Source organism: Rhizobium sp. YS-1r, assembly GCF_000757525.1.
Lineage (GTDB): Bacteria > Pseudomonadota > Alphaproteobacteria > Rhizobiales > Rhizobiaceae > Neorhizobium > Neorhizobium petrolearium.
The window spans coordinates 166,839-282,181 of the sequence record NZ_JPYQ01000024.1; the positions used below are offsets into that span (position 1 = coordinate 166,839).

At 60.5% G+C, this 115,343-nt stretch carries 95 protein-coding genes (1 of these 95 only partly in view); 42 read left to right on the forward strand and 53 right to left on the reverse strand.

The window, feature by feature from the left end; translation table 11 throughout:
- Both JL39_RS16820 and JL39_RS16825 read right to left on the reverse strand, forming a co-directional pair.
- Window positions 1-1,770 (reverse strand): PAS domain-containing sensor histidine kinase (locus JL39_RS16820; protein WP_244446913.1); only part of this gene is annotated, 1,770 nt, incomplete at its 3' end.
- A 22-nt stretch (window positions 1,771-1,792) separates the two neighbouring features.
- Window positions 1,793-2,665 carry a helix-turn-helix domain-containing protein gene (locus JL39_RS16825; RefSeq protein WP_227703995.1) on the reverse strand — a complete coding sequence of 291 codons (873 nt, stop codon included), beginning with the start codon at window positions 2,663-2,665 and terminating at the stop codon, window positions 1,793-1,795.
- Between JL39_RS16825 and JL39_RS16830 the strand changes: the two genes are divergently transcribed.
- Window positions 2,650-3,378: a response regulator gene (locus JL39_RS16830; protein ID WP_037152864.1), complete on the forward strand. Its 729-nt coding sequence runs from the start codon at window positions 2,650-2,652 to the stop codon at window positions 3,376-3,378. The genes JL39_RS16825 and JL39_RS16830 overlap by 16 nt on opposite strands.
- Here the strand turns inward: JL39_RS16830 and JL39_RS16835 are convergent.
- The gene (locus JL39_RS16835; protein WP_161784769.1) at window positions 3,351-3,875 is read right to left on the reverse strand and encodes a hypothetical protein; all 525 of its coding nucleotides are present in this window, start codon (window positions 3,873-3,875) and stop codon (window positions 3,351-3,353) included. The genes JL39_RS16830 and JL39_RS16835 overlap by 28 nt on opposite strands.
- Window positions 3,876-4,191: 316 nt before the next feature.
- Here JL39_RS16835 and JL39_RS16840 point away from each other — a divergent pair, with 316 nt between their 5' ends.
- Both JL39_RS16840 and JL39_RS16845 read left to right on the forward strand, forming a co-directional pair.
- Entirely contained in the window at window positions 4,192-4,419 is a 228-nt protein-coding gene (locus JL39_RS16840) for a hypothetical protein (RefSeq protein ID WP_227703997.1), read from the forward strand.
- Window positions 4,420-4,684: 265 nt separating this feature from the next.
- Complete coding sequence (locus tag JL39_RS16845) at window positions 4,685-5,209, forward strand: Hsp20/alpha crystallin family protein (protein ID WP_037152871.1); 525 nt, start codon at window positions 4,685-4,687, stop codon at window positions 5,207-5,209.
- A 252-nt stretch (window positions 5,210-5,461) separates the two neighbouring features.
- Here JL39_RS16845 and JL39_RS16850 read toward each other — a convergent pair whose 3' ends face one another.
- Window positions 5,462-5,905, reverse strand: coding sequence for a host attachment family protein (locus JL39_RS16850; protein ID WP_037153703.1), 444 nt, complete (start codon window positions 5,903-5,905; stop codon window positions 5,462-5,464).
- 233 nt (window positions 5,906-6,138) lie between these two features.
- Here JL39_RS16850 and groL point away from each other — a divergent pair, with 233 nt between their 5' ends.
- The gene (gene groL / locus JL39_RS16855; protein WP_037152873.1) at window positions 6,139-7,758 is read left to right on the forward strand and encodes a chaperonin GroEL; all 1,620 of its coding nucleotides are present in this window, start codon (window positions 6,139-6,141) and stop codon (window positions 7,756-7,758) included.
- Between the two features lie 48 nt (window positions 7,759-7,806).
- Here groL and JL39_RS16860 read toward each other — a convergent pair whose 3' ends face one another.
- A complete protein-coding gene (locus tag JL39_RS16860) occupies window positions 7,807-8,751 on the reverse strand; it encodes a glucokinase (protein WP_037152876.1) in 945 nt (314 codons plus the stop codon).
- Window positions 8,752-8,900: 149 nt separating this feature from the next.
- Between JL39_RS16860 and ppsA the strand changes: the two genes are divergently transcribed.
- The 6 genes from ppsA to JL39_RS16890 all read left to right on the forward strand — a co-directional run bounded on the left by ppsA (window position 8,901) and on the right by JL39_RS16890 (window position 16,874).
- Complete coding sequence (ppsA, locus tag JL39_RS16865) at window positions 8,901-11,291, forward strand: phosphoenolpyruvate synthase (RefSeq protein ID WP_037152878.1); 2,391 nt, start codon at window positions 8,901-8,903, stop codon at window positions 11,289-11,291.
- A 241-nt stretch (window positions 11,292-11,532) separates the two neighbouring features.
- A complete protein-coding gene (arcD, locus tag JL39_RS16870) occupies window positions 11,533-13,017 on the forward strand; it encodes an arginine-ornithine antiporter (protein WP_081952871.1) in 1,485 nt (494 codons plus the stop codon).
- A gap of 12 nt (window positions 13,018-13,029) precedes the next feature.
- Window positions 13,030-14,244, forward strand: a complete 1,215-nt coding sequence (locus JL39_RS16875; RefSeq protein WP_037152882.1) for an arginine deiminase — start codon at window positions 13,030-13,032, stop codon at window positions 14,242-14,244.
- Window positions 14,245-14,257: 13 nt separating this feature from the next.
- Window positions 14,258-15,259 (forward strand): ornithine carbamoyltransferase, encoded by a 1,002-nt coding sequence (gene argF, locus JL39_RS16880; RefSeq protein ID WP_037152885.1) that lies wholly within the window; start codon window positions 14,258-14,260, stop codon window positions 15,257-15,259.
- 2 nt (window positions 15,260-15,261) lie between these two features.
- Entirely contained in the window at window positions 15,262-16,185 is a 924-nt protein-coding gene (gene arcC / locus JL39_RS16885; protein ID WP_037152888.1) for a carbamate kinase, read from the forward strand.
- Window positions 16,186-16,343: 158 nt separating this feature from the next.
- A complete protein-coding gene (locus tag JL39_RS16890) occupies window positions 16,344-16,874 on the forward strand; it encodes a flavin reductase family protein (protein ID WP_037153709.1) in 531 nt (176 codons plus the stop codon).
- 232 nt (window positions 16,875-17,106) lie between these two features.
- Here the strand turns inward: JL39_RS16890 and JL39_RS16895 are convergent, their stop codons facing one another.
- From JL39_RS16895 to JL39_RS16935, 9 genes are all read right to left on the reverse strand, one after another.
- Window positions 17,107-17,544: a hypothetical protein gene (locus tag JL39_RS16895; protein ID WP_037152891.1), complete on the reverse strand. Its 438-nt coding sequence runs from the start codon at window positions 17,542-17,544 to the stop codon at window positions 17,107-17,109.
- 177 nt (window positions 17,545-17,721) lie between these two features.
- Entirely contained in the window at window positions 17,722-19,287 is a 1,566-nt protein-coding gene (locus tag JL39_RS16900; protein ID WP_037152895.1) for a SpoVR family protein, read from the reverse strand.
- Complete coding sequence (locus JL39_RS16905) at window positions 19,284-20,561, reverse strand: YeaH/YhbH family protein (protein WP_037152897.1); 1,278 nt, start codon at window positions 20,559-20,561, stop codon at window positions 19,284-19,286. The genes JL39_RS16900 and JL39_RS16905 overlap by 4 nt, the downstream gene beginning before the upstream one ends.
- 20 nt (window positions 20,562-20,581) lie before the next feature.
- Window positions 20,582-22,525: a PrkA family serine protein kinase gene (locus tag JL39_RS16910; RefSeq protein WP_037152899.1), complete on the reverse strand. Its 1,944-nt coding sequence runs from the start codon at window positions 22,523-22,525 to the stop codon at window positions 20,582-20,584.
- A 295-nt stretch (window positions 22,526-22,820) separates the two neighbouring features.
- Entirely contained in the window at window positions 22,821-23,660 is an 840-nt protein-coding gene (locus JL39_RS16915) for a glycerophosphodiester phosphodiesterase family protein (protein ID WP_037153712.1), read from the reverse strand.
- A gap of 11 nt (window positions 23,661-23,671) precedes the next feature.
- Entirely contained in the window at window positions 23,672-24,778 is a 1,107-nt protein-coding gene (ugpC, locus tag JL39_RS16920; RefSeq protein WP_052182929.1) for a sn-glycerol-3-phosphate ABC transporter ATP-binding protein UgpC, read from the reverse strand.
- Window position 24,779: 1 nt separating this feature from the next.
- Window positions 24,780-25,697 carry an ABC transporter permease subunit gene (locus JL39_RS16925; RefSeq protein ID WP_037152903.1) on the reverse strand — a complete coding sequence of 306 codons (918 nt, stop codon included), beginning with the start codon at window positions 25,695-25,697 and terminating at the stop codon, window positions 24,780-24,782.
- A gap of 3 nt (window positions 25,698-25,700) precedes the next feature.
- Window positions 25,701-26,591, reverse strand: coding sequence for a sugar ABC transporter permease (locus tag JL39_RS16930; RefSeq protein WP_037152906.1), 891 nt, complete (start codon window positions 26,589-26,591; stop codon window positions 25,701-25,703).
- Between the two features lie 59 nt (window positions 26,592-26,650).
- Complete coding sequence (locus JL39_RS16935) at window positions 26,651-27,958, reverse strand: extracellular solute-binding protein (protein WP_037152908.1); 1,308 nt, start codon at window positions 27,956-27,958, stop codon at window positions 26,651-26,653.
- 206 nt (window positions 27,959-28,164) lie between these two features.
- Between JL39_RS16935 and JL39_RS16940 the strand changes: the two genes are divergently transcribed.
- From JL39_RS16940 to JL39_RS17005, 14 genes are all read left to right on the forward strand, one after another.
- The gene (locus JL39_RS16940) at window positions 28,165-29,319 is read left to right on the forward strand and encodes an ROK family transcriptional regulator (RefSeq protein WP_037152911.1); all 1,155 of its coding nucleotides are present in this window, start codon (window positions 28,165-28,167) and stop codon (window positions 29,317-29,319) included.
- 208 nt (window positions 29,320-29,527) lie between these two features.
- Window positions 29,528-29,707 (forward strand): hypothetical protein, encoded by a 180-nt coding sequence (locus JL39_RS16945; RefSeq protein WP_037153716.1) that lies wholly within the window; start codon window positions 29,528-29,530, stop codon window positions 29,705-29,707.
- A 107-nt stretch (window positions 29,708-29,814) separates the two neighbouring features.
- Window positions 29,815-30,798: a LysR family transcriptional regulator gene (locus JL39_RS16950; RefSeq protein ID WP_052182931.1), complete on the forward strand. Its 984-nt coding sequence runs from the start codon at window positions 29,815-29,817 to the stop codon at window positions 30,796-30,798.
- A gap of 133 nt (window positions 30,799-30,931) precedes the next feature.
- Window positions 30,932-32,446: a class I adenylate-forming enzyme family protein gene (locus tag JL39_RS16955; RefSeq protein WP_037152914.1), complete on the forward strand. Its 1,515-nt coding sequence runs from the start codon at window positions 30,932-30,934 to the stop codon at window positions 32,444-32,446.
- A gap of 21 nt (window positions 32,447-32,467) precedes the next feature.
- On the forward strand, window positions 32,468-33,283 hold the full coding sequence (locus tag JL39_RS16960) for a creatininase family protein (RefSeq protein WP_037152916.1): 816 nt from the start codon (window positions 32,468-32,470) through the stop codon (window positions 33,281-33,283).
- Between the two features lie 7 nt (window positions 33,284-33,290).
- Window positions 33,291-34,916, forward strand: coding sequence for a CocE/NonD family hydrolase (locus JL39_RS16965; RefSeq protein ID WP_052182932.1), 1,626 nt, complete (start codon window positions 33,291-33,293; stop codon window positions 34,914-34,916).
- A complete protein-coding gene (locus JL39_RS16970) occupies window positions 34,903-35,931 on the forward strand; it encodes an ABC transporter ATP-binding protein (RefSeq protein WP_037152919.1) in 1,029 nt (342 codons plus the stop codon). The genes JL39_RS16965 and JL39_RS16970 overlap by 14 nt, the downstream gene beginning before the upstream one ends.
- A 20-nt stretch (window positions 35,932-35,951) precedes the next feature.
- Window positions 35,952-37,001, forward strand: a complete 1,050-nt coding sequence (locus JL39_RS16975) for an extracellular solute-binding protein (RefSeq protein WP_037152922.1) — start codon at window positions 35,952-35,954, stop codon at window positions 36,999-37,001.
- Window positions 36,998-38,686 (forward strand): ABC transporter permease subunit, encoded by a 1,689-nt coding sequence (locus JL39_RS16980; RefSeq protein WP_037152925.1) that lies wholly within the window; start codon window positions 36,998-37,000, stop codon window positions 38,684-38,686. The genes JL39_RS16975 and JL39_RS16980 overlap by 4 nt, the downstream gene beginning before the upstream one ends.
- Window positions 38,687-38,868: 182 nt before the next feature.
- Window positions 38,869-39,825 carry a TAXI family TRAP transporter solute-binding subunit gene (locus JL39_RS16985; RefSeq protein WP_037152928.1) on the forward strand — a complete coding sequence of 319 codons (957 nt, stop codon included), beginning with the start codon at window positions 38,869-38,871 and terminating at the stop codon, window positions 39,823-39,825.
- A gap of 6 nt (window positions 39,826-39,831) precedes the next feature.
- Window positions 39,832-41,772 carry a TRAP transporter fused permease subunit gene (locus JL39_RS16990; protein WP_052182933.1) on the forward strand — a complete coding sequence of 647 codons (1,941 nt, stop codon included), beginning with the start codon at window positions 39,832-39,834 and terminating at the stop codon, window positions 41,770-41,772.
- Window positions 41,769-42,557 carry an IclR family transcriptional regulator gene (locus JL39_RS16995; RefSeq protein WP_037152931.1) on the forward strand — a complete coding sequence of 263 codons (789 nt, stop codon included), beginning with the start codon at window positions 41,769-41,771 and terminating at the stop codon, window positions 42,555-42,557. Before JL39_RS16990 ends, JL39_RS16995 begins: the two co-directional genes overlap by 4 nt.
- Window positions 42,558-42,621: 64 nt before the next feature.
- On the forward strand, window positions 42,622-44,211 hold the full coding sequence (locus JL39_RS17000; RefSeq protein WP_037152934.1) for an FAD-dependent monooxygenase: 1,590 nt from the start codon (window positions 42,622-42,624) through the stop codon (window positions 44,209-44,211).
- A 146-nt stretch (window positions 44,212-44,357) separates the two neighbouring features.
- Window positions 44,358-45,380: an LLM class flavin-dependent oxidoreductase gene (locus JL39_RS17005; RefSeq protein ID WP_037152936.1), complete on the forward strand. Its 1,023-nt coding sequence runs from the start codon at window positions 44,358-44,360 to the stop codon at window positions 45,378-45,380.
- A 23-nt stretch (window positions 45,381-45,403) separates the two neighbouring features.
- Here the strand turns inward: JL39_RS17005 and pdxA are convergent, their stop codons facing one another.
- The 4 genes from pdxA to JL39_RS17025 form a co-directional block, all read right to left on the reverse strand.
- The gene (pdxA, locus tag JL39_RS17010; protein ID WP_037152939.1) at window positions 45,404-46,384 is read right to left on the reverse strand and encodes a 4-hydroxythreonine-4-phosphate dehydrogenase PdxA; all 981 of its coding nucleotides are present in this window, start codon (window positions 46,382-46,384) and stop codon (window positions 45,404-45,406) included.
- A gap of 29 nt (window positions 46,385-46,413) precedes the next feature.
- Complete coding sequence (locus JL39_RS17015) at window positions 46,414-47,547, reverse strand: iron-containing alcohol dehydrogenase (RefSeq protein WP_037152941.1); 1,134 nt, start codon at window positions 47,545-47,547, stop codon at window positions 46,414-46,416.
- Window positions 47,548-47,771: 224 nt separating this feature from the next.
- On the reverse strand, window positions 47,772-48,968 hold the full coding sequence (locus JL39_RS17020; RefSeq protein ID WP_037152944.1) for an exo-alpha-sialidase: 1,197 nt from the start codon (window positions 48,966-48,968) through the stop codon (window positions 47,772-47,774).
- 12 nt (window positions 48,969-48,980) lie between these two features.
- Window positions 48,981-49,889, reverse strand: a complete 909-nt coding sequence (locus tag JL39_RS17025) for a dihydrodipicolinate synthase family protein (protein WP_037152947.1) — start codon at window positions 49,887-49,889, stop codon at window positions 48,981-48,983.
- Between the two features lie 288 nt (window positions 49,890-50,177).
- Between JL39_RS17025 and JL39_RS17030 the strand changes: the two genes are divergently transcribed.
- The 7 genes from JL39_RS17030 to JL39_RS17060 all read left to right on the forward strand — a co-directional run bounded on the left by JL39_RS17030 (window position 50,178) and on the right by JL39_RS17060 (window position 57,799).
- On the forward strand, window positions 50,178-51,827 hold the full coding sequence (locus JL39_RS17030) for an ABC transporter substrate-binding protein (RefSeq protein WP_037152950.1): 1,650 nt from the start codon (window positions 50,178-50,180) through the stop codon (window positions 51,825-51,827).
- Between the two features lie 207 nt (window positions 51,828-52,034).
- Window positions 52,035-52,991, forward strand: a complete 957-nt coding sequence (locus JL39_RS17035; RefSeq protein WP_037152953.1) for an ABC transporter permease — start codon at window positions 52,035-52,037, stop codon at window positions 52,989-52,991.
- 2 nt (window positions 52,992-52,993) lie between these two features.
- Complete coding sequence (locus JL39_RS17040; RefSeq protein WP_037152957.1) at window positions 52,994-53,953, forward strand: ABC transporter permease; 960 nt, start codon at window positions 52,994-52,996, stop codon at window positions 53,951-53,953.
- Window positions 53,950-54,957 (forward strand): ABC transporter ATP-binding protein, encoded by a 1,008-nt coding sequence (locus JL39_RS17045; RefSeq protein ID WP_037152960.1) that lies wholly within the window; start codon window positions 53,950-53,952, stop codon window positions 54,955-54,957. Before JL39_RS17040 ends, JL39_RS17045 begins: the two co-directional genes overlap by 4 nt.
- Complete coding sequence (locus JL39_RS17050) at window positions 54,957-55,946, forward strand: oligopeptide/dipeptide ABC transporter ATP-binding protein (protein ID WP_037153724.1); 990 nt, start codon at window positions 54,957-54,959, stop codon at window positions 55,944-55,946. The genes JL39_RS17045 and JL39_RS17050 overlap by 1 nt, the downstream gene beginning before the upstream one ends.
- Entirely contained in the window at window positions 55,946-57,019 is a 1,074-nt protein-coding gene (locus JL39_RS17055) for a four-carbon acid sugar kinase family protein (RefSeq protein ID WP_037152962.1), read from the forward strand. Before JL39_RS17050 ends, JL39_RS17055 begins: the two co-directional genes overlap by 1 nt.
- Before the next feature lie 9 nt (window positions 57,020-57,028).
- The gene (locus tag JL39_RS17060; RefSeq protein WP_037152964.1) at window positions 57,029-57,799 is read left to right on the forward strand and encodes a FadR/GntR family transcriptional regulator; all 771 of its coding nucleotides are present in this window, start codon (window positions 57,029-57,031) and stop codon (window positions 57,797-57,799) included.
- Window positions 57,800-57,820: 21 nt separating this feature from the next.
- Here JL39_RS17060 and JL39_RS17065 read toward each other — a convergent pair whose 3' ends face one another.
- Window positions 57,821-60,031, reverse strand: a complete 2,211-nt coding sequence (locus tag JL39_RS17065) for an alpha-amylase family protein (RefSeq protein WP_161784770.1) — start codon at window positions 60,029-60,031, stop codon at window positions 57,821-57,823.
- 28 nt (window positions 60,032-60,059) lie between these two features.
- Window positions 60,060-61,160 (reverse strand): LacI family DNA-binding transcriptional regulator, encoded by a 1,101-nt coding sequence (locus tag JL39_RS17070; protein ID WP_037152966.1) that lies wholly within the window; start codon window positions 61,158-61,160, stop codon window positions 60,060-60,062.
- 271 nt (window positions 61,161-61,431) lie between these two features.
- Between JL39_RS17070 and JL39_RS17075 the strand changes: the two genes are divergently transcribed.
- From JL39_RS17075 to JL39_RS17100, 6 genes are all read left to right on the forward strand, one after another.
- Complete coding sequence (locus JL39_RS17075; protein ID WP_037152969.1) at window positions 61,432-63,051, forward strand: ABC transporter substrate-binding protein; 1,620 nt, start codon at window positions 61,432-61,434, stop codon at window positions 63,049-63,051.
- A gap of 169 nt (window positions 63,052-63,220) precedes the next feature.
- The gene (locus tag JL39_RS17080) at window positions 63,221-65,806 is read left to right on the forward strand and encodes a hypothetical protein (RefSeq protein WP_052182936.1); all 2,586 of its coding nucleotides are present in this window, start codon (window positions 63,221-63,223) and stop codon (window positions 65,804-65,806) included.
- Between the two features lie 80 nt (window positions 65,807-65,886).
- The gene (locus tag JL39_RS17085) at window positions 65,887-66,822 is read left to right on the forward strand and encodes an ABC transporter permease (RefSeq protein WP_037152971.1); all 936 of its coding nucleotides are present in this window, start codon (window positions 65,887-65,889) and stop codon (window positions 66,820-66,822) included.
- A complete protein-coding gene (locus tag JL39_RS17090; RefSeq protein WP_200883970.1) occupies window positions 66,822-67,715 on the forward strand; it encodes an ABC transporter permease in 894 nt (297 codons plus the stop codon). Before JL39_RS17085 ends, JL39_RS17090 begins: the two co-directional genes overlap by 1 nt.
- A complete protein-coding gene (locus JL39_RS17095) occupies window positions 67,712-68,719 on the forward strand; it encodes an ABC transporter ATP-binding protein (protein WP_037152973.1) in 1,008 nt (335 codons plus the stop codon). The genes JL39_RS17090 and JL39_RS17095 overlap by 4 nt, the downstream gene beginning before the upstream one ends.
- Window positions 68,716-69,735 carry an oligopeptide/dipeptide ABC transporter ATP-binding protein gene (locus JL39_RS17100; protein ID WP_037152975.1) on the forward strand — a complete coding sequence of 340 codons (1,020 nt, stop codon included), beginning with the start codon at window positions 68,716-68,718 and terminating at the stop codon, window positions 69,733-69,735. Before JL39_RS17095 ends, JL39_RS17100 begins: the two co-directional genes overlap by 4 nt.
- Before the next feature lie 171 nt (window positions 69,736-69,906).
- Here the strand turns inward: JL39_RS17100 and JL39_RS17105 are convergent, their stop codons facing one another.
- From JL39_RS17105 to JL39_RS17120, 4 genes are all read right to left on the reverse strand, one after another.
- The gene (locus JL39_RS17105) at window positions 69,907-71,496 is read right to left on the reverse strand and encodes an ABC transporter substrate-binding protein (RefSeq protein WP_161784771.1); all 1,590 of its coding nucleotides are present in this window, start codon (window positions 71,494-71,496) and stop codon (window positions 69,907-69,909) included.
- Between the two features lie 36 nt (window positions 71,497-71,532).
- The gene (locus JL39_RS17110) at window positions 71,533-72,645 is read right to left on the reverse strand and encodes a mandelate racemase/muconate lactonizing enzyme family protein (RefSeq protein ID WP_037152980.1); all 1,113 of its coding nucleotides are present in this window, start codon (window positions 72,643-72,645) and stop codon (window positions 71,533-71,535) included.
- 263 nt (window positions 72,646-72,908) lie between these two features.
- Entirely contained in the window at window positions 72,909-73,739 is an 831-nt protein-coding gene (locus tag JL39_RS17115; protein WP_037152982.1) for a MaoC family dehydratase, read from the reverse strand.
- Window positions 73,740-73,742: 3 nt separating this feature from the next.
- Entirely contained in the window at window positions 73,743-76,109 is a 2,367-nt protein-coding gene (locus JL39_RS17120; protein WP_037152984.1) for a CoA transferase, read from the reverse strand.
- A gap of 176 nt (window positions 76,110-76,285) precedes the next feature.
- On the opposite strand from JL39_RS17120, the gene JL39_RS17125 reads away from it, so the two are divergent.
- A complete protein-coding gene (locus JL39_RS17125; RefSeq protein ID WP_052182937.1) occupies window positions 76,286-77,323 on the forward strand; it encodes a LacI family DNA-binding transcriptional regulator in 1,038 nt (345 codons plus the stop codon).
- 82 nt (window positions 77,324-77,405) lie between these two features.
- Here JL39_RS17125 and JL39_RS17130 read toward each other — a convergent pair whose 3' ends face one another.
- The gene (locus JL39_RS17130) at window positions 77,406-79,238 is read right to left on the reverse strand and encodes an ABC transporter ATP-binding protein (protein ID WP_037152985.1); all 1,833 of its coding nucleotides are present in this window, start codon (window positions 79,236-79,238) and stop codon (window positions 77,406-77,408) included.
- Window positions 79,239-79,268: 30 nt separating this feature from the next.
- The gene (locus tag JL39_RS17135) at window positions 79,269-80,465 is read right to left on the reverse strand and encodes an aminotransferase class V-fold PLP-dependent enzyme (protein WP_037152986.1); all 1,197 of its coding nucleotides are present in this window, start codon (window positions 80,463-80,465) and stop codon (window positions 79,269-79,271) included.
- 102 nt (window positions 80,466-80,567) lie between these two features.
- Between JL39_RS17135 and JL39_RS17140 the strand changes: the two genes are divergently transcribed.
- Window positions 80,568-81,407, forward strand: a complete 840-nt coding sequence (locus JL39_RS17140; protein WP_037152987.1) for an IclR family transcriptional regulator — start codon at window positions 80,568-80,570, stop codon at window positions 81,405-81,407.
- A 14-nt stretch (window positions 81,408-81,421) separates the two neighbouring features.
- Here JL39_RS17140 and JL39_RS17145 read toward each other — a convergent pair whose 3' ends face one another.
- The 8 genes from JL39_RS17145 to hmgA all read right to left on the reverse strand — a co-directional run bounded on the left by JL39_RS17145 (window position 81,422) and on the right by hmgA (window position 90,047).
- Entirely contained in the window at window positions 81,422-81,934 is a 513-nt protein-coding gene (locus JL39_RS17145; RefSeq protein ID WP_081952875.1) for a RidA family protein, read from the reverse strand.
- Window positions 81,935-81,954: 20 nt separating this feature from the next.
- Entirely contained in the window at window positions 81,955-83,163 is a 1,209-nt protein-coding gene (locus tag JL39_RS17150; RefSeq protein ID WP_037152989.1) for an amidohydrolase/deacetylase family metallohydrolase, read from the reverse strand.
- Window position 83,164: 1 nt separating this feature from the next.
- Window positions 83,165-84,043, reverse strand: coding sequence for an ABC transporter permease (locus JL39_RS17155; RefSeq protein WP_037152992.1), 879 nt, complete (start codon window positions 84,041-84,043; stop codon window positions 83,165-83,167).
- A gap of 16 nt (window positions 84,044-84,059) precedes the next feature.
- Window positions 84,060-85,001: an ABC transporter permease gene (locus tag JL39_RS17160; RefSeq protein ID WP_037152994.1), complete on the reverse strand. Its 942-nt coding sequence runs from the start codon at window positions 84,999-85,001 to the stop codon at window positions 84,060-84,062.
- Between the two features lie 80 nt (window positions 85,002-85,081).
- Window positions 85,082-86,608, reverse strand: coding sequence for an ABC transporter substrate-binding protein (locus JL39_RS17165; protein ID WP_037152996.1), 1,527 nt, complete (start codon window positions 86,606-86,608; stop codon window positions 85,082-85,084).
- Window positions 86,609-86,919: 311 nt separating this feature from the next.
- Window positions 86,920-87,555 carry a maleylacetoacetate isomerase gene (gene maiA, locus JL39_RS17170; RefSeq protein WP_037152999.1) on the reverse strand — a complete coding sequence of 212 codons (636 nt, stop codon included), beginning with the start codon at window positions 87,553-87,555 and terminating at the stop codon, window positions 86,920-86,922.
- Window positions 87,552-88,571 (reverse strand): fumarylacetoacetate hydrolase family protein, encoded by a 1,020-nt coding sequence (locus JL39_RS17175; RefSeq protein WP_037153003.1) that lies wholly within the window; start codon window positions 88,569-88,571, stop codon window positions 87,552-87,554. Before JL39_RS17175 ends, maiA begins: the two co-directional genes overlap by 4 nt.
- 114 nt (window positions 88,572-88,685) lie before the next feature.
- A complete protein-coding gene (gene hmgA, locus JL39_RS17180) occupies window positions 88,686-90,047 on the reverse strand; it encodes a homogentisate 1,2-dioxygenase (protein WP_037153005.1) in 1,362 nt (453 codons plus the stop codon).
- 26 nt (window positions 90,048-90,073) lie between these two features.
- Here hmgA and JL39_RS17185 point away from each other — a divergent pair, with 26 nt between their 5' ends.
- On the forward strand, window positions 90,074-90,589 hold the full coding sequence (locus JL39_RS17185; protein ID WP_052182938.1) for a MarR family transcriptional regulator: 516 nt from the start codon (window positions 90,074-90,076) through the stop codon (window positions 90,587-90,589).
- Between the two features lie 3 nt (window positions 90,590-90,592).
- On the opposite strand, the gene JL39_RS17190 is transcribed toward JL39_RS17185, so the two are convergent.
- Window positions 90,593-91,072, reverse strand: coding sequence for an Lrp/AsnC family transcriptional regulator (locus JL39_RS17190; protein ID WP_037153008.1), 480 nt, complete (start codon window positions 91,070-91,072; stop codon window positions 90,593-90,595).
- Window positions 91,073-91,196: 124 nt separating this feature from the next.
- On the opposite strand from JL39_RS17190, the gene hppD reads away from it, so the two are divergent.
- Window positions 91,197-92,312, forward strand: coding sequence for a 4-hydroxyphenylpyruvate dioxygenase (gene hppD / locus JL39_RS17195; protein WP_037153011.1), 1,116 nt, complete (start codon window positions 91,197-91,199; stop codon window positions 92,310-92,312).
- A 96-nt stretch (window positions 92,313-92,408) separates the two neighbouring features.
- Here hppD and JL39_RS17200 read toward each other — a convergent pair whose 3' ends face one another.
- The 17 genes from JL39_RS17200 to JL39_RS17280 form a co-directional block, all read right to left on the reverse strand.
- Window positions 92,409-94,298 carry a sugar phosphate isomerase/epimerase and 4-hydroxyphenylpyruvate domain-containing protein gene (locus tag JL39_RS17200; protein ID WP_037153014.1) on the reverse strand — a complete coding sequence of 630 codons (1,890 nt, stop codon included), beginning with the start codon at window positions 94,296-94,298 and terminating at the stop codon, window positions 92,409-92,411.
- A gap of 193 nt (window positions 94,299-94,491) precedes the next feature.
- Window positions 94,492-95,487: an FAD:protein FMN transferase gene (locus tag JL39_RS17205; protein ID WP_037153742.1), complete on the reverse strand. Its 996-nt coding sequence runs from the start codon at window positions 95,485-95,487 to the stop codon at window positions 94,492-94,494.
- Window positions 95,480-96,040, reverse strand: a complete 561-nt coding sequence (locus tag JL39_RS17210) for a nitrous oxide reductase accessory protein NosL (protein ID WP_037153017.1) — start codon at window positions 96,038-96,040, stop codon at window positions 95,480-95,482. Before JL39_RS17210 ends, JL39_RS17205 begins: the two co-directional genes overlap by 8 nt.
- Window positions 96,037-96,864 carry an ABC transporter permease gene (locus JL39_RS17215; protein ID WP_037153020.1) on the reverse strand — a complete coding sequence of 276 codons (828 nt, stop codon included), beginning with the start codon at window positions 96,862-96,864 and terminating at the stop codon, window positions 96,037-96,039. Before JL39_RS17215 ends, JL39_RS17210 begins: the two co-directional genes overlap by 4 nt.
- Entirely contained in the window at window positions 96,861-97,763 is a 903-nt protein-coding gene (locus JL39_RS17220; protein ID WP_037153024.1) for an ABC transporter ATP-binding protein, read from the reverse strand. Before JL39_RS17220 ends, JL39_RS17215 begins: the two co-directional genes overlap by 4 nt.
- Window positions 97,760-99,109, reverse strand: coding sequence for a nitrous oxide reductase family maturation protein NosD (locus tag JL39_RS17225; RefSeq protein ID WP_037153027.1), 1,350 nt, complete (start codon window positions 99,107-99,109; stop codon window positions 97,760-97,762). Before JL39_RS17225 ends, JL39_RS17220 begins: the two co-directional genes overlap by 4 nt.
- A 32-nt stretch (window positions 99,110-99,141) precedes the next feature.
- Window positions 99,142-101,061, reverse strand: a complete 1,920-nt coding sequence (gene nosZ, locus JL39_RS17230) for a TAT-dependent nitrous-oxide reductase (RefSeq protein WP_037153028.1) — start codon at window positions 101,059-101,061, stop codon at window positions 99,142-99,144.
- Window positions 101,062-101,086: 25 nt separating this feature from the next.
- A complete protein-coding gene (locus tag JL39_RS17235) occupies window positions 101,087-103,291 on the reverse strand; it encodes a NosR/NirI family protein (protein WP_244446914.1) in 2,205 nt (734 codons plus the stop codon).
- 204 nt (window positions 103,292-103,495) lie between these two features.
- A complete protein-coding gene (locus JL39_RS17240) occupies window positions 103,496-103,924 on the reverse strand; it encodes an Rrf2 family transcriptional regulator (protein WP_037153749.1) in 429 nt (142 codons plus the stop codon).
- A 106-nt stretch (window positions 103,925-104,030) separates the two neighbouring features.
- The gene (locus tag JL39_RS17245) at window positions 104,031-106,385 is read right to left on the reverse strand and encodes a penicillin acylase family protein (RefSeq protein ID WP_037153031.1); all 2,355 of its coding nucleotides are present in this window, start codon (window positions 106,383-106,385) and stop codon (window positions 104,031-104,033) included.
- Between the two features lie 24 nt (window positions 106,386-106,409).
- Complete coding sequence (locus JL39_RS17250) at window positions 106,410-107,387, reverse strand: oligopeptide/dipeptide ABC transporter ATP-binding protein (RefSeq protein WP_037153034.1); 978 nt, start codon at window positions 107,385-107,387, stop codon at window positions 106,410-106,412.
- Window positions 107,384-108,379 (reverse strand): ABC transporter ATP-binding protein, encoded by a 996-nt coding sequence (locus tag JL39_RS17255; RefSeq protein ID WP_037153037.1) that lies wholly within the window; start codon window positions 108,377-108,379, stop codon window positions 107,384-107,386. Before JL39_RS17255 ends, JL39_RS17250 begins: the two co-directional genes overlap by 4 nt.
- Window positions 108,380-108,384: 5 nt before the next feature.
- Window positions 108,385-109,167 (reverse strand): SDR family NAD(P)-dependent oxidoreductase, encoded by a 783-nt coding sequence (locus JL39_RS17260; protein WP_037153040.1) that lies wholly within the window; start codon window positions 109,165-109,167, stop codon window positions 108,385-108,387.
- A gap of 10 nt (window positions 109,168-109,177) precedes the next feature.
- Entirely contained in the window at window positions 109,178-110,041 is an 864-nt protein-coding gene (locus JL39_RS17265) for an ABC transporter permease (RefSeq protein ID WP_037153043.1), read from the reverse strand.
- Between the two features lie 10 nt (window positions 110,042-110,051).
- On the reverse strand, window positions 110,052-110,972 hold the full coding sequence (locus tag JL39_RS17270; RefSeq protein WP_037153046.1) for an ABC transporter permease: 921 nt from the start codon (window positions 110,970-110,972) through the stop codon (window positions 110,052-110,054).
- 18 nt (window positions 110,973-110,990) lie between these two features.
- Window positions 110,991-112,484 carry an ABC transporter substrate-binding protein gene (locus JL39_RS17275; RefSeq protein ID WP_037153048.1) on the reverse strand — a complete coding sequence of 498 codons (1,494 nt, stop codon included), beginning with the start codon at window positions 112,482-112,484 and terminating at the stop codon, window positions 110,991-110,993.
- Between the two features lie 43 nt (window positions 112,485-112,527).
- Complete coding sequence (locus JL39_RS17280; RefSeq protein ID WP_037153752.1) at window positions 112,528-113,463, reverse strand: polysaccharide deacetylase; 936 nt, start codon at window positions 113,461-113,463, stop codon at window positions 112,528-112,530.
- 110 nt (window positions 113,464-113,573) lie between these two features.
- Between JL39_RS17280 and JL39_RS17285 the strand changes: the two genes are divergently transcribed.
- A complete protein-coding gene (locus JL39_RS17285; RefSeq protein WP_037153051.1) occupies window positions 113,574-114,332 on the forward strand; it encodes an IclR family transcriptional regulator in 759 nt (252 codons plus the stop codon).
- A 273-nt stretch (window positions 114,333-114,605) separates the two neighbouring features.
- Here JL39_RS17285 and ugpC (JL39_RS17290) read toward each other — a convergent pair whose 3' ends face one another.
- Window positions 114,606-115,343, reverse strand: the 3' portion of a protein-coding gene (ugpC, locus tag JL39_RS17290; protein WP_037153053.1) for a sn-glycerol-3-phosphate ABC transporter ATP-binding protein UgpC. 336 nt of this gene lie beyond the right edge of the window; only the last 738 of its 1,074 coding nucleotides appear in the window; its start codon lies beyond the right edge, outside the window; its stop codon occupies window positions 114,606-114,608.

Genomic DNA, 115,343 nt, shown 5'->3' on the forward strand with positions numbered 1-115,343 from the left:
CGCACGGACTTCCGCCGCCAGTTCGTCGCCTGTCATGCCGCCCGGCATGACGATGTCGGTAAACAGCAGCGCGATATCGTCGTTCTGGGCGAGCCGGTCGAGCGCCTCCTCGCCATTTGCCGCCTCGACAACCTGATAGCCGAAATCGATCAGGCGCGAGACCGCCACACGCCGCACCCTGGGATCGTCCTCAACGACGAGGATTTTCTCCGTTCCGCCGGGAATCGCCGCCGCCCTTGAGGCAGTCGCCACTTCCTCGGACATCTTCGCATCCACCTTTTGCGCCGCCGGCAGGAAGAGCCTGACGCTGGTGCCCTGCCCCGGCTCACTGTAAAGCTGGATATTGCCGCCGGACTGCTTGGCGAAACCGTAGACCATGGAAAGGCCAAGACCGGTTCCGGAACCGACACCCTTGGTGGTGAAAAAAGGTTCGAAGGCCTTTTCCTTCACCTCCGGCGTCATGCCGGTGCCGGTGTCCGTCACCGAGATCAGCACATAGTCGCCGGTGCGCATATGCGGATACATCTGGGCATAATCGACGTCCAGCTTGACCCTTGAGATGTCGATCGTCAGCTTGCCGCCGCGCGGCATGGCATCGCGGGCATTGAGGGCAAGGTTGAGAAGCGCGTTCTGGAACTGCGACGCATCGACGAGCGCCTCGTTGGAAGCTCCCGTGACGACAGTACGGAATTCGATCGTCTCGCCGAGCGAGCGTCTTAAAAGATCGGAGAAACCGGTTACCAACTGCCCGACATCCACCAGCTTCGGATTGAGGGGCTGGCGGCGCCCGAAGGCCAGAAGCTGGCCGGTCAGCTTGGCGCCGTCCTCGGCGGCATCCTGCGCTTCATGCAGCAGGGCCAGCAGTTTCTCGTCCGAGAGCTTGTTCTCGATCATTTCGAGATTGCCGCCAATGACGGTCAGCAGATTGTTGAAGTCGTGTGCCAGCCCGCCGGTGAGCTGGCCGATCGCCTCCATCTTCTGCGATTGCCTCAGTTCTTCCTCGATCTTGTGGCGGCTGGTGAGGTCGCGGATGAAGCCGGTGAAGATGCGCTTGCCATTGGTGATCGCCTCGCCCACCGCAAGCTCCATGGGAAACACGGATCTGTCTTTCCGCTGACCGGTAACCACGCGACCGTACCCGATGATGCGACGCTCGCCTGTCGTCAGATATCGCGTAAGATAGCCATCATGAGCCTCCCGGTCCGGCGACGGCATCAGCATCTTGACGTTGTGACCACAAACTTCATTCGCCGAATATCCGAAAAGCTGCTCCGCTGCGGCGCTGAAAGACGTGATGATGCCGATTTCGTCAATGACGACCATCGCCTCGGGAACCGTATCCAGGATCGACCGCAGATGCGCCTCCCGTCCGGCAAGATCGTTCTGGACCTTTTTCATATCCGTGATGTCGTTGTTCGTCTGGATGATGATCGTCCGTTCATCCGGTGACGGATTGAGTGCGACCCAGCGGGTGGCGACGAAAATCCGCTGACCATTTCGGTGCCGGTGAACGACCTCCCCTTCCCACGAATGGTCGGTCTGGACCTGTCGGCGAATGATATCCAGCGGCTCAGGAAACTCTGTTGCCAGAAGCTCGTGAATAACGCTACCGACAACCTCATCCTGCGACCAGCCGTATAGGCTCTCGCATCCCTTCGTCCAGCGCGTAATGACGCCATCCAACCCGTGAACGATGAGGTTGGCATCATCCAGAAGGCTGGTTACGGCATCGAGCTGATTTTCGGTATCGACAAGCGTCTTTTCGTTCATATGTCTTCCGTGAGCGGTACCGCTAATGGCGGCGCCGCTCACCATGAACGACGAAATCCCGCCGGCTGTCCTCATATTCATCGCCGTCCCCGGCGAGTTGCGCAAGCGTCGCAGGCTTGATGATCCGGAGCGAATGTCGACCGGCCGGACCGAGGACGCCCTTGCTGGTCAGCTTGGTGATCGTGCGGGAAACGGTTTCGATTGTTAGACCCAGATAGTCACCCATGTCCAGCCGAGTCATCGGCAAATCGACGATAGGCTGCAACGCACCTTCCGACATTGTCCGTCTGAGGTACTTCAGAAGAAAGCTGCAGAGCCGCTCCTCGGCGTTCTTGCAGGAGAGAAGAACCATCTGATCCTGGGCTGCGGCCATCTCGTCGCAGACATGGGCGAAGACCTGCGGGCGGAGTTCCTCCGAATCCGCAACAGCCATATCGAATGCCTTGCGGGTGAGACGGCGAACCTTTGTAGCGGTGATCGCTTCGGCACTGTAAAGATAGTTGCCCTTCAGGGAGACGCCGACGATATCGCCAGCATGCACGAAACCTGTAATAATACGCCGGCCGTCGGAAATGATTCTGAAGATGCGAAGCGTGCCTTCAATCACATCGAAAACATGTTTGGCACTGTCGCCCTCGAAAAACAGCGACTGGCCGGGGGTCAGATGTTCAACGGGCTGCCTTGCGAAAAGGGTGTGCAGGCAACTCTGTTCTCCAAGTTCCGTGGCCCTTGCGATCTCGTATCCATGAATGCGGTTGCTGGTGAGAAACATGGCGCTGCCTCCGTCTTTCGATGGATACAGTTGACCGAAGCCAGGTAACACGCGAATGCTAATAGTGTGAAACACGGTTCGATTTTGTAACAGACGGTAACAGGCCGATGCCAATTCTCTCATCCAGTACCGTCCGTATTCTCGTCGTCGATGATGATCCTCGCATTCGGCAGATGCTGACGCGTTATTTCGAGGACGAGGGATACTCGGTGAGCACCGCCGCCGACGGCACGGAAATGAAAAGCCAGTTCAGGCATAAGGAGATAGACATCATCCTGCTCGATCTGTCCCTGCCCGGCGGACAGGATGGTCTCGACCTTGCGCGCGAAATTCGAAGCCAGTCGGACGTACCGATCATGATGCTGACAGGGCGTGACGATGTCGTCGACCGGATCATCGGCATCGAGATCGGGGCAGACGACTATATCGCCAAACCTTTTCATCTGCGCGAGGTGCACGCACGGCTGAAATCGATCCTCAGGCGGCGCCAGCCGAGCATAGCCAGGACGGAGGCCAACGAGGACAAGATCATCCATTTCGAAGGATGGACACTCAATCTTTCGAGGCGGCAGTTGCTGGCTCCGGACGGCTCCGAGGTAGAACTCACGACCGGCGAGTTCGACATGCTCACGGCCTTTCTCGAGAATGCCGGACGCGTCCTGACGCGTGACTTCCTGATGGATTCGACGAGGGGACGCCAGCTTGAGGCCTTCGACCGGACGATCGACGCTCAGATCGTGCGCCTGCGCAGAAAAATCGAGGCAGATGCCAGCAATCCGCAATTGATCAAGGCCATCCGCGGCGTCGGCTACATCTTCACCGGCAAGATCGACTGAAGTGCATCGTTGAGGTCAGTGTTCAGGTCATAGACCAGGCCGTTATTCCGGGGCTCCGTCTCCTTGAGATCTTCAAGGCTCTTCCAGTCCCTCGCCACCACCCTCCAGAAATGGATCTTCTCGCAACCTGTTTCCGCCGCCCGTTGTTTGATGACTTCGAAGAGCCGCTTTGCAATGTCCTGCTCATTGAAAAGGCTGATCGATGCGCAGACCGGCACCTCCAATTGACGCGCGGAAGGCGGATGATCACGAACGAAGACGTAACATAGTCCCCGAAGATAACCTTTGGTGTCGGTGACAGTCAGCCAATCGTGGCGCGACACCTCCGCCGCCGTTATGATTCGCCATGTTTCGAGCCCCATTCCAGGCATGATCAACTGTATCACCGCAAAAGCACGGTGGACATCTGCCGCTTTCAGGACTCCTGTTTCGTAACCCGCGTCCATTTCGCAACCCCGCCAGAAGACCCGCGAGTAGTCTCTCACGAGTGCCAGCATCCAAGGGTTCAGAGCCTATCTCTGCTGCGGTCACCGACATTGATCGGGGTCAACACGGATCAATCGATTTCGAAACTGGCCAGACGCTGGCTTCCTTACGGCGGCATGACAAGTAGCTTGAAGGTCTGCAAAAGCACCAACCGGCAGTGATCATATTGCAATCATGCGCTCTTCAGATTGCGCGCCAGCTTTGATCTTGGTCACGGACAGCAGCCAAACCGCGGCTATTCTTCTTGCTTCAGATAAGGAGGATACCATGCCATTGACGCTGAAATCGGGATTTCTCACGTCGTCCGGATACGAAGGACGCCTTATAATGAGTTCTGGGGCCGGCGATCAGGTTGTTGTGGTCACCCATGATGCACTTGCAGCGATTGCCGACCCGCCGCGTGTCGATGAATTCAGGCTGCAGGAATACATCGAGACCTTCAGCCGTATCGCAAGTGAAAAGTTCGATGGCGGCCTGTTCGATTCGACCGGCCATGTCTGTGTCACCGTCGGTGATATCCGCAAATGGCGGACCTCGCCGACGCGCGTCCACTGAGAACAGCTCACGATTTGCCTTCCTGTTGGAACATGAAAACAGGCATACCTCACATTTTCGCCTGCTTAACGAAACGGCACAGGCCGACATCCTGAATGCCTCAAGGCGACAGTGAACACCTCAACTGTTTGACGCGCGTCAATGTGGCTTCGGTCCATGAGGTTTTTCATGATGGCGCTCGATCAAGAGCTGATAACGGGACTGCATAGGCACCTTCGCGATGCTTCCATGCAGCATCCCTTCTTCGGAAAATAGGAGAGAAATCATGCCTGAGCCAGCAACCAGACTTCCAGTCCAGAAAGATGAAAAGCCGATACAGCCGGCAGGTAGCCTCTGGTCTCCGTTTGAAACCCTTCGCACTGAAATCGACCGGCTGTTCGATGACTTCGTCCCGGCGTCCTGGCGCCCGCTGGAACGCTCCCTGTTCACTCGGGCGCCATCCCCGAGCGGATGGTCCATTGCGCCAGCCGTCGATGTGGTCGAGAAGGACGACGCATTCGAAATCACCGCTGAAGTCCCGGGCATCGATGAGAAGAACCTCGAGGTCAAGCTTTCGAACGGCTACCTGACGATCCGCGGCGAGAAGAATGAAGAAAAGGAAGAGAAGCGGAAGGAGTATCGCCATTCCGAGCGGCGGTACGGCTCCTTCCAGCGGACATTCCAGCTTCCCGAAGGTGTCGATGCCGACAAGGTGGAAGCGGCCTTCGAAAAGGGTATCCTGAAAGTCAAGCTTCCCAAGAGCGCCGATGCGAAGAAGAACGAACGCAAGGTGGAAATCAAGACAGCTTGATCCATCGTCTCATCAAAGGGAAGGCGCGCTCCGACATGGTGCGCGCCTTTTTGTATATTTTGCCGGTTGTATATTTTGCCGGATATCCCCAGCTGCCCGGCAAGCGAAAACGCCGTTTCCCAAGGTGAGCTTGTGAAACGGCGAGTTGAATCTGCGGCTGATGGAAGCGTTGCATGTCTCGAGTTTTGAATGAAGGACGACCTGCTACGCGCCGCCGCCTCCACCAAAACCTTCCCAAGCGGGCGAATGCAGTCAGAAAGACAAGTGCTTCTCGATCTCCTGCACCGGCAGATTGACGAGGTCCTTGGCGTATTCCGCGACGATCCGGCGCTTGACTGCCTCGGGCATCGCCTGCCGCAAGTCGGCGAGCGCCTTCGGAGGAGCGACAATGAAGAGCTTGTCGATGTCGTTCTCCTCGCAGATCGCCTCCAGCTTTTCGGCGATCATGGCGGAGAAACGATCCTCTTCCAACTCGTGAAAATCGGTCTGGCCGACGCTGCTGCGATGGCTGCCGGTCGCCGTGCGGCCGGGCCTGTCCGTGCCCTGTTCGTGGGTCGGGGCGTTCTTGGGAGCCTCGATCACCTGCTCGACTTCCAGCGTCAGGTTGAAAGCTGTGCCGGTATTGCGCAGCAGAAGCGCCTTCTTTGCATCCGAAACGAGGACCCGCGCGTTATAGGGAATGATTTTCGTGTTCATCGCTTCATCCTTCTCATGAATGGGATCAACATAGTGGTTCAGATGGAGCGCAGTTTGATCGGCGTCAATCTTCAATGCCGACTACAGCGGGTGAAAAAGCCGTGCAGCATTTTTGACGCCGGTCAAACGCTCGCACCCCGAGCTGGTTCATTGTTCGGCATCAGGCTGGGAGTGACGCGCGGACGCGTCAGCAGAGGATGTCTCGGCAGCCCAGGCAGCCATAGGAGCCGATCATGCCGCATAAGCAAGTGCTTTTCAGAACCGAAGCCCGGGGCAAGGTACTCCAGGGCGCCACACAACTGGCCGACGCGGTTCGCCTCACCCTGGGCCCGAAGTCGAAATCCGTTCTCATCGAAAAGAAGTGGGGCACGCCGATCATCTGTAATGACGGCGTGACAATCGCAAAGGAGTTCGACCTCAAGGACCCGGAGGAAAATCTCGGAGCGAGAATGCTGCGCGCGGCTGCCGAGAAGACGGGCGAGATTGTGGGCGACGGAACAAGCACCTCGACCGTGCTGGCGCATGCGATGCTTGCCGACGGCCATCGCAATGTCGTCGCGGGAGCAAATGCAATCGACCTCAAACGCGGCCTCGACCGGGGTGTAGCACGGGCGATAAAAGCCCTGCGGGGCATTTCGCATCCGATCACCACCGATAAGGAAAGGCAGCAGGTGGCGGCGATCTCGGCCCATAATGACGAGGCCATCGGCAAGCTTGTTGCCGACGCCATGGCGAAGGTCGGCAAGGAGGGCGTTATCACCGTGGAGGAATCCAAGACGGTGGAGACGCGCCTCGACGTGGTCGAAGGCATGCAGTTTGACCGCGGGTATATTTCGCCCTATTTCGCGACCGATCCGGAAAAGATGGAGACCATCCTTGAAGACGTCCGGATCCTGATATCCGACCGGAAGATTTCGGCGCTCGGCGACATGGTGGGCCTGCTTGAAGAGATCGCGAAATCCGGCAGACCGATTCTTGTCATCGCCGAGGACGTTGACGGTGAGGCGCTCGCCACACTGATCGTCAACCACATTCGCGGAACGTTGCACAATTGTGCGGTCAAGGCTCCCGGGTTCGGTGACCGCCGAAAGGAAATGCTTCGCGACATGGCGGTTCTGACGGGCGCCCAGGTTATCTCCGAAGACCTCGGTTTCAAGCTTGAAAACGTAACGCAGGACCAGCTCGGGACTGCCGCACGCGTAATCGTCGACAAGGATACGACGACCATCATCGGTGGCGGCGGCAATCAGGCAGCGATCAAAGGGCGCACGGACCAGATTCGCAAGGAAATCGAAAAGACGACCAGCGATTACGATAGAGAAAAGCTTCAGGAGCGGTTGGCAAAACTTTCCGGCGGGGTCGCCGTGATTCGGGTCGGCGCCCCTTCCGAGGCGGAGGTCAAGGCCAAGAAGGAGGCTTTGGACGACGCAATCAATGCCACCAAAGCGGCCGTCGAAGAAGGCGTGGTGCCGGGCGGTGGACTTGCGCTGCTGCGCTGCATAAAGGCGGTCGAAGAGGAAGAAGAATTGTGTGAAGGCGACGAGCGGACGGGCGTGCAGATCCTGAAGCGGGCCCTCGAAGCCCCTGCCCGCCAGATCGCCGAAAATTCCGCGGTCGACGGCGGCGTCGTCATTGCGAGGATGCTCGAAAGCAAGGGAAACATCGGCTTCGACGCCTCGCGCAACCGCTATGTGGACCTGCTTCAGGAAGGCATCATCGACCCGACGAAGGTCGTGCGCGTCGCATTGGAGAATGCCGTATCGGTTGCCAGCGTGCTTCTTCTGACGGAGGCAACCATGACGGAAATTCCGGAACCGACCATACCGGCGGCTCCCGCGCCCATTGGAATGTAGACGGAAACGAAGTGGAGCAGGGCTGTTTTCCGCTCCGCTCCACCCGGCTCAGGCAATCGCCATCGCGGCGCCCCGCAGGGCGGTATTCAGCGCCGTGATGACATAGACTGGCGTCGTCGAAGAATATGCAGCATTGCCGCTCGCGGCCTCAAAGGTGTCCTTGCTCAAAACTTCGAGCAGCCGTGTCGGCATCTCTCCGGCAAGATAGAGACCGCCTTCAGCGCCAGTCGCCAGGACAAAATCGTTTGAGAAGCGGCCAAGCCAAAGACCGAAGCGCTTCAGCGTATCGACTGCCGAAGGCTCCTTTTCTTTGCAGGCGGCAGCAAGGATCGCCGCGACGGTCGAATATCGTCCCGTTGCTCCGGCCTGTCGCGAGATCGCACCGCTGAGCGCAACCATTCCTGCAGAGGTCAGGATGCTCCCGGCGCTGGTACCGCCAACCTCCTGCCGCACCTGCTCCAGCAGCCAGAGATCCTCCTCGTCGGCGGCACCCAAAAACATGCCGCCTGCCTTACTGGGCAATACCGACCACTTCCCTCCACCTGGAACAGCGATTGCGGCTTCAAGCTTTTCCCCCAGGGAGATAACCGCTCTCGGCTTATCTGCAAGCGTGGAAGTCCCCGCGATCTTGCGAACGTCGTGGCGGCCCAGGAGCTCCGTGGCCCTCGCGATCGCATCGATATCGGCGATCAACGTGACGCTGTCGAGATCGAGGGCGCCTTCGAGCTCTTTGCCCGTAAAGGTTCGCGAGAGATTGGCAATATGAGCGCGATCTTTTTCGATAGAGCCCGCAATGGCGAGGCTTGCGATCTTCGGATATTTCGCCAGTGACTTCAGATAGGCGAAAAGCGCCTGCTGGACCGAGGAGAAATCCCCCGCCTTGAAATTCACCAGATGGTCGATCGTCAGTTCATCGATATCCGCAATGGCAAAGCGCAGATGGTGGGACCCAATCTCTCCGACGATCGCGTGCCGGTCCGACGACATCAACATGTTCGTGCCTCGCTATGGTGTGAAAACCCAACGATAAACTGCCGGATGGCAAACAGGCTCACCTTGATGAGGATCAAGGTGAGCGGCGTCGACCCCAATAAGCTGACTGACATCACAAAATGTCCGCAGGGGCCTGAAAGGAGTTCACGATGAGCAGAATGGCGCAGCCTGCCATCTGGTTCGAGGAGCTGCGTCGCAGCGACGTCGCCAAGGTCGGAGGCAAGAACTCCTCTCTCGGCGAGATGATCCAGACCCTGTCGGCGAAGGGGATCAGCGTTCCCGCAGGATTCGCGACGACCGCCGACGCCTATTGGAACTATGTGGATACCAACGGTCTGAGGCAGGCCATCGCTGCACTTGTCGCAGATTGGCAGGACGGCAAGGTGGGCCTCGCCGAAACCGGAGCAGCCATCCGAAAGCTCTTCCTGCGCGGCGATTGGCCGAAAGCAACCGCCGAAGCCATCATCGCGGACTATCGCACCCTTTCCCTGCGCGCGGGACGCAGTGACGTCGCCGTCGCGGTCCGTTCGAGCGCCACCGCCGAAGACCTGCCGGATGCAAGCTTTGCGGGGCAGCAGGAAACCTTCCTCAATATCAGCGGCGAGAAAGCGCTACTGGATGCCTGCCGCCGCTGCTACGCCTCGCTCTTCACCGACAGGGCGATCTCGTATCGCCAGACGAAGGGTTTCGACCACATGAAGGTCGCGTTGTCGATCGGCGTTCAGCAGATGGTGCGTTCCGACCTCGGCGGCTCCGGCGTCATGTTCTCGATCGACACCGAGACCGGCTTCGACAAGGTGGTCCTGATCAATGCGGCCTGGGGGCTTGGCGAGAACGTCGTGCAGGGCACTGTCGATCCGGATGAATACCAGGTCTTCAAGCCCCTCCTGCAGGACAGTTCGCTGAGCCCTATCATTGCGAAGACATGCGGCGCAAAGGAAAAGAAGATGATCTACGGCTCCGGAAGTGAGCCGACGCGAAACGTACCCACGTCCAAGGTGGAACGGGCGGCATTCGTCCTTGACGACCAGGCTATCCTGAAGCTCTCGCGGTGGGCGGCGATCATCGAAGAGCATTACGGCTGCCCGATGGACATGGAATGGGCCCGCGACGGCGAGACCGGCGAACTGTTTATCGTCCAGGCAAGGCCCGAGACCGTACAGTCGAACCGCCAGACGGGCGTCTTCAAGAGCTACACGATCCGCAAGAAGGGGCGAAAGCTGGCCGCGGGGCTGTCGATCGGCGACGCGGTCGTCTCCGGGCGTGTCTGCCTGATCGAGACGGCCAAGGACATCGACCAGTTCGTGGACGGATCGGTTCTGGTCACTGCGACCACCGATCCCGACTGGGTGCCGATCATGAAACGGGCGGCGGCGATCGTCACCGACCATGGTGGGCGCACGTCGCATGCGGCGATCGTCAGTCGTGAGCTCGGCCTGCCGGCGGTCGTCGGCACAGGCAATGCCACCAGCATCTTCCATACCGGCCAGGAAGTGACGGTTTCCTGCGCCGAAGGCGAGGACGGCTTCATCTACGAAGGCATCGCGGAATATGAAGAGAAGACGCTTGATGTCGCCGGCCTGCCAGCCACGAAAACCAAGGTCATGCTGAACCTGGCAAATCCGGGGGCCGCTTTCCGCTGGTGGCGGCTGCCCGCCGACGGCGTGGGGTTGGCCCGCATGGAATTCGTCATCAGCAATGCGATCCGCATCCATCCGATGGCGCTTGTCCATTATGACCACCTGAAGGACGAAGCGGCGAAGAACGAGATCGCCGCACTGACGAAGGGGTATGACGACAAGCCCGAATATTTCGTCGACAACCTTGCCCGCGGCCTCGCCCGGATTGCCGCCGCGGTTCATCCCAAGCCGGTGATCGTCCGGATGAGCGACTTCAAGACGAACGAATATGCCGGCCTGCTGGGCGGCGCGGAGTTCGAGCCGAAGGAGGAGAACCCCATGCTCGGCTTCCGCGGCGCCTCCCGCTATTATTCACCGCGCTACCGCGAGGGTTTTGCGCTCGAATGCCGTGCCATCCGCAAACTGCGCAACGAACTCGGCTTCAGGAATGTCATCGTGATGATCCCCTTCTGCCGCTCCGTCGGCGAGGCGGAAAAGGTATTGAATGTCATGGCGGAAAACGGCCTGTCGCGCGGGGTTGACGATCTGCAGATCTATGTGATGTGCGAGATCCCGTCGAACGTCATCCTCGCCAAGGAGTTCGCGCGCCATTTCGACGGCTTCTCGATCGGCTCCAACGACCTGACGCAGCTTACGCTCGGCGTCGACCGTGACGCGGGCGATCTCGCCGACCTCTTCGATGAGCAGGATCCGGCGGTCAAATGGATGATCCGGAGTGTCATTTCGGAAGCCGGCAAGGCTGGCGCCAAGATCGGCATCTGCGGACAGGCACCGAGCGATTACCCGGACTTCGCCGGTTTCCTGGTCGAATGCGGCATCGACAGCATTTCCGTCAGCCCCGACAGCTTCATGGCGGTGAAGCGGAAGGTGGCCGAAGCCGAGCGGGACAGAAAGGCATGAGGGTCGTGCAGCCGTCCGCGTGACGGTATCACTGTTCAAGGCCGCGAAGAATATCGCGGCCTCCCCGAAGTCGGGGCAGCCTGGGTCGACGGCCGGGCGATCACTATTTTATAGAAATATCCCATTGTTTCCAATCGGATATCGAAAATATTCTCCCTGCACCCGGTTTGACTGCGATCAATGTTCCCGCCCCGGCAGCATGGTCTGATCCCCGCAGTTTCCAACACCGGGAGATAACGCCATGGCTTCGACTGACATGAAGGTTGGGGGGACGGCTGTCCCCGATATCAATGGAAAGGCGGAAGCACCCCATCAAAAGCTCCGCCTCGGATCGCTGACGGCCCTGGTCGTCGGCTCGATGATCGGGTCGGGCGTCTTCAGCCTTCCGCAGAACATGGCCGCCGGCGCCGGTCCGCTTGCCATCATCATTGGCTGGGCGATCACCGCGATCGGCATGCTGGCTCTCGTTTTCGTCTACCAATCGCTGGCGACCCGCAAGCCCGACCTGAATGCCGGCCCTTATGCCTATGCCAAAGCCGGATTCGGCCCCTTCGTCGGCTTCAACAGTGCCTGGGGTTACTGGCTGAGTGCCTGGATCGGCAACGTTTCCTATGCGGTCGTGGTCTTCAGCGCCCTCTCCTATTTCTTCCCCTCCTTCGGCGACGGGAACACCTGGCAGGCAATCATCGGCGCCTCGGTGCTTCTATGGCTCGTCCATGCCCTGATCATGGCGGGCATCCGCGAGGCCGCGGTCGTCAATCTGATCGTGACGGTGGCGAAGATCGCGCCCATCGTCCTGTTCATCGGCGTTGTGGTCGTCGCCTTCAAGGTCGATGTCTTCTCCGCCGATTTTTCCGGTCTCGGCAATGCAAGCCTCGGCTCGATCACCGATCAAGTGAAGAGCACCATGCTGGTCACCCTGTGGGTTTTCATCGGCATCGAGGGCGCAAGCGTCTATTCGGCCCGGGCTGAGCGCCGCAAGGATATCGCGACCGCGACGATCAGCGGCTTCCTGGTCTGCCTGGCCCTCTATGCTCTCGTATCGCTGCTCTCGCTCGGCATCCTCAACCAGCCGGAACTCGCCGCGCTCAAGAACCCGTCGATGGCAGGCGTTCTCGAAGCGGTCGTCGGCCCCTGGGGTGCGATCCTGATCAACATCGCGCTGGTCGTCTCGGTCGCCGGCGCGTTCCTGAGCTGGACGCTTCTGGCTGCGGAAATCCCGCTTGCCGCGGCCAAGGACGGCACGATGCCGGCCTTTTTCGCCAGGGAGAGCACCCGCGGCGTTCCTTCGACATCGCTGCTGATCACCAACCTCCTGGTACAGGCCTTCCTTCTGGTCACCCTGTTTGCGCAGAGCACCTATCAGGCCCTGTTTTCGATCGCGTCGGCCGCCATCCTCGTCCCCTACATCTTTTCCGGCGCCTATGCGGCAAAGCTGGCGATGACAGGCGAAGCCTACCAGGCGGGTGAAAGCCGCACCGGTCCGATGATCGGCGGGCTAATCGCCACCATCTACGGGCTGTGGCTCGTCTATGCCGCCGGCCCCGCCTACCTCTTCATGTGCGCCGTCCTCTATGCACCCGGCATCATCTTCTATGCCGCAGCCCGCCGCCAGACCGGCCAGCAGATATTCAAACCGGTCGAAGCTCTTCTCGCCGTCGCTCTTGTCGCGGTCGGACTGCTTGCGGCCTACCAGATGTGGACCGGTGCGGTCAGCCCGTTCTGAGGAGATGGAACAATGATGACTTTAGGCGTTCATTCCGAGGTCGGGCGGCTTCGCGAAGTGATGGTGCACCGGCCGGATCTCAGCCTCCGGCGGCTTACGCCGGACAATTGCAAGGCCCTGCTCTTCGACGATGTGCTCTGGGTCAAGCGGGCGAGGCAGGAACACGACGTGTTCGTCGACACGCTGAGAGAGCGGGGCGTGGTGGTTCATTCGCTCGGCGATCTTCTTGCCGAAACGCTCGACACTGCCGACGCGAGGCAATGGCTGCTCGGCCGGAGGATCAGGCCCCCGATCGTCGGCGAGGACATGGTCGTCGAAATGCAGGCCTGGCTCAACGAGATGCCATCCGAGCAGCTTTCTGCCTATCTCGTCGGCGGCGTCGCCCGCGCCGAACTCCCGTTCGAGCCTATAGGCTTGAGCGGAAAGACGCTCGCACCGGAAGATTTCGTCCTGCCGCCGCTGCCCAACCAGCTCTTCACACGCGACAGTTCCTGCTGGATCTATGGCAGCGTGTCGGTCAATTCGATGTATTGGCAGGCACGGCGGCCGGAAGCGGCCAATGTGGAAGCCATCTATCGCTTTCACCCGCGCTTCCAGCAGAGCGACTTCCCGATCTTCTCGGCGGATGGCGAAGACGCGCCGAGCCTGGAGGGTGGCGACGTGATGCCGGTCGGTAACGGCGTCGTGCTGATCGGCATGGGCGAAAGGACAACGCCCCAGGCGGTGAGCGCCCTTGCCAAGCGGCTGTTCATCGCGGGGCTTGCGACGAGGGTCATTGCCGCCCTTATGCCGCGCGACCGCAGCTTCATGCACCTCGACACCGTCTTCACCTTTTGCGATCGCGATCTTGTGACCCTGTATCCCCCGGTCGTCGAGCGGCTGCGCAGCTTTTCCCTGCGCCCCGGAGACGTCGAAGGGACGATCGACATCCACGAGGAGAATAGATCGTTCACCGAGGTCGTGGCCGAAGCGATGGGCCTCAGGAGCCTGCGCATCGTCCAGACTGGAGGCGACCGTTACGAGGCTGAGCGCGAGCAGTGGGACGACGGCAACAACGTCGTCGCCGTCGAGCCCGGCGTGGTCGTCGCCTATGACCGCAACGTCTATACCAACACGCTTCTGCGCCGCCAGGGCGTCGAAGTCATCACCATCGAAGGCGCCGAACTCAGCCGCGGTCGCGGCGGCGGGCATTGCATGACTTGCCCCCTCGTTCGCGACGCCATTTAGAAGGGCCACCGACATGCCGATCAATCTTCATGGCAGGAGCGTCCTGTCTCTCGACGATCTCTCCTCAGACGAGATCCGCTTCCTGCTGCGCATGGCCGCGGAGCTCAAGGCTGCCAAGCTGGGCGGCTACGAGAAGCCGCGCCTGACGCGAAAAAACATCGCCCTGATCTTCGAAAAGGATTCGACCCGCACCAGAAGCGGGTTCGAGGTCGCCGCCTATGATCAGGGCGCTCACGTGACCTATATCGGCCCTTCGGGCAGCCATATCGGCCACAAGGAATCCGTGAAGGACACGGCCCGTGTGCTCGGCCGCATGTATGATGCGATCGAGTTCCGCGGCTTCGAGCAGGCGGCCGTCGAGGAGCTTGCACGGTATTCCGGCGTTCCCGTCTACAACGGCTTGACCGATATTTGGCATCCGACCCAGGTACTCGCTGACTTCATGACCATGCGGGAGTTCACCCACAAGCACCTGTCGGATACCGCCCTTGCTTTTGTCGGGGACGGCCGGGATAACGTGGCCATCTCGCTGGCGCTCGGCGCGGCCAAGGTGGGGATCGATTTCCGGCTTGTCTCCCCACGGCAGCTTTGGCCGGAACAGACATTCATCGACCATGTCAATGCCGAGGCGGCGAAGGCCGGCGGCCGGTTCGAACTCACGTCCGATGTCGCCACGGGCGTCAAGGGCGCGGATTTCATCTATACGGATGTCTGGCTCTCCATGGGGGAGGATGAATCCGCCTGGAGCGAGCGCATCAAACTGCTGGCGCCCTATCGCGTCACGGAACAGGTGATGGCGGCGACCGGCAACCCCTACAGCAAGTTCATGCACTGCCTGCCCGCATTCCACGACACCCGCACCGAAGTCGGCAGGCAGATCGCCGAAAAATACGGCATAGACTGCATGGAGGTCACCAACGCGGTCTTCGAATCCGAGGCCTCCGTCGTCTTCGATCAGGCCGAGAACCGCATGCATTCGATCAAGGCACTGCTCGTCGCGACGATCGGGGGCTAGGGATGCTGATCGTCGCCGCTCTCGGAGGCAATGCTCTCCTGCGCCGGGGTGAACCGCTAACCGCGGAAAACCAGCGCGCCAACGTCAAACGGGCGGCAGCGCCTCTCGCAGGCCTGATCACGGCCGGCCATTCCCTGGTCATTACCCATGGGAATGGTCCGCAGGTCGGCCTTCTGGCGCTTGAAACCGCCGGCGTGGATGGTGCCGACCTGCCGCTTGATGTTCTTGGAGCCGAGACCGAGGGCATGATCGGCTACATGATCGAGCAGGAGCTTGCCGGCATCCTGCAAGGCAGCCGCTTTGGTACGCTGCTGACGCTCGTCAAGGTGAACGCCGACGATCCGGCCTTCCGGAAACCCACGAAATTCATCGGCCCCGTCTATACCGAGGAAACAGCCCGCACCCTGGCGGCGAAACGCGGGTGGCAGGTTGCGCCGGATGGTGACAAATGGCGGCGCGTCGTCGCCTCGCCGGCACCGCAGGCGATCATGGAAGCCGAGGTGATCTCGCTCCTGGTGAAGCAAGGGGTCACCGTCATCTGCACCGGCGGCGGCGGCATTCCCGTTGTCGAACGAAATGATGGCAGCCTTCAAGGCATTGAGGCCGTCATCGACAAGGATGCGGCAAGCGCCCTTCTCGCCGAACAGCTTGACGCCGATATGCTGCTTCTCCTGACTGACGTCGATGCCGTCTACGCCGATTTCGGCACGCCGAACGCGCGTCCGCTTGCAAGATTGGACCCGACAGGTGTGAGGGAAGATCAATTTCCCGCAGGATCGATGCGACCAAAAGTCATGGCGGCGGCCCGTTTTTCGAAAAAAATCGGACGTCGCGCCGCAATCGGCCGCCTTGAAGACGCTTCGGCAATCGTGGCGGGCGAGAAAGGCACCGTCTTCACAACAGCCGCCGTCAGGGCACCGGATTGATCGCCGGAGAACGCCTCATATCGCGGGAGGCGAGGACGAGCCGTTGGCGAATGCCCGCCGTCGCCCGAGATTCAGGCCATGGTGAAGACACCGGATCAGACCGCCCGCGCAGCCAGTTGCGCCCCTGGATTGAGGCAAGAACGATGGCGACGAATGATATGAAGGCTCTGGTACTCGACAAGGTTTATCAGTTGATTGAACCCGGCCCCGTTGTGCTGCTGACAACCAGCAGGGAGGGGGTTCCCAATGTCATGACCATGTCATGGCACATGATGGTCGAATTCACGCCGCCGCTCCTGGCCTGCGTGGTATCGAGCGGCGACTACAGCTTTTCGGCGCTTGCGGCTACGGGCGAATGCGTGATCGGCATCCCTGCCGTGGAGATTGCCGAAAAGGTCGTGGCAATCGGCAATTGTTCCGGCCGCGACACGGATAAGTTCGCGCGGTTCGGACTGACGCCGCGGCCAGCGAGCCAGATCGCAGCACCGTTGATCGAAGAATGTTTCGCCAATCTGGAATGCCGGGTCGTAGAGACCCGTCTCGTCGAGCAGTACAACCTCTTCGTTCTGGAGGTCGTCGCGGCATGGCACGATCCGGCGCGGGAGGCGCCGAGAACCATTCACCATCGCGGGTACGGCTCATTCACAGTGGACGGAGAGATAATTCAACTGAAGTCCCGGATGCCGTAACGGCGACTTCAGACGAACTGCCGGACATCTCCAGGGAAGATCCTCCTCGCCGGCTTCGACAGACCCCGAACAAGGTCGTGATCTCCATGGGCGGTTTTGGCACAGACATTTGCGTCGCGGGACGTTGCCGTCCCTACGCTCGCATGCGTGTCAGCCAATCATCCAATGGTCGAAATAAGGCGGCGCCTCCGGGGCGCCCCGGCAAGCGTCGTCTCCAGAATGTACAAGTGCTCTATCTTTCGAAGAAAGCAACCAAGCGAGCAATGATGCCATTGGAATTACGGGCAGCCAGCGACCGCACACTATGGGCTACCGTCCGGGCGCTCACGCGTGCGCCGAAATGGCAGAAGCAGACCAGTCGATGCAATTGCCGATCGCTCAGTTCGAAAAATCGCTTGGCTTCACCATAGGTATCGTTCTCCAGGCCTGCAGCCCGAAAGACCGGATCGGCGAAAGCAACCGAGATGGCCGTCCCGTCCGCACGCATGGCGAGACGTTCCTCTTCCGGCCGGTATTCGGTTTCGCGAAGGGTCAGAAGCAATAAATCCGGATCACGATCGAGGAGATCGGCCCACCTTTCGAGCCGTTCGCTACGCGACGTTTCAGGACGAGGATAGGTGCGGTTGATCTTGGCAACAGCCTTGAGCTGATCGACGGCATGCTGTTCCATTACGGCCTCCTATTTTAACAAAAATAGCGCGCCCGTCCCAACCTCTACCGTGATACCAACCCGCCTGAATGTCCAATCACGATTGGACATTCAGGCACTATTTACATTCACCCTTCAACTATAATTGATTGCCCAAGACAGGGTCCGGGGATGCTGCAGCATATGCCGAGAAACTTCTCAGGAAGATCGAGAATCCGCAAACAAGGAACGCGGATGTGCTACATGTTCCTTCACCACCTTCTCTGAGCTGTCGATTTCCTGCAGCAGCACATCATAACTCCAGAGATCGGCAAGGTGCTGCAGGACAAGTTTGGTCTCGCTCTCGTCAAGAGGCCAATCGTTGAGCACCTTATGCTGCAACAGCAGGCGGCGGTCGCCAGCAAGATCCACATCGACAACTTCTATTCCCGGATCCGTCCAGCCGATGTCGTATTCGCGAGCAAGCTGCCGACGAATGCGCCTATAGCCACGCTCGTCATGGATGGCCGACACAAGAATGCCGTCCAGCATATCCGGATCGTCGTGGAGCTGGAAAAGGCGCCATTGGCGGATCAGGTGCGGACTGAGGAACTGCCCGACGAAACTCTCGTCCCGATAGCTGGCCCAGATATCTCGCAGCACGGAGACCGGATCGTTGCGCCCGGCGATGTCCGGAAACCATTCGCGATCTTCGTCGGTCGGGTTCGTCACGATGCGCTCGATATCCTGCATCATCGCAAAGCCGAGCGCATAGGGATTGAAGTCGGAAAAGCGTCGGTCATCATAGGACGGCTGGAACACCACATTGGTGTGCGACTTCAAGAATTCGAGATAGTGCCCGTCACCGATCTGTCCGCGTTCGTGCAGCCTCGTCATGATCTTGTAATGAACATAGGTGGCGGTACCCTCGTTCATCACTTTGGTTTGGCGCTGCGGATGGAAGTATTGGGCGACATGCCGGACGATGCGCAGGATCTCACGCTGCCACGGCTGCAGCCGCGGAGCCGACTTTTCAAGGAAGTAAAGGATGTTGTCCTGTGGCAAGCCAAGTGCCGCGCGCCGCTTGTCAAGGCTGATATCAGCCCTGCTGCGCTTGTGGCCGGCAGGGACCGTGCGCCAGAGATCGTTGAATACCTGCTCCTCGTGTGCCCGCCGCTCCTGTTCCCGCTTTTCCTCCTGCCGCAAGTCGAGCTTCGTCTTCCCGGCATAACGATGCACGCCATGCGACATCAGCGCATGGGCAGCATCCAGCGTTCGCTCTACCGCAGTCTCGCCATAACGCTCTTCGCAGCGGGCGATGTAGCCCTTTGCAAATTCAAGATAGCCAAGAATGCCTTCGGCATCCGTCCAGAGCTTGAAGAGGTAATTGTTCTTGAAAAAATGGTTATGGCCAAATGCAGCATGCGCGATGACCAGCGCCTGCATCGTGGCATTGTTCTCCTCCATGAGATAGGAAATGCAGGGGGAACTGTTGATGACAATCTCATAGGCCAGATCGCGCATTCCGCGACGATAGAAGGCTTCGTGGTGAGCGAAGTGCTTGCCGAAGGACCAGTGGCGATAGAAGAGTGGCATGCCGATGGAGGAATAGGCGTCCAGCATCTGTTCCGACGTGATCACTTCGATCTGGTTCGGGTAGACGTCGAGCCCAAGTTCGCCAAGCGCAATTTCCTCACAGGCATCATGGATGCGCTGAAGCGTTGGGAAATCCCAATCTGAGCCTTCAAAAAGCAGACCCCCTCGCTGTTTTACGGTCTTGATCATGGCTCTGTCTTCGAATGTGCCTGCTGCTTCTGGAAAAGGTCATGGAAGACGGGAAATATCTGGTTTCGCCGGCAGACCTTGCGCATCGCAAGAGGCAGAATATCGGAGCGTATACCTTCATAAAGGTTCCAGATCGGAGAGTCGGATGTCGAGGAATCCTCTCCTTCCTCTCCGACCTCGATATAAGCGAAATATTGGCAGAGCGGCAGAATTTCGTACTGCAGCAACTGGCCGACCAGGCTTCCGTCCGAATAGGAGTTGTCCCCATCCGAAGCCTGCGCCGCATAGATGTTCCAGTCGGTCGGATCGAAACGAGCGGCAATAATGGTACGCATAGCCACAAGCGCACTCGAAACCAGGGTGCCTCCGGTCGCAGGGCCGTAGAAGAAGGTCTCCTCGTCTACCTCCTCCGCCTTTTCCGTATGCCGGATGAAGACGATCTCCACTTTCTCGTAACGCCGCGACAGGAAGAGATACAGCAGTATGTAAAAGCGCTTTGCCAGATCCTTCATGTGCTCCGTCATGGAGCCCGAGACATCCATCAGACAGAACATCACGGCCTTCGCAACCGGCTTCGGCGTGTTTTCGAAGCGGCGATAACGCACGTCCAGGGGATCGATATAGGGAATGCGACGGCTCTTGTCCGTCAGCGACTTCAACTCCGCCTCGAGCGCCAGACGCTTCTCCTCGCTCTCGCATTCCTCGATCTCACGCCGCAGCGCTTCGATCTCCTCCGGCTTCGGACGGCGAAGCGCGATACGCCGCATCATGGCCAGACGTGTGGTCCGGCCAACCGCAATGTTGGAAGGAGAACCTGAAACGGTATACCCTGCGCGGGTCGGGGTTACTTCCTCGGTTTCGCTCAATCGCCGCTTCGCAAGATCAGGCAGTTCAAGATCATCGAGGAAAATATCCAAGAACTCTTCCCGGGTCAGGACAAAGCGGAAATCGTCCTCGGCATCGCCTTCGCCTGCCTCCGTTGGTCTGCCCCCGCTCCCTCCCTCGGGGCGTGGAACGATATCCCCTTCGGCGAAATCTTTGTTACCTGGCAAAACCCGGTCTCTCACCCCGCCTTCACCTCTGCGAAAGCTTGGTTCGGCCACTCCTCCTATCGGAATGCTGACTTCACCGCCGTTGAGCACATCGCGAATGTTACCGCTTTGCAAAGATCGTCTGACCGCTTGCTGCACGGCGTCCTTCGCGCGCCGAAGAAACCGTTGCCGATTTTCCAAACTTTTACCGCGCGGATTAAGCCGCCGGTCAATGATGTGCATGTGGGCTCCTAAGTGAGCATTTAACTCGCCTGCTTTACGCGCATGTACCATTCCACAAGACGTCGAACCTGTCTTTCGGTGTAGCCGCGCGCGACCATACGCGAGACAAACTCGCTGTGCTTCTTTTCGGTTTCACTATCCTTCTTCGAACCAAAGGAGATCACCGGCAAAAGGTCCTCAACCTGAGAGAACATCCTTTTTTCGATCACTTCCCTGATTTTCTCATAGCTCGTCCACGATGGGTTCTTGCCACTATTGTTGGCCCGCGCACGCAGGCTGAACTTGACGATCTCGTTTCTAAAATCCTTGGGATTGGCGATCCCGGCCGGCTTTTCGATCTTCGTCAATTCCTGATTGAGCAAGTCCCGGTCGAGAAGCTGTCCGGTGTCCGGATCCTTGAAATCGACGTCTTCGATCCAGGCATCGGCATAGGCAACATACCGGTCGAACAGGTTCTGCCCGTAATCCGCATAGGACTCCAGATAGGCTTTCTGGATTTCATTGCCGATGAACTCCGCATAGCGTGTAGCAAGATCGGCTTTGATGAACTCCAGGTAGCGCTTCTCGGTTTCCTCCGGAAACTGCTCGCGCCGGATTGCCTGTTCAAGAACATACATCAGGTGCACCGGATCCGCACCGATATCGGTGGTGTCGTAGTTGAACGTCGATGCAAGCACCTTGAAGGCAAAACGTGTCGATATTCCGTCCATGCCTTCATCGACACCCGCTGCATCCCGATATTCCTGAACGCTTCTAGCCCGCGGGTCGGTTTCTTTCAGACTCTCTCCGTCATAGGCCCGCATCTTCGAAAAGAATGTCGAGTTCTCATGTTTGCGAAGGCGTGAGAGCACCGAAAAGCGCGCAAGCATCTCGAGCGTTGCCGGGGCGCAGGAGGCATCGGCCAGCTCAGACCCTTCGATCAGCTTCTCGTAAATCTTCTGCTCTTCCGTCACCCTCAGGCAATAGGGCACCTTGATCACGCAGATGCGGTCAATGAAGGCTTCGTTGTTCTTGTTGGCCTTGAAAGTTTGCCATTCGGCTTCGTTCGAATGCGCAAGGACGATGCCGGAAAACGGAATGGCACCGATATTCTCGGTTCCCATGTAGTTTCCTTCCTGCGTCGCCGTCAGCAGCGGATGCAGCATCTTGATCGGTGCCTTGAACATCTCGACGAATTCCAGCACGCCCTGATTGGCGCGATTGAGCCCGCCTGAATAGCTGTAGGCGTCCGGATCGTTCTGCGAATAGTTCTCGAGCTTGCGGATATCGACTTTGCCGACCAGCGAGGAGACGTCCTGGTTATTCTCATCACCGGGCTCCGTCTTGGCAATTGCTATCTGCCGCAACCGCGAGGGCTGCATCCTCACCACCCGGAAACGGGATATGTCGCCGCCGAATTCATCAAGCCGCTTGAGGCACCACGGACTCATCAGTCCGCTGAGGCGACGCGTCGGGATGCCGTACTCATCGAGCAGCAACGGTCCCATGGTGATCGGATCAAAGAGGTCGAGCGGGCTTTCGAAGACAGGGCTGATTTCGTCGCCGGCCTTCAGGACGTAGATCGGGTTGACCTCCATCAACTGCTTCAGCCGCTCCGCGAGAGATGATTTGCCGCCCCCGACAGGACCGAGCAGATAGAGAATCTGTTTCCGCTCTTCGAGACCTTGTGCAGCATGACGGAAGAAGGAAACGATACGCTCGATCGTTTCTTCCATGCCGTAAAAGCCGGCAAATGCCGGATAGGTCCGGATGGTCCGGTTCATGAAAATCCGACCGAGCCGCCCGTCTTTCGACGTATCGACTATCTTCGGCTCGCCGATCGCCTCAAGCAGGCGCTCCGCCGCGTTGGCGTAGGCCATCGGGTCTTTCTTGCACAGCTCCAGATAGTCAGCGACGGACATGTCGGTCTCGCGCCGCGCTTCATAGTTCCGCGTGAAAGTATCGAACAAGGATTCACTCAGCATGGGGCCCTTCCATTCAAGGTGTTGCCACAGCTCAACTGCCGCAAAGATTACATGCGATGCGGCAATTCATTTTGAATCTATATGTCTCTAGACTTCATAGGACACCTCTAGGTTCCCTATGGCAATGCAAAAAAATGTGCTTCCACGATTTGTTTTATCGCGCCCCCATCAACATAGACATGATCCTGATCAAATTTTGAAAAGAAGCAGGCATCGGGATCCCCGCTCTTCCAATGCCTGGAATGGTGCAACACCAACAATGACCTGTACCGGATCCGAATCGCGCAGACGCGAATCAGGCATTTTGTCGCAGATGACGTGAGCCGAGGTAGGATTTCAGCGCCTCTGGCTGATCGGTCTGGATAACGCTGATGCCGGCGTCAATCAGCCTGCCCCAGATCGCGTCCGGATCGGCAAGGGCCGCGCTGTCGGTCCATTCGCCGCTGCCGGGCTGATCGAGTGTGTTCACCCAGAGCGCCATGCCAGCCCTCATAAAGGCTTCGCGGTTAAGACTGATCGTTTCGAGACTGTCGAAACGGATTTCGCACATGAAGGGCGAGAGCTCGGCGAGAATGCCGAGTTCTTCTCTGAACCCTTCCGCCGTGAAACGTGCCATGCCCATGAAGGGCACGCCGTCGATCTTCTGGGCGCGCACCCAGGCGACCTCCGCGCGGCTGTGAACCTTGGTCTTGAGGTCGACGCTCGCATGGGCATCCATCGCCCGCGCGCAAGCGGCAACTTCCGGAAAAAGTCCGCGATCCTTGAGATCGAGATCGGCAAAGATACGTCCTCGAATCACTTCCAACGCCTGCCTCAACGTCGGAATGCGTTGATCGGTCATCGCGCGGCCTTCCCCGCCGTCGTCTTCCCGCAGGGTCAGCGCCTTGAGTTCCGCCATCGTAAGGCTCTCCGCTTCGCGGCCGATGCCTGCCATGCGCTGAAGCGTGTCATCGTGCATCAAAAAAAGCTCGCCATCGGCACTCTTGCGGATATCGAGCTCAACGATTTCGCAGCCAAGAGCGATGGCGTTTTCGATGGCGGCTAGGCTGTTTTCGGGAGCGCCGCGCCAGGCACCACGATGAGCGACAACAGCACAGGCGCGCGCCGGCGAGGCGATAAAGTCTTTATAGGTCATGAGGCTTTCTTTCATTGAGCAGCAAATGCGCCGCGTATGGCTCGGCCTGTTTCGGCATCGAAGAGATGCAGCCGGGCAGCAGGCAGGTTCAGGAAAAGTTCGGGCTGGTTAATCAGATCGGCGCCGAAAGGCGTGGCGATTCGGATCACCGATCCGGCCAGATCGGCCGCCAGGACCGAGTGGGAACCGAGGTCCTCGCGGAATCGGAGGACTGCGCGAACGGCATGGCCGTCTGCCTTGATCCCCACAACGATGTCTTCGGGGCGGATGCCGAGCTGATAGCTTCCGGTCAACCGAGCTTCGGCGACGATTTGCCCATCGGCAAGCCGCAGCACGGAACCATCGCCAGTCACCGGCAGGATGTTCATCGGCGGCGCGCCGATGAATTTGGCGACGAAGACAGAAGCCGGATGGTGATAGATCGCCTTGGGCGTATCGAACTGCTCGATCCGGCCCTTGTTGAGGATGAGAATACGGTCGGCAAGCGTCATCGCCTCCACCTGGTCGTGAGTGACGAAGATGGAGGTCGCGCCGATGCGCCGGTGGAGTTCCGAAAGCTCCACACGCATGTCGTGCCGAAGCTGCGCATCGAGATTGGAAAGCGGCTCGTCGAACAAAAGAACGTTCGGTTCACGCACGATGGCACGGCCGATCGCGACGCGCTGGCGCTGGCCGCCGGAAAGCTGCCCCGGCTTGCGGGTGAGATAGTCCGAAAGGGCCAGCATTCTCGCAACCGCCGCGACCCGCGCGGCACGCTCGGCCTTCCGCACACCGGCGACCTTGAGGCTGTAGGCCATGTTCTCGAACACGGTCATATGCGGATAGAGCGCATAGTTCTGGAACACCATGGCGCAGCCGCGGCGCTTCGGTTCGAGGTCCTGCACTTCCCGGCCCCCGACCATGATTTTGCCGTCGCTCACCCGTTCGAGCCCGGCGATCATCTGCAGAAGCGTGGACTTGCCGCAGCCGGAAGGACCGAGCACGACCGTGAACTCTCCGGCCCTGAGCTCGACATCCATCGGCGGGATGACGACCGTCTGGGCATCGTAGGCCTTTGTGACGCCGATAAGCTTGATATCGGCCGCAGCCGCGCGAATGGCCGTGTCGATAGCGTTCACGTCATTTCTCCGAAAGAACGAGGCCCTGCACGAGGTAGCGCTGCAGGAGTGCGATCATCGCAAGGGGGATGATGGAAACGATCACGGCCCCGGCCATGATCATCGGAAAATCGGGCACCTGCCCCTCCGAATCCGGAACCAGCCGTGCCAGCCCCACGACGGCGGTCTGCATGTCGGGCGTCGAGGCGCCGACCAGCGGCCAGAGATATTGCGTCCAGCCGCTGAGGAAGGTCAGCACGAAAAGAGCGGCAAAGCTGGTGCGCGACAGTGGCAGAAGGATATCGAACAGAAACCGGGTGGGGCCGGCTCCGTCCATGCGGGCGGCCTTGAACAGATCCTTTGGCAGCGTCAGGAAGAACTGCCGGAACAGGAACGTGCCAGTGCCATGCGCCACAAGCGGCGCGACCAGCCCGAAATGCGTGTTGAGCACGCTCAGTTCCAGTTGGACGGGAGTGCCGAATATCCGTGCGATCAGGCCGTTGAGACCGGTTGCGTCGAGCACGGCGTTGAGCGGAGAAAAAATGTTCGAAGCGACCTGATACATGGTGATGACGCGGATATCGAGCGGCAGCATGATCGTCGCGATAATGAGGGCGAAGACAACGCCCGCCCAGCGGATGCGGAAATAGACGATCGCATAGGCCGACAGGAACGACAGGACGCAGGTCGCAGCCGCATTGCTGAACGCGACCACCATGCTGTTCAGCATCTGGATCGGGATGCGCGTCTCCGTGAAGATGCTCGCCATGTTGGCGAGAAGCTGGTCGCCCGGATACCAGGCGAGCCCGTTGCGCAGCATGAATTCGTAGGATTGCGAAGCCGTTGAGAGCGTCAGGTAGAGCGGCCCAAGGATGTAGATCATCCCGACGACCAGGATGAGGCTTGCGATAATGTTGAGGGAACGTGCGTTTTCGACCATGGCTCACCGCTCGTAGTTGACGCGCCGGCCAAGGAATATGAACTGGGCGGCGGTAAGGATGATGACGAAGACCATCAGGATGGCGGTCTGGGTCGAGGCGCCGGAGAGGTCATACCCGCTGAACCCGTCCATATATATCTTGTAGACGAGTAACGTCGTCGCGCCGCCCGGACCGCCGTTGGTAATGGTGTCGATCAAGGCGAAGGCCGAGGTGACGCTTTCGGTGAATTCCAGCACCAGCGTCAGGAAAAGCTGCGGCATGATCAGCGGCAGTTGCACGTCGAAGATGCGCCGCCATGGTCCTGCCCCGTCCATCGCGGCCGCTTGGTGCATGGTTCGCGGGATCGACTGCAGGCCTGCAAGCAGGATCACGAAATTGAACGGGATGCCACCCCAGACATGTGCAGCGATCAGCGTGATGAAAGCGTCGGTACCATTGATGCCAGGCGCCCATATGCCCGGAAAGATGCTGTTGAGCGGCGCCAGGATGCCGACGAACGGATTGAAGATGAAGGCGAAGACGACGCCGATCGAAGCCCCCGCCACGCCTTTCGGCCAGACCAGCACGTTGCGGGCCGGCAGCGACAGGCGGATCTTCCGGTCGGCGGCCACTGCAAGGATCAGCGGCACCAGAACCGCGAGCGAGGACGCGGTCACCATGAAGATGATGGTGCGCCAGCCCGCCTTCCAGAATTCTGGATCGGCAAGCACCCGGGCGAAATTGTCGAGCCCGACGAATTCCGAGCCGCCGCCGAAAGGTCGTTCCAGAAAGAAGGACCAGTAGAAGGCCTGGAAGATCGGCACGTAGAAGAAGAGGACGATCAGCAGCATCATCGGCGCCACCAGCAGGACCGGCAGCCAGCGATTGCTGAAGAGAGTGGAATCCGAAGACATGCATGAAACCTACAAATGAGGCCGGCACGGGGCTGTTACCCGTACCGGCCGCGCCAGGATCAGGGGAGCTTCGCACCCTTGTAGGTCTGCTCGAAACGGCGCAGCAGTTCGTCGCCACGCTTCTTGGCGCTGTCGAGCGCCACTTGCATGGTCTGCTGTCCGGCGAACGCCTTCTGGGTTTCCTCCATGAAGACTTCGCGGAACTGCACGTAGAAGCCGAGGCGGATGCCGCGGGTGTCCGGCGTGTGCGGCTGGTTCATCGATTCGATGCCGATTGCGGCCGTCGCATATTTGGGAGAGTCCGCCTCGCCGCTTTCGGCGATGACGTCCAGCACGTCGTTGGTGACCGGGACGTAACCCGTCGCGGCGGTGAAGAACATCTGCTGCTGAGGGTGGCGCAGGAAATCGAGGAAAGCCTTGGCGCCTTCGATTTCTGCCTTGTCATGCCCCTTCATGATATAGATCGACGCGCCGCCGACGAAAGTATTGTGGCGCTCATAACCCTGGTACATCGGCGCCATGCCGACGGTGATCTCGTATTTGCCTTCGAAAGCCTTCGCGGAAGCAGCATAGGAACCGGAGGAGCCTTCCATCATCGCGCATTCGCCGGTGTTGAAGGCAGCGGTATAATTGCCGGCCTTGGTATCGGCATTGAGCCTCACCAGACCTTCCTTGCGCCATTCGACCAGATTGGCGAGATGCTTGGCGGCGAAGGTGGTGTTGAAGACATATTCGCCGTCGAGGCCGTCATAGCCGTTGTGCTTGGAAGCGATCGGCAGGCCATGACGCGCCGAAAACTGCTCCAGCACGCGCCAGGTATCGCCATCGGTAACGAACGGGCAGGCATGGCCGGCGGCCTTCAGCTTGCGGGCCGCTTCGATGATCTCTTCCCAGGTCACCGGGGTCTTGCTGATGCCGGCTTTTTCCAGCTCGGTCTTGTTGGTGTAGAAGAGCAGCGTCGAGGAATTGTAGGGCTGTGAATAAAGCTTGCCGTTCGACGTTTCGTAATAGGAGCGGGCGCCGGCGATGTAGTTGTTCCAGTTGACATCGGGAAGCACGTCCTGCACCGGCACCACGGCGCCGGACAGCAGCAGATCGAGCGTGCCGGCATCGAAGAACTGGATCAGCACCGGGTGGTTCTTGGCGCGATAGGCGGCGATCGCCTTTTGCATGCCGACTTCGTAACTGCCCTGGCCGACGCAGGTGACGCGATGTTCGGATTGCGCGGCGTTGAAGGCATCGCACTGGGCCTTGATGGCCGTCTCGACATTGCCCGTATTGCCATACCAGAATTCGATATCGGCGGCATGTGCTGCACCCGCGCACGTCGCCAGGGCGGTCGCTGCCGCCAGAACGGAAATCTTCATAATTGCCCTCGCCTGTTTTGGGATTGGCCTTGCCGGCCCTGAACGTGGCCTTAATACACTTAAAGTGTAACAATAGGATGACGGCCGGAAACCCTTGCCCTCGAAGGAGGGCGCAGCTATGCAGGAATCGGAAGCGGGCAAGCAGTACGCGAAGCGGCAATTATTACACCTTTATGGTAATGCTTGTCGGTCTAGGGGGTATGACAATGAGCTATTCTCCGGAAGCGTCGATCGCCCCCCAATTTCTGCGCGCCAGCGAAGGCGGCGTCGTATCGCCGAACGAGCGCAACCTCTTGAAGCTGATCTGGCGCCACCCGGGCCTTTCCCGATCCGAAATCACCAGCCATACCGACCTCACGCAGCAATCGGTCTACCGGATCATCGACCAGCTGGCGGAACGCGGCGTCGTTGCCCTTGGTTCACCGAAGCCCGGCCTTGGCCGCGGCCAGCCGAGCCCGACACTGAGGCTTGACGGCCGCCATGCCTATTCCTGCGGTATCTCGATCAACACCGACATCATCGGCATCTGCCTGATGGACCTGGCAGGCAACATCCTCGGCGAAAGCAGCGTGACGCTGCGCGAACACACCATGGCCCGGTCGCTCGATCTCGTTCGCGAACAGATGGTTGAATTGCAGCGGCAGAACAGTCTGACATCGGAAAGCTTTTTCGGCATCGGCTTTGCCATTTCCGGCTACCATGTCGGCGGTACGCGCTACAACGCGCCGCTGCCCCTGCATGAATGGTCGCTGATCGAGCTCGGACCTCTCCTTTCCGACTTTTTCAGCAGGCCGGTCTGGGTCCACAACGGCGCCAATACCGGAGCAATCGCCGAATCGATGTTTGGCGTCGGGCGCTACATCAAGCACTTTGCCTATCTGAGCTTCAACTACGGATTCGGCGGCGGGCTGATCAGCGATGGCGAACTGCTGCTCGGCGGCAACGGCAACGCCGGGGAATTCTCCGGGATATTCGACATAGAGGAATCGAAACGCCGGCCGGCCCTGCAATATCTGATCGAACGGCTGAACCGCAACGGCGTCGACGTGCCCTCGATCAGCTATATGCGCAAACATTTCGACCCGGACTGGCCCGGCGTTGCCGAATGGGTGGAAGAGATCACACCCGCATACAATCGTCTCATCAACGCCATCCGGGCCGTTGTCGATCCACAGGCAATCGTGTTCGGCGGCCAGGTCCCGCCCGATCTTGCGCAGATGTTGATTGAGCGAACGCGCATTTATGATCGACCGCGTTACGGTGTACATCGCCCTAGCCCAAAACTCATTATTTCGGAGATAGGAACCGACGCCTCGGCCATGGGGGCCGCGATCACGCCATTCCACTCAACCTTCTATTGAGCTGAACTGACGCCTCGAAATCATAAGGTCCAACGAGAGGGCGATGGATTTTGACTCATGTCAACTCGCCCGCGATTCCAACAGGCATATTGGCATCCACCTCTTGATCAACTCTGGAGGTCTTAAGGGAATTTCAGAGCGGAGACCTTCAAACGGCTCACCGCCACGGTTGTACGAATTCCAATACGGAACCGGAAAGGATGCGCGGATGGTCAGGATCGTCGCTCAGGCAATACTGTCGGCAGCGGGTGTCATCGTTGCCTTCTTCGTCTCGGAAAATGACATCGGCTACCCCATCTATCAGATGATCGTCTCTCTCCTGCTGATTGTCGTGGCCGCACTCTTGGTCTGGTACGTGCCCAGGCTGATCCGCCGCAACAATACATGACGGTCGGGAAGAAAGAGCCATCATCGGCGTCGAACACCGGCAGCCTCTGAACGCGCGTGGCACGTCGCTTGCATCGGTTAGATGCCAGCTTGCGAGAGGATACGGCCGTGTATGCGAACATCAACCCTTCGATCGACATCCGATTGCTGCACACCACCTATCTCCTGCTCACCGAGAGGAACGTCTCGAAAGTGGCAGTCCTGCTCGGCCTCAGCCAGCCGAGCGTGAGCGCATCACTGAAGAAGGCACGCGAGATCTTCTCCGATCCGCTGCTGGTGCGCAGCGGCCAGAAACTTGTTCTCACCGAGCGCGGCGAGGAAATCGCCGCTTCGCTCGGCGCCATGCTGGAAAGCCTCAAGAACACCATCAACCGGACCAACCAATTTGATCCGGGCGCAGTCCAGAGCCGCATGCGCGTTGCTGCCGTGAATTGTTTCGGCGCCTTCCTCATTCCACCGCTCGCAAGCAGCATCCGGCAGAAGGCGCCCGGCATATCCGTCGACTTCTTCGCTCCCTCCGAAAAGGTGGATCTGATCGATGAGCTCGGATCGGGGCGAGTGGATCTCGTGATTGGCAACTGGCCGGCACCTCAGCAGAGCCTGAAGTCCACAACGCTTCTGCATTGCGACATCGCCTGCGTGGTACAGAAATCCAATCCGCTCGCCCGGCGCGGCAGGCTTTCCCTCGAAACCTATCTCGATGCCGATCACGTATCGCCGACACCGGGATCGAGCGCCTTCTACAGTCCGATCGACGGGCGGCTGTCCCAGCTTGGCCTGAAGCGCAGGATCGCCATGTCCGTTCCGGAATACGCCCTCATCCCGGCCATTCTCGCCGAAACCGACCTCGTTTTCACCACCGCCAGACCCTATGCCGAATATATTGTCGAGCATGCTCCGGCCAATCAGCTTCAGCTCGTCGAGGCGCCCCGCGAATTCGATCAGATGAACCTTTATCTGCTCTGGCATGAACGGGCCCATGCCAGCGGCGCCAATCAATGGCTCCGCAGCGTGGTGCGCTCCGTGGCCCGCCGCTTCGACCAGACCCTCCATGCCGTGCCGACCACATCCGAACTCCTAGCAGCCTCTTGAACCTCGGATATATAAGCCCCCGTCTATACCTAGTATTGACGAGCGAGACATTCACCCCGCGAGCAATTTTGCCCATGCTTGAGGCACGCATAATGCATGCTGAATAATTGAGCATAACGACCGGGAAATGCGAATGTTGATGCACACTCTGCTTTTGGACGGTGCGAACCGTGATCCGGACCACGCCTGTTTCCATTGGGTGGACAGGAGTAGGAGCCTGACCTATGCGGAGGCCGTCGGCGCCATGGAGCGCGCCGCGGGCGCCCTCCACGACCTCGGCGTCCGGCCGGGAGACCGGGTGACGATCTTTGCCCATAACGGCATGGACTATCTCGTCACCATGCTCGGCTGCTGGCGTCTTGGAGCGATCTGCGCCCTCGTAAACGTCAAGTTCGCTGGTGAACTTGCCTATTATTTCGCCGATCATGAGCCGACCGTTGTCGTCTACACCCATGACATGCAGGAGCCGGTCCGGACCGCGGCCGCCGGCATTGCGAGCATCCGGGCGCTGGTTTGCATGGACGGCCCGCAGGAAGGCGCCCATTCCCTGCCCGCCCTGATGGCCGCAGCGCTTCCCGTGCCCGCCGACCCCGGCAATGAGGATGCGATTGCCCATCTCTCCTATACCTCCGGCACGACCGGCAGACCGAAGGGCGCCTGCCTCAAGCACGAACCGACGGTCAGGGCGACGCGCTGCATCGCAGAACGCCTGCAGATCACCGCCGACGACGTCTCCTTCGGTCCGAGCGCGCTGTCGAGCTCCTATCAGCTCGTTGGCAATCTGTTGCCGCAGCTCTCCCGCGGCGCCGCCATCAACGTCATGGGCAAGTGGACGCCGTCGACGGGCTTCGATGCACTGGAAGCGCGCGGCGCGACCATGCTGATCGCCAATCCGCCGATCCTCACCGATGTCTTCAACGAGGCCGCCGCCCGCGGCCATGCACCGTCGAAGCTGCGCATGAGCATGTCGGGCGGCGGGCCTGTTCCACCCCTCCTCAAGGCCGGCTGGCACGAAAAGCTCAAGCTGCCGCTGGTTGAAAGTTACGGACAGTCCGAACTCGGCGGCTTCGTCGCCCTCGGTTTTCCGAAGCTCGACAGGAAAGACATCGAGACGCGCCGCGCCGGCATGCCCCTTCCCGACAAGGAAGTCCGCATTCTCAATGCCGACGGCACCGAAGTGCCGAACGGGGCGGTGGGCGAGATCGCACTGCGCGGCGGCTTCATGTGGGGCTACTGGGGCAAGCCGGAAAAGACGGCGGAGACGCTGAGAGACGGCTGGCTCTGGACCGGTGATATCGGCTCGATGGACCGCCAGGGTTTCGTGACCATGCTGGGGCGCCGCTCCGAACTCCTGCATGTCGACGGCAAGACCTGGTATCCGCGCGACGTGGAGGAGGCGCTTTCGACGGTGCCCGGTGTCGAACAGGCCGCCGTCGTCGGCGTGCCCGATGCGGCGATCGCAACCCGTCCGGTCGCCTTCGTGCAGGCCACCCTGCCGCTGGATGGCGAGGAGATCAAAGCGAAGATCGCCGACGCTCTGCCCTACGACCTCTCCGTCATGACCGTGGTCTCGCTTGCCGAGCTTCCCATGACCCCCACCGGCAAGATCGCCAAGGCTGAACTCGCCGCGCGCGCCGCGGCGGTTTGAAACGAAATCGAGGACATATCCATGAAGCTGAAGTCGCATTGGTGGTGGGATCATACGACCAGGGATTTTTTCGAATTCGACATGGAGAAATTCGTCGCCATCCTGCCCGTCGCCGCCGTCGAGCAGCATGGTCCGCACCTGCCGGTGCGCGTGGATGCGGCGATCAATGCCGGCACGATCGCAAGGACCGTGGAACTGATGGAAGACGACCTGCCGGCGCTGGTGCTGCCGATGATGCCGGTCGGCAAGTCGGTCGAGCATACGGCCTATCCGGGCACGCTGACCTTCAACTACGATACGCTCGCCAAAATGTGGTTCGAGCTCGGCGAGAGCGTCAACCGGGCCGGCTGCCGCAAGATCATCTTCGTCAATTCGCATGGCGGCCAGCCACAGGTCATGGAGATCGTCTGCCGAGAATTGCGGGTGAAGCTCGGCATGTTCGCCGTCAGCGCCTGGGCAAGCGCCGGTGCCGATTTCTCCGACCTCTACAGCGAACACGAGCTGAAACACGGTATTCACGGCGGCGAGGCGGAAACCAGCGTCATGCTGCATCTCCATCCCGAACTGATCGACATGCAGTTCGCCGATGATTTTGTGCCCGTATCCGTCGAACTGGAAAAGGCGGGCGGTCTGCTGATGCCGGAGGGGCGGATCGGTTATGGATGGCAGACCCAGGACATCCAGCCGTCCGGCGCCTGCGGCAACGCAGCAGCCGCCGATGCCGAACGCGGCCGCGAGCATGTGGAGCGCAGCGCCCGCAATCTCCTGAAGCTGATCAGGGAAGTTCTCGAATTCCCACTCGACCGCATCACCTACAAGACGATGTACAGGGGCTGACGACGTGATGCACCACCGGACGCCTCATGACGTGATCGGGCCTGAAAGGGCCGAACTCGTGCTGCGCGACGGTATCGTGCTTGTCGCGGATATCTACCGACCTGCGAACCAAGGCCTCTATCCCGTGCTCCTGATGCGCCAGCCCTATGGGCGCGCCATCGCCTCGACGGTCGTGCTGGCGCATCCGTGCTGGTATGCGTCGCATGGTTATATCGTCGTCATTCAGGATGTCCGCGGTTGCGGCGATTCCGGCGGGGATTTCGAAGCCTTCGTCAACGAAATGGAAGATGGCGCGCAGTCCCTCGATTGGGCGGCATCTCTTCCGGGCTGCAGCGGCAAGCTCGGCCTTTACGGCTTCAGCTACCAGGCCATGACGCAATATCTTGCGCTTGCCGGCAAGGGCCGCCGGCCCGATGCGATCGCCCCGGCAATGGCATCCTGGATGCCGCGCGACGACTGGGCCTACGAGGGCAGTGCGTTCCGGCTCGGATTGAATGTGAGTTGGGCGGCGCAGATGGCCAAGCTCAAGGCAGCCCGCAACGACGATGGCGAGACCTATTCCACGATCGACGGCGCGGCAGACGACCTTGCGCTCCGCGATCTGCTGATCGCCCGGCCTGACCTTTCGCATCTCGGGAAATGGATCGAGGACGACGAAACATACTGGAGCAAGATTTCTCCGGGCGTCCTCCTCAGGGATAACCCGCTCGACATCCCCGCTTTCCATACGGGCGGCTGGGCCGATTTCTTTCTGGAAGGCACCTGGGCGGCGGATGCCGCTTTCCGCCGGAAGAACCCTCAAACCTCTCATCTCGTCATCGGGCCATGGACGCATGCGCCCTGGAACAGGATGAGCGGCGGCACCGACATGGGACCGGACGCCGAGTTCCCGGTCGACCGCGCCCAGATCGCATTCTTCGATTTCTACCTGAAGGGCAAGGGAGATCGTCCCGCAGCGGTTCGGCTGTTCGACATGGGGCTTCGAGGCTGGCGGACGCTTTCCTCGCTTCCACCCACGGCGGATACGGCCTTCTTCCTGTCGTCGTCAGGGCTTGCCGCCGCGATGATCAGCGACGGTCGCCTCGATACCGGGCCGTCGTCGCCGGCCGGCGACACCTTCGTCCACGATCCCTTCCGCCCGACGCCGCTTGTCGGAGGCCATCTCGGCACACCGGCCGGCTTTGCCGACCGCAGCGCCTTCGACAACCGCGCCGATGTGGCGGTCTACACGACCCTTCCGTTCGACGCCGCGACGACCTTCATCGGCAAGGCTGCGGCCGAGATCGAGATAGCCTCCCGATCCCTGGGCTGCGATGTCTGCGCGACGCTGTCGCTGGTCGGCCCTGATGGCGCAGCGAAAGTCGTCTCCACCGGTTATGCCCGGATCGACGATGCCCATCGTGCTCTCGCGCGCATTTCCCTGCGATCCATCTGCCTGTCGGTTCCGGTCGGGTTCAGGCTGCGGCTGTCCTTGCAGGGCGCGGCGGCGCCAGCCTTCGAAATCCACCCCGGCAACGGCGCTTTTGCCCCGGCGCCAGCCATCGCATGCAGGCCCATTCCGATTTCCATTCACCACGGCGGGGCTGCAGGCTCCCGCCTCATCATGCCCAGGGTGTCCGATGACGTCGCATAAGCACTATCTCACACTCGACAATGTCACTGCGACCTACGGCGAATCCGTCGCGGTCAACGGCCTGACGATCGAGGTCGCCAGGGGAGAGCTGCTCTCGCTGCTCGGCCCCTCGGGCTGCGGCAAGACGACGACGCTCAGGATGATCGCCGGCTTCATCCAGCCGTCGGGCGGACGCATCATCCTCGGCGGCGAGGATATCAGCCGCCGCCCCGTGCATACCCGCAATATCGGCGTGGTCTTCCAGTCCTATGCGCTCTTTCCGCACCTCACGGCGCTCGACAATGTCGGCTTCGGATTGCGCATGCGCCATGTCGGCAAGGCGGAATGCCGCGAGAAGGCCGCCGCCGCTCTCGAAACGGTCGGCCTCGGCGCCTATCAGGATCGCTATCCCGGCCAGCTTTCGGGCGGCCAGCAGCAGCGCGTGGCGCTTGCCCGCGCCCTAGTGATCGAGCCGGACGTTCTGCTTCTCGACGAGCCGCTTTCCAACCTCGACGCCCACCTGCGCGCCGATATGCGCAGCGAAATCCGCTCCCTTCAGCAGCGCCTCGGCATCACCACGGTCTTCGTCACCCACGACCAGCAGGAGGCGCTCGCCATGTCCGACCGCGTGGCGGTGATGAGCAAGGGGCTGCTGATGGAAATCGGATCGCCGGTCGGCCTCTGCGACCGGCCGAAATCCGCTTTCACCGCTTCTTTCCTCGGCGCCCGCACGGTGATCGAAGGACGAACGGAAAACGGCCGGTTCCACGCGCCGGGGCTCGCCTGCGACGGTGCACCGGAGGGTGCCACCAGGCTCGTGCTGCGCGCCTCGCGTCTCAGGATTTCCAGCGAGCCCGGACCGCTCAATGTCTCCGGCACGCTCGTCAATTCGGCTTTCTTAGGCGACACCTACGAAGCCGACATTCAATCCGCATGCGGCACGATCCGGCTGATCGTGTCGTCGGATATGCCGCCTCCGCCCATCGGCACGTCGTGCAACATCCAAACCCAGCCAGGTGGCGCCACATTCATCTAAACGAACAAGGGGAACTTCAGATGACTCTCTCGCGTCGTGCATTCAACAAGCTCGCTCTCGGTGCCGGTCTTGCCGCACCGTTCCACATCATCCGACCCGCAGCAGCGCAGGAACCCAAGAAAGGCGACGAACTGGTCGTCGGCATCTGGGGCGGCGCCCAGGAGAAAATCGTCAAGGAACATGTCGAAAAGCCGCTGGTCGAGAAATACGGCTGCAAGGTGAGCTACGTTCTCGGAGGCACCGGCGATCGCCGCGCCCGCGCCTATGCCGAGCGCGGCCGCCCGAGCTTCGATGTCATCTACCTCAATATCTACGAAAGCCGCCAGGCCGTGAAGGACGGCGTAACCCAGGCCCCGACTCCTGCCGTCAAGAACTTCGAGGCGCTTTACCCGAGCGCGCGCAAGGGCGGCTACGGCGTCGCCTTCAATCCCTGCACCATCGTTTACGACAAGCGCAAGGCCTCGAAGCCGATCACGTCCTGGAAGGACATGTGGAACCCTGAATGGAAGGGCCGCATCGCCTGGCCGGACGGGCTCGGCGCCGAAGGCATTTCGGCCCTGATGATGACGGCCCGCGCCTGGGGCGGCACCGAGAAGGACTTCGACCTGGTGGTTGACAAGGTCAAGGAACTCAAGCCCTTTGCCGCCATCCAGGCGAGCCAGGCACAGCTCTTTGAAATGTTCGACCAGGGACTTTGCGATCTGTCGGTGGAATTCGGCAGCTTCACCCGCTCCTATGTAGAGAGCCGCAACCCGAATATTGAAATCGCATCTCCGATTGAGGGACAGGCTCTCGCGATGAACGTCGCCTGCATTACCGAGGGCACCAAGAACCAGAAACTCGCCGAGGAGTGGATCAACCTCCACCTTTCGGAGCCCTGCATGCTGGCCTATGCACGCGAGATCTACTATTCGCCGACCGTCAACAACGTCACCGTGCCGGACGATCTTAAACCGAAGCTCATTCTCGGCGATGAGCAGGTGAGCAAGCTTGTCGACTTCGACTGGGACGTCATCAACGCCAGCCGCGCGAAATGGCAGGCGCGCTACGACCGGGAGATCGCCGGATGAACCGATGGATAGGACCGGCGCTTGCTGCGCCGGTCACCCTGTGGCTGCTGCTTTCCTTCGCAGCACCGATGTTCGTGGTACTCGTGCTATCCCTGCACGAGTATCCGGACCCGTTCGGCCCCATATTCATGGCGCCGTCGCTTGCGCAATACAGCGATGTCGTCTCCGACGGCTTCTATTACGGCGTCGTCTCCGAAACCGTGCTTCTCGGCATCGGCGTGACCGTGCTGACCGCGCTGCTCGGTTATCCGCTCGCTCACTGGCTGGCGCGCATGCCGGTCAAATATCGCGCCCTCGCATTCTCGGTCATCCTCATACCGTTATTGACCAACGTCGTCGTGCGATCGCTCGGCATCATCCTGTTGCTCGCTCCCGAAGGCCTGATCAACACCGTGACCGGGCTCATCGGCATTCCGCCCGCAAGGAACATGCTGTTCACCCATGGCGCCGTCGCCGTCGCGCTGGCGCAGGTCTTCCTGCCGTTCATGGTTCTGGCACTTTACGACAACCTGCAGAACACGTCGCCCCGCGTCCATGAGGCGGCCGAAAGCCTCGGCGCATCCCCGGCCGTGCGGTTCCTCACCGTCGACCTGCCGCTTTCGTTGCCGGGGCTGCGCTCAGGCGCGATCATCGTCTTCCTGATGGCGTCGACGGCCTATGTGTCCGCGACCCTGCTCGGCGGCAAGAAGGTCTGGACGACGGGCATGCTCGTGCTCCAGGAGGCGATCAAGAATCTCAACGCTCCGCTTGCTTCGGCGCTGGCCGTCATCATGACCATCACGAGCCTGGCTTTCGCGGCTCTGTGCACCGTTGCGCTCAACCGCCTGATGCCCTGGCTGAAGGCCAGGCCCAGCCGGCCTCTGAGCATTCCGCGCGGGCTCGTGCCGGTGATCGACATCCTCGGGCCGATCGTCTCGAAGCTTCTGCTGGTCGCGGCACTTCTGCTTCTCCTGCTGCCGCTCGTGCTCGTCTGCATCCAGAGCTTCAACGACGTGCCGCAGGCGACAGCCGCCGGCTTCCGGGGCTTCACGCTCAAATGGTACGAGCAAGTTTTCTTCGCCGGCACCTATGCGGATGCGTTCTGGGTATCGGTGAAGCTTGCGGTCACCTCCATGCTGGTGGCGATCGCCCTTGCCTTGCCGGCCTCATTCGCCCTGGCACGGTTTCCCTTCAAGGGCCGGTCCGTCCTGCTCGCCTTCTGGCTCCTGCCGCTCTCACTACCGCATGTGGCGATCGGCGTCGGCATGCTGCGGCTTCTCCAGCTTTATCTGATGATACCGCCCTTCCTCGGCTTGGTCGCCATTCATGTCATTGTCATCCTGCCCTTCGCCATCACGCTGCTGACCACCTCAGTCATGGGCCTCGACCGCGCTCAGGAAGAAGCAGCCTCAAGCCTCGGAGCAAACCCGATCCGGCGTTTCGTGCTGGTCATCATGCCGGGTCTTGCGCCGGGCTTGTTCGCGGCCGGAATCGTCGGCTTCCTCCTCAGTTTCGGCGAGGTCACGGTGACGAGTTTCCTGACCACGGCCCGCCTGACGACCCTACCGGTCCGTATCTACGCGGAATCGACCTTCAGCCTGGAACCGACCGCGCACGCGATTTCCGCCGTGCTGATCCTCTTCACGGTCATTGCCCTGACGTTGGTGGGCAGAGTGGTGCGCCTGGATCGCCTCTATGCGCGGTGAGAGAAGATCCAGGCCGACGCTCCACCGACGGACAAAGGCGAGTGTCGAATACGATGCCATCCGAGAAAAGGGCTTGTAAAAACACCAGTCGCGAGACAAGATTGATCCGTAATCTCTCTTATTGAGATTTTACATCGGTATGCTTGGCCGATGGAGGAGAACAAGCGGAGGAGGAACAATCAATGAAGAAGCTGATGCTCTCAGCCGTCTTTACGGCCGGGCTGATCCTTTCTGGCCATGCCTCGGCGCAAACCGTCGGCATTGCCACGTCGAACCCCGGTTCGATCTTCCACAATATCGGCACGGCTGTCGCAAAAGCCGCCAACGATGCCGGCCTCAACACGACGATCCAACCGGCAACGAGCCCCAACCAATATATGCCTCTCGTCAATCAGAACGACGTCGAATTCGGCGTCGGTAACCTTGAGGAATTCAACAACGCCCTGAAGGGCGAAGCTTGGTTCCAGGGCAGCGTCAACGAGAACCTGCGGGTCGTCGGCCTGATCATGCCGATCAGGGAAGCGATCTTCGTCAAGGCAAGCAGCGACATAAAAACGACCGCCGATCTCAAGGGTAAGCCGATGGTGGACGGCTATACGGCGCAACAAACCATCCTGCCGCAGCTCGATGCCATCTATGCCACTGTCGGCCTGTCGCGAAAGGATATGCAACCGGTGCAAGTGCCCAGCGTCGTCGCGGGCGCAGATGCCTTCATCGCCGGCCAGAGTGTCGGTTTTATCTTCGCGCATGGTGCCGGAAAGGTGCGCGAAGCGGACGCGGCCGTTGGCGGCATCCGGGCACTGACCATTCCGGATACGGAGGAAGCAAAGGCCGCGATCCGACAACACTGGAAGTCCGGATATGTCGTCAAGATGGAACCCGGTCCTGCCAACCCCGGCGTCCTGGAACCCGGCACTTTCATTGCCTATCCGCAGCTCGTGTTCACCAATGCAGCCGTCAGCGAGGACATTGTCTACAAGATGACAAAAGTCCTCTACGATAGCAAAGCTTCCATGCAAGCGGCCTTCCCGCCATTTGCCGAATTTGACCCGAAAGCGATGGTCGGTGAGACGGCTCCGGGTGAGTACCACCCCGGCGCTATCAAGTTCTACAAGGAAGCTGATCTCTGGAAGGGTTGATGCGTGATGGCCGTCGAACGCATGAGGGAGCCCGCTTTTGGCGTTCCCGCAGGTCTCTGGAAGCCGGTCGCTGCGGTGCTTGCCGCGGCCATCACGTTGAGTGCCATGCTCTGGTCATTGGACGTGCCGCGAATGCTGGGGGTATCCTATTATCCCCAGCAGTTCCTGGCCGTCGTGCTTGCCCTCACTCTGCCACTTACCTTCATGATCTATACGCCTGGCCGCGACAAGCGCTCCGGCGCGATGCCGTGGTATGACGCGATCGGTGCCGTCCTCAGCGCCGCGGCTTCCGCCTATATCGCCTGGAATTATCCAGCCGTTGTAAACCAGATATTCATGCGTCCGATCGAGGCATGGCTGCCGGGGATCATCCTGCTCTTACTTCTGCTGGAAGGCCTTCGCCGCTCGACCGGCTGGATGCTTGTGATCATCATCGTCGCGTTCCTGCTCTACGCCATGTTTGGCAATTTCGTTCCCGGCCGTCTCGCCGGCCGGCCACAGGACTGGCAAAAGCTCGCCGGCTACATGGCCTATGACGTCAACGGCATCTTCGGCCTGTCGATATCGGTCGGCGCCACGATCGTCGTGGCATTCATTTTCTTTGGAGCTTTGCTCGGCGCAACCGGGGGCGCAAGGTTCTTCACCGATGCCGCACTTTTTTCCATGGGTCGATATCGCGGCGGCTCGATGAAGATCGCGGTTGCCGCCTCCGCCCTGTTCGGATCGATTTCCGGCTCTGCGGTCGCCAACGTGGTCGCGACCGGCGTCGTTACCATCCCGATGATCAAGCGGGATAAATATCCCGCCCACAAGGCCGGCGCGATCGAGGCCGTCGCCTCGACCGGCGGACAGTTAATGCCCCCCGTAATGGGCGCCGCGGCCTTCCTGATGGCAGAGTTCCTGCAGGTATCTTATGCCGACGTAGCACTGGCGGCACTCATACCCGCCTTGCTTTATTATGGCGCCTTGTTCATTCAGGCCGACCTCGACGCTGCCAAGCTCGGCATCACGAGTGCACCGGAGGAGGATATCCCAAACGGCCGGACGATCCTCGGCGGACTGCATTTCCTGATCGCCTTCGCGTTGCTGATCTACGCTCTCTTTTGGATGAACTGGCAGCCGGAAAAGGCTGCCTTTCTTGCCTGCGGCTCGGTGGTGGTGACGGGAGCGATCTTCGGTTACGACCGTGTACGAGCATCGGTCCGAGCGTTGTCTGCGACGATCATCGAGGCCGGCGAGGCGGTCGTCGAGATTATCGTCATCTCAGCCGCGGCTGGTATCGTCATCGGCGTGATGAATATGACAGGCCTCAGCTTCAATCTCACTTATGCTCTGGTTCAACTCGGTGGCGGCAGCGCGATCGTGCTGCTCGTCATGTCGGCGATTGTCTGCATCATCCTTGGCATGGGTCTGCCGACGCTCGCCGTTTATGTGCTCCTCGCCTCCCTGGTAGCGCCGGCCCTCGTCGAAGTCGGGCTGCCTCCAATGGCGGCTCATCTCTTCGTGCTCTATTTCGGCATGATGTCGATGATCACGCCGCCGATCGCGCTTGCTGCCTTCGCGGCCGCAAGCATTGCAAAGGCCGATCCGATCAAGACCGGCATCGCGTCCTGCAAGTTCGGCTGGATCGCTTTCGTCATTCCTTTCATGTTCGCGTATTCGCCGAGCCTGCTCATGATCGGCGATACAACCTCGGTTATCTGGGCCCTGGTCACTGCGGCCTTCGGCGTCTGGCTGGTTTCCTCCGCGCTCGCCGGTTATTTCACGGCCCGCCTCTCGATCATCATGCGCATCGTCTTTGCTATTGCCGGAGTTCTGGCACTCATTCCCGCCGACGCCTTTACAGGCGCCGTCTATACCGATGCGGCGGGACTTGTCGCTGGGATCGCCGCCATGGCATATGCCTACGTCGGTGGCAAAAAACTCATGGAACAGGCAGCATCTTGACGGAAAAATCGGTCAACAGTCTCGAACGCCTGCAGGCTGTGCTGGGGCTTTTCTCCGAAGACAGACTGGAATGGACGCCGGAAGAAATGATGGAGGTCCTGGGTTACGCCCGCCCCACGCTCTACCGTTATCTGAAGATCCTGAAGGCGGCGGGGCTTTTGACCTCCATGCCGAATACTGGCTTTACGCTGGGACCGAAAATCGTCGAGCTGGACTATCTTCTGAGAAAGTCGGACACCCTCATCCTCTCTGGCGCTCAACACCTCCAGAATCTCACTCAACGATACAACTGCACCGCCCTTCTCTTGCGCTGGTATGGCGATAAGATCCTCTGCGTCGACTCCCGCAGCTCCGTCAAGAACCCTATCAGCAGCTACCCGCGTGGCCGCCCGATGCCGCTGACTAAGGGCGCGATTGCCCGCTCGATTATTTCGTTCCTGCCTCGCCGGCGCCTTCTGCAGATCGTCGAGCGCAATTTCGACGATATGAAGTCCATTGGTCTCGGCAGCACCATCGAAGAAGTATACGAGAGCCTGAAACGCGTGAAGAAGGCGGGCTTTGCTGTCGCCTATGGCGAGGTCACGCCAGGTGTGGTTGGCATCGCCGCACCGGTCTTCGATGTCGGTCGCAGCCCCATTGCCAGCGTTTGCGTCACCATTTCCGGCAGCCTTGTCGATGGCTCGACCATCGATGAGATCGGCCGAAACGTCAGATCCGTGGGAAAGGACATAAGCCAGATGCTGGCATCGCATCGCCACAGCAATGAAAATCATAATCTCATATAGAGAGACTTTGCATTGACTTGATTGCTTCAGCCTCGCATCTTCGGAAGCGGGAGGACAAAGCGAGATGCAGGAAAGACAAGCGCAGGTAATTATTGTCGGCGGTGGTCCGGTTGGAACGGGACTTGCGATCGAATTGGGCCAGCGAGGAGTTCACACAATCATCGTCGAGCGTTATCCCTCACCGCAGCAAGTGCCCAAGGGACAAAACCTCACCCAGCGGACAATGGAGCATTTCTACTTCTGGGGCGCAGAACAACCGCTGAGAGCGGCCCGGACGGTGCCGAAGGAATACGGTATCGGTGGGCTGACTGCATATGGCACGCTCCTCGGCGACTATCACTATGACTGGCTGCAGCGCGAACTCGTGCGGCCCTATTACTTCACCGACAATGAGCGGCTGCCGCAATACCGGACCGAGGAGGTGCTGCGCGAGCGCGTGAAAGCATTACGTGACGTTGAGTGTTTCTACGGATGGAACGCTGAGGATATAGCGGAAGATCCGGAAGGTGCTTCGGTTGCTATGGCTCGGCGCGATGGAGCCGAGCGCTGCGTGCTCCATGCCGATTACGTCGTCGGCTGCGACGGCAGCCGCTCGATGGTGCGGGAAAAAGCCGGCATTACCCAGACACTCTCGGACCATGATCGGCTGATGGTTCTCCTGGTCTTTCGCTCCACCGGCCTTCATGAACTGTTAAAACGATTCCCCGGCAAATCCTTCTACAATGTGCTTCATCCGGAATTGAAGGGCTATTGGCAGTTCTTTGGCCGCGTCGATCTCGGCAATAGCTGGTTCTTCCACGCGCCGGTCCCGGCGGGCACGACGAAGGACAATTTCGATTTCGCCTCCTATCTGCACAGGGCGGCCGGCGCAGAATTCGACATCGCCTTTGATTACATAGGCTTCTGGGACCTGCGTTTCGCCAACGCCGACAGCTATGGTCGCGGACGGGTTTATATTGCCGGCGATGCCGCTCACAGCCATCCTCCCTATGGCGGTTACGGCATCAACACCGGCTTCGAAGATGCCCGCAATCTCGGCTGGAAGCTTGCAGCGGTTCTTCAGGGCTGGGGCGGCCCGGACCTCCTCGAAAGCTATGACGAAGAGCGTCGGCCGGTCTTTGCCTCTACTGCCGGCGACTTTATCGAGAAGGCGATCCACAGCGACCGGGACTTCCTGGAGAAATATGATCCGGCGCGCGACAAGGCCGCCTTCGAAGCGGAATGGGCGGCACGAGGGTCAGGAGCGAGAGCGGAGGTAAATGCCTTCGAGCCGAACTACTGCGGCTCGCCGGTTATCTTCGGTCCCCCTGGTGGAAAGACTGGCGCCATCGGCGGGCATGAATTCACCGCCCGTCCCGGCCACCATCTTTCGCCACAAATACTGTCGGACGGGCGCAATGTCTTTGAAGTTCTTGGGTCGGGGTTCACGCTGCTTGCTTTCGATGGAGACGCCAAGAGCATGGCGGCCTTCTCGAAAGCCGCGGAAATGCTGTATCTGCCGCTCGAAATCATCTCTGACAACCGGGCTGATGGGCGAGAGAAATATGATGCTCGCTACATTCTTGTGCGGCCCGACCAATTTGTCGCGTGGTCTTCCAACGACACACCTCGTTTACCGGAGGCTATCCTGCGAAAGGCAGTTGGACGGCAGTGAAGGCCCGAAATGAGCGCTCAAGAATTGGATTGGAGGCCGGCCCGGAAAGTGTGAACGCTCTGTAGCTGCGTCGCACCTATATCCCGAGCCGGAATTGTGCCAAGAAGCGGAAGCTGCACCGGCAAAACCTTTTACGCGACGGGATCATGAAAAAGATCGGCTTCCTATCGTTCGGGCATTGGTCGCCCTCGCCCCAATCGCAGACGCGGTCGGCATCCGACGCGCTTCTGCAGTCCATAGACCTCGCCGTCGCGGCCGAGGACCTGGGTGCTGACGGGGCATATTTCCGTGTACATCATTTCGCCCGCCAGCTCGGCTCGCCATTCCCGCTGCTGGCGGCAATCGGCGCGAAGACCAGCCGCATCGAGATCGGCACGGCAGTCATCGATATGCGTTACGAGAACCCGCTATACATGGCCGAGGACTCAGGCGCGGCCGACATCATCGCCGGTGGGCGCCTCCAGCTTGGCATCAGCCGTGGATCGCCTGAGCAGGTGATCGACGGATGGCGCTATTTCGGTTACGTCCCGCCCGAGGGCCAGACCGATGCCGACATGGCCCGCCGCCATGCAGAGGTTTTGCTCGAAGTGCTGCGAGGCGAAGGTTTTGCTCAACCCAACCCGCGGCCGATGTTTCCCAATCCTCCCGGCCTCCTGCGCATCGAGCCGCATTCGGAAGGTCTGCGGGATCGCATCTGGTGGGGAGCGAGTTCGAATGCCACCGCCGCCTGGGCGGCCAAGCTTGGCATGAACCTGCAGAGTTCCACACTCAAGGATGACGAGAGCGGACTTCCATTCCACGTTCAGCAGGCCGACCAGATTCGAGCCTTCCGCGAGGCATGGAAGGCCGCTGGTCACGCGCGCGAGCCGCGGGTATCGGTCAGCCGCAGCATCTTTGCGCTGGTCGATGACCGCGACCGTGCCTACTTCGGGTATGGAAACGATAACGACGACAAGATCGGCTTCATCGACGAAAAGACCCGGGCGATCTTCGGCCGCAGTTACGCCGCCGAGCCGGATGTCCTTATCGAGCAACTGGCGAAGGATGAGGCGATCGCGGAGGCTGACACGCTGCTTCTGACTGTCCCCAACCAGCTCGGCGTCGACTACAACGCGCATGTCATAGAAGCCATCCTGACCCACGTTGCCCCGGCTCTTGGCTGGCGCTAAGGTTCGCTCCGTCGGAACGGCAGTTACAAAGCGTTGGTTCTGCTGGTTGCGATCAGCCGCGCATAGGAAATGGCAGACAGCATGTTGACGTGGTTCGCTTTTCCGGTGCCGGCGATATCGAATGCCGTGCCGTGATCCACCGAAACACGGTCGATCGGCAGGCCGAGCGAGACGTTGACGGCGCTGTCGAACGCCACAAGCTTGATCGGGATGTGACCCTGGTCGTGATATTGCGCCACGACGAGATCGAAGGCGCCGTTATACGCCCGGGCGAAGACCGTATCCGCCGAAATCGGCCCGACCACATCAATGCCCTTTGCGCAGGCTTGTTGGACGGCGGGCGCCAGGAATTCCGTATCCTCGGTGCCGAAAAGGCCGTTCTCGCCGCAGTGTGGATTGAGACCGGCCACCGCAATACGCGCCTTTCTGCCGATCCGCAGGAAGTGCTGATGTCCCGCCTCGATCGTCGCCAGCACCCGCTCCGTCTTCGCCCGCTCGATCGCGCCGCGCAGCGAGACATGAGTGGAGACATGAATCGTGTTGAGCCGTTCGGAGGCGAGCAGCATGAACGAGCTTTTCGAACCGGTCAGATGTGCCAGCAGGCCTGTATGGCCGTCGTAATGATGGCCGGCGAGGTTCATCGCTTCCTTGTTGATCGGTGCGGTGACGATACAATCCACGTCCCCCGCAAGCGCAAGCTCCACTGCCCGACGGATATAGCGCACCGAGGCATCACCTGCGACAAGGCTTACCTTGCCAATATCGGGCATCACACCATCGATCTCCACCTCATCGACCGCGATCGCACCTGCCCTGGGTGTAGTGGAAAAAGCAAGCGAGGTGCCGCAGGACTTGTTGGCGCGCTCCAATGCTTCGATATTGCCAACCACCGTGAAGTTCGCGCGTTCAACCTCCGGCAAAGCCGTCAGCGCCTTGACGATGACCTCAGGCCCCACGCCCGCCGGATCGCCCAGCGTGATCGCGATACGCGTGTCCTTGCTCATGATCGGATGCCCTTCTCCTAAAGCCCGTCTTAATATGCAGCTTCGTAGATCGCCAGAATATCAGCGCGAGACATGTCGCGCGGATTGTTGTCGAGAAGACGGCGGATAGAAAAGGCATCATCGGCCATGATACCGAGATCCGTATCCGGCACGCCGATTTTGGAGAGCCTCATCTCGATATCAAGCGAGGCGCAGAAGGCATGCGCTGCCTCAAAGACTGAACCGATGGTGTTCGAGTGCCTGAGGCCAAGCGCCTCGAGGATCATTGCCGTCTTTTCCGGCACGGCCGGCGTGTTGAATGCGAGTACATGCGGAAAGATCAGCGCATTGGCCGCACCGTGCGCCATATGCCAGCGCGTACCGAGCGGATAAGCAAGCGCATGGCCCGCCGCCGTGTTGACCGGGCCGAGGCAGAAGCCCCCATAGAGGGAGGCGAGCGACAGCCCGGCGCGCGCTTCCGCGTCATTGCCCTCGGTGACGGCCCGAGCCAGATAACGCCCGACGAGCCGTACGCCCTCGATTGCATAAAGATCGATCGCCGGATGGGATTTCCGGTTGGTGAAGGCCTCGACGCAATGGGCCATGGCATCAATGCCGGTCGCGGCGGTAACCTTGGGCGGCACGGTAAAGGTGAGTGCCGGATCGATGACCGCGATATCGGCAAGCATATGGATGCTTTCGACTGCGAGCTTGCTTTGGGTAGCCGGATCGGTGACCAGTGCGCGGATACCGGCTTCGCTCCCCGTACCCGAGGTCGTCGGCACTTGCGCAAGTGCGGCGCGGCGCGGCATGGCGACCTTGCCGGCGCCAACCACATCGGCAAGCGCCTGACTGGAGCCGGAGAGAACAGTTGCAAGCTTGGCAAGGTCCATGGCGCTTCCCCCGCCGAAGCCAACGATGAGTTCGGCATTTGCCTGATCGGCTGCTGCCAATACGCGCGCCAGGTCCTCGATATCCGGTTCGGCACGCACCTCGCCGAACACCGTAACCTCACCTGCAAGACCGAGCACATTCGTTCGCGACGCGTTGAACGCATCCGAGATGACCAGAATACGGCGATATTTCCGCCGGGCGGCCCAGACGCCAAGGCGTTCCGCCGTCCCCACACCGAATTCGATCACCGGCGGCCGGATCATGGAGATCGGCATGCTCAGAGTGTTCATCCGCTTCACCTCTTCCCATGCGGGCGGAGCGCCTCGCGCCTATAGATGTAAAGTTGTTATATCCATTGAGCAAACTTGGCAAGCGACGAGTAGGCTTTTCCCACTTTACCGGCGTCCTCAGCAGACTTTTAATAAGCAATATGAACTTGAAAGACCGAACACCCCGCCCTGAACCGGGCGAGAAGGCCACACTCCAGGACCTGCGGCGCCAATGCTCTGAATTGTCAAGTCTCCAAAAAAGACCTGTCCAGCCGCACATATTTGATGGCCCGTCGGAAGTAGGTGTAGGCGACATGCAGGGTCCCATCCGTCTCTTCGACGATTGACGGGTAGGAAAACTCCCGATTCAGCATGTCGGTCGAATTATTGCTGAGACAGTAACCGTCGCCCGTGTCGAGGTCGAAGCGTGTCGGAAATGTCGCGCCGCCATCACGCGAGATCGCAAGGCTGAGCGGCGCACGTGGCACGCCCCAGACAGCACCGCCCGGACGGGACACAGCTTCAACCCCTGCCGCCGCTCCACTACTCTCGGAACCTTCGATTTCATCGTAAAGCGAATGCCTGCGGGCATCCGACATAATCGCATCGGAGTGATTGTAAACCATTGCAATCCCACCATCTTTCAGGCGCGTTGCCTGAATGGACGAATTGTTGTTGGGAAGCTCGGTTGCCTCCGACGCACTCCAGGTCAGACCGCCATCGCCGGAGCGGCTGCGCAGAATCTTTGTCGCAAAACGGTTGCGATAAAAGGCCACCATCTCCCCGCCCTGAAGCGGTACGATGTTCATATGCACGGCGCCGATACTGTCCGGCACCTCGACCATCTGCCAGCTTTTGCCGGCATCCTGGGAGACCAGCACGGCGGCCCGATCCATATCGCCCGTCCAGCGGCGACCGATTTCCGTCAGGCAGCGGAAGATCGGCAGAAGCCATACGCCGTGATTATTCACGATGATCGGCTGCCGAATGAACGTGCCGGGAATGTCGCAGAGAATCTCGGGCGTCCCGAACGTACGACCACCATCAGCAGAGTCACTCTTCTTGACAACTGCGCCGTCCTGATTGCCGGATGTTTGCGAGGTATAGAGCAGCCACACCTTGCCATCAGGCGCAGTGAAGATCAGCGGATTCTGCTCGGATTTGGCGGGATCGTCGCTGAGCTTCTCCGCTTGCGACCATGTTTTTGCTCCCGGCGCAAGACGGGACATGTAGACCGAAATATCACCCATGCCTTCCATCGTGCCCCCGAACCAGACGCACGTGAGTGTTCCATCCGCCAGGAAGGCGAGGTTTGCAGCATGATTTTGCATGCAAGGCGATGGAAGGTAGGCATCGGAGCGACCGGCGCTCCCGGCATTCGGGCGAATTTCGCCGGTCATCAGGGCCGGCACATCAGCGGGGTTGAGAGCTGTAAACGTCATAAGATCAATCGCTTATGGCAAGCTGAGATAGCTTGCGGAAAGATCGGCAAATTCCGTCTCCGAAAGCGCCATCAAAGGTGGACGCACGCGACGCCAGCCAGCCTCGCCCGTCTTCAGTTCCACCATCGCCTTGATCGTCGGAATCTGCACATAAGAATTGGAGAGCGCGCGGTAGGCCTTGATGCGCGCCTGCGCCGCTTCGACTTCGGCGGCCATGGCCGGATTGGCGACATTGTCGAAGATGACCCTCAGAGAATCTGCCACAATGTTGGAAGTCGCCGTAATGCAGCCTGCGCCGCCGGATTTCAGGAGCGGCAGCATCAGCGGATCGGCGCCCGCCAATACCGAGAAATCCGGCAAGGCCGCCGTGATCGCCTGCATATTGGCAAGTTCGCCGGCCGAATCCTTGATACCCACAACCGTCTTCGGGAAAGCAGCAACAAGGCGCTGGATCAGCGGCAGCGACAGCGGCACGCCGGAGACCTGCGGGATATGATAGAGCACGATCTGAAGACGGGCATCGCCAATCTTTTCAATGATCTGCGAATAGGCCGCGAACAGACCGTCATCGCTCACGCCCTTGTAATAAAAGGGCGGAAGCATGACCACCTTTGTCACACCAAGAGACAAGGCGTGCCTGGTCAGTTCCACTGTATCCGGAACCGAGACCAGCCCCGTGCCCGGCATCAACTCCCCCGGCGCAATGCCAGCAGCAAGAGCCGCTTCGAGAATCGTCCGCCGCTCGGCAATCGAGAACGAATTCGCCTCTCCGGTCGTACCAAGCAGCGCGATGCCGTGACAACCATCGGAAAGCAAGCGCTTGCAATGAGCGGCAAACAAGCCAAGATCGGGCGAATAATCCGCATTCATCGGCGTTGCCGCCGCGCAGAAGACGCCTTTGATGACATGATTATTTGACATGTAGCCTCCCGATCCCGATCCGCTCTGGAACTGGCCGATTGAATCATCGCTCACAGAGCATATGGATGCCACTTTTTGACGTCAAAAATCGATAGTTGTCAACAAACAAACACCACGAGGCCGGAGATAATTATTGCAATATATTGAATTTACAAAATATTTTTTGGATACTCTCGCGACACAGAGAAAATCCAAGAAACAACATTGACATATTTACAATATCGCGCAAATCTAGCACATCTTGCGGCCAGGAGGAACGGTACGCATTTTTCCACATGGGAGGTAGGGATGACCAAGAGGGAAGACGATTCTGCAGCAGCCGCGCTGTTTTCGCGGCGTGAGGCGCTGAAACTCGGCATTGGCGCGACGATCGCCGCATCGGTTTTCGGCGGCAACGCGCACATCGTGCTCGCGCAGGAAGGCCAGATACTCAAAGTCGCCAATCCCGCTTTCAACCAGGATTGGTCGCCTCTTCGCGGCGGCGGCGTTCCTTATCGCTGGAACTCGATCTGGTGGGCCTCGCCCATGTATTTCGATGAGAAGGGCGAGATCCACCCCTATGTCTTCGCCAGCTGGTCGCCGTCGGAAGGCGGCAAGGTCTGGACCTTCAAGATCGATCCCAAGGCAACCTTTTCGGACGGCAGCAAGATCACCTCGGCGGACGTCAAAGGCTCCTGGAACGTCTCGGCCATGCCGAACACCAAGAACCAGCGCGCCGACCAGGTTCTGTCGAAGGTTGCCGGCTATGCGGATGTGAGCGGCGGCAATGCCACAGAACTTGCCGGCATCGCGACGCCAGATGAAGGCACGATCGTCGTCACGCTTTCGGAAGCTGATCCGATCTTCTTCATGCGCGTTGCCAATCACATTGCACCGATCACCAAGGCGTCTCAGTCGCGCGGCGATGATGGAGAGGAGATCCAGGACTGGTACATGCCGGACAACGACGCGGTCTATTCCGGCCCGTTCAAGCTGACAGAGATCGACCTCGATGCCGGCAAGCTCACCTTCGAGCCGAACGAGAATTTCTTTGGACCGAAGCCGAAGCTCGCTCGCATCGAAATCACCTCAATCGAAGACAATATCACCGCGACCTCGCTGATCAAGTCGGGCGAGTTCAATGCCCATACGGAGCTCATCACCTCCACGATCGTGCAGGATCTCGGTCCCGAATTCTCCTCCGGTCCGATCATCCCCACCAGTCAGCATTTCTGGTTCAACACGTCCCGTGCGCCGATGGATGACCCGAAGGTTCGGCAGGCGCTGATCATGGCCGTCGACCGCGACGGCCTGATGAAAGCCTCCTACCCGGACGGGCCGCACAGGAAGACCGATCAGGTTCTCAACTCCGTGCCGGGCGCGGAAAATTCCGGTTTCGAACCCTTTCCCTACGATCCGGCAGCAGCAAAGAAGCTGCTGGCCGAATCGAAATACGGCGGCCCGGAACGGCTTCCGAAGCTCCTCTTTGTCGGTATTTCCGGCCCGGCGATCGAGGCCGCGGCGCAATTCATCGCCGAACAGTGGCGTCAGAACCTCGGCATTACCGCGGTGGATATGAAGCCGCAGCAGGATGCCTATGCCGGCCCCGACCAGAACGCCGTGCAGATCTTCCGCGACGACGTCGGCACCCGCGTGCCGGATGCAGTCTCCTACCTGCAGGGCTCGATCGCCTCGGCCTCTTCCAATGCACAGAACAAACTCGGCGGTTACAAAAACCAGAAGGTCGATGCAGCGCTTGCCGAGGCCTCGACCAAGGCGGCCGACGACCCGAAACGCGTGGAACTTGCACAGGAGGCCCAGAAGGCCTTCCGCGAGGACTGGGTCTTCATTCCCTGGTATGCTCAGGCCATGTCGCGCTGGGCGACCAGCGAGGTCAAGGGCATCGACAAGAACCTGGATTGGCAGGTGGCGCGGCCTTGGGAGATTTCGATCGGTTAAGGCGGCAATCGATCGGAACGCGGGCCGATTGCAAGGCCCGCAAGAGTGCGATGCGCGGAGCGCCAGTTTCCGCGCATTGCCTTCCGCCGGTGCGGGAGGCTCCGAATGTTTCGCAGCGGCTGTGCGCTCGCGGAAGAAACGGCATGAAAGCGTCAGGAAACCGCCATCGCCACCGGTTTCCGGCCCCATGCGGGAGGATTTTCGGCGATGCTGCGTTATGTTGCGACACGATTTGCGATCTGGATCCCGTCGGTCCTGCTCGTCATGCTGGCGGTCTATGCGCTGGCTTTTTACGGCGCGGGCGATCCGATCAAGCTGATTTTTCTGCGTGCACCGGGCGATGTGGCCTATAACCCGCAACGCATCGAGGCGATCCGCGAAAGCGCCGGCCTCAACAAGCCGTTCATCGAACAGTTCGCCTACTATGTCTGGAATCTCGCCCAGGGCAAATTCGGCAATTCGCTGAGTTCCGGCCGCTCGGTCTGGGCGCTGGTGAAAGCGGCTGCCCCGGTCTCCTTCCAGCTCGCTCTCTGTTCCGTCATCCTCACGGCGCTGGTCGCCATTCCGCTCGGCATGATCGCAGCGCTGAACCAGAACACCCGTATCGACTACACCATTCTGGGTTCGGCCCTCTTCCTCTGGGCGATCCCGGCCTATGTCGCCGGTCCGCTCCTGATGGTGGCGCTGATCGTTCTCCTGCCCGGCGTCAGGGTGCCTTATGGCTGGGGCGGTATCTTCGACGTGCGCATCCTCCTGCCGCTTATCGTCCTCTCCTTCCAGCCGATTGCGCTGATCGTGCGCCAGACACGGGCCGCCGTCATCGAGGTTCTGTCGGAGGATTTCGTCCGCACTGCCCGCGCCAAGGGCGTACCGGAGATAATGGTGGCGCTGCGCCACATCCTGCGGCCGGTACTGACCCCCGTCGTCACCCAGCTCGGCCTGATCATGATCACCATCGTCAACGGCGCGATCTTCGTGGAACTGGTCTTCGGCCTGCCCGGTCTCGGCCGCCTCACCGTGCAGGCGCTGATCAATTCGGATTATCCGGTGATCCTGGCGATCACCCTGATCGGCTCCTTCCTGGTGATGATCTCCAACCTTCTGGTCGACATCCTCTATCCGCTGCTCGACCCACGCGCCAACGCTTCCAGGAGGAGCCGCTGACGATGACGCTCGTTCAGACCAATCCGGCGATGGCCGACGAGGAGCCGCCGGTCAGCCTGTGGCGGGATGCCTGGCACCGGCTGAAACGCAACAAGCTGGCGATCCTCGGCCTCGGCATCGTCCTGCTGCTCGCCTTTGCCGCTATCTTCGGCCCGTATCTGACGCCTTACGATTTCCTGAGCCAGGACCTCGCGGCCCGCAACCAGGCGCCGTCGCTCGCCCATCTTTTCGGTACGGATGACCTCGGCCGCGATGTCTTCAGCCGTGTCGTCTACGGCACCCGCACCGCCTTCCTCGTCGCGGTCGTGGTCACGGTGATCGCTCTCGCCATCGGTACGACCCTCGGCGCAATCGCCGGCTTCTTCGGCGATCCCTATGACCGCCTCATCATGTGGCTGACCGACATGACCATGTCCGTGCCGAACCTGCTTCTGGTCGTCGTCATCAATGCCTCCCTGAAAACGCCGATCGCCCGCTGGATGGAAGCGCGATACATGGCGACCCTCAATCCCTTCTACCGTGAGACGATCTGGATCGATTTCCTCCTCGTCTTCGGGTCTATGGCGCTGATCTCGTGGCCTCCCTATGCGCGTCTTGTCCGCGCCCAGGTGCTGTCGATCCGCAGCCGCCCCTATATTACCGCCGCCATGGCGCTCGGCCTGTCGAACCGCATCATCATGACGCGCTACGTGGTGCCGAACGCGCTCGGTCCGCTGATCGTCTCGGTCAGCGCCGGCCTCGGCACGGCCATGGTGCTCGAAAGCGCCTTCTCCTTCCTGGGTGTCGGCGTGAACCCGCCGACACCGAGCTGGGGCAACATGATCTCCGACGGCCTGCGCGTCTGGCAGCACTATCCGCACCTGCTTGCCGCCCCTGCCGCCGTGCTCGGCCTCGCCTCCGTCGCCTTCTCCTTCCTCGGCGATGGCCTGAACGACGCTCTCAACCCGCGAGGTACGAAGTGACCGCTCGGAATTCAGAACCCCCTCTTCTCGATGTCAAAGGCCTGACCGTCGAAATCGACGGCCGTCGTGGCCCCGCCGTCGTCGTCGACGGGATCGATTTGCATGTCGGCAGAGGAGAGACGCTCGGCATCGTCGGCGAATCCGGCTGCGGCAAGAGCCTGACCATGCTGAGCCTGATGCGGCTCCTGCCGAACAAGATCCGTGTCAGCAAGGGAACGGCGCGTTTCGACGGCCGCGACCTGCAGACGATGCCGACCCGGGAACTGCGCAAGGTGCGCGGCGGCGATATCGGCTTCGTCTTCCAGGACCCCATGACTTCCCTCAACCCCGTGATGCGGATCGGCGATCAGCTGTGCGAGCCGCTGATCTATCACCGCAAGATGGCGAAGACGGATGCCCGCAAACGGGCCGTGGAGCTCTTGCGCCTTGTCGGCATTCCGGGGCCGGAGGAACGGCTGGACGCCTATCCGCACGAGCTTTCCGGCGGCATGCGCCAGCGTGTGATGATCGCGATCGGGCTTGCCTGCGAGCCGAAGCTGCTGATTGCCGACGAGCCGACCACCGCGCTCGACGTGACGATCCAGGCACAGATCGTCGATCTGGTGAAAGATTTGCGCAACAAACTCGGCATGTCGGTCGTCTGGATCACCCATGACCTTGCGCTGATCGCCGGTTTGGCCGATCGCGTCGTGGTGCTTTATGCCGGAACGGTGGTTGAGGACGCACAGGTCGACGAGCTTTACGCCAATCCGAGCCATCCCTATACCCGCGGCCTGCTCGCCTCGATCCCGACGCTTTCCGATGCTCCGGCCGCGCGGCTGAGTTCGATCGGCGGCACGCCGCCTGAACCCGGCCGCCGCCCTGCCGGCTGCCCGTTTGCGCCGCGCTGCCCGCTTGCCATGGACATCTGTCGGCGGGACGTGCCGAAGCTTGAACCGATCTCCTCCGGCGGCAGCCATCGCGCCGCCTGTTTTGCCGTCAACAAAGCATTGAAGGCTGCATGATGAGTGCCGAACCCCTGCTCAGGATCGAAAATCTGGTGAAGCACTTCCACGTGCGGCTCGGCGCCTTCGGCGAGAAGGCGGCGACCGTCTACGCATTGGACGACGTCAGCCTCGACATCGAGGAAGGCGAGACGCTGAGCCTCGTCGGCGAATCCGGTTGCGGCAAGTCGACGACCGGATTCACCATCCTCAACCTGCACCGCGCCAGCGGCGGCAAGGTCATCTACAAGGGCCAGGACCTGACACGGCTCGACGAGAAGCATATGCGGCCCTTCCGCCGCGATTTGCAGATCGTTTTCCAGGACCCCTATTCGACGCTCAATCCGCGCATGACGGTCGGCGAAGCGGTCGGAGAACCGATCCTCTTCCACAAACTTGCGACAAAGGCGGAGCTCAAGGAGCGCATCGCCACATTGCTCTCCGATGTCGGCCTGCCCGCCCGTTTCGCATCCCGTTATCCGCACGAGCTTTCCGGCGGTCAGCGCCAGCGCGTGGTGATTGCGAGGGCGCTTGCCTGTCAGCCGAAATTCATCGTCTGCGACGAGGCGATCTCGGCGCTCGACGTATCGATCCAGGCGCAGATCATCAACCTGCTGCTCGACCTGCAGGAGAAATACCGCCTGACCTATCTCTTCATCGCCCATGATCTTGCGGTGGTTCGGCACATTTCGACCCGTGTAGGGGTCATGTATCTTGGCCGTTTGGCGGAACTCGCACCACGCGATGCGCTGTTTCAGACGCCACTACATCCCTATACCAAGGCGCTGCTTTCCGCCGTGCCGGAAACCGATCCGGAGCGCGAACGAAATCGCAAGCGCCAGATCCTGCAGGGCGATGTGCCGAGCCCGCTCAATCCGCCCTCCGGCTGCCGTTTCCACACCCGCTGCCCGATCGCCATGGAGGTCTGCTCCAAGGTCGTGCCGGAATGGAAGGCGGCCCGCCCCGGCCATCTCGTCGCCTGCCATGCGGTCAATTCGGGCTTGAGCTGATGGCTATTCAAGTCGCAATCATCGCCGACGATCTGACGGGCGCGCTCGATACGGGCACGCCCTTCGCGGCGGCGGGACTCTCGGTCGTGGTGGCAACCGACGTGGAAGACATTCCGATCGCATTGAGCGGCAGGCCGGACGTGCTGGTGGTCAACACCGCCTCCCGTGCCTTGCCTCCGGAGGAAGCGGAAGCGCGTATCGGGCTTGCGGCAGCGGCAATCGCCGTGGCCGAACCCGCCTTTCTCTTCAAGAAGATCGATTCACGCCTGAAAGGAAATGTCGCCGTCGAAAGCGAAGCAGTTGCAAAAGCCTCAGGTTATCGCAAGCTTGTCGTCGCGCCCGCCATTCCCGACCAGCAACGTTTCACCCGTGGTGGAGCGGTCGTCGGTCGCGGCGTCGACAAACCTATCCCGATATTGCCCCTCTTTGCCGGCCCCGGCGCGGACCTCGTCATCGCCGATGCCGAGACCGACGGTGACCTTGACCGCGTCCTCGCAAGTCATGACTGGAGCGACACGGTGGCAGTCGGCACGCGGGGCCTTGGCCTGGCGCTCGCACGGAGGCTTCGTAAACCGGACACAAACTCCACACCTTTCCGCACCTCCGCGGCAACCTTGTTTGCAATCGGCTCCCGCGATCCGATCACAATGGCGCAGATGACGGCTCTGGAGGAATGCCGGCAGCTCCACACGGTGATCGATGCACCCGCGGGTGCCCTTGTAGTTCCACTTGAAACCGGATTGCCGGCGCTCATTCGCTGTTCCGGCGAAATCGTCGAGGACAGTGCGACCGTCGCAAGCCGATTTGCAGAAACGATCCAAGCCGCGATCGAAGCCTTGATGCCGGACACGGTGGTCACCGGCGGCGGCGACACGGCCTACGCGCTGCTGCGGGCTCTGGAAGCCGGCGTGCTGTTTCCGAAGGGTGAGATCGAGCCAGGTATTCCCTGGTGCGAAGTCCTGCTGAAAAATGGCCGGCACATCCGGGTTGCGGTAAAGTCCGGGGGCTTCGGTACGCGGGAATCTCTGATACAAGCGATTGAAACGGCGCCCGAAACGCGGCAGGCCGGATGATGGGCAAGAATGGCAGATCGACTGACTGAGAGTGCACAAAGAGAAACGCGAGTAACGGCGAGCGTGAAATCGGAACGCGGCCGCTCCGTGAAACTCGTTGACCGCGTCTTCGACCAGCTTCTGGAACGCATCCGCACCGGCAATTATGCACCGGACTCACGTTTGCCCGGCGAGCACGAACTGGCAGCCATGCTCGGCGTATCCCGGCCGGTCGTCCGCGATGCCTTGAGCCGCCTTCGCGATCAGGGGCTCATCTACTCGCGCCAGGGTGCCGGAACCTTCGTCAGCGCCCAGGCGTCGGGAGCCGCGCATCTCGCCTATTCGCCGGTCAAATCGATCGCCGATATCCAGCGCTGCTACGAATTCCGCCTGACGATCGAGCCGGCGGCCGCCTTCTTCGCCGCACAGCGACGCGACAAGGCGGCGATCGACAAGATCGCCGCGGCACTCGAAGAACTGCGTGAAGCAACGAGCCACCAGCTTCATCGAGTGGAGGCGGATTTCAACTTCCACAGAGCGGTCACCGAGGCGGCCAACAACCATTTCTACACGGCCTCCATGGAAGCGCTGAAAGCGCACATCGCCGTCGGCATGCACCTCCACGGCCTGTCGCTGATGGGACCACGCCCCGGCCTGCAGCAGGTCTACGAGGAACACCAGGAAATCTTCCGTGCCATCGCCGACGGACGTGCCGAGGATGCGCGCGACCTGATGCGCAAGCACCTTGAAGGCTCGCGCGACCGCCTGTTCGAAGGTCGTGTACTCGACCTCTCGTTTTGAACCTGGCAGGGGGACCTTCCGTCAAGAGCGGAATTCGATGACGGCGACTTCATGGTCCAGGATTTGCGGGACCTCGAAAACGAGTTCTGTTCCCTCAAGTTTGGCCGCAACGTCACACGAGCTGACACGCAATTGCACTTGGCAGGAAACTTCCCTGGAGGGAACTTCCCTGGAGGGAACGCGCAGCCGGATTGTGACCGGACCGATCGGAACGAGGTCGCTCTGTCGTCCGGGCGTTTTGGCGGTAACCAGCCGGTTGTTGAGATGCAGGATATATCGGCCGTCCTGCTCATAGAGCGTCGGAGTGATGAGGCCATGCGTGCCTTCGAGCGACACCAGGAGCTTTTCACCAAGGGCCCACCGAACGGCATTGGCGATGATTAGCGCATGCTCCGGATGCTCGTCGCGGGCAAAGCACCGGTCGAGATCGCCGACAAGCCAGATGAGCTTTCCTCCCGATGTGGTTTCGCGGGCGGTGATGACCGGCAGGTCCGAATGCGGCCGCCGCATCCATGCGGTTTCCGGCGGGTAGATCGGAAATTCGTGGATAAATGTTGCAAGGACCGCAACGTCGTCATCCACCTCCACGACCGGCAGAAACCCGCCGAACGGAACGGTGTCCGTCCCTTCAAGACCGGCAAGCAGCGCATGACGCCGGCCAGTGGCCAAGGGAGCGGTCGCGTCTCTTGGGCCGTAGAGGCCGGCGCGCAGTTCTGGAACAAGCCGAACATAGGTGTGGCGATCGCTCACCTCGATGTCCGGGTTGGCAAATTCCTGCCCGCCATGCGATTTGCCCTGGCAGTGGACACCAAAAAGGTCGTTTAGCGCGAAATCCTCGCGCGGGTCACCGAACGGCCCGTAAAGACTGGTCTCGGATGTCGCTACGACCGATCCGCCGGACTTTGCGAATATTTTCACCGCCTCGGCCTGCGCATCAGACATGACACCGAGATTGGGCAGAATGAGAACGCCGAAACGGCCTGCGGCACGGCTGATGTCGTCGGCATGAACGGGCAGATAAGATATCCCGGCGCGGTCGAGAGCACGGATCGCCCCCCTATAGGGGTTCATCGTGCGATCGTTGGCCTTGTCCTGGCCGTGGAAATCGTGGTTGTCCTGCGACCAGACGACACCGACATCGGCCAATGGCTTGCGGTCGACCAGAACGTCTTCATTGGCTTCATGCCAGGAGAAGATCGGCTCCGCGCTGTTGTACTGGCGGCGATCCTCATGCGACGAGCCGATATGGTGCCACCACGGCTGGATGCCTCCGGCAAACCCCGAGGAAGACCATAGCCGCACTTCGGCCGCAGGCATGCTCGCAAGCCGGAAGGCGGGGCTGCCAAGCTGGTATTGGGGCATGCTTTCCGGGATGAGCTTCTGCCATCCCCCCACTTCGTGCAGCCGCTTGCCTGCTTCCGTATTGTCGGCAAAGCCGTCGACGGCATTGCGGCGCTGATGATCGAGCATGACGATTTCGGTGCGCTCCAGTATGGATTTGAGGTCGATGAACCGGTTACCATTGTTGAGCACGTCTCCGCTGATCATGCCCATCCAACGGCAATGCTCGCCGCCTGCCTGCATGGTAACGGAATTGTTGAATTCCCAGAGATCTGTCCGGCGCTTGTAGCTCCAGCGGATCCAGCGTCGGTAACGCTCGTCGGACCAGTCATGGCCGGAGGGTAGATCGACTCCGGAATATCCCCGGAATTGATCGGCACAGTGCCGGCAATAACAGATCTTCTTGCGCGGAATACCTGCCCAGCTGTTGTCGGCAAACCCGTCTGGATGACTGCGCTCGATGAGCTCACGCATGATCTCCGGCAGATATTCCGAATAATAGGGAGAGTTGACGCAGGTAATGTACTTGTCCGCCTGCCGATAGGGTTTGCCGGTCGCGTCAACGCAGATCCAATCCGGATTAGCACGATAGAAATCCTCGGCAACCCGATTGGAGTCCATCCGGGCGATAACCTTAAGCCCCTCCTCCCGGGCCTGCTTGACGATTTCTCCATAGAGATCACGCTCGCCCAGTGTATGAGCCCTGTGATGCAACGGAAAGCGGGAAGGATAGTAGGCAACGATCCCACCGGAATTGACGATGACCCCCTGGATACGTGTCTTGCGCCAATGCGCGCGCCACCAGGCGGCATCGTAGCGGTCCGGGTCGATCTCCACCAGATTGGTCTGCCCCCAACGCTTCGTTGTCCTGTACCAGGGTTCTTCAGCCATTCTTTCCTCCCTCAGTTTGCCGACTTCCTCATTCAGCCGCAGCATCCCTTGGTTGCGCGGACTTTCCCGTGCGATCGGTGCTCGCACGCTTCACGACGTCGAAGCCGACATCGACAATCCGTTCATCGTCCGGCTCGCCGTCCAACTGCCGACGCAAGGCGATTACGGCGTCATGTCCGACCTTCCAACGATGGGTCCGGACACTCGACAGGGAGGGAGAAGCCGCCTCCATGAAATCCTCATCATTGAACCCTGCTATGCCGAATTCGCGAGGGACTGCCACGCCCCGGGCCTGGCATTCGAAGAGAGCGCCCAGCGCCAGAACGTCATTGTTGCAGAAAACGGCATCCATATCCGGCGCCGCTTTCCAGAGATCCGCGAGCAGCTGCCGCCCCATGGCGGGCGTTGAATACTGATGCCTGTCCCAACTGCCACGCAAGGCGAGTGCTTCGAGATCGCCGGCCGGATTGATCAGTTGCGGATCATATAGCCCCGCCTCCTCCAAAGCCTCGACATATCCCGACAACCGCCCCTTGGAACGGCTGTTCATCCAGCCGCTCAGGAATCCGATGCGGCGATATCCGGCTTCGATCAGATGTTGCGTCATCGCCTTGCCGGCGTCGTGATGGGAAAAGCCGATGATCTTGTTCACCGGATTGTCGGAGAGATCCATGATCTGGATGACGGGGCAATTCGCCTTTTCCAGCACCCGGCGGCCGGCAGCGCTCTGGTCGATCCCTGAAACGATCAGGCCGGCCGGCTTGTGTCGCAAAAGTTCGGCAAGCAGCCGATCCTCCTCGTCGAGATCGTAGCGCGTGTTGCCGACCTGGATATGCAGCCTGGTCTGGCCGATCCCGTCATAAATGCCGCGCAAGACATCGGCGAAAATATGCTGCGTCAGCGAGGGCACGAGGACGCCCACCACGTCGCTGCGGGTGGATGCCAGGGTCCGGGCAGCGAGATTGGGAACATACCCGAGTTCGCGGACGGCAGTATCGATCTTCTCGCGCAGCATGTCCGACACCAGGGAAGGGTCCCGCAAAGCGCGGGATACGGTAATCGCCCCTACCCCGGCACGCTGGGCAACATCGGCTATCGTGGGTCTACCGTCCGTACGGCGTTTGGACATTCAAGGCTCCATGAAATGGCCACCTGTTCGCATCACGGCGGCAAGGCGCCGCCGCGTGCGTCTGCAGCACGCCACGATGATATCCACGTTGCCGCAGGTAATCCATTTACGCCCTCGTCCAACCACAGCGTTCGCCTCCCCAATTCAAAAAATCGACTTCCAGCGCTTGACGATCTGTTTATGGTAGCGCTACCATCAGCGCGAGTTGTTCGTCAACCGTCTTGTGCCGTGGAGGCGACACGGAGCCGGTACAGCCCAGGGGAGGAGTGGCATGGCAGTATCTCGACGCATGTTCATGAGCCGCACGGCCGCAACCATTGCCGGCGCAGGCATCGCGACCAGCCTTGGTCCGAACGCTCTCGCACAGGGAGCAACAGATACGTTGCGGCTGGCCTTTGCCGCCCGCGGCGTCCGCACTATCGATCCGGCCAAATCGATCCAGGGTGCCGACGAATGGGCCATCATCCATATCTTCGACAAGCTTGTGGAAGTGCCGCTCGGGCATTTTCCGGGTAGTGTCGCCGAAGTTCAGCCGAGCCTTGCAACCAGCTGGTCGATGACACCGGATGCGAAGACATGGACGTTCCAGCTTCGCCAGAGCGTGAAGTTCCACAAAGGCTATGGCGACCTCACGTCGGACGACGTGAAATACACCTTCGATCGCCTGCGCAACGACAAGGCTCTGGGCGGCAATCGCGTCCTGTTTGACAATATCGCCGACGTGAAAGTGGACGGTCTCAACACGGTCATATTCACGCTGAACCAGCCCGATCCGCTGTTCATCATGGGGCCGCTCAGCCACTATTCGTCCAGCATCATTTCACGCAAGGCACTTGAGGAAAAAGGGGCAGCCGCCTTCGAAAAGGACCCGATCGGCACCGGACCTTACCAGCTCGCGAGTGTCGAAAGCGATCCCTCGCAGGGCGTGAAGCTCACCGCCAACAAGGACTATTTCGGCGGGGCGCCCGTCACCCCCAATCTCCAGGTCCGCTATATCGCGGATACCACGGCTAGGACGCTGGCGCTGCTTTCGGGTGACGTTCACATGATCGAAGGCGTTCGTGCGCCGGGCTGGGTGCCCTCGATTCAGCAACGAAATGCGAACCTGCATTTCGACGTCGCCTCCCCGGGAAGCTTCTTCACCATCTCGTTCAACCTGACAGTGAAGCCCTTCGACGACATCCGTGTCCGGCGGGCAATCGCCCATCTGATCAATCGCGACGAGATCGCCAACGCCATGGCTCCGGTCAGTCAGCGGACCTATGGCCTGAATCCGCCTGCCTATCTGGGAGGGTTCACAGCGGAGACCATCCCTGCAGAGGTTCGTTATGACTACAATCCGGAGAAGGCGAAGGCACTGCTGACCGAGGCCGGGCATCCGAACGGGTTCTCGTTCAACGCCGACACCTCGCAGCGCGAGGATTATTCCTCGGTAATGCTGATCGTCCAGGAACAGCTTCGCGCCGGCGGGATCGACATGAAGCTGAACATCAAGGACCACACCGCCTTCCACGCCGATCAGCAGAAAGGCACCAACACGATCTTCCAGCGTTCGGCGGCCTATCCGCCTGTCCCTACGCAGGCGATCATCGAGCAATTGAGTGCTGCTGCCGAAGTCAAATCAGATGGTTCCGGCGGCCCCAATTTCAGCCACTACGGCGTCGCCATCCCCGGCATCGACGACATGCTGAAGAAGGCGATGGAGGAGCCTGATCTGGAGAAACGCGTCAAGCTGGTTCAGGACATCGAGGTCAAGTTCCTGACCGACATGCCGCTCCTGCCGATCAGCGACAACGGCTATCTGGTCGTCCGGGCTGCCAATGTCGATCTCGGCTACGAACTCAAGTCGGGCTACGCCCACTGGCGGCTGACCAAGGCGAAGATCAGCTGACCGGCAAAGCCGATCGCTAAACGAAACAGGCCCGCCGGGGCACAGTCCCGGCTGGCCGCGCCATGCCCGATTTCATGAATTCATCCGCCGAAAGACGGCGAGCCGCGACGCCCCACCCAAGAGCTCGGAGAAAGCGGTGAATTCGAGCTGTTTTTAGAGGAATGACGTTATGACTGCATCGGCTTCGGTCACCATTGTTCTCCCGGGGACGGATACCGCCCCGCCGGTTCGCTGGGCCGCGGCCGAACTGCAAAACGCGCTTGCGCGCCGGAACGTGGAGGCCAGGATCGCCGATACGGCGCAGTCCGGTATCGTTATCAATGTCTTCGGAGCCGGCCTGCCCGGCACTCGAGAACTGCCTGTGGAACTCCCTGAAGCGCCGGAAAGCTTCGTGCTCGTCCGGCAGGGCGACATCATCACCGCCTGGGGTTCCGATACGCGCGGATTGGTCTTCGCGCTGACGGAACTAGCCGATCGGGTGCGTTTCGCTCCAGGCCAGGATTTATTCGAAGGCACTTTCCCGCTTGTCGAGCAGCCATCTGCCCGAGTCCGAAGCATGAGCCGGCTGTTCTGCAGTGAGCAGGAAGACAAGGTCTGGTTCTACGACCGTCAGCAATGGCGCGAATACCTGTCGATGCTTGCAGCCAACCGCTTCAACCGTTTTTCGCTCGCGCTCGGTTTTGGTTACAATTACCCCTACCACAATCCATGGATTACCGACGTCTATTTCTATTTCCCCTATCCTTATCTGCTTAACCTCCCCGGCCATGACGTGAGGGTCGAGGAACTGCCGGACGACGAGCGCGAGCTGAATCTGGAAATGCTGAAATTCATCGGCCAGGAAGCTGCCAAGCGAGGGCTCGAATTCCAGCTTGCGCTCTGGACACAGCGATACGACTTCGATGACGTGCCCCGCGCCAATTACACCGTCACGGGCATAACCAAAGACAATCTTGCCCCCTATTGTCGCGAGGCTATCACGACGCTTCTGAAGGAAGTGCCCGAAATTACCGGGCTTACCTTCCGGGTCCATGTGGAGGGCGGCATCGCCGAGGGCGAATACGGCTTCTGGGAAGAAGCTTTCGCCGGCGTTGCCGCCGCCGGCCGTCCGATCGAAATCGACCTGCACGGCAAGGGCCTCGACCACAGGATGATCGGAATCGCCCGCGCCAGCGGCATGCCGATCGCGGCCTCGCCGAAATATCTGGCTGAGCACATGGGCCCGCCCTATCACCAGTCGGCCATTCGCGACAAGGAATATCCGCCGGAAGTCGCCCGGAGCGAGCGAGAGCAGTTGAGCGAGGGCTCGCGAAAGTTCCTGCGGTATTCCTATGGCGATCTCTTGACCGCGGACAAGGACTATAAGGTCATCTACCGCATCTGGCCAGGCACGCAGCGTGTGCTTCTCTGGGGAGATCCCGAGTTTGCCGCAGGCTACGGGCGCAGTTCCATCTTTGCCGGCTCCGACGGAGTCGAATGGTGTGAACCTTTGGGCTTCAAGGGGCGTATGGGAACCGGCATCCCGGGCGGGCGCTTCAACTACCAGAAACAGGGCCTTGCCAGCCGTTACGACTGGCAGAAATACGACTATCAGTACCGCGTCTGGGGGCGGTTGCTTTATAACCCGGATGCGCCACGCGGAAGCTGGATGCGCTATCTCACCAAGACCTGCGGCGATACAGCAGAGGCCTGCGAAAAGGGGCTGTCCTGGGCAAGCCGGGTCCTGCCGCTGGTCACACTGGCGCATGGCCCGTCCGCATCCAACAACCACTATTGGCCGGAGGTCTACACCAACCTCGCCCTGATCGAGGGCTCGGGACGGAGAGCCTATGGCTTCGATATGGAGGGACCGGTCCGCTTCGGTAACGCTCCGACCTTCGATCCCGCCTTCTTTGCCAATGCGCGTGAATACATTGAACTGCTGCTCAACGGAAAGGCATCGCACCGCTATACCCCGCTCGATGTCGCCGACTGGCTGGACGAGATGGCGCACGGCTGCGAGAGCGCAGTCCTCAAGGCGACCGGCACCAAAAGCTTCGGCAACATAGCCGTGCAGCGGATGATCGTCGACATCCAGATCTGCGCCGGGCTGGCACGCTTCTTCGCCGAACGCTTCCGGGCGGCCTGCTGGGCCGAGCTCTTCGTCGCAACCAAGGTCACGACGCTGATGAATCGTGTCATCGACCATGCGAACCGCTCGCTGATGGCCTGGGAAAAGATCGCAGACACTTCCCGTGATCTCTACATGGATGACCTCACCTACGGCCCACAATCCTGGCTGCGTGGCTCGTGGCATTCGCGACTGCCGGAAATGCGTGCGGAACTGGCCGATCTGGAATCGCTCCGTGGCGGCGGCTCTTATGAAAGCGTCAGGGCCGAACCAGCGGTGGCAGCCACGATCGCGGCGCTGGAAGCACGCCAACCCGTCTCATCAAGCGCGTCCTCCGTGCATGGTGCCCCGACCTTCAAGCCGGGCGAGGATTTCGTGGTCCGCTTCGCCGGAGAGGCCGATGGTGAGCCCCTCCTCCACTACCGGCACGTCAATCAGGCCGAGCGCTGGATATCTCTGCCGATGAGGCAGCGGGAGGATAGCTTCGTCGCTGCCATCCCGGGCGACTACACACGCTCGAAGTATCACCTGCAGTATTTCGTCAGCTTTGCGCGCAACCGACGAAATTTCTTATCGCCGGGATTGCAGCCGAACCTCGCCAACGAGCCTTATTTGACGTCCTTGCAGGAGAGAGGCTGGCAGTAGGCAGGTGATTGCGCAAGTATAGCCTGCCCGTGCTGCGAGGAGGCAAAACGGACACCGCGACCAGGGAGGAGGAAAACACCATGGCGCGATATCTTCTGTTGAGATTGGCGGATGCCGTTCCCACAGTCCTGCTGGTTCTGACCCTCGTCTTCATCGCCATGCGCATTCTGCCGGGCGATCCGGCGATCGCAGCGCTAGGAGATATGGCGACGCCGGAACAGCTCGAAATTTTCCGCGAGCGGATGGGCCTGAACGCGCCTCTCTGGCAGCAATACATCGACTTCATCTGGGGCATGCTGACGCTCGATTTCGGCACGTCGCTAATGAACAATCAATCGGTGCTGCGACTGATCGGCTATAACCTGCCCTACACGATCGAATTGACTATCGTCGCCATGATACTGGGCGTCGGTTTTGGTATTCCGCTCGGCGTGCTGGCGGCGACCCATCGTAACAAGGCCGCCGACAGTGCGGTGCGCGGCTTCTCACTGCTCGGCTATGCAGTGCCGGATTTTTACCTGGGAGCCCTGCTTCTCATCACCTTCTCGCTGAACCTCGGGCTTTTTCCCATCAATGGCGGCGGGGAGGGTTTTCTCGACCGGATGCATCACGTCTTCCTGCCGGCCGTCACGCTGGCATTGGTCAAGGCGGCCTTCATCGGACGGCTCACGCGAACGTCCCTGCTGGAAGTCTTCGGCAAGGATTACATCCGCACGGCGCGGGCCAAGGGTGCAAGGGAACCAAGGGTCATCTACCGGCACGGGCTGCGCAATGCCCTGCTGCCGCTCACCACCGGGATCGGCCTCAGCACGCTCGCCACTTTGTCGGGATCGGTGGCAATCGAACTGGTGTTCAATCGCCCGGGCATCGGCAAGCTGCTCATCAGCGCCATCTCGGAACGCGATTATGCAGTCATCCAGGGCGGCGTCGTGATTTTCGCGATGTTCGTCGTGCTCATCAACCTCATGATGGACCTCGTCTATATCGTCGTCGATCCCAGAATTCGGGTGCAGTGATGGCTGTCAGCATCGAACATTCCGAACTGCCGTCCCCTTCCCTCGCACCGGAACCGAGGGCGCTGAGCCGGCTTGGCTACGAGCTCTTCTCGCGCACATCGACGATGTTCGCGTTTGCGGTCGTCGTGGTCTTCGTGTTCGTCGCGGTCTTCGCGCCGCTTCTCGCACCTTATGACCCACTCGCCCAAAGCATCCTCAAGATCAACCGGCTGCCTTCCGCCGACAATTGGCTCGGCACCGACCAGTTCGGGCGCGACGTCCTGTCGAGGATGATCTACGGCTCGCGGAACTCGCTGATCTTCGGCCTCATCTCGCCGGTGCTGGCGGCGATCTGCGGTACGGTGCTTGGCGTGGTTGCCGGGTATTTCGGCGGAGTCATAGACCGCATCATTTCCCGCCTGATCGACCTCCTCCTCGCCTTCCCCGAATTGCTGCTCGCCATCATGATCGCGGCGGTGCTGGGCGGAGGCTTCTGGAATGTCATCGCCGTAATCACCGTCGCTTTCGTTCCGGGCTTTGCCCGCGTGGCGCGCGCCTCAACGCTTGCGGTCAAGCAGGAGCCCTATGTGGAGGCGGCCATCGCAGTCGGCGTGCGCACGCCGGTCATCATCTTCCGCCACGTGATCCCCAATATCGCCGCCCCGATCGTCGTGCTGATGACGCTCTGGGTCGCCTCGGCCATCCGCCTCGAAGCGTCGCTGAGCTTCCTCGGCATCGGCACGCAGCCGCCGAACCCGAGCTGGGGCAACATCATCCGCGATGGCCTCAACAATCTCTTCGGTTCGCCCTGGCCGATCATCGGGGCCGGCTTCGCCATCACCTGTGTTGTCCTTTCGTTCAACCTCCTGGGGGACGCGGTGCGAGACGTACTTGATCCGGAGATATCGGAATGACGGTACCGCTTCTGAAGGTAGATAATCTCGCTGTCGAGTTCGGACCGAAAGCCAATCCGATCCGGGTCGTCGATGGCGTAAGCTTCGAGATCCCCGCCGGCGGAGCGGTGGGGATCGTCGGTGAGTCCGGTTCCGGCAAGTCGATCACCTCGCTCTCTATCCTGCGGCTGATTTCCGAACCGCCCGGGCGCATCGTGCAGGGACGCATCGAGTTCAACGGCGTGAACCTGCTCGAGCTGCCGCGCTCGAAAATGCCCGATATCCGGGGCCGCGACATCGCCATGATCTTTCAGGAGCCGATGAGTTCGCTCAATCCCGTCATGACGATCGGGGACCAGATCGGCGAGGCGATCAAACTGCATGAGGCAATGACGGGCGAGGAAAGGCGCGCGCGCGTCATCGAGATGCTGCGCCTCGTCGGCATTCCCGACCCGGCAGGCCGGCTCGACTCCTATCCGCATCAGTTCTCGGGCGGCATGCGCCAGCGCGTGATGATCGCCATGGCGCTCGCCTGCAACCCGAAACTGCTGATCGCGGACGAGCCGACAACGGCCCTCGACGTCACAATCCAGGCCCAGGTCCTCGACCTGATGCATAAGCTGCGCCGTACGCTGAACACCGCCATTCTGCTGATTTCACACGATCTCGGCGTCATCGCGGACGTTTGCGAGCGCGTCGTCGTCATGTATGCCGGCCGTGTTGTAGAGGAAGCAGACATCCGCTCGATCTTCCGCACGCCGCAGCACCCTTATACGCGGGGACTTCTGCAATCGATCCCGCGGCTCGATGACGACCGCGACCGCCTCTACCAGATCCCTGGATCGGTGCCGCTGGCCGGATCGGTCAAAAAGGGCTGTCCCTTCTACGAGCGATGCTCGCTGCGCATCGAAAAATGCGCGAACGAAATGCCGCCCATGTTCTCTTTCGGGCCTGGTCAGCGGGCGGCATGCTGGGTGACGGCCGGCCAGGCGGATGCCAAAGAGAAGGAGGCGGCCCTGCAATGATCGATCCCATCATTCGCGTCAACGACCTCGGCAAGACATTCGGCTCCGGTATGCGGCTCAGCCTTGCAAAGCAGGCCGACGGGGTGCGCGCCGTCGACGGCTGCTCTTTCGAGATCAATCGCGGCGAGACGCTGGCACTCGTGGGCGAATCCGGCTGTGGCAAATCCACGCTGGGGCGGCTCTTGTTGCGGTTGATCGATGCGACCGCGGGCAAGGTCTATTTCGAGAATACCGAACTGACGAACCTGCCCGCCGCGCGCATGCGAGGCATGCGCCGCCACCTGCAGATGATCTTCCAGGACCCTTACGGCTCGCTCAGCCCTCGCCGTACGATCGCGCAGATCATCGCCGAACCTCTCGACGTGTTTGGTTTGGTCCGCTCGAGTCGCCAGCGGCGCGAACGCGTCGCCGACCTCATGACCCAGGTCGGACTTTCGCCAAGCTTCATGGACAGGCATCCGCGCCAGTTCTCCGGCGGCCAGCGCCAGCGCATCGGCATCGCCCGCGCCATCGCCGTCGATCCGAGCTTCATCGTGGCCGACGAACCTGTTTCCGCGCTCGACGTTTCCGTGCAGGCGCAGATCATCAACCTGATGCAGGACTTGCAGAAGCAGAAAGGCTTTTCGTTCCTGTTCATCGCCCATGACCTCGCCGTGGTGCGCCATATCGCCGATCGGGTTGCGGTCATGTATCTCGGCCGCATTGTCGAGATCGGACCGAAGAAGCAGATCTACGGCATGCCTCAGCATCCTTATACGCAGGCGCTTCTGTCGGCGGCCCCGGAGCCAGATCCCGACCGCAAGGGAAATCGGATCATTTTGGAGGGAGACGTCCCGAGCCCCAAGCGCGTCCCGTCAGGGTGCAGTTTTCATACCCGTTGTCCGATCCGTCAGGATATCTGCGGCATCGAGCGGCCACCCTTGCGCGAGGTGGCGCCGGGTCAGCTCACGGCCTGTCATTTTGCAAAGCCGTTTCCGATCCCTCGGCCGACGGCATCTCAAGCGGTTCCGGCCTGATAAAATCAACAGGAAATGTCCGAAGACCGGCGAGGCACAAGCATCACCGGTCTTCGTGGGCCCGCGACCGGATGAGGTCGGAGTTGCTTTTCGAGAGGAGAACGCACCCTTCTGGAAAAGGCTATCCCCGAAGATCGCTCAACAGGGATAGCAGGCGCTGGGAGGATTATATCACGCCGTTTTGGTCGCGCGATGGAAGCGCCAGCGGGCATAGCCGCTCTTCACGGGGTAACCGAGATCAACGCGTTTGTTGCGCGCCACGGTGAAGGACAGCGTCGACAGACCGATCAGCGGCAGATCGCGGAGCACCTGCAGCTCGATCTTTTTGCAGAGATCCACATAGATCTTGTAATCGGTCGCCTGCAGGGCCTGGTTGAGCAGATCGTCGATACCCGGCATCGCCACGCCGTAATGGCTGTAGGCGCCGCCACCCTTGCCGTCCGGCTTTACTTCCGATTTCGACGAAAGCTGCTGGAAATAAAGCTGCGTCGGGATCGGCGGATAGCTCGAAGAATGCATCGCGAGCGTGTTCTTGTCGCTGCGATTGTCTGCGTGATAGGCCGTGTGGTCGCCGATCTTGAGGTTCATGCGCAGACCGACGGCGCGCAACTGCTCCTGTACGATGAGCATGGTCGAGGAATAGTCCTCGCGTTGGCTGCAATTGCTGTCGAAATCGAACCCGTCCGGAAAACCTGCTTCCGCCAACAGGGCCTTGGCCTTTTCCGGATCGTATTTGTATTGCAGTTCCGGCGGCAGATCCTCGGTCTTGGAGCCGGCGGGGAAGAAATCCGGCTGCAGGCCGGCCATGAAGCCACCCATCGGCTTCAGCGCCTCGGCGACCGCATGCCGGTCGATCGCATACATGACCGCCTGACGGACCTTCAGGTTGTCAAAAGGCTTGCGCTTGAGATTGATATGCAGGGTATTGAACGAACCCGGCTGCGTCATGTCGAACTGCAGGGTGGGGTCACGCTGCAGCATCGAATCCACCCAGCCCGGTGCACGCACGGCCTCGATCATATCCACGTTGCCGGAGAGCAGCGCCAATGTGCGGGCCGTGGTGTCGGCGATGAAGACGCATTCGACATTGGCAATCTTTGCCTTGTTGCCCCAATAACCCTCATGGCGGTTCATCGCCTCGCCCCATTCGCTGTCAAAGCGGGTGAGCTCGTAGGGACCGGTGCCGACCGCATCCGTCATGAACTTCTCAGCGCCGATCTTGTCGAAGGCCTTCTTCGAAACGATCACAGTATTGTTGGAAAAGATCGTGGTGCCGAGCAGGTTCACGTCCGGTGTCTTCAGCGTGATTTCGACCTCGTAAGGTCCCTTGGCGACCACGTCCGCGACGTTCGACATGATGGTTCTGTTGGTGCCGTCGGCAATTGCACGCTTGTAGGAAAAGACGACGTCATCGGACGTCATCTCGCCATACCCCTTGTGGAACTGCACGCCCTGACGAAGCTTGAAATTCCAGGTTTTGGCGTCCGGGGAAGATGTCCATTCGGTCGCGAGCGTCGGCACATATTTGTCGGGCGAGGTGGCGAAATCGCCGTCTTCCGGACGGACGAGCTGTTCGTACATCTGCTCCGTCGCCCAATTATCGGACCCTTGCGTCGTGAAGTTCGGATCACTGGTACGCGGCCCGCCTGCGGCAATCCCGATGCGGATGACGTCGGTGTCCTGGGCATTGGCTGCGCGGACGCCCATTGTGCTCAATGCCGTTGCCGCGGCAGCCAGTTCAAGAAATTCCCTTCTGTTCAAGCTCATCATCTCCTCCCAAAGACAAGTTTGAGTCTATCAGCTTCGCCGCATCTTCAATTCAGCATCGCGGACCACCAGGCCAAGACCCGGCCCATTCGGAACCGTAAACTTGCCATCGGACGGTATCGGCGGATTCTCGAAAGCCACATGCATGCGGGTCGAGGGATCGGCAAACTCGGCGGGCTTGGTAAGGTGCATGATGGTCGCGAGCACATGCAGATTCGCGGTGTGCGCGATGGTCGGCTGCGTCTGATGCGGCACCAGTTCGACCCCATGCGCGTAGCAGATCGCGGCGCACTGCATGAGGCCGGTGATGCCGCCCATTTTGACGATATCCGGCTGCACCATGCGGACCCCGGCATTGATCATGTCGACAAGCGCTTGGGTAGTGTAAGTCTGCTCCGCTGCCGCAACGGTGATGTCCAACCGCTGGGCGACCTCCCCCATCGCACGAACGTTATAGTGCTGCACCGGCTCTTCGAACCAGATATAGCCGAGCTCCTCCAAGACCCGCCCGACCCGGATCGCACCGCCGACCGAATATTGGTTGTTGGCATCAAAGGCGAGCGGGAAATCGTCGCCGACGAGCTTGCGAACCGCTTTCGCCTTTGCGATATCGCCCGGGATGTCATAGTCCTGCCGGGTACGGTCGCCATCCCAGCGGATCTTGATGGCGGCCGGCGTCTCTCTCTTCCAGCGTGCCTCGACAACACGCAGGACTTCATCGACGGTGCGCCCGGCATTGCCCCCGATCGAAGCGTAGAACGGCACCTCCGTGCGCCATCCGCCACCGAGCAGTTTGAAGATCGGCTGGTTGAAATACTTGCCCTTGATGTCCCAGAGCGCGATGTCGAGCGCAGCGAGCGCCCCGGTCACGGCGCCTTCCGGCCCGAGCTTCACGTATCGATGCAAAAGCCTGTCATAGAGCACCGCCTGGTCCAGCGCATCCGCACCGATCAGGGATGGCGCGAAGTCCCGTACCACACCGAGCGAATGCTCGCCGCCCATCATCGGCGAAGCCTCGCCATATCCGACGATCCCGTCGATCGTCGTCACCCGAACGATCGCGCTGCGGCGACCCGGCGGCTCGTTCGGCTCCCACATCACCTGGAAAGCTTCTATGGATTTAATGGTCGTCGGCGTAGCCACTGCGCATCCTCAATGAAAAAGCAAAACCGCCCGCGCATGAGCGCGGGTTGAAAAGTCCTTTGGCACTGTCCCGGCAACGCCCGGCAAACAGTTCGATGCATGACATGCTGTGCTGAAGTCTCGCGCGGCCCTCCCGACCGCATCGATCACCGTGATCGGCCTGTCGCCGTCACATTCCTCCATATTGACAGCATTGCGCAAATTGCATCCGTATGCAAGCGACATCTGCAAAAAAGCGGAATGAATGGCGGGCCTGATGATGATCAGGAAGACACCTGCTCAAAGGCATAGATCTGGGTTCGGAGAAACCGTGCGACGAGTTTTCCATCCGCAAGCATGAATTCCTCGCTTTCGAGATAATGCTTGCCTTTGCGGAGATAGGCTCCTGCGACCGCACCGACGACGGCAAGCCGCTGCCCCGGCCTCGCCTGAGCGAAATGCTGCGTCTCGATCCCCGTCAGGACCACCGGAGTGGGAAATCTGAAGCTGTTGTTCGTATCGCCCATGGCAAGCCGCATCAAGCATCCCGAATGGACGACCGCCTCCCGCTCGTAGAAAGGATCGGCCTCACCGAAGGCACGCAGGGAAGCCTTGAAATCAACATCCGTCAGGATTCGATTGGCCGTGGTGAGAGGCATGCCCCGGCTGAGATCCCCCGCCTCAACCGGCGGAGGAATCTCGGGCCTTGCAATAGCGGCAAGCCTTGACATGTCCGGCAGGTCCGGTGAGTCCTCCGGCAATCCGATCCAGCCGGCAGCAACCTCGTCACCATCCTCGTTCATAACCGAAACTTCCGCCCGGCATACACTGCCTTCATCTTGAAGAGGACCTGCGCGCATCACCAGATGGTCGCCGTTATGGACCGGCCGGCGGAAGCGCACGCCCATGCCGCCGCGGACCGTCCAATCCTTGCCCCAGGCGTGAAGCGCGAGGCGGCTGATATGGCCGTAAACGAAGGCGCCCGGAACCAGTGCTGCCTTGTAGCCGCGTGATCTTGCCACCGCGTCGTCATGGATCGACCCTTTGTAGCGCGGATCGTCGTCGAGCCGGATGTTAACGGCCAGTTCTCGTGGAAAGACGGGAGATGAATTCATGCTTCAACCGTCCGGAAAAGGCACGGCCGCCATCGCATCGCTCTTCGAAATGCGATCGATGTCGGAGGCTGAAAAGGCCAATATGTGCCGAAGCACATGCTGATTATGGCCACCGAATTGTGGCGCGGCGCGGCGCTGGCTTCCGGGCGTACGGCTCAAATGAATGGGCAGGCCGGGATGGCGATGTCGCCCTGCATCGGGATGATCGAGTTCGGTGAAGAACCCGCGATAGGCAAGATAGGTGCTCGCCGCCACATCGGCTGCGTTTGCGACAGGAGCGGCCGCCACGCCGGCATATTGCAGGAGCCTTGCGACCGCATGCTTGTCCCGGGTCGCTGTCCATTCGCAGATGATGGAGGTCAACTCCGCCTCGTTACGCTTGCGAGCGGCAAGATCGGAGAAGCGCGGATCGGAGGCAAGCTCGGGCCGACCCATGGCCGCGCAAAGGGCGACCCACTGTTTGTGGTCCTCCGCGGCAATGACCACCCATTGATCCTCGCCTCGCGCAGGGAAGGCGTCATGCGGCGCCATGTGCAGAACCCGGTTCCCATCCGCCGGCGGGTCGTCTCCGGTTTCAGCAGCAAGTAGAAGCTCAGCGCCGATGAACTGCATGGCCGCCTCCACCTGCGGCACCTCGACATACTGGCCCTCACCTGTCCGGTCGCGATGATAAAGCGCCATCAGGATCGCGGCGGCGGCGTTGAAGCCGCCGATCGGATCGAGATAGGAAGGGCCGCTGTTTTCCGGCTGGCAGCCAGGATAGCCCATCATTGCCGACATGCCGGTCGCCATTTCCATCGTTGGCCCGAGCGCCGCATAGCCCGACATCGGTCCTCTGCCTCCGAAGGCCGGCAATTCCGCGACAATGATATCGGATTTGATCGCGGCCAGGCTCTCATAGTCGAGTCCGAGCTTGGCGAGCGTGCCCGGCCGGAAATTGCAGATCAATACATCGGCGACAGCCACGAGACGGCGAAGCGTCTTGCGCCCCTCCTCCGTCTTCAGGTTCAGGATGCACGAGAGCTTGTTGACGTTCTGCGAGTTGAAGAGGAAGGAGCGGTCGAAGGGTCGGGAACCCGCTTCACCATCGGGAAAGTTGACCGGAGTGGGTTTCTCCTTGTTGAGCCGCCAGGAATTCACGCGGTTCGGCGATTCCACATGGATCGACTGCGCGCCGAAATAGGCAAGCACCCGACCAGCCATGGGACCGGCCCAGGCCGTCGTGATCTCGATGACCCTCAGGCCTTCAAGCGGCAGCCTCGGGGACGATTGCCGAACTGGTACCCGTTCCGGGGGCGTCCAGGCGATTTCACCGTTCGCCTCGCCGAGAGCCGGTGCGCCGGATGTGACTTTACGCGGCGTAACGCTCATCCGGTAAGGCGTGCCGAGGATCAGCCGTCCGTCTGCCTTTTCCCAGTAATTCCGATCGTTGAGATGGCCGTTCTGCAACTGCTCGGACGGCTGGTAACCCTTCGCGGCGATGACCTGCGCCTTCTGGAGCCGCTCCACCAGTTCCTCGGCGCACTGATCCGTAACCTTTTCCTGAATGATCTCGTAAAGGGTTTCCCAATTCGCCCGGCGCACAGCCGGTTCGGCAAAGCGCGGATCGTTTTCCAGATGCGGCAGGTCGAGCGCCGTGCAGACCGCATGCCAGCGATGATTGTAGATCCAGATGCAGACCCAGCCGTCGCGACATTTCACCTGGCCCGCGGGGATCGTCTGATCCCGCCGCGTGTGGATGGAGCCGTTGTAGATGTGCCGCATCACATAAGGGAAGCACATGGCTGCAGCAGTCTCCGCCGCATCGACCGAGACGACCTGACCGAGATTGCTGGAATGGCGCTCGTGCAAGGCGACGAGAATGCCGATGCAGGTCGCCAACCCTGCCGCGTAAGAGGCGCGGTTTCCGACACCATAGAGCGGTTCGCGTCCATAGGCGCCGTTGTTGTTCATCATGCCGGACAGCGCCTGAAGGACGATCTCCGGCCCTCGCCAATCCTCCAGGGGTCCATCCCGCCCGAAGGCACTGACCGATGCTGCGATACAGCCGGGATTCAGCCGCTCCACGCGCAGCGGATCGAAATCCTCCGGCAGAATCGCAATGTCCGCCGCAGCCAGCATCGCGTCAAGCCGTTCGGCATCCGCCCGGTCGACGACGATGGAACGCTTGCCGGCGTTGAGGTGCCAGAAATGCAAGGACAGATTGGGCTCAGTCACCGAAAATGGCTGCATGCGGCGGATGGGAGAGCCTTCCACAGGCTCGATCAGCGTGACGTCCGCCCCGAAATCCGCCAGCAGGCGTGCACAATACTGTCCTGCCAGGCTATCCGAGAAATCGACGACCCGCAGGCCGTCCAATGCCGTGGGCATCCACACCTCCACCAACCGCTTGCCGACAGGTCTCCTTCCCCTGCCGTCGCGAAAGTAGCGCGCATTGCATACGTATGCAAGATTGGCTTCTGTTCCAATTCGTCGTATTGAAGGAAGGCTGATTAAGCGATAGGGAGAATCTCGCAGCGGTTGCAACGGTGCCAGGGAGTGCGGCATTGAATAATACGACCAGCGAAAAGATGCGGCGCAAGCCGATGACGGCACGCGAGCTCGCGCGGATGATCGGCGTCAGCCAGTCGGCCATTTCGCGCGCCTTCACACCCGGGGCCAGCATTGCACCGCAACTCCGGGCGAAAATCCTGCGCCATGCCGAAGACGTCGGTTATCATCCCAATGCCATCGCCAGCATGCTCTCGAAGAGCCGGACGAATATCGTCGGCATCGTCATCTCGGACATGCAGAACCCTTTCTATCCGGCGCTTATCGAGAGACTTTCACGCGGGCTGCAGCGCATCGGCTTGCAGAGTCTGATGTTCAACATCACCAAGGGCGCCGACCTGGAGGAGCAGCTTTCGGCGCTGAGACGCTACAACGTCGATGCGGTCATTATCATTTCCGCGACGATCCTGTCCGGCCCGACTCTGCGTTGGGCGACGGAGGATCGGGCGGCAATCCTGATCAACCGCGTCGCGGAAGATGCGGAACTGAGTTGCGTGATCTGCGACAATATCGAGGGCGCGAGGACGATCGCCGATCATTTCCACGAGATCGGGCGCCGCCGTATCGCTTATGTGGCGGGCCTTTCGCACACCACCACCAACCGCGAGCGTCAGAGCGCCTTTATCACCCGCATCGCCGAGCACGGCATGACGCTGTCTGCGCTGATCGATGGCGGCGAGTACAGCTATTATGCAGGGCGAAACGCGGCGCTCGATATTCTGGCCCGTGGAGACACTGACGCGATCTTTTTTGCCAACGATATTCTCGCGGTCGGCGGTATCGACGCGCTTCAGGAAAATGGCGTACGCGTGCCGGAGGATATCGCTGTTGCCGGCTTCGACGACATCGCCATGGCAGGCTGGCCACATTACAGCCTGACGACATTCCGCCAGCCGATCGACACGCTTGTCGATGTCACGGTAACCATGCTCGAAGACGGCTCCTGTGTGCCCGGCAAGCTACCGACCATCCGCAGGATTTCCGGTGAACTTATCAAACGCCGCTCGACGATGGGAGCGGCCTCGCCAGACTGACGCAAATAGTGCGATGCTTTCGGGACACCTGCTTTACAGGGACACAGCGAAAGCATCCTGAGAAGATGAACCGTCTGCCGCGTCATACCGCAACGAGGTGGCCTGGTGACACGGCGCGATATTCGCGCGTCTTCGTCAGGTAATCGACCGGCCGGATTGGGCTCTTCAACTCATCGCTGGCGCCCATGCGTTTCTCTCGCCGGCGATCGGGATCCGGCACGGGAACAGCGGCCATGAGCTTCTTCGTATAATCGTGCTGCGGATTGCCGAAAACGGAGACGCGTGGGCCGATTTCGACGATTTCACCGAGATACATGACTGCAACGCGGTGGCTCACGCGTTCCACGACCGCCATGTCGTGGGAGATGAACAGGAAGGCGAGGTTGAGGCTCTGCTGCAGGTCGAGCATCAGGTTGATGACCTGCGCCTTGATCGACACATCGAGCGCCGAAACACTTTCGTCGGCGACAATCACCTTCGGTTGAAGCGCCAACGCACGGGCGATGCAGATGCGCTGCCGCTGGCCACCCGAAAATTCGTGCGGGTAGCGGCTTGCCATGTCCGGTGTCAGCCCCACCTTGCCGAGCATGTCAGCGACGACCTCTTTGGCTTCCTTCGAAGTCCCCATCTGGTGTTCGAGATAGGGTTCGGCGATGGCCTGGCCAACGGTCATGCGCGGATTGAGCGAGGCGAACGGGTCCTGGAAGATCATCTGCACGGATTTGCGCATCTCGCGCATTTCCCGTCTGTCGAGCGCGAGCAGGTCACGGCCCTCGACGGTGACCGAACCTGCGTCCGGCTCGATGAGCCGCATGATTGCTCGGCCGGTTGTCGATTTGCCGCAGCCGGATTCGCCCACCAGAGATAGCGTCTCGCCGGCGAAGAGATCGAAAGAAACGTTCTCCACGGCATGCACGCGGCCACTCAACCGCCCAAACAGGCCGGAATGAATATCGAAACGCTTGGTCAACCCCTTTACCTCAAGGATCGGCTTGCCCTTCGCGACTGTATCCGGCACTTCGACCGGCACATCGGACTCTCCGGTTGCGGCATTGACGACCGGGAAACGCAGCGGCCGCTGGTACTTTTCCATCGAACCCAACACCGGCACGGCGGAGAGCAGCGCGCGGGTATAGGGATGCTTGCCGCGATGAAAGATGTCCGCGGTCGCGCCCGTCTCGACCTGCTCGCCGCGATACATGACGACTGTTCGGTCAGCAATTTCGGCAACCACGCCCATGTCATGGGTGATGAACAGGACGGACGTGCCCTCCTCATCCTGCAGCATCTTGATGAGGTCGAGGATCTGGCCCTGGATCGTCACGTCGAGCGCGGTGGTTGGCTCGTCGGCGATCAGGAGCTTCGGCCTGGACGCCAGAGCCATGGCGATCATCACGCGCTGGCGCATGCCGCCGGAGAAACGATGCGGATACTCATCAAAACGCGAGGCAGCCGACGGGATGCGCACCTTTTCCAGAAGCCGGATGGTTTCGGCTTTCGCCTCTGCCGCCGACATGTCCTTGTGGCAGAGCAGCGCCTCGGAAATCTGATCGCCGATGGTGAAGAGCGGGTTGAGGCTCGTCATCGGCTCCTGGAAGATCATCGAGACGTCATTGCCGCGCACCTTGCGCATCTCGTGTTCAGGAAGCGACAGCAGGTCGCGCCCGCCGAGCATGATCTTGCCCTCGATACGGCTCGTCCCTTCCTGCAGGAGGCGCATGATGGAGAGCGAAGTGACGCTCTTTCCCGAGCCGCTCTCACCGACGATCGCCACCGTCTCGCCCGGCGCAACGGAGAAGGAAACGTTGCGGACCACCGGCTTCCATTCGCCGTCCACGTTGAACGACGTGGTCAGGTTCTGGACTGACAGAACCGGTTGATCGGACTGGACGGCTTGCGCTTGCGAGGTGGCCATGATCGTTCCCTTCCTGTGGTCTTGTTCGGCTCAGTCCGGCCAGCGCAGCATTCCATCAAACCGGTGCCGGCTGCGTTCCTCGATGGGCGTGGCGATGATCTCGTTGGAGGCGCGTGCCTTGTCGAGTTCTTCCGCAAGCCTGTTCGCAACGATCGTTTCCTGGCCCGGATGCAGATTGCACGGATCGAGGTAGAAATAGTGATGTTCCACCTCGTGGTCGCGGACGATGATCGGCGGTTCGCCGCGTCCAAGCGCGCTTGCAAGATCCCAGGCGGTGATATGCGCTTCCGGCGGTGAGATGATCACCCGCATGCGGTCGAGCGGATTGTTGGTCGGGTCGGGCTCGATCAGTGCAGTCACGCCCGGACGCCCGTCGAGTGTCTTTTTCCAGAGGTTCAGATAGCCCGTTTCGCGCTCGCGGATACCCGCATGATCCCGTTTCTCCCAGGCTTCCAGAGCCGCCATGACGCCGTAGACGCTCTCCTTGCCGACTTTCATGCCGCGGCCGATGCCCATGTTCTGCAGGAAGGCGCTGCGCACCAGCTCCTTTTTACCGGCGACGATGCCCGAGGTCGGGCCGCCGAGGAACTTGTGGCCGGAATAGAGCACGATATCCGCGCCCTGCGCCATGAAGAGCTTCAGGTCGTATTCGGAGGCCGCATCGACGATGACCGGAACGCCCTTCGCATGAGCGATCTCGACGAACTCGATGAGGTTCAGCAGCCCATAGTCGACGACGTGATGCGAGACCACATAGACGGCGGCCGCCGTCTTGTCGGTGATCGCATTTTCCATGTGGTAGCGATGCGTCGAGGTCGCCTGGCCGATCAGCACCACCTTGCCGCCGGCAAGCCGGATCGCCTGGTCCACCGGCGCACCGTAGCTCACCACATGGCCCATCTGGACGATGACCTCGTTTTTCTCCGGCGCCGCGTCCGGCAGTTTCTCGATCGCCAGCAGGTTGTTGCCGGTCATGGCTCCGGCGACTGCGAGGCTGATACCGGAAGAGCAGGAGGCCGTCACGAACCCCGCTTCGCCCCCCGTCAGCCGTGCGATGACGGCGCTTGCCTTGCGCTGCAGGTCGTTGATCTCCACGAACTGCGGCAGGATCGCCGCCATGGCTTCGATCGCCTCCGGAACGACGATCGAGGCCCCGAGGCTGGTCATCGTGCCGGATACATTGATGACCGGGCGGAGCCCGATCTGGGTGCGGATATCATCGGACATTCTCATCTCTCCAAAGTGATGGCCGGCTGCGGATTGCCATCGACAGTTATGCCATAGTAATGTAATAGCCTCTCGAAATCACACGAGGGGCCCGCGAGGAACATTGAATTGGACGCCAGGACTTCATCTGCAGCACTCTCCGAAGACGCCGTTTCCACCGGGGAAACGGAAGCCAAGGGCGCGCGCCGCTCGCGCGTGAGCGGCATCGACCGTGCGCTGCAGGTGATCGATTATCTCTACGAAACCGGTGCGCCGGCGGGCGCCTATGCGATCGCCAAGGCGGTCAAGGCACCGCTTTCCACCGTCTACGTGATCATCGATGATCTGGTCGAAAAGAACATGCTGGCCCGCAATCCCGACGGGTCGATCTGGCTCGGCGCTCGGCTTTACCACTACGGTCTTGCCTATGCCCGGTCGCTGGATTTCATGAGCGTCGCCACCCACGAGATGCACGACCTCTGTCGGCAGGCGGGTGAAACCGTACAGCTCTGCGGCCGCGACGGCGACTATATGCTGGTGCTCGCCATGGCGGACGGCCCGAGCCATTTCCAGGTCGCTTCGCGCGTCGGCACGCGTGTACCGCTCAACTGGACTGCCTCCGGCCGGCTGCTTGTCGGCCACCTGCCGGACGAGGAGCGGATCGAACTCTTCAAGCGTTGCGCCCGAACCTCTCCGACCGGTCGTGCCGAGATTAATGCCCGCACCCTGTCCGACTCGGCAGGCAAGGCGTTTCAGGAGCGCCTGTCCATTCAGGTTGCGGAATCGGACTATGCCGTTGCCTGCATTGCTTCGCCCGTCGTAGATCGCGAGGGCCAGTGCGTCGCCACCATTTCCATCGTACTTCCGGAACAAAAGGTCTTTTCCGACGAAAACCACTATACGGAACAGGTGCGCGCCTCCGCCGAGAAGATCGAAAAGCTGATGGGCTGGCGCAACCACTGAGTTCTGTCCTCCCCTCAATCGCGCAGAGCAACGATCGCTTCGATCTCGACGGTGATATTGCCGGGAAGCGAACCAAAGCCGACGGCCGAGCGAGCATGCTGGCCCGCCTCGCCGAAGACCTCGATGAAGAGGTCCGAGCATCCGTTGATGACCCGCGGATGATCCTCGAAATCCGGAACGGCATTGACCATGCCGAGCAGTTTCACGACCCGCTTCACCTGCGAAAGGTCGCCGAGCGCGCCCTGCATCACGGCAAGCAGATTGATGCCCGTCAGTCGCGCGTGTTGATAGGCCTGCTCCACATCGACATCGCCGCCGACCTTTCCGGCATGGAGATAACCGTCCATCTCCCGCGGCCCCTGACCGGAAAGGTAGAGAATATTGCCTTCGCGTACATGCGTCACGAAATTGGCAATCGGCGGCGGCGGCGGCGGCAGTTTGATGCCGAGTGCCGCCAACCGCCCATAAGGCGTTTCTGCCACCGGAGTGGCCTTTGCTGGAGACGTATTCACGTAAACTCCTGTCATGCAATTTCAGGAATGTCGGCTCACCGCCACGAATAACCGTGGCTGTGGCGGACGAGCTTGCGGGCCCGCGGGATATAGCGGCTGGCGACGGTGGCTTCCGATCCGATGACCGCGTAGCGCGGCTCGAACAGTCTGGTCAGCCGCGAGACATCACCGTTGGAATCAGTCGCTTCGAGGTCGGCATCAACGAGATCGAAGATCGTAAAATCGGCTTGGCTGCCGACCGACAGCCGGTTCTCCATGGAAAGCTTGATGACCGAGGCGGGGGCATGGGTCACCGCCTCCACCACCTTGTCGAACGGCATACCGACGGAAAGCAGCTTGGACATCGTCGTTGCGAGATCCCAGACCGGGAAATTCATCGAATGCCCATGCAGGTCAGTCGAGATCGAGAACGGTAGCAAGCCGCGCTGGATGGCCGCTTCCGCCACCTTGAACGAGAAGGACGCGCCGCCATGGCCGATGTCGAGGCGGATGCCTTCGGAGGCGCAGCGTTCGGCAAGGTTGAAGAGGTCCTCGTCTTCCATGATGCTCGAACCGGCCTTGCCGTTGAAGCAATGAGTGACGACGTCGCCGGGCCCGAGGATTTCCAGAACCTCGTCATAAAGCGCTGGCGGCTCGCCCACATGCACCATCATGGGCAGTTTGAGGATCTTGGCGATCTTCTTGCCGAGCTTGACGGGGATAACACCCCAGGAACCGGTGATGACATGGCTCGCGCGCACCTTGATGCCGACGATATGCTCGCTGTTTTCCGCGTAACATTCGAGGATGCGGTCGAGGTCGATATCCTTGATGTCGCGCAGTTCCGGCACGCGGTTGCAGGCGACGAGCCCGATCGAGCCGAGGTTCAGGAAAGCCTTGATGCGTTCCTTCGACGGCTCGATGATGTATTCGCGAAAGCCGTGGAAATTGGCCTCGCCTGCCGAGCCCGCATCGACAAGCGTGGTCACACCACGTTCGGCGCCGCATTCCGACGGACGGATCGATATATCCGTGCCGCCGTGCCAGATGTGGACGTGCAGGTCGACCCAGCCGGGAGAAATCCACGCGCCCTTGCCGTCGACACGCTCCGCATCGACAGGCGCCGCAAGCGACGAGCCGATCGCCGAAATCCTGCCATCGGCGCCAACGAGGATATCCGTGACGGCGGCGGATGTATCGCCGCCAAAGGCCATCGGCTTCACATTGGTGAGGAGGAGCGGCTTGCCCGCTTTTTCACCGGTCATTCTAAAGGTCCTTTCGAAGTCTTGGATCGAGCATGTCCCGCAGCCCGTCGCCGACCATTTGCAGCGACAGCACGGAAAGAATGATTGCGAAGCCCGGGAAATAGGTCATCCAGTCGGCCTGGCCGATATACTGGCGGCCGGCGGCGATCATCGTTCCCCAGGTTGGAATTTCAGGGCTGACGCCGAGCCCGAGGAAGGAAAGCCCGGCTTCGGCCAGCATGGCGCTGGCGAAGAGGAACGTGCCCTGCACCAGGATCGGCGACATGAGATTGCGAAGCACATGCCGCGTCATGATGTGGAAGGTCGAAATGCCGAGCGCCTTCGCCGCTTCCACGTAAGGCAGTTCGCGGATCACCAGCGTCGAGGCGCGGACGATCCGGGCAAGTCGCGGCGAATAGACGATCGCCAAAGCGACGATAACCGTCACCAGCGACGGACCGAGGGCCGCAACGAGCGCAATGGCGAGCAGGATATCCGGAAATGCCATCATCGCATCGATCAGCCGGGCGATCGGCGTGTCGAGCTTCTGGAAGAAGCCGGCAAGCAGGCCGAGCGTCACGCCGATCAGCGCCGACAGCGCCACCACGGCAGCCCCGACCAACAGAGACAGCCGCCCGGCATAGATGGTGCGCGAGAAGACGTCCCGCCCGAATTCATCCGTGCCGAACCAGAAGATTTCGCTCGGCGGCTTCAGCCGGTTGACGATCGAGAGCTTCGAGGGCGAATAAGGCGCAATCCAGGGCGCCAGGATCGCAAGCAGGACGAAGATTGTCAGCACGATCACGCCGGCTGCGACGGTCCTGCGCCTCAGGAGCCGGCGGAGGAATTTGCCTCGCTCGCTGACAGCCGGCTTGGGAGTGGTGGTTGCGATATCGGCCATCAGGTGCGCACCCCCATCAGTAACGTACTCTGGGATCGACCAGAAGATAGAGCATGTCGATCGCGAAATTGATCAGGACGTAGAGGCCGGCAATCACCAGCAGTGCGCCCTGGATCACAGGATAGTCGCGGCGCAAGACCGCTGAGACGACGAGATTGCCGACGCCCGGCAGGCCGAAGACGGTTTCGGTGACGACCGCGCCGGAAATCAGGACCGCCGCCGTCAGGCCGATGACGGTCAGGATCGGGATCAGTGCGTTCTTCAGGGCGTGTTTCATCACGACGCGCCGTTCGACCAGACCCTTGGCGCGCGCCGTGCGGATATAGTCGTCACCCAGCACGTCCAGCATCGAGGCACGCGTGAAGCGCAGGATGAGCGCCGAAGAGACGAGACCGAGCGCGAAAGCCGGCAGCGTCAGGTGGTACATCCGTTCCAGAAAGGAGGAACCCGGACCGCCGTATCCCGAAACGGGAAACAGGCTCAGCCTGACCGCGAAGAACTGCATCAGGATGAGGCCCAGCCAGAAACTCGGAATGCTTGCGGCCAGCATGGCGATCGTGGTCGCTGCCTGATCGATGAAGGAGCCACGCCTGTAGGCGGAATAGATGCCGATCGGCAGGGCTATGATGCTCGCGATCGCCAGCGAGAAGATTGTCAGGAAAAAGGTGGGCTCAGCGCGATCGAGAAGAGCCGAACCGACCGGCATATTGAGAAAGATCGACTGACCGAGATCGCCGCGCAGAAGCTGGCCTATATAGTAGATGTATTGAACACCGATCGACTGGTCGAGCCCGAGACGGGTCCTGAGCTCGGCGATGTCCTGCGCCGTCGCGTCGGGACCGAGCATCACGGCGGCCGGGTCTCCGGGCGTCACGCGCACGATCACGAAAACGATCGTGACGACCAGGAACATCACGACGATCATGCCCGCGAGGCGCTGAAGGATGTAACGTATCATGCAAACGGGTTCCTGTGTCCGCACGGGACAAGGCCGAGAGCGGATGCCGGCCTGCAGCCTGGCATCCGCATTTCTCGTGCTTACTTTGTGATCGAGGCGTTCCAAAAATACGGCCAGGGAGCCGGATCGACACCTTCGAGCTTCTTCGATTTCGCGGAGACGGCGTTGAAATCGCCGATCTTCAACAATGGCAGTTCATCATAGATCGTCTTCTGGACATTTGCCCAGAGCTCGACGCGCTTCGCCGGATCAGCTTCGGACGTGAAGGGATCGACTGCGGCCTTGCGGGCAGGCGTATCCCACCAGCCGGGCGAACTGGTCGACAGCACGCCCATCAGGGCCGGCTCGGGCAGGAAGGGGCTATGGGTGATGTAGATATCCCAAAGCTTGGCATCCGCACGACGCTGGGTCAGCGTCGCCCAGTCGACCACCTGCATGTCCACGTTAACGCCGGCGAGCTTCAGGTATTCTGCCGCCACCTGAGCCATCTTGTAATGGAACTCGTATTGGCGGCTGGTGAGGATCCGCAACGGTTCACCCTTGTAGCCGGCTGCCTTCAGGTCCGCCGCAGCGCCTTCGGGATCGCCGAGATTGTAATTGCCTTCGGTCCCGACCTCGGTGTTCCAGACGAAGCTCTTCGGATAGAAGGCTCCGTCCGCGTTGTAGAAATCCTTGCTGCCGAAAGCTGCAGCCAGCATGTCTTCCATGCTCAGTGCCTTCTCGACAGCCTTCCTGATCGCGAGGTTCGAGGAGAGGCCTTCCTTGGTGTTGAAAACGAAGACCGGGAAGCCGAACGGCTTCAGCATGATCGGCTCGGATAGCTGGGAATTCTTGATTTTTTCAAAGGATTCGACTGGAATGGAGTCGACGTAGTCGTACTGGCCCGAAACAGCCGCCTCGACGCGCGTGTTCGGATCCGGAACCGGCACGAAACGAATTTCATCGAGATACTGATGACGGGCGCCGCCATAACCGTCGCTCTCGCCGGAACGGGGCTTATAGCCGTCAAAACGGGCGAGCTGGATATACTGGTCCGCCTTGCGCTCCTTCAGCATATAGGGTCCCGTGCCGATGAACTCTTTCATCGGTTCATCCTGCTTTTCAGCCGGAATGATGATGGCCGCGGAATTGTTGAAGGCGAGGAGAGAAAGAAGCGGTGCATAGGGCTGCTTCAGTTTTATAGTCACCGTCGCGGCATCGGCAGCAGCGACGGATTCGATGAAACCGGCGACTTGCTTGCCGCGCGAAGCAAGTTTCGTCCAGCGGCCGAGCGAAGCAACCACATCTTCCGACGTCATGTCGCTGCTGTCATGGAACTTGATGCCTGTACGCAGCTTGATCGTATAGGTCTTGCCGTCCGCGCTGATCTCCGGGAGGCTTTCGGCGAGAAGCGGCGTCACCTTCCAGCTCTTGTCGAAAGTATAGAGGGTCTCGAAGATATGCTGCGTGACGATGCCGACGAGGTCGGCGGTCGATACCATCGGATCAAGAGTTGGCGGCTCGCCGATTGTCGCGACGTTGATCACGCCGCCCTTTTCCTGAGCCATCGACAGCGAGGGGGCTGCGATCAAGGCAGTCGCAACCAGGAACGCCAGTTTCAGTTTCATTGAGGTCTCCCGTTTTTATGTTCCACTATTATGATATATAAGACTTTATAAGAGAATACAGAACCCGAAGGTCCTGTCAATGGCCTGCCGTAGTGTACCAGTGGATCGCGGAACCGCGGCGGAGGCCAGCATCGAGGGCCCGCGCGGCATCGTTACGGGGAGCGGATGAGCTAATGAGCCCGTGATATGGCGGCCACCACCCGGTGTCTGTCGGGAACTGATCGGCGAATCTGTCGCCAGCGACGAGGCCCTCCGGCCGATCCGACAAGAAGCAGCAGGCGGATATCGATCCGAACGAGAAAAGTCAGCTTCTAACGTGCCACCTTGTCCGGATGCGCATTTGCGAACGATTTCAGCTCGGCGCAGCAATCAGCGATGGCCAAAAGTCTCGGGTATCCGGTGAGATCTACATTCCAGCGCCGTGCATTATAGACCTGTGGCACAAGACAGATATCCGCCATGGTCGGACGGTCGCCGTGACAGAACCTGCCGGTCGAAGGCGAATCCAGAGATTTTTCGAAAGCGGCCAATCCCTCTCCAATGAATTTTTGCATCCAGGCGATCCGTGCTTCATCACCGCCACCGGTCAACGACAGGACATGGCCGGTGACGTTGAGATTGCAGACCGGATGGATTTCGATTGCGATGATGTAGGAGAGTGCCCTCACCCTCTGCCGACCGACGGGATCGCCTGGCAGGAAGGCCCCGCCGCGCGTCTCGTCGAGATATTCGATTATGGCCAGCGATTGGGTAAAGATGTGGCCGTCAATCTCCAGCACTGGGACAAGGCCCTGCGGATTGCGCTGCAGATGCTCCTGCGACCTGTGTGCTTTGGCAAGCAGATCGACCGGAACGGAGCGGAATGTCTCGGCGAGCATGTTGAGCGCGATCCGCAGCCGATAACTGGCAGAAGAGCGCCAGTAATCGTAGAGCACCGTGTCGCTCATCCCGTCTTCTCGTATTTCGTCACGGCCTGCTCGATCGCGCCAAAGATGGAATGCCCCTTCTCGTCCTTCATCTCGATCCGCACAGTATCCCCGAAATGCAGGAAGGGCGTCTTCGGCACGCCGAGATTGATAGTCTCGATGGTGCGGATTTCGGCGATGCAGGAATAACCCGTGCCGCCGTCGGCCACCGGCTTGCCCGGCCCGCCGTCAAGCTTGTTGGAAACCGTACCGGAACCGATAATCGTGCCGGCAGCAAGGGGCCTGGTCTTAGCCGCATGGGCGATGAGTTGCGGGAAATCGAAGGTCATGTCGATACCGGCATTGGCCCGGCCGAACGGCTTGCCGTTCAGATCGACACGCAACGGCAGATGCAGTTTGCCGCCATCCCAGGCATCGCCAAGCTCATCCGGAGAGACGGCGACCGGTGAAAACGCCGAAGAGGGTTTTGACTGGAAGAAGCCGAAACCCTTGGCAAGTTCAGCCGGGATCAGTCCCCTTAACGATACGTCGTTGACCAGCATAACGAGCCGAATTGCATCGCGGGCCTCATCCGCCGACGCGCCCATCGGCACGTCGTCAACGATGACAGCCACCTCACCCTCCATGTCGCAGCCCCAGGCTTCGTCGCCGAGAAGGATCGGATCGCGCGGGCCGAGGAAGGCATCGGAACCACCCTGATACATCAGCGGATCGGTCCAGAAACTCTCCGGCATCTCCGCGTTACGCGCCCTGCGGACAAGCTCGACATGGTTGACGTAAGCGGAACCATCTGCCCATTGATAAGCACGCGGTAACGGCGACGTGGCGTCGTGCTCATGAAAACGGAGGGTCGGCTGCGAACCGGTTTCAATCCCTTCCGCGACACGGGCAAGCCGCGGCCCCGCATGCGCCCAGTCGTCCAGTGCCGCCTGCAGCGACCGGGCGATGTGCCCTACCTCCGAGCACCGGGTCAGGTCTTTCGACACCACGACCAGCCGACCGTCGCGCGTGGAATCCTTCAACGTCGCAAGCTTCATATGTCCCCCTCTTATTCGCCCTGCTCCTCAAGGCAACATGTCAGAATGTGTGGCGCCTGCCGAAGAAAACAACGCCCAGACTGTTTAATTGAGTAGACGTGCCCTCGTATTATTTCACTTGATGCCTGGCGTTCCGTCAAACCTGCGTTCGAGGCCGGTCCAGCAATCGATATAATCGTCCTGCAGCGTTTCGAACTCCGCGGCGAACCTGGTGATCTGCTGCGGGAACCGCGTCTCGAACATGAAGGCCATGGTGTTCTCGAGCTTGACAGGCTTTAATTCGCCATTCGACGCTTTCTCGAAACCCGTGAAATCGGGGCCGTGCGGCAGCATCATGTTGTGCAGGCTCATGCCTCCCGGCACGAATCCCTCTTCCTTGGCGTCATAGCGGCCGTAGATCAGCCCCATGAACTCGCTCATGATGTTGCGATGATACCAGGGCGGCCGGAACGTGTGTTCTGCCACCAGCCAGCGTGGCGGAAAGATCACGAAATCCACATTCGCCGTTCCCTCTTCGCCCGACGGTGCCGTCAGCACAGTGAAAATCGACGGATCGGGATGGTCAAACAGGATCGCACCGACCGGCGAGAAGGTGCGCAGATCATATTTGTAAGGCGCATAGTTACCGTGCCATGCGACGACGTCGAGCGGTGAATGGCCGATCTCGGTCACATGAAAAGAGCCGCACCACTTCACGTGCACACGGCATGGCGTTTCCTTGTCTTCATAGGTGGCTACCGGTGTCTTGAAGTCGCGCGGATTGGCGAGGCAGTTGGCACCGATCGGACCGCGGTCCGGCATCGTGAATTTGGCGCCGTAGTTCTCGCAGATATAACCGCGCCAGACGTCTTCCTCGCCGAGCCGGGTGACCTTGAACATGGTTCCGCGCGGGACGATGCAGATTTCGGATGGCTCCAGGTCCATTTTGCCGAGCTCGGTGAACACGCGGATCGATCCTGTCTCCGGCACAACCAGCATCTCGCCATCGGCATTGAAGAAATAGTCGTCCACCATGTCGGCATTAAACGTGTAAACATGAGCCGCCATGCCCGCCTGGGTCAGCGCATCGCCCGCCGTCGTCATGGTGCGGATACCCTGCAGGAAATTCAATTCCTCCTTTGGAGCCGGCAGCGGGCTCCAGCGAAGCTGCCCAAGCGCCAGCGAGTGCTCGCCGATATGCGGCGCAGTCTTCCAGAATGGATAGTCGATTTTCGTGAAGCGGCCCGTGTGCCGCACGCTGGGACGAATACGATAGAGCCACGAACGCTCATTGGTGCCGCGCGGCGCGGTGAAAGGCGAGCCGGAAAGCTGCTCGGCATAGAGGCCGTAATTGCACTGCTGCGGGCTGTTCTGGCCCTGCGGCAATGCTCCCGGGAGGCTCTCGGTCTCGAAATCATTGCCGAAGCCCGGCATGTAGGCGAGCGCTTGCGTTTTGACAGAGGCCTTTACGGCTTTCGGATCGATCTTGTCCAGCATGGCTTGCTTCCTCCCATGATGACGATATGGTTGCAAATGTAACCATCTATTTTGTAACCATCAACGCCATGGACCACTTTGCTCTCGAACAATTTCTGCCCTACCGTCTCAATCGCGCCGCCGAATTTGTCGGCCTGCGCTTCGCCGCGCATTACAAGGCAAAGTATGGCATGACACGGCCGGAATGGCGCACGCTCGCAGCCCTCGGCAGTTCCGGCCGCATGACATCGAAGGCTGTCGGCATCCATTCGAGCATGCACAAGACGAAGGTAAGCCGCGCCGTGTTTGAGCTGGAACAGCGTCGCTGGCTAAGACGAACGCAGGACGAAGCCGACCGGCGGCTCGAGCATCTGGAACTCACTGCTGCCGGGCTACAGGCTTACCGGGAGCTGATCGAACTCGCCCGCCGGTATCAGGCAGAGCTGGAGGCAGAGTTCGGTGACGGCGGTGTCCGGGCGCTTGACGAGGGTCTCGCGGCCGTGGAACGCGTCATGCGCAAGCCCGCCAGGGGCAAGAAGCTTCCGGAACCTGATGGCCTCTGAGCCTCAGCTCTTGGCGGGCTTTTGAATCGGAATCCCGCCGAAATCCTTCAGGACATTGAGAACGATCGATGTCTTGACATGTTGCACGCTTTCATGCGGCAGCAACACGTCATTGACGAAATGGGACAGGCCCGCGAGATCGCGTGTCACCACCTTCAGATGATAATCCATCTCACCGGTCAGCGAGAAACATTCCAGCACTTCCGGCAGGTCCTCGACGAGGCGCGCGAAGCGCTTGGCATTATCGCGGTTATGCGTGGCCAGCGTCACGGCGATGACCACGAGCAGGTCGAGACCGAGCTTCTGCCGGTTGAGATGTGCCCGGTAGGTCTGAATGAACCCCTCACTTTCCAGCCGTGCCCGCCGGCGTGAACATTGCGAGGGAGACAAGGCGATGAGCTCGGAGAGCTCGTTATTGGTCAGCCGCCCGTCGTTCTGCAGATGGCTCAAGATTTTTAGATCATATCCGTCCAGAGCATCCATCGTGCACCCACTTCACTAATCTCGCACACATCATGCATCATTCGAGCGGAATACAGCCCATATTGCAAGCACAATGCACGTGACCTGCATCATCATGAAAGGTGACTGACAGGAGGAGTTTACCATGGGTCCTTTCCCGCACGACGCACCGGTTTCCGAGATCACCCCCGACAATCCGGCGGGGACCGACGGTTTTGAATTTGTCGAATTCGCCCATCCGGAGCCGCAGAAGCTGGAAGAACTGTTTTCCCGCATGGGCTATAAGCCGGTGGCGCGGCACAGGACGAAGAACATCGCCGTCTGGCGCCAGGGCGACATCAATTACGTCATCAATGCCGAGCCGGGCAGCCATGCCATGCGTTTCGTCGATGAACATGGCCCTTGCGCGCCGAGCATGGCCTGGCGTGTCGTCGATGCCAGACACGCTTTCAATCATGCGGTCGCCAGGGGCGCGAAACCTTATGAGGACAAAGACAAAACGCTCGATGTGCCGGCCATTGTTGGCATCGGCGGATCGCTTCTCTATTTCGTCGAGACCTATGGTGAGAAAGGTTCAGCCTACGACACGGAATTCGAATGGCTCGGCGAACGCAATCCAAAACCCGAGGGCGTCGGCTTCTATTACCTCGATCATCTGACCCACAACGTCTATCGCGGCAATATGGACAGGTGGTGGGATTTCTACCGCGAGCTCTTCAATTTCAAGCAGATCCACTTCTTCAATATCGACGGTCGCATCACCGGCCTGATGAGCCGGGCAATCACCTCGCCCTGCGGCAAGATCCGTATCCCCTTGAACGAATCCAAGGACGACACCAGCCAAATCGAAGAATATCTGAAGAAGTACAAGGGGGAAGGCATTCAACACATCGCGGTCGGGACGGAGAGCATCTACGAGGCGACCGACAGGCTCGCCGATAACGGGCTGAAATTCATGCCCGGTCCACCCGACACCTATTACGAAATGTCGAAAGGGCGCGTGCACGGCCATGACGAGCCGATCGACCGTATGAAAAAACACGGCATCCTGATTGACGGCGAAGGCGTGCTCGACGGCGGTATGACGAAGATCCTGCTGCAGATCTTCTCTAGGACCGTCATCGGCCCGATCTTCTTCGAGTTCATCCAGCGTAAAGGCGATGAAGGCTTCGGAGAGGGCAATTTCCGCGCCCTCTTTGAATCGATCGAGGAAGATCAGATTCGCCGTGGCGTCCTCAAGCCAAACGAAGCCGCGGAATAGGAAACATCCTGTTCAGTCGCAGCCAATATTGAAGAGAAATATGCCGAACCGCACATAGACCGCCAGATCTGAAGATGGAGCGCACGCAGGCAAACGCTAAGTTCTCGGCAAGCCCTCCGGGCGCATCTGTTTCTTGAGCGCGGCGATGCGGAAGATGGCATTCGGGGCGCCATAGCCACGATAGCCACGCCGTTCGACGATCTCGAAGAAGAAGCCTTCGCCATAAGTGCCGCTGTAGAGCTGGAAATATTCTCCGTGTTCGTCACGGTCATAGAGGATGTTGTCCGCCTTCAGCCGCTCTGTCAGCTCCGGGTCGAGACCAAAGCGGGCTTCGACATCACCATAATAGTTGGGCGAGATGGAGAGCGGCCGGAACCCGTTCTTCCGGAGCGCTGCGGCGGTCGCGAAGATGTCGTCGGTCTCGAAGGCGAGGTGCTGGATGCCCGAACCGAACTTTTCCGCAATGAAGTGGCCTGCCAGAGTGCGGCGGTTCTCCGCACCATTCAGCGTGACCCTCAGTGCCCCTGAGGCATTCTCAACCACCTGGCTGCGCACCACGCCGGCCGGATCGATAATATCCACCATCGGCGTCTTATGGGCGTCGAAGATCGAAGTATAGAACAGAAGCCAGGTCAGCATTTCGTCATAGGCCACCGTCTGGGCGATATGATCTATGCGCAGGAGATGGGCCGGGGCAATCTCCATACCTTCTTCAACGGGCAGGAAATCGATTTCGGGAAATCGCCCGAGCTCACTTTTGTCATCGATCAGGTAGATCAGCCCGCCGCCGACGCCGCGGATTGCCGGTATCTCCACCTCACCCAGCCCGACCGGCTGATTGAAGGGTTCGGCATCGAGTGTCACGGCACGCGCGAGCGCGGCCTTGGCGTCGTCGACCAAGAGTGCCATGGCATAGGCGGAGGTGCCGTGCACGGCGAAGGACGCGTTGGCAAACCCTTTCTCGTCCGTATTGACGAGCAGCCGGATACCGCCCTGGCTGAACAGGCAGACCTTCTTTGTTCTGTGAACAGCTGCTTTGCGGAAGCCGAGCGTATGGAAGATGGCAACAAGATCCGTGGCCTCCTTTTCATCGGCAGAGAATTCCACGAAGCCGACACCCTTCACCTTTGCCCGATCCGGCATGGCGGGAAGGGTCAGGCCAGACACATTCGGGCTCCTTCGCACCTGGTCGCCGAGATAGATCAGCGAACGGTGGCCGTCCGCCGCGATCGAGCGGGTCGAACCGCCGCGAAACTGGTCGTTGAAGATTTCCAGTGAGAAGTAGCCGTCATAGCCGGTTTCGGCGATCGCTGTTGCAAACTCCGTTACGGGTAAGTCCCCCTCGCCCGGCATATTGCGGAAATGCCGGCTCCAGTAGAGCAAGTCCATGTCGATCAGCGGCGCATCGGCAAGCTGGACAATGAAAATCTTGTCCTTCGGGATGGAACGGATGGAGTTGATGTCGATCTTGCGCGACAGCGTATGGAAACTGTCGAGGATGAGGCCGATGTTCCGATGATCGGCACGCCGCACGACCTCCCAGGCGTCGCGATGGTCGTTGATATGGCGTCCCCAGGCGAGCGCTTCATAACCGACTTTCAGGCCGCGCCTGGCAGCCCGCTCGCCGAGCTCGTGGAAATCCGCCGCCGCCCGGTCGATCCCGCCGAGCGAGACTGGCGAGACATTCGAGCAAACAAGCAGCAGGTCGGTGCCAAGCTGCTGCATGACATCGAACTTGCGCTCGGCACGGTCGAAGGTTCGTTGCCGGTGGGAAGGCGGCATGCACTCGAAGTCGCGAAAGGGCTGGAATAGTGTAATCTCAAGGCCGTAGTCGCGCGCCATCCTGCCGACATCCACCGGACTGCCGTCGAAGGCCAGGAAATCGTTTTCGAAGATTTCCACGCCATCGAAGCCGGCTTTTGCAATGGCCTCAAGCTTTTCAGGCAGCTCCCCGCTGATCGATACGGTCGCTATCGAGGTCTTCATGTACTCCTCCCTTCCTCCAGTTCCGCAGAACGTTTCATGAGGGCATCGGCCGCCGCCGATTGCTCCTCGCTAGAGGTCAGGGATTTTGTACTAAATGGTTCGTAACATCAAATGGTTTGAGGGGTATCTGCACGAAGCTCGGCCATGAACGCCATCGCCAACGACGGTTCGGATTTGCCATACTGATTTCGAGTTAGCCGATACGAACATGCTCGCCGGAGGCTGCGACCATATCTACGGCGATATCCGGGCGCGCTTCAAGGAAATGCCGAATTCTTGCCGGTTCCATCAGGCTAAATGCGGTGGAGAGCGCATCGGCCGTCGTCGCATCCGGAGCAATCACGCTCATGCGCCGGTAACGCTCCGGAACGCAGCCACGGATTGGGTCCAGGATATGTCCGAAGCGGCCCGAACGGTCGAAATGGAATCCTGATGAACTCGAAGTGGAAACCGCCTTGTCGATGATATCGATGACCGTATTCGGGGTTTCACCGGCTTCCATTTCAGCGAGGCCGATACGCCAGGGTCGACCATCGGACGCGGCGCCGATGGCACGATTTTCCCCCATGCTGACAAGGCTGCTCGTGACCCCGGCATCGCGAAGCATCTGAACGATGCCGTCGGTAATGTAACCCTGCGCAATGCCATTGAAGCTGAGGGCCATGTGTGATCGAGCGAAAGCGACGCGATCCCGGTTGAAGCGAACGCCATCAAAACCGACACGAGAAAGGGCAGTCCGGAGTTCGTCGTTTTTCGGTCCGGCAGGATCGGCATCAGCCCTGGAGAAATGCTTCGCATAGAGGGCCCAGAGCGGTTGTATCGTCGGATCGAAGGCACCGTCGCTTGCTTCCCAAATGGCGCGGGACCTTTCCAGCAACATAATCATGTCTGAAGGGGGGGCAGCGATTGCGCCGAACCTGTTCAGCTCCGCCAGAACGGAATCGCTTCTGTACAGGCTGAATATCGCTTCCAGCCGGGAGACTTCGGCAATGACGCGATTGACCAACTGCCTGGCCAGCACGGGATCGTCGTGGTTCAGAATCAGCGTCGCCGGAGCTCCAAGGGCTTGGCCTTTCCAGCCGACAGGTTCCATCGTCTGCGCCGCAAGTCCGGCAGATGGGATGAGCGGAAGCCCCGCAGCAGCGGCAAGAATACAGATTGCACGGCGGCGTGTGAAAGTCTCAGCCATGATCATGGCCCCCACCGTTGTCGTTTGTTTGGGAGGAATCCGCTGCGGGTAGTTCCGCGCCGGCTCCGAGGATATAGGCCTTCGGCACTTCGGCGAAACCAACCACGCGCCCACCATTCTTCGAGGCGAACGCGTGCGCATCGTTCTCATTGGAGAAGGGCACGGCCTCATCGACACCCATTCCGCCGCGCGCAGAACTGTTGATGACGAAGAATGCCCTGCGCGCGTCGACCCAGTTTTCCGCTCCCGGCTGATCCCAGTTCGGTGCCTTGCCCATGTCGGACACATAGATCGCGGCGATGTCCTTCGGTTCTTCCGGCAACATGGTGAAGGCGAGAGCATCGCGTGCGGACGAGAACCAGATCGCCTCAGGTATTTGCTGCAGGATGATCTGCCCTTTCGGGCCTGGATGTTCGAGCACGTTCATGCCGCAATAACGGCCCATCGCCTCTTCCGTCAGGGCAAACGGAGGCGGGACAATGGTGCTTTCCTCCTTGCAGCCGACAAGAAGGAAAGATGCAGCGACTGCCGCTGCGGCTAGGATCAATCTCATACTTCCCTCCTGGCGAAGATAAAGTTGGCGACGGCGAGCGGGAGGACGGTCCACAACCCCAGAGCACCGACCAGAACAGGCGTGGAAAGCCGGGTATGGCCTGCTATCCCTCCCATGCCCGAAAGAGCGCTCGCGCCTCCGGAGCTAAGATTGAGCAGGCGATAGGCGTCAGTCGGATTGGCGACCAGAAGCAGGTCGAGGAGCCCCGAGGGCAAGGCCTGGCCTTGCCCGGCGACCAGCGCGCCGAGCAGGGCCATGTCATAGATCAGGACGAAAAACAGCCAGATGCCGATGGCGATCCCACCCGCCGTGCTGCGTTCGCTTGCCTGCGTGCTGACCAGATAACCGATGGCGATAAAGACAGCGCCGAGCAGTACCGAGGATGCCACCATCGAGGCGAAGGATTCCCAGCTTTCGATGTCGATCCCCGTACTGGTCAGAGCAAGTCCCAGCGCGGATGCGCCGTAACCGAAGAGCGTCGCGAAAGCGAGAATGGATACATGTCCGAGAAACTTGCCGAGCATCACCTCGCTCCGGCCGAGTGGATAACTCAGCAACAGCAGCATGGTCCCGCGCTCCGCTTCGCCGACGATCGCATCATGTGAGATCAGAAGCGCAATCAGCGGGATGAGAAAGATGGTGAGGCTCGACAGGCTGACGATGACGACATCCAGCCGGTTGACACCGACATTACCGGTCGGCGCACTTCCGAGGAACGAAAGCGTAAGCGCGAGGGCCGCCAGGAGCAGCGTGGTGGCCAGGACCCAGCGATTGCGAAGGCCCTCCTGGATTTCCTTGCGGGCGACGATGAGGATGTTGGTCATTGCGTCTTCTGCCCGTTCAGGAAATGCGCGTAGAGATCGTCGAGCGTAGGCTCGGTGATAGCCAAATCGGCCAGCATGGAGGGATCGCCCGTGACTTCGCGCAGCAGCGCGATCTTGTCCTCCGGCGCGACATTGGCTTCGAGACGTCCTTCGGCCGTTCTGCTCCAGCTTGCCCCTTCAAGGCTGCTTGCTCCGTTCGCAAGCCGGACGCTGATGCGGGTCGGCAGACGCGCGAGCTTGCGCAATTCATCCAGGGTTCCGTCCGCGATCTTGGTGCCACGATTGACGATGATGACGCGGTCTGCCCGATCTTCGAGCTCGGTCAGGGCATGCGATGAGAGGAGCACCGTCGTCCCGCCACCGCGCAACTCGGTTATCAGGTCGTAGAAATTCCGCCGCAGCGCCGGGTCCAGCCCGCTGGTCGGCTCGTCGAGCAGCAGGATGCGCGGCTCGCCGAGGAGCGCCTGGGCGAGACCTAGTCGCTGACGCATGCCTTTCGAATAGGTGCGCACCGGTCGGTTTGCGGCTTCGGGCGCCAGCCCAACACGTTCAAAGAGCATATCCATGTGGGAAACCGCCACGCGCTTCAACTTGGCATAAAAGGCAAGCGTCTCGCGTCCTGTCAGCGTCATATGGAAGGAAACGCTCTCCGGCAGATAGCCTAGCCGTTGGCGGACCGCGAAGTCGCCTGTCGCCGGGTCTTCGCCTAGAACCTTGACAGAGCCCGTGGTCGGGCGGATCAGGCCAAGCATCAGCTTGATCAGCGTGGTCTTGCCCGCACCGTTATGCCCGACCAGGGCAATGGTCTCTCCGGCCTTCAGCGCGAAGGACATATCCTTCGTGGCCTCGATTTTGCCATAGCGCTTGGAGGCGCCCGTGAGTTCGACCGTTGCTGTCATTGGATTTGTCTCTTTCCGATGATCGGCCTCATCAGAGGATGGCTGTCGACCACGCCGCCCGGCAGCAAGGCAGGGAATTGCGCTTGTGCCCAGCGGATGACCTGAACTGCAGGGCTGGTCGTCAAAAGCTTGGCCTGCGGCGCCGTCCACAGAACCTTGTCGATCAGGTCGTTTGGCCGGTAGGGATTGTCCGCAATACCGTCGCCATCGAGATCGAAGGCCGGATTGTCGCTCCAGTAGTTGCCCCGCCCGTCCTTCGACCAGTCCATATAGCGCGTACCGACATATTTGACCTGGTTGCGATTGTTGATGAAGGCGTTCCCGCTGATAGCATTCGCTTCGGAGCCCGCAGTGAAATGAATGCCGATCGCACATCCCTCGAAGAGGTTGTCGGTGAAGCGGTTCTTGTTGGCGTTGTAGATAAACACGCATTTTTCCGGGCCTGGTCGTAATCCCACGGGATTCCGGTCCATCGATGTCGTGTCTTCGGTCTTGGGCATGTCGGGATCGGCGTTCCGGTTTCCCCCGAGCAACCAGCGGCTCGCCGGCTGCAGGCGGCCGAAGACGGAATTGCCGGTGATGACCGAGCTGTTGGCATAGTTGAGCAGCAGACCGTGGTCGCGGTCGCCGTCCGAGACATTGCCGGTGATTTTCAGGCGGTTGGAAAACATGATCGCGTAACCGACGGAATTGCCGGTGGAGATATTGTCGCTGATCTCGCTGTCGTTCGTGTACATGTAATGGATGCCGAAGCGCAGATCGCTGAAGCGGTTGCGGCTGAAGACATTGCGCTTGCTCGCCATGGTGGCGATGCCGTCCCGTCCGTAGCTGATCACGTTGTCCAGCACCTGCGCGCCGGGCGCGTTCCAGACGGAAACGCCGTTGCCGGCCTCGCTGAGGCGCTCGCCCTGCAGTCCGACAATCGTATTCCGTTGCGCGACGGAATTGGCCGCGCCGTGCAGATAGATGCCGAAAAGATTGCCGGTCATCACATTGCCCTCGATCACTGCGCCGGTCGCCGCCTCCGTCGCCAGCACTCCCGAATCGAGTGCTGTCAGATCGTGGCCGGAGCCGCTGATAGCGAGATTGCGTATAGTGACGCCCGCCGCATTGATCGTGATCACACTGCCCCTGCCGTTGCCGACAACGCTTGCTCCCTTTTTGCCGGAGATCGTAAGGGGCTTGTCGATAACGATAGGCGCTGGATAGATACCCGGTTCCAAGGCGATGAGATCGCCTGGGGCAACTGCATCGATGACCGCCTGCAACGACACTCCCTCGCCCGGCCCGACGATGTGATTTTCCGCAAGCGCCACGGCTGGAAGGGCGGCCCAGAAGGCCGCCATCCCGATTGTCGCAATTGTTGATCTCCGCCGCATCATGCCGTCTTGGGCTCGACCAACATGCGGCCCTTCATCTCCATGTGCATGGCATGGCAGAACCACGAGCAATAGTACCAGTAGACGCCCGGCTTGCTGGCCTTGAACGTCACCGAGGAAGTCGCCTGCGGCCCGATTTCCATGTTGATGCCATAGTTGACGAGGGCAAAGCCGTGGGTCAGGTCCTCGATCTCGTCGATATTCGTGACGTAGACCGTGACCTCGTCCCCTTCCTTGACCGTGAAGCTTTCCAGGCCGAAGGCGGGGGCGGCGGAGGTCATGTAGACACGCACCTTGTTGCCATCCCGGATGACCTCGGAATCGACGAGCAGATCGATACCGTCGGCTTTCGCCTGCTTGACGGCGTCGGCAAAGAAGGGGTCGTCGCGCTTCCAGATGCTGATGGGGTTGATCTTCGAAGCGTGGACGATCGTGGCGTCATGCGGTTCCGCGAATGTCGGATTGTCATGCACGAGCACCATTTGATCACCGGAAATGTCGATCAGCTGGTCGTTTTCCGGCTTCAGCGGACCGACGTTGAGGTAGCGATCCTTGGAGAACTTGTTAAGCGAGATCAGCCACTTGCCATCGGCATCCTTGGTCTGGCCCATGGAGGTGTGGTTGTGGCCTGGCTGATACTGGACGTCGAGCTTCTGGCGAATCGGATCGACCTTCTCGCCCTTAAAGGCACGTTTGGCATCCTCGATGTTCCATTTGCATATCTGGCTGTCGAGAAAGAGCGTCGTATAGGCATTGCCCTTGCCATCATAGGCCGTGTGCAACGGGCCGAGGCCCAGTTCCGGTTCGGCGACGACGGTATCGCGCGGCTTGATCTTGTCGGCGAAGAGGTCATCGAACTTGCGAACGTCGAAGACCGTCACGGTCGGCGACAGCTTGCCGTTGGCGACCACATGAATGCCATCCGGTGCCGTGTTGATGCCGTGCGGACTGTTGGAGACCGGAATATAGCGCGTGAAGCGAGAGCCATGGCGGCCGTCGACGACAGGCACGCCGTTCATTTCCTTGTAGTCACCCTTGGCAACGGCTTCCTCGATCCGCTTCAGGTCGAACACGACGACCCAGTCCTGCTCCTTTGACATCATCTGTTCGAGGTTGACGCCTTCCTCGGAGTTGTAGCAGGTGGCGAAGCAATATTTGCCCTGGTAGTCGGCATCGACGTTGTCGAGGTTGCCATCCACCATGACCTGCCAGGCGATTTTCATGGTCTCGCCGTCGATAGCGGTGAAGATCGCATGGTACTGCTTGGTATCGTCGAGGATCTTGCCGTCGTTCGGGATAGGCGCACGATCCTCTCCGTTGGCAAAGACATAGCCGGTCTTCGGATATTTCTGGACACGCAGCCCATGGACGGTGTGCTGATTGGGAAGCTGGATGATCTTGTCGCACTTCATGACATCGAGGCGAATGCGCGCAACGCGGGTATTCGCCTTGTCGTTGGCGAAGAGATAACGCCCGTCATAGGAGCCTTCCGTGAAGGACGGGTGGGGATGATGGAGGTCGCCGTTGAGATAGATGCCACCTTTATCCTCCAGGAACTCGACGCTTTCCGGGAGCAGACCTTCGGTCAGGATCTTGCGGCTTTCATTGGTCTGGCCCCAGCCAGTCGCGCTGCACCGGTTGAAAACCGGAACGCGCATCAGCTCGCGCATGGAGGGCAGGCCGACGATACGGACTTCGCCCGTTTGCCCGCTGGAGAAGAATACGTAGTATTCGTCCAGCTCGCCCGGCTTCACCTCGTATGGCTGGTCGCCCACCTTCTGCGCGAGCGCCGGCGTCGCAGCCGCGCCGGAAAGCGTGAGCGCACCACCGACCCCGGTCGCGCCTGCGACTGCGGCCATGGCGGTCGTCCCCAGTATCTGCCGCCTGTTCAGGCGCGGTGGGTTGTGTTCGTCAGACATTGTTCGTCTCTCCTTGGTTGGTCCTTCACGCCGGCTGATCCGATACGGCGTCAGAGCTGGTGATTGGTGCACCCTTGTAGGTGACCTGGGTTTTGGGTGGCGTTTCGCCGCGGGAAGCGGGGGAAGACAGCCGCAGGAATTTCTCGCGCTTTTTCCGCACCTCGATCATGTGCGGACAGCGCTGGTCGTCCTGGTAGAGTTCCTGGCAGTGCATGCAGTAGATGCACTCGTTGACGTTGATCTGCCCTTCCGGATGAATGGCCTGCACGGGACATTCCTTGGCGCAGCGATGACAGGGCGAGCCGCATTCCGGCCAGCGTTTCAGCCATTCGAACATGCGGATGCGACCGGGTATGGCGAGAGCTGCGCCGAGCGGGCAGAGGTAGCGGCAGTAAAAACGCTCGATGAAAAGGCCGGCGACGAGCAATGTCACGGCGAAGAGGACGAAGGGCCACTGGCGGGCGAATTTCAGGATGATCGCCGTCTTGAAAGGCTCGACCTCTGCGACTGTCTCAGCGAGCGCCATCGAATAGAAGGAAAGGCCGAACAGTCCGAGAAAGATAATGTATTTGACCGGCCAGAGCCTCTCGTGCAGCCCCCAGGGCAGCTTGAGCTGCGGCACCTTCAGCCGTTGGGCCAGTTTGTTGGTCAGTTCCTGAAGCGCGCCGAACGGGCACAGCCAGCCGCAAAACGGCCCGCGTCCCCAGAAAAGCAGTGCAGCTGCTATCGACGCCCACAAGATGAAGATGAGTGGTGCCGCGAGGAAGAATTCCCAGTTGAAGCCGGCGACGAGGGCATTGGCGAACGTCAGGACATTGACGACCGATAGCTGGGCATTGGCATACCAGCCAAGCCAGACCAGAGTGAAGATGAGATAGCCGTTGCGGACCCAGGCGAAAAGTTTGGGACGCCGGACCAGCCAATCCTGAAAAAAGAAGATCGCAGTCAGCACGAGCACGGCTACGACCGTGATGCCGATCGACATGCGGTTCATCTGCCAGATGCTGATCCACAGGGGCTGGCCCTCCTGCAGCGGATCAGTTGACGCGGCCGTGATCGCTTTTTCGTCAGTCGCGACAGGCACCGGTGGTGCAGCCGGGCGGCTCTCGACCGTCATGTAGGCAGAGGGGAGAGAATAGCCGAGGTTATAGGGAAGGATAGCCTTCTCACGACCGCCAGCACTGCGTTGCACGAGCAGTTGCAACTCCCAGGGCTCCGTGACATCGAATGTAAACTCGCTCGGCACAATGAACAGAGCGATCTCGCGAAGGTGTGGCGCGTCCGGTGCGGCAAATGCCGGCAGCCTCGTATGGTCGCGATCACGGAAGCGGAGGCCCTGGCCGTTCTGCAGCAGTTCGACCCGATCGAAAATGCCGCCGCGAACATAGCCCGAGCCCTTGAAGGAATAGGCTCCATCACCAGCCACGATGAGGGCGGACTGTCCGGGCTTAAGCCTGGCTGTCAGACGCTGGTAACCCTCCTCTCCCAGAAGCGTTCTGCCGATCGCCGGGACGCTGACAGGCGCCATGAAAAGATCGATGAACCTGTCTTCGGGATTCTGGGTTTCAGCCTTCTCCGCGGCGATCGGCTGGCCCGCCTGTCGAAACGCATCCGACACTTCCCCGACTGTTAGCCGAAGGCTGCGGATCGAGCCGTCGCCGATGAGCGTCTGCCAGTCACTCACGGCAGTCCTGGATGGATCGACCTTTCTGATTTCGGTCACCGTCGCAACCGTCTCGCCGCTACCTGCATTCAGCCGATTGCTGCGGATGAGCTGGACTGCGGACCGCACCACGCTGTCGCCCATGACAAGGACGGTGACGGTCGCACCGCTGACGATATCGACCTGCGGCGGTCGTTCCGCTCCCGCCGCAACGCGTCCCATATCCTTTCCGATGATCGCATTCATCGATGCGACCACTTTCTTCTCCGGTATGCCGATAAGAACGATGGGTTCCTTGTGATCGACCAGCTTGAAGCCCCGTATGACGCCCTTCGGATCAATGCCGACGACGATGCGGATGGGCTTGCCGGAATAACCGACGGAACTGGTGAAATCGGAATTGAGATAGGCGTAGCCAAGCAGCTCGTCGCCACGGAGAACCGGAACGATCGGCGGGTCTCCGGCAATCGGTCCGAAACGATCTGCGCCCTGAAAAAGATCTCCCGGCTGGACCTTGTCGAGAAAAGTAGAGAGCTGCCCGGCAGCATGGCCTTGCGTTGCAATCATGAATGCAACGAAGAAGGCCGCAAACCAGGCAAACAGGATCGAAGGGCGCAGCGAAAAACGTGATCTCTGTGGCATCTGCTCGGTCTTCTGTGAATTACGAGCAGAGCTTTAGGGGACTCGGGAAAATACTCTTTGAGCTAAATCAACTATAAGGGATGCATCTTTTTGCGATTGAAATTTTGGCTCGCCGGCTTCCCTGTCAGTTCAGGCAGCGTTCGGGGTGCCGAAATCTTCGGGGTTGAGCATGAGATCCTGCAACGTATGGCGATCCAGAACATCTATAAATGCCATAACCGCCTCTCCCAGGATTCCCTGCAGGCGGCAGGAGCGGGTAATCCGGCACCTGTTGTCGGGTTTAAAGCATTCAACGACCGCGAAATCCGGTTCTGTGGCCCGTACGATATCGCCAATGCGGATGGCTTCGGGCGGCTGCCCGAGCATGAGGCCGCCGGTGCGGCCGCGTACAGCCTTGAGAAACCCCTTCTTGACCAGCAATTGGGCCACTTTCATCAGGTGGGCGCGGGAGATGCCGTAAACCCTGGCGGCTTCCTCGATCGTGATGAGCCTGTCCTGATGAGCGGCCGCCATCATCATCAACCGCATCCCGTAGTCGGAAAAAACCGTAAGCTGCATGATCGAGGCGACTTTCATTCCGTCCCTACGCCTTATCGCGCAGAGCGAAATATTTTCCGCCCTGGATGTCCGGATTGTCAACGGTTTTGAAATCCCTGCATCGCACTCAGCCAGGCAGAAGGGTGATGCGTCGGACAATCTCCCGAGCGATGCGAGCTTCACTGTAGACCAGCGGCACATAGCCACCCTTTGACCAGATTTCGGCGAGATCGCCATAATGCGGTGAACGAGGATCTCCGGACTGCCCGGGCGCATTGATACACACGCTGTTGTCCCAATCGCCGACATCCATCACGAGCCGCACGGAAGCACCCGCAGTGACGCCGAAATCGCTCATCCGGTAACCCGCATTCATGGGTGTCGAACGGCTGCCACCTAGCGGCAGCGGGCCAACGTTCCAATTTGCGATGCCTCCAGTCGTGATGCGGCTGGTGGCGTGCTCGAAAGTCGCCTTGTGCAGATCACCCCATTGCCAGGCGGCAGGGCTGGAACCGAGCCGCTTTTCGCAATCGTCAAAGCCCGCCGAGAGTGTCGAAAGCAGCATGGCGTCGCGTTCGGCTTCGTCCCAATGCCTGCCGGGCTCGGTCAGCAGAGAGAGCATGCGGTCGACATCGCCCGGCAAAAGCAGTTGGCGCACGGTCTGGTTCGGTGCGAATTTCGACAACAGCGCTGGACGGAGATGTTTCATCCACCACACTTCGAAAAGTGCGGCCGGAGCGCTCGTCGCTTCCAGCCGGTGATCCCAGCCCTTGACGAGAGCGAGCGCCATTCGCTGCGTGCCATCGAGTGGATGCCGGACGGCAACCTTTTCCAGCAGGCTGCAGATCGTTGCGGCGGGACGGGAATACGTATCCGTCTGCAGCGCCATCGAGCCTTTCAACGTATGTTTCAGATCGGCGGCGAGCACGGACTTGATGCGCTGGGCGCGACTGATCTCCGCCCATTCATGGCCGATCGAAGGAGCGTTCGGGTCGCGGTCGGAGGGAAGGTTCATTTCATTGGCGGAAGCGACGAAGCCTTCGGCGGGATTGTATCTCCGTGGCAACTGGTCGGCCGGCAGGAAACCGTCCCACTCATGGGATCCATGGCCCGGCACCGGCAGCAGGCCTTGCCAGTTATGTCGTACCGGTGTGAAACCGGCCGTGAACCATCCGATATTGCTGTCCACGTCGGCGCTGACATGGTTGACCGACGGCGTACCCCAGTGACCGAGCGTTTCGGCGAAAGCCTTCACCGACGAGCTGCGCATGTAGGCCAGGCTGCCGAGATAGGCGGCCGAGCCCGGCGATAGCCACACGGAACGCATGGCGATCGCCAGTTTCTTCTTCGGGTTCTCGTACAGGAGCGGTCCATGGCGAGTGAAGGACAATGTCAACGTTTGGTCGGAGAAGCCCTTGACCCCGAAGCGCTCTTCGATTCGGTTGATCTTCTCCCAACCGCTGCCATAACGGTAGGAATCCGGATCGCCGTCCTTTGTCTCGTAGACATAAACGTCTTCCTGGTCGGCGCCGAAGATTGTGAGTCCGAAGGCGACCTTCTCGTTGTGGCCAAGCGAAATGCCGGGCGCGGTCGGCTCGCCGGTGCCGATGGCATTGAGGCCGGGCGCTTGGAGATGCACGAGATAACGCAGCGACGGCACAGCATGCGCCCGGTGCGGATCGCTCGCCAGGATCGGCCGGCCGGTGTCCGTGCGCGAACCGTGAACGGCCCAGTTGTTGGAGCCCTCTTCCGTGACGCGTTGGATGACGTCGCCGAGATCGGTTACCTCGGTCCATTTCCAGACGTCGTCGAGGGTCGCGGCAAGCCGAACCTTGTCGAAGGTTACCGGCGCGGTGGCGAGCTTGAAGAGGCGGGTCGCTTCGAGTGGAATGTCGGCGAGCACAATGCCCTCGGCAGGCTTCAACTCAACCGGCGGATCGATCTCGTAGCGGAGAAGATCGGTTTCGGCATCGGCAAGCGCCATGATGTTGGCGCGCAGGATTTCCGAAAGGCCGTTGCGGGTCAGTGCGTGGCTGCGGATGCGCACAACATCTGAGGGTTGCCAGTAGGCCGGCCTAGTGCCGAAGACAGCGAATTCCGGCGGCAGGCGGGCGGGTTCGGCCTCACAAAGCGCGGTATAGGCATTGATGCCGGCAACGAACGCGTTGCAGATCGTCTCCGTATCCGGCGCATAGGAGGTCCATTCCGGTGCCATGTCGCCGCGGTAGAGGAAGTGCCGGGCCGCATGGTCCTGCGCCAGGTAACCGGGGCCGAAATCCGCGGCAAGCAGCCCGAGCCCGCGCTTGCGCCACAGATCGAGCTGCCAGAGCCGGTCGCGTGCAGCGTTGAAACCCTGCACGAAGAACAGGTCGTTCTCGTTTGCCGCCTTGAGATGCGGGATGCCCCAGCCGTCGATGCGTATCTCCGCCTCGGCACTGAGGCCGGCCAGTCGGAGCGTTTCGTTCGTCGGGGCATCGGTCATGGCATTCCCTATGGGCAGTGGCGGTTAGGCGTGATGGCAGGCGACGCGAGCACCGTCCGGGCGCGGTGTCAACTCAGGCCGCTCCTTCGAGCAGATTTCGGTCGCCAGCGGGCAGCGCGTATGGAAGGCGCAGCCGGTGGGAATGTTGGCGGGGCTTGGCAGTTCGCCGCCGAGGATCAGCCGTTCCTTGGACCGCTGGACGACGGGATCGGCTTCCGGCACGGCCGACATCAGCGCCTTCGTGTAAGGGTGCTTTGGATTGGAAAAGAATGTATCCCGGTCCGCCATCTCCACGAAGCGGCCGAGATACATCACCACGACGCGGTCGCAGATGTGGCGAACCACGCCGAGATCGTGTGAAACGAAAAGGTAGGAAACACCGGTGCGCTTCTGCAACGCTACAAGCAGATTGAGGATCTGCGCACGCACCGAAACGTCGAGCGCGGAGACGGGCTCGTCGCAGATGACGAGGTCTGGTTCGAGTGCGAGCGCCCGGGCAATGACGATCCGCTGACGCTGGCCGCCCGAGAACTGGTGCGGATAACGGTCCGCGTGTTCCGGTCGGAGGCCCACCTGCTGCAGAAGCGTCGCGACGCGTGCTTTCAGTACCTTACCCTTGGCGATACCACGCACGATCAGGGGCTCGGCTATCGTCGCCCCCACCGTCGAACGCGGATCGAGCGACAACGCCGGATCCTGGAAGATCATCTGCACCTTGCGGCGAATGTCATTGAGCTTTCTCTTGTCGGCTCCGACCACTTCCTCGCCGCTGATCCTCACGCTGCCGGACGCCGGCGCCTGCAGACCGACGATCGTGTTGGAAAGCGTGGACTTACCGCAGCCGGATTCGCCGACCAGTGCCACCGTCTCGCCGCGAGGAATGTCTAGATCCACGCCATTGACGGCCTTCACGACCGGCCCGGGCTGGCCAAGCAGCCCACCGCGGCCGCAAAAATGCACCGCGACGTCGCGGATTTCGAGGACGTTCTTGGTCTTGCTCATGCCGCAACCTCGCGGATTTCGGCCATTCGGTCGATATGCCAGCAGGCGGAACGATGCCCATCGTTGCAATCGATCAGCGATGGCTGTTCCAAGCGACACTTGTCGGTGGCGAGCGGACAGCGATCGGCAAAACGACAGCCGATGCCGAATTCGCTTGGGCTCGGCACCATTCCCTCGATGGTCGCAAGGTCCGCCTTCGGCGCGTCGTCGAGTTTCGGCACGCTGGCCAGAAGCAGGGCCGTGTAAGGATGCTTCGGCGCGCGAAAAAGGGCATGCACCGGCGCGATCTCGGCGATGCGACCGGCATACATGACCGCAACTTCATCGGCGATGTCGGCGACCACGCCCATGTCGTGCGTGATCAGCACAATTGCCGTGCCGCGTTCGGCGACCAGCTTCTTCATCAGATCGAGAATCTGCGCCTGGATCGTCACGTCGAGCGCTGTCGTCGGCTCGTCGGCAACCAGCAGGCGCGGGCCGTTGATCAGTGCGATCGAGATCATGATGCGCTGGCACATGCCACCCGAAAGCTCGAAGGGATATTGGTGCAGACGCCGGTCGGGATCGGGGATGCCGACATCGACCAGCATCTGCCGTGCCTTCTCGAAAGCCTCGGTCTTCGAGACGCCGTGATGGACGCGATAGGCCTCGGCGATCTGCTCACCCACCGTCGTCAGCGGATCGAGCGAGGCGCTCGGTTCCTGGAAGATGATCGAGATATCCTTGCCGCGCGCCTTGCGGAACTGCCGTTCGGACAAGGCGGCAAGATCGGTATTTTCGAGCATGATCCGGCCACCGGTACGCCGCGCCGCCGATGGCAGCAGGCCGAGCATGGCATAGGAAGTCAAAGACTTGCCGCAGCCCGACTCGCCTACCAGCGCCATGACCTTGCCGGGCGCGACGGTGAACGACACGTCGTCGACGACCTTGGCGCCACCGATATCAATGGTGAGCCGGTCGACGGCAAGCAGCGGGCTTGCGGCGGCATTCATCAATCTCAAGCCTTCGTGGTGTAGCGCTCGGGGCGCTTGTAATTGCCGATCGAATTGCCGCCGTCGACGGAGAGCACGGCGCCGGTAATGAAAGAGGCCTTGTCAGAGCAGAGATAGGCGATCGCGCCCGGCGCATCTTCAGGCCCGCTGGACCGCCCGAGTGGGATGTTCTTCAGCATGTTTGTGACGTATTCATCGGAAAGCTCGCTCACTTCGCTGCCCGGCGCGAAGCCCGGTTCGACGACGTTGACACGGATACCGTATTCGGCAAGCTCCATGGCGAAACCTTTCGACAGCCGCTCGATCGCCGTCTTGGAGGTGCAATAAGGCACGGAATTCTGGTTCATCTTACGCGCCGCGCCAGACGAGATGTTGATAATCGAGCCCTTTTTGCCTTCCGAAATCATCAGCTTGGCCATCTCGCGCGACAGCACGAAAGGCGCGCGCAGGTTGACGCCGAAAACGCGATCCCAGTCGGAGAATTCCATGTCGAGCAGGCTGAAGCGGGTATAGATGCCGGCGTTGTTGACAAGAATGTCCGGCGCTTGCCATTCACGTCGCACGAGATCGACCAATTCCAGCATGGATGCGTCGCTGGTCAGTTCGGTCGCATGCAGAAGCACCTTCGAACGGTCGAGGCCGAGTTCCGCTACCACCTTTTCCAGCGCGTCCATGCGGATGTCGCTGAGGCAGAGCCTCGCGCCTTCCCTTGCGAAATAGGCGGCAATCCAGCGGCCGAAAATGCCGGCGGCGCCGGTGATGACCATGGTCTTGTTTTCAAATTCCATTTGAGAAACCTCAGCGCGAACGGGAACGTGGATCGATCTGGTCACGCAACCAGTCGCCCAGCACATTGACGGAAAAGACAAGCAGGAAGAGACATACGCCCGGGAAGGCGACGATCCACCAGGCTCTTTCGAGATACTGGCGGCCGACGCTCATGATCGAACCCCAGCTCGAAGCCGGCGGCTGGATACCGAGGCCGAGGAAAGAAAGGCCGGCTTCCATCAGGATCATCAGGCCGAATTCGGCGGTCGCGACGATCAGCACCGGGCCGGCAATGTTGGGCAGGATGTGGTGGAAGAGGATGCGAGCAGCACCGGCGCCGGCGAGTTCGGATGCCTTGATGAACGGCAGGTTGGCGATCTGCAGTGTCTGGGCATAGGCAACGCGGGTGTAGCGCGGCCAGCGGGTCAGCCCGAGCACCAGGACGAGCTTCAGGAAACCGGGACCGAGGACCGCGACGGTCAGCACCGCAAGCAGGATAGCCGGGATCGACATCATGATGTCGACCAGGCGCATGATGACGATCTCGATCTTACCACGGAACCAGCCGGCGACCATGCCGAGCGTCACCCCGACGAGCGTCGAAACGACGACGGAAAGCACGGCGACGGAGAGCGACACACCCCCACCATAAATGGTGCGCGAGAGCAGGTCGCGGCCAAGATCGTCGGTGCCGAGCCAGTAGGTCACGCCACGCAGTTCGAAACCCGGCGGCTTCAGGCGGGCAAGCAGATTCTGCTTGGCGGGGTCGGCGGGTGCAACCCAGGGCGCGAGAATTGCGAGCAGCACGATCACCAGGAAAATGATCGAGACGATGACGACCGAGATGGGAACCCGGCGAAGGCGCTGGCGAAGGACGAGAACGGCGGTGCTCATGAAATCCTCCTCACCGGACCAGACGGATGCGCGGATCGACAAGCGCGTAGACGAAATCCGCAAGCACGCTGGTCAGCACATAGACAAAGGAAATCAGAAGCACGATGACCTGGACGACAAGGAAGTCGCGCGCCTGGATGGACTGGATCGCGAGTTGACCGATGCCTGGCCAGGCAAAGACCGTCTCGATGATGACCGCACCGGCGAGCAGGTTGCCGATTTCCAGCGCGGCGATAGTGATCACCGGTATCGATGCGTTGCGCAACACATGGCGAACCACCACCGAGCCAAGCGAAAGGCCGCGGGCCCGTCCCGCCCGCACATAATCCTTGCCGAGTTCATCGATGATGGAAATCCGCGTCATGCGGGCGAAGGTCGACATCGAGATTGCGCCGAGCGCCAGCGACGGCATGATCAGCGAAGCGAAGTCGCCAGAGCCCGAAGTCGGCAGCCAGCGGAGCGTCACGCCAAAAATGAAGATCAGCACGATGCCGGAAAGGAACGTCGGCACGCTCTGGCCAGTAACGACGATGGCGGTCAGCAGGCGTTCGAGCCAGCCGCCGCGCTTCGTTGCCATCAGGATGCCGGCCGGAATGCCGATGCCGATCGCCACGACCATAGCGCCGGTCGCCAGCATCACGGTGTAGGGTATGCGCGAGGCGACGATGTCGATCGCCGGCACACGCTGCACGACGGAAATGCCGAAATCGAGATGGGCGAGATCTCCAAGATATTCGAGATATTGCACCCAGATCGGCCGGTCGAAGCCGAGCTGATGGCGCAGTTCGGCGATCATTTCGGCCGATGCGTCCTGCGGCACGAGCAGCAGGGTTGGATCGCCCGAAAGATGCATGATGACAAACACGATGGTGAGAACGCCGAAGATCGCAATGATTGCCTGTACCAAACGCTCGACGGCGTATCTCAACATGATCCCGATATCCGTTTTTTACTGCTGCCAGCCCATGTCCATGACAAACATGGACTCATTGGCCGTCGGCTGCCATTTCAGCTTCTTGCTTGCGCCGTAGAGCGCGTACGCCTGATAAAGCCCCATGCCCGGAACATCCTCACGGAGGATCTCGTAAGCCTGCTCGTAGAGCTTCAGCCGCTCGTCCTCATCAAGGATCGTACGGGCTTTATCGACCAGGGCATCATACGTCTCGTTCTTGTACTTTGCCCAGATGCTGCCGCTTCGGAAGAGCGGGAAGATGATACCGTCCGCATCCTGGCAGGCGCAGGACCAGGCTCCGAGCGCAAGGCCGCCCGCATTGGCGGGATCGCCCTGGCGGCGCTTGAGGAAGGTCGCCTGGTCGCTGGACGAGATTTCCACATTGAGGCCGACCTCGTTGACCATCTGCTGGATCGCTTCGACCATGGCGCGATTGTAAGCAGGCGATGTCAGGAACTCGACCTTGGCGCCTTCGGCGCCGGCAGCCTTGATCAGTTCCTTCGCCTTTTCCGGATCGTAAGAGTAACCCTGAACCTTGTCGGTGTAACCGAACACCGGCTTGGCCCCGACGATATTGACCAGCGCACCGTAACCTTCGAGCAGCGACTGGATCAGCGCATCACGGTCGATCGCGTAGGCGATCGCCTGGCGGACACGAACATCTTTCGTCGGGCCGGCCTCGGCATTGATGAACATATAGCCGACACGCTCGGTGGGAACCGAAAGGACCTGAGAGTTCGAATCTCCGTCGACACTCGCCGTCTGATCCGGGGGCACATCGCGGATGAGGTCCGCCTTGCCGGTCTTCAGGTCCGCGATGCGCGTCGAGACATCCGGAACGGCGCGGAAGACCACGTTCTCGAACGGGGGCTTTGCGCGCCAGTAATTGTCATAGGCCTGCAACTCGGTCTGAATGCCCTTCTGCCAGTTGACCATCTTGTAAGGGCCGGAGCCGAGCGGCTTCAGATTGAATTCCTGGTCACCGACCTTCTCGACATAGGCTTTTGGCACGATCGAGAGCTTGACGAGCTGGGCAAGCAGCGCCGGATAAGGCGACTTGGTCGTCATTTTCACGGTCGTCGGGCTTGTAGCTTCCGCCTTTTCGATCTGGTCGAACTGCGAGAGCTGCGGGCTCTTCAGCTTTGGATCGATGATACGGTTGATCGAAAAGGCGACATCCTCGGCGGTCAGCTTGCTGCCGTCCTGGAAGGTGACGTCATCGCGGATCTGAAACTCGATCGTCTTGTCGTCGAGATATTTCCAGGATTTCGCGATCTGCGGCACGATCTCGCCTGAGGCATCGCGGGTCAGGAGGTTGTCGAAGATGTTGCGATAGATGGTATAGCTGTCCGTATTCCACTGCAGATGCGGATCAAGCGTCGCGGCATCGCCCGGAAGATCGATGGTCAGCGTGTCCTTGGTTTGAGCAAGCGCGGTCGAGGCGGTGAACGCCAAGAGCACTGCGGCTATGGATGCGATTCTGGCAGACATGTTCCTTACCCTCTTAGATGTTGTTGCTTCATTTAAAATCTGCTCACGCGGCTTTTTCGGCGGTCTTGAGGCCGGCTTCATCGGCGCAATAGCGTGCCAGTTCCGCATGGGTGCAGAACCAGACATCGCCCTTCGATTTGGCAAGTCGGATGATTTCTTCGAGAATGAAGATGCGCGAGCGGTGGCCGACATGGTGCGGATGCATGGTGAGTTGGAACAGCCCTCCCTCATCCCAGGCGGCTTCCAGTTCCCGGCTGAAGATGTCGAAGACCATTGAGGGGCCGCCATAGGGCCGAGCGCCGGTCATGCGGTCCATCGCCACATAAGGGGCGTCGTCGCGGATCCACTCGACGGGAATTTCGACGACGCCCGTCGGCTCGCCGTCCTCGATAAGCTCGTAAGGCTCGTCGTCCGCCATAAGGGAGGAATCGTAGAGAAGCCCCATCTGGCGGGCGATCTTCAGCGTGTAGGGGCTGAAATCCCAGGAGGCGGTGCGCATGCCGACCGGACGCGCGCCAGAGAGCCGCTCCAGCACGTCAGCGGCACGCAGTGCAAGATTCCGTTCCGTCGCTTCATCCAGGCGGGAATTGAATTCGTGGATCCAGCTATGCATGCCGAGCTCGTGCCCAGCGGAAACCACCGTTCTCACCTCCTCGGCGTTGATCATCGCGGAGACGGCCGGCATGAAAAAGGAGGCCGGAATGGAATATTTCTCGAGCAGGCGCAGAATGCGCGGCATGCCGGAACGGGCGCCATACTGGCCTTGGCTCATCCTGCCGAAGGAAAGTCCCCCGTTGCGCAATTCCATTGTCTCGTGATCGGAATCGAAAGACAACGCCACCGCCATGCGCGCGCCATCCTTCCATTTCGCCGGTTTCAGGGAACGCCCCGCCCGCACTTTCTGAACCTTTTGCTGCCAGACCCTATCGGGCCACAGCCATGGTTCTGAGGCATCGTTTTGCTTATTTGGCGCGTTCATGAGATCGTTCATCCTTTCGCCACAACACGCGAAAATGTGAGTGGCCGCTTTCTGGGCAGAATTGTTATGAGCCAACGGAATAGCCATCAACGGGGGTTTTGTTCACATACATGAACTTCGAAGTGAAAAGCGCCGGCCGGGTTTTGGATCTGCTCGAATATATGGCCTCGCAGCGGGAAGCGGTGCCGCTGGCGCAGATCGTCCGCGATCTTGGATTTCCGAAAAGCAGCGCACATGGCCTCGTTCAGACGCTGGCGGCCCGCGGGCACTTTGTCCAGGATGCCGCCGGGCGTTACATGCTGGTCGAAGCGAGCCGGCATGGATTTCCCTTCCGCCGACATGAAGAGCCGCTGGTGGTGACGGCACGGCCGTTCATGGAACGGCTGCGTGATGAATCCGGTGAAACGGTATTGCTCGCAACCATGAACGCCCATTGCGACATGCGCCGCCTCGCCAAATGCGTAAGCCGTCACCGGGTGCGTTACGATGTGAACCTGGATGCGGCAATCACGGCCTATTGCACGGCCACGGGCCGCATGCTTCTCGCCCATGCGCCGAAGGAGGCACTGGAGCACTATCTGGCCCGGGTCCAGCTCCTCTCTTACACGCGATATACGGTAACCGATGTTGATCGTATCCGGGAGATGCTCGTCAAGATACGGCGCGATGGCTACGCACTGAACGACCAGGAGTTCATCACCGGCTCGACCGGCCTTGCCGCCCCCGTCTTCGACGCCCATGGTGCCGTCGTTGCTGCCCTCAACCTTGGCATGCCGACGATCCGTTACGTCGAGCGGCGCGAGACCCTCCTCCTGATGGTGCGCAGCGCTGCTGACGAGATCAGCCGGGCGCTGGGATATCGCCGTTGATACGCGCTGCGGTATATGTCCCCACTGGCTCGCCGGTCCGTTCTATCCCAGAAGATTGGCAAGCCAGAGCGCGACCCCCGCTGGATCCGTGATGGAGCGACCACAGTCCGCCGTCGAGATATAGAGGCGATCGGCCACCGGCCCGCGCCAGTCCGGCCCTGCCCCCAGCCTTCGAGGCCGAGCATGATGCCGTGCAGGCAGCCGAGATTGCCGGCATTGCAATCGGTATCCCATCCGGACGTGTTGACGATCATCTGACCGCGCTGGAAGGTTTCAAGCCAGCCGCAGCTGCGTCTCTTTATCGAAAAGGTGCAGGTGGGATTGGTCGAGACGGAGTGGAACCGTCTCCCCCGGACGTATCTGAATGCGACTGTTCAGCACGATGACCAGTTCCGGCAACGTCGCGGTCGTGACATAGGTTGCAGCACCGGTGCTTTCGACGGCCCCAACCGGCAGCCGGAGCGTCGCGTCGGCCTCGCTGGAAAGCTCGATATGCTCCGGGCGAATCCCCATGGTCAGCGCCCGACCGGTCGCGACAGCCTTGGGCGCGATCACTGTCTGAGGCGTTCCCAGATCAAGCACCAGCGATCGTCCGTCCGCTCCGGCTATGCAGGGCACAAAATTCATGGCCGGCGAGCCGATAAACCCCGCCACGAACTGGTTTGCCGGCCGGTCATAGAGTTCGAGCGGCGCGCCCTGCTGCTCGATGACGCCCTGGCGCATGACCACCACATGGTCGGCCATGGTCATCGCCTCGATCTGGTCATGGGTGACGTAAACGGACGTGGCACCCAGCCGGTCATGCAGCGCCCGGATTTCCTTGCGCATATGGACGCGGAGCGCCGCATCGAGGTTGGAAAGTGGCTCGTCGAACAGAAAGGCCTTGGGATTGCGGATGATCGCCCGGCTCATCGCTACGCGCTGTCGCTGACCGCCGGATAGTTCGCGCGGATAGCGGCCGAGAAGGTTTGAAAGGCCCGTGGTGGCCGCGACTTCCTCCGCCTTGCGCCT

Bases quoted from the DNA above. Each gene is read 5' to 3' on its own strand.
- arcC (WP_037152888.1), top strand. From the start codon at position 15,262: ATGCTGATCGTCGCCGCTCTCGGAGGCAATGCTCTCCTGCGCCGGGGT.
- JL39_RS17205 (WP_037153742.1), bottom strand. From the start codon at position 95,487: ATGGCTGAGACTTTCACACGCCGCCGTGCAATCTGTATTCTTGCCGCT.
- JL39_RS16915 (WP_037153712.1), bottom strand. From the start codon at position 23,660: ATGACCTATAAAGACTTTATCGCCTCGCCGGCGCGCGCCTGTGCTGTT.
- JL39_RS17270 (WP_037153046.1), bottom strand. From the start codon at position 110,972: ATGTTGAGATACGCCGTCGAGCGTTTGGTACAGGCAATCATTGCGATC.
- JL39_RS16825 (WP_227703995.1), bottom strand. From the start codon at position 2,665: ATGAGAGAATTGGCATCGGCCTGTTACCGTCTGTTACAAAATCGAACC.
- JL39_RS17040 (WP_037152957.1), top strand. From the start codon at position 52,994: ATGACGCTCGTTCAGACCAATCCGGCGATGGCCGACGAGGAGCCGCCG.
- JL39_RS17275 (WP_037153048.1), bottom strand. From the start codon at position 112,484: ATGTCTGCCAGAATCGCATCCATAGCCGCAGTGCTCTTGGCGTTCACC.
- JL39_RS16905 (WP_037152897.1), bottom strand. From the start codon at position 20,561: ATGCACATCATTGACCGGCGGCTTAATCCGCGCGGTAAAAGTTTGGAA.
- JL39_RS17025 (WP_037152947.1), bottom strand. From the start codon at position 49,889: ATGTCAAATAATCATGTCATCAAAGGCGTCTTCTGCGCGGCGGCAACG.
- JL39_RS17285 (WP_037153051.1), top strand. From the start codon at position 113,574: ATGAACTTCGAAGTGAAAAGCGCCGGCCGGGTTTTGGATCTGCTCGAA.
- JL39_RS17280 (WP_037153752.1), bottom strand. From the start codon at position 113,463: ATGAACGCGCCAAATAAGCAAAACGATGCCTCAGAACCATGGCTGTGG.
- ppsA (WP_037152878.1), top strand. From the start codon at position 8,901: ATGAGCAGAATGGCGCAGCCTGCCATCTGGTTCGAGGAGCTGCGTCGC.
- JL39_RS17185 (WP_052182938.1), top strand. From the start codon at position 90,074: ATGGTTGCAAATGTAACCATCTATTTTGTAACCATCAACGCCATGGAC.
- JL39_RS16945 (WP_037153716.1), top strand. From the start codon at position 29,528: ATGGTCAGGATCGTCGCTCAGGCAATACTGTCGGCAGCGGGTGTCATC.
- JL39_RS16850 (WP_037153703.1), bottom strand. From the start codon at position 5,905: ATGAACACGAAAATCATTCCCTATAACGCGCGGGTCCTCGTTTCGGAT.
- nosZ (WP_037153028.1), bottom strand. From the start codon at position 101,061: ATGTCTGACGAACACAACCCACCGCGCCTGAACAGGCGGCAGATACTG.
- JL39_RS17100 (WP_037152975.1), top strand. From the start codon at position 68,716: ATGATCGATCCCATCATTCGCGTCAACGACCTCGGCAAGACATTCGGC.
- JL39_RS17165 (WP_037152996.1), bottom strand. From the start codon at position 86,608: ATGAAACTGAAACTGGCGTTCCTGGTTGCGACTGCCTTGATCGCAGCC.
- JL39_RS16845 (WP_037152871.1), top strand. From the start codon at position 4,685: ATGCCTGAGCCAGCAACCAGACTTCCAGTCCAGAAAGATGAAAAGCCG.
- JL39_RS17075 (WP_037152969.1), top strand. From the start codon at position 61,432: ATGGCAGTATCTCGACGCATGTTCATGAGCCGCACGGCCGCAACCATT.
- JL39_RS17250 (WP_037153034.1), bottom strand. From the start codon at position 107,387: ATGAGCAAGACCAAGAACGTCCTCGAAATCCGCGACGTCGCGGTGCAT.
- JL39_RS17240 (WP_037153749.1), bottom strand. From the start codon at position 103,924: ATGCAGCTTACGGTTTTTTCCGACTACGGGATGCGGTTGATGATGATG.
- argF (WP_037152885.1), top strand. From the start codon at position 14,258: ATGCCGATCAATCTTCATGGCAGGAGCGTCCTGTCTCTCGACGATCTC.
- JL39_RS17015 (WP_037152941.1), bottom strand. From the start codon at position 47,547: ATGAACACTCTGAGCATGCCGATCTCCATGATCCGGCCGCCGGTGATC.
- JL39_RS17145 (WP_081952875.1), bottom strand. From the start codon at position 81,934: ATGACAGGAGTTTACGTGAATACGTCTCCAGCAAAGGCCACTCCGGTG.
- JL39_RS17200 (WP_037153014.1), bottom strand. From the start codon at position 94,298: ATGAAGACCTCGATAGCGACCGTATCGATCAGCGGGGAGCTGCCTGAA.
- JL39_RS17210 (WP_037153017.1), bottom strand. From the start codon at position 96,040: ATGAGATTGATCCTAGCCGCAGCGGCAGTCGCTGCATCTTTCCTTCTT.
- JL39_RS17020 (WP_037152944.1), bottom strand. From the start codon at position 48,968: ATGACGTTTACAGCTCTCAACCCCGCTGATGTGCCGGCCCTGATGACC.
- JL39_RS17220 (WP_037153024.1), bottom strand. From the start codon at position 97,763: ATGACAGCAACGGTCGAACTCACGGGCGCCTCCAAGCGCTATGGCAAA.
- JL39_RS17080 (WP_052182936.1), top strand. From the start codon at position 63,221: ATGACTGCATCGGCTTCGGTCACCATTGTTCTCCCGGGGACGGATACC.
- JL39_RS16925 (WP_037152903.1), bottom strand. From the start codon at position 25,697: ATGGTCGAAAACGCACGTTCCCTCAACATTATCGCAAGCCTCATCCTG.
- JL39_RS16875 (WP_037152882.1), top strand. From the start codon at position 13,030: ATGATGACTTTAGGCGTTCATTCCGAGGTCGGGCGGCTTCGCGAAGTG.
- JL39_RS16935 (WP_037152908.1), bottom strand. From the start codon at position 27,958: ATGAAGATTTCCGTTCTGGCGGCAGCGACCGCCCTGGCGACGTGCGCG.
- JL39_RS17090 (WP_200883970.1), top strand. From the start codon at position 66,822: ATGGCTGTCAGCATCGAACATTCCGAACTGCCGTCCCCTTCCCTCGCA.
- JL39_RS16940 (WP_037152911.1), top strand. From the start codon at position 28,165: ATGAGCTATTCTCCGGAAGCGTCGATCGCCCCCCAATTTCTGCGCGCC.
- JL39_RS17085 (WP_037152971.1), top strand. From the start codon at position 65,887: ATGGCGCGATATCTTCTGTTGAGATTGGCGGATGCCGTTCCCACAGTC.
- JL39_RS17065 (WP_161784770.1), bottom strand. From the start codon at position 60,031: ATGGCTGAAGAACCCTGGTACAGGACAACGAAGCGTTGGGGGCAGACC.
- JL39_RS17235 (WP_244446914.1), bottom strand. From the start codon at position 103,291: ATGATTGCAACGCAAGGCCATGCTGCCGGGCAGCTCTCTACTTTTCTC.
- JL39_RS16990 (WP_052182933.1), top strand. From the start codon at position 39,832: ATGGCCGTCGAACGCATGAGGGAGCCCGCTTTTGGCGTTCCCGCAGGT.
- JL39_RS17155 (WP_037152992.1), bottom strand. From the start codon at position 84,043: ATGGCCGATATCGCAACCACCACTCCCAAGCCGGCTGTCAGCGAGCGA.
- hppD (WP_037153011.1), top strand. From the start codon at position 91,197: ATGGGTCCTTTCCCGCACGACGCACCGGTTTCCGAGATCACCCCCGAC.
- JL39_RS17135 (WP_037152986.1), bottom strand. From the start codon at position 80,465: ATGTCCGATGATATCCGCACCCAGATCGGGCTCCGCCCGGTCATCAAT.
- JL39_RS16840 (WP_227703997.1), top strand. From the start codon at position 4,192: ATGAGTTCTGGGGCCGGCGATCAGGTTGTTGTGGTCACCCATGATGCA.
- maiA (WP_037152999.1), bottom strand. From the start codon at position 87,555: ATGAGCGACACGGTGCTCTACGATTACTGGCGCTCTTCTGCCAGTTAT.
- JL39_RS17260 (WP_037153040.1), bottom strand. From the start codon at position 109,167: ATGGAATTTGAAAACAAGACCATGGTCATCACCGGCGCCGCCGGCATT.
- groL (WP_037152873.1), top strand. From the start codon at position 6,139: ATGCCGCATAAGCAAGTGCTTTTCAGAACCGAAGCCCGGGGCAAGGTA.
- JL39_RS17000 (WP_037152934.1), top strand. From the start codon at position 42,622: ATGCAGGAAAGACAAGCGCAGGTAATTATTGTCGGCGGTGGTCCGGTT.
- JL39_RS17215 (WP_037153020.1), bottom strand. From the start codon at position 96,864: ATGACCAACATCCTCATCGTCGCCCGCAAGGAAATCCAGGAGGGCCTT.
- arcD (WP_081952871.1), top strand. From the start codon at position 11,533: ATGGCTTCGACTGACATGAAGGTTGGGGGGACGGCTGTCCCCGATATC.
- JL39_RS17225 (WP_037153027.1), bottom strand. From the start codon at position 99,109: ATGGCGGCCTTCTGGGCCGCCCTTCCAGCCGTGGCGCTTGCGGAAAAT.
- JL39_RS17150 (WP_037152989.1), bottom strand. From the start codon at position 83,163: ATGACCGGTGAAAAAGCGGGCAAGCCGCTCCTCCTCACCAATGTGAAG.
- pdxA (WP_037152939.1), bottom strand. From the start codon at position 46,384: ATGAGCAAGGACACGCGTATCGCGATCACGCTGGGCGATCCGGCGGGC.
- JL39_RS17265 (WP_037153043.1), bottom strand. From the start codon at position 110,041: ATGAGCACCGCCGTTCTCGTCCTTCGCCAGCGCCTTCGCCGGGTTCCC.
- JL39_RS16970 (WP_037152919.1), top strand. From the start codon at position 34,903: ATGACGTCGCATAAGCACTATCTCACACTCGACAATGTCACTGCGACC.
- JL39_RS17055 (WP_037152962.1), top strand. From the start codon at position 55,946: ATGGCTATTCAAGTCGCAATCATCGCCGACGATCTGACGGGCGCGCTC.
- JL39_RS17160 (WP_037152994.1), bottom strand. From the start codon at position 85,001: ATGATACGTTACATCCTTCAGCGCCTCGCGGGCATGATCGTCGTGATG.
- JL39_RS16965 (WP_052182932.1), top strand. From the start codon at position 33,291: ATGCACCACCGGACGCCTCATGACGTGATCGGGCCTGAAAGGGCCGAA.
- JL39_RS17115 (WP_037152982.1), bottom strand. From the start codon at position 73,739: ATGAATTCATCTCCCGTCTTTCCACGAGAACTGGCCGTTAACATCCGG.
- JL39_RS16980 (WP_037152925.1), top strand. From the start codon at position 36,998: ATGAACCGATGGATAGGACCGGCGCTTGCTGCGCCGGTCACCCTGTGG.
- JL39_RS16895 (WP_037152891.1), bottom strand. From the start codon at position 17,544: ATGGAACAGCATGCCGTCGATCAGCTCAAGGCTGTTGCCAAGATCAAC.
- JL39_RS17120 (WP_037152984.1), bottom strand. From the start codon at position 76,109: ATGCCCACGGCATTGGACGGCCTGCGGGTCGTCGATTTCTCGGATAGC.
- JL39_RS16930 (WP_037152906.1), bottom strand. From the start codon at position 26,591: ATGTCTTCGGATTCCACTCTCTTCAGCAATCGCTGGCTGCCGGTCCTG.
- JL39_RS17190 (WP_037153008.1), bottom strand. From the start codon at position 91,072: ATGGATGCTCTGGACGGATATGATCTAAAAATCTTGAGCCATCTGCAG.
- JL39_RS16975 (WP_037152922.1), top strand. From the start codon at position 35,952: ATGACTCTCTCGCGTCGTGCATTCAACAAGCTCGCTCTCGGTGCCGGT.
- JL39_RS16835 (WP_161784769.1), bottom strand. From the start codon at position 3,875: ATGCTGGCACTCGTGAGAGACTACTCGCGGGTCTTCTGGCGGGGTTGC.
- JL39_RS17030 (WP_037152950.1), top strand. From the start codon at position 50,178: ATGACCAAGAGGGAAGACGATTCTGCAGCAGCCGCGCTGTTTTCGCGG.
- JL39_RS17070 (WP_037152966.1), bottom strand. From the start codon at position 61,160: ATGTCCAAACGCCGTACGGACGGTAGACCCACGATAGCCGATGTTGCC.
- JL39_RS16960 (WP_037152916.1), top strand. From the start codon at position 32,468: ATGAAGCTGAAGTCGCATTGGTGGTGGGATCATACGACCAGGGATTTT.
- JL39_RS16900 (WP_037152895.1), bottom strand. From the start codon at position 19,287: ATGATCAAGACCGTAAAACAGCGAGGGGGTCTGCTTTTTGAAGGCTCA.
- hmgA (WP_037153005.1), bottom strand. From the start codon at position 90,047: ATGCTGGACAAGATCGATCCGAAAGCCGTAAAGGCCTCTGTCAAAACG.
- JL39_RS17175 (WP_037153003.1), bottom strand. From the start codon at position 88,571: ATGAAGCTTGCGACGTTGAAGGATTCCACGCGCGACGGTCGGCTGGTC.
- JL39_RS17050 (WP_037153724.1), top strand. From the start codon at position 54,957: ATGAGTGCCGAACCCCTGCTCAGGATCGAAAATCTGGTGAAGCACTTC.
- JL39_RS17035 (WP_037152953.1), top strand. From the start codon at position 52,035: ATGCTGCGTTATGTTGCGACACGATTTGCGATCTGGATCCCGTCGGTC.
- JL39_RS17005 (WP_037152936.1), top strand. From the start codon at position 44,358: ATGAAAAAGATCGGCTTCCTATCGTTCGGGCATTGGTCGCCCTCGCCC.
- JL39_RS17130 (WP_037152985.1), bottom strand. From the start codon at position 79,238: ATGGCCACCTCGCAAGCGCAAGCCGTCCAGTCCGATCAACCGGTTCTG.
- JL39_RS16955 (WP_037152914.1), top strand. From the start codon at position 30,932: ATGTTGATGCACACTCTGCTTTTGGACGGTGCGAACCGTGATCCGGAC.
- JL39_RS16860 (WP_037152876.1), bottom strand. From the start codon at position 8,751: ATGTTGATGTCGTCGGACCGGCACGCGATCGTCGGAGAGATTGGGTCC.
- JL39_RS17060 (WP_037152964.1), top strand. From the start codon at position 57,029: ATGGCAGATCGACTGACTGAGAGTGCACAAAGAGAAACGCGAGTAACG.
- JL39_RS17255 (WP_037153037.1), bottom strand. From the start codon at position 108,379: ATGAATGCCGCCGCAAGCCCGCTGCTTGCCGTCGACCGGCTCACCATT.
- JL39_RS16830 (WP_037152864.1), top strand. From the start codon at position 2,650: ATGCCAATTCTCTCATCCAGTACCGTCCGTATTCTCGTCGTCGATGAT.
- JL39_RS16985 (WP_037152928.1), top strand. From the start codon at position 38,869: ATGAAGAAGCTGATGCTCTCAGCCGTCTTTACGGCCGGGCTGATCCTT.
- JL39_RS16910 (WP_037152899.1), bottom strand. From the start codon at position 22,525: ATGCTGAGTGAATCCTTGTTCGATACTTTCACGCGGAACTATGAAGCG.
- JL39_RS17245 (WP_037153031.1), bottom strand. From the start codon at position 106,385: ATGACCGATGCCCCGACGAACGAAACGCTCCGACTGGCCGGCCTCAGT.
- JL39_RS17095 (WP_037152973.1), top strand. From the start codon at position 67,712: ATGACGGTACCGCTTCTGAAGGTAGATAATCTCGCTGTCGAGTTCGGA.
- JL39_RS16890 (WP_037153709.1), top strand. From the start codon at position 16,344: ATGAAGGCTCTGGTACTCGACAAGGTTTATCAGTTGATTGAACCCGGC.